Source organism: Mucilaginibacter sediminis (assembly GCF_051903035.1).
In the GTDB taxonomy this organism is placed as follows: domain Bacteria; phylum Bacteroidota; class Bacteroidia; order Sphingobacteriales; family Sphingobacteriaceae; genus Mucilaginibacter.
Map to the genome: position 1 here is coordinate 7,089,003 of NZ_CP170602.1, position 115,343 is coordinate 7,204,345.

Genomic DNA, 115,343 nt, shown 5'->3' on the forward strand with positions numbered 1-115,343 from the left:
CGCCATAGCTTTGTGCGCAGTATTGGTGTGGATGTAGGTTAACCCCGCCTCGCTGCTTAATTACTAAACCTGTTATATTGCCCCCGCTCCATCCTGATGTCCAGGCGCTGCAGCATGGCTGTTAAATTGAACCCTTGTTGCTGATATTCGGCCAGTACCAGTTCCTTCGCGTTCTTTAGCGCTTCTTCACTGGCCCATACGGCTATGGTTATGCAAATTAAGTTGCCATCATCGTCGGTGCGTTCATAAGCCTCATCGCCAATGAAACCGGGAAGTTTTTTAATAAATTCACGATTGATCTGCATGCGTTCGGTAAATTCCGCCTTTGCGTTTTGGGGCATGATAAAGCGGTCGATAAAAATTTGTTCCATGTGGTTTGTATTGTTAATTATGTTAAAAGGGTGCAGGCATAACCCTGCCTGTTCATGATATGGATAACCTGTGGCAGGTTAATTGCCTGCTGCGCCGATTCAATACGTAGTATCCGGTCGCAATCTTCCAGGTCGAAATTGATGCGGCAGTGCGGCAGATGTTGCAATAGCAGGCTAATCAGCGTAGCAGCCTCGCATTCCTGTACTACATCGGTTTTAAATATTTCAACCTGTGTGTTCATGCTCAGTAAGCAATTTCGACGGTCGACTTATAAGTTTCTTTATTAACAAGGTTGTTTACCATATAATGGCCTACATCCGCACGCGATATCTGGAGGCAGTTTTTTAAAAAACCGTTTACAGCTGTACGGTAATTAGCCGTTAATGGTTTGTCGGTTAACTGTGGCGGGCGAATAATTGTCCAGTCGGCGCTGCTGTCTTTTACGATAGATTCCATCCGTCGCAGGTCGGCATACATATGTTTAAGCAGCTTTTGAATTACATAACGGGCAACCAGGCGCACATACCAGGGAATCACGGGGCTTATTTCCACCGCCGAGGCCGAGATACAAATGATGCGCTTAACACCATGCCGCTCCATTGCTTTTAAAATATTAGCGTTGCCCTGTGAGTAAAGCGTGGTAGGCTTATCGCTAAACAGGCCACCGTTTACACCTAATGCCGATAACACAATTTGCTGACCTTCCATTTCATCCGCAAAACTTTCGGGTTGCATGATATCGCCCTTTACAATATTAAGATTGGGGTGCACAAGCAGCAATTTTGCCGGATTACGTACCAGCGCAGTAACCCGGTGCCCTGCCTGTAAAGCCTGCTCTACAGCCTGGCGGCCAATGCCGCCATTAGCGCCTGCAATAAATATGTTCATATCAGTTAAATTTAAAAACGCTTAAAAAAATTATGAGTAAAAACAGCATCAGCTGTAGCAGGTGAAAGGTTTTGATTTTGCTTTTGATGCGGGCAACTTCGGTAGTGAATACCAATCCTCCAGCTTCCAGCAACTTCCGAAGCTTTAAGCCTTGTCGCCGGCCTATAAGCAGGCTGTTCAGGATTACCAGTATCACCAACCCAAACTTAATCCGGAACCAGAGTTGCTCGCCAAAAACGCCGTGGGTTATAGCCATCATGCCTATACCGCTGGTAATAAGTACGGCGGCACCAATGCCGGCTACCCGTGGCAGCATGGCCATCATGTTCAATAAAGCTTCGGGACGGTTGCCCTGGCCGGCAAACTTCCAAAACGATGAGTAAGCCAGGTAATCAACCAATGTGGTACCGGCCATTAATACTAATGCTGTTAAATGCAGCACCAGAAAAGTGGGTAAGAGATAAGTGATTTGCATGCTTTAAACTTTTTGGTAGTAAATAATATACAATATTATACCATATGGTAGTATGTAGCAAATAACTTTTGTCATTTTTTTATAATTTTGCTTCCAAATGGTAGTAAATCAAACAGTAGAATTGGTGAAGCGCTGGGGCGCTTACGAAGCGCAGCATCCCGGCGCCAGTATTGAGGATTTTTGCCGGTACCAGCTGGCCCAAAATGTTAAGCCTGAAAGCTACGGCACGCCAAAAGGCGACCTGCGACCCGACCTGAACGGCCAGCTGGTGATCCTGTTGCGCCGGATTGGTAAATTCCATATCGCTTATTCAAACAAAGCGCTTGAGGGCACCGGGCTCGACCAGATGGAAGAATTTGGGATACTGGTAACTATTTATAACCAAAAGAACCCCATCAAATCAGAAGCCATATACAATAACATTATGGAATTATCCAGCGGCAGTAATATGCTGATCAGGCTAAAAAAACGGGGTTTGGTGAGCGAGTACGACGATGAGCAGGACAAACGGGTAAAACGCCTTAAACTAACCGCTAAAGGCGAGGCCACTTTATTAACTGCCAAAGAAGTTGTGCTGAAGGTGGCCCGAATGATGGTTAATGAATTGACCGACGAGCAAAAGCGGTTATGCATCCAACTGCTTAGCCCGATTGACCGCCGTTTTTCGGGGCTGTTTCAGAAACAACGCGCCAAGCCGTTTGATGAAATTTATCTGGAAAATATAGGGTAAGCCATATTTATTGAACAGACTTTTGAAAAGCCCCGCTTTTAAACAAGCTCTGCTTCCCGGACTTTCTTGCTATAATCTGCGTTTGTTTTTTCTGGGTCAGGTACGGCTGCTTTTTGGTATTGTGTGGTTATGAGGCTGCCTTTTGCCGCCGCGCCAATTACAATAGCTGCAGATACCAGCACAATGTTTTTAATAATGTATTGACCCAGCAAAGTAGGTATAAATACAGATGCGCCAAAGGTTTCATTAGGGAAGAAAAATAAAGGCAAAAATGTGCCTGCCATTTGAAAATACAGCAATAACAGCGTAAGGCGCAGCCATTTTTTAAACACCAGCCCAAAGCCAATAGTACACTCCCACATGGCAAGTAACGGTAACGAAACCTGGGGTTTAACCAGCCCAAATGTTAGCGTGTAAATGGTTTTACCGGCAAGGCCCTCGGCAGGGCTTACACCCGGAAAAAATTTAAGCAGGCCGAACCAGATAAATACCAGCCCTAAGGATATTCGTAATATATTTAGGCCATTTTGAGCTTTCCATACTGCTAATTTCTTCTCCTGCGATGCTATCAAACTAATTACCCGATTATTTCTCATTATTTTTTGAATCCATATTTACCCGAATGCGGTTGATAAAGATGCAAATAAACTAAAACAAAAAGCGGGCAGATTTTAAAAATTAAAAAGGAATTTTGCCTATCCTTTTTAAGTAAAGTTTTAAGAACGCAGCAGTCGTAACTGGTAAATAATGGGATATGTTGCTTAACTTAGCTTTATCGGCTTTTTTAACTACCAATTAGCTATAACACCTTATGGATTTCATAGCCTACCAGCAGCTTTTTCAGCATATTTTAACAGATATCAATCCCCGGTTCCCTTATGATGATCCGCATTATTTGAATTATACCCGGTTAAACTGGTCGCGACAGGAGCGTTGGCTAAAAGTGGGGGTGTTGAATGAAGAATTAATTGCATTGATAACGGGTATCAAAACCAAACAAAACTGGACTATTATCACCGAGCCCTGGTGCGGCGATGCATCCCATAGTTTGCCATTTATACACAGGTTATCGGAATTGAACCCACTGATTAAAGTTGATTATCAATTAAGGGATAGCGAGCCATTTTTAATAAACAGTTACCTCACCAGGGGCAGCAAATCAATACCCAAACTGATAATTGCCAATAGCTACCATCAAGACCTTGCCACCTGGGGCCCACGGCCGGCCGGTTGCCAGCTGTTATATGAGCAGCTTGTAAAAGACCACGTTGTTATGGAGCAGCAAAAGATAGCCTTGCAGCAATGGTATAATGCTGATAAAGGCGTGAGTTTACAGCAGGAATTGGTTGCTATTTTTAAAGCGATTGGGCAATGATTTATATCGCATGGCGGAGACGACTCACCCCGGCTACGCTATGCTGGCCGACCCTCTCTCCGGCTGAAACCGCATAGAGGGTGAAGCTCATTTTTTGTTTTCTTATCTTTTTCTTTTTTTTTGCCCCCTCTATGCGACGCAGTCGGAGAGAGGGGAAGACGGGCGTAGCCTCGTCGGGGTGAGTCGTAGCCGGCGTTCAAAGCCAATGTTTTTGTAAAATCAAATACATCCTGAACAAAAAATCAACTCAATAACCCACCTGTAAACGATACTTTAATTTTTGACTGAAAGTTTTCAATGATCTTAAAAATTTCTTTCAGCGTAACGCGTTCGATTTTTGAAAGTTGTGAGATATCGATATAGTTATCCGGTTCGGTATGGTCCTGGATGATTTGTTCGGTTTGTTTTTTTAGCCGCAGGTTCATCAGGAAGTAGTAGGATTGGATCAGTTCATGGTATTCTGATTCGGAGAAAATTCCTTTTGCCTTCAGAGCTTTCAGGCGCTCGCCGGTGTTTACTTCAAAAATGCGGTTCTTAAGGGCGTAAACTCGTACCAGGTCAACAATGGGGCTCATTGTTCTTTTGATATCAAATACCTCACGGCTATCTTTTTTAAACGTGCGGATGGTGTTAAAAAACGTTAATGGCGGCTCGTATTGCAAGGCATTTTTGGCCATATGGAAAAATAGCTTTTCTAAAGGCTGTTGCAGTCGCTCATCTAAAAACTGATGCAGTTCGTCCATAATGGCACTTTCGCCATAAATGGTGCGGCAATCAAAAAAGGTAGAAAAATTGATCACCGTTTCGGGGATAGATTCGTCCATCCAGTACTCGTAATTGCGTTTCCAGTGCGATAGGGAGTGCGTCCATTTAGGGTTTTGGGCCATAAAATCGCCCGTGCAGTATACAAAGCCAATGTTGTTTAAATCGTTGGATACCCGGGTTGCCAGGTCAAGGAAATAAGCCCGTACCTCTTCGCGGTGCTCATTGGCTTTATCTTCATAAATAATGGCGTTGTCCTGGTCGGTTTTAAAGGTTTGTTCTTTACGGCCCTCGCTGCCCAGCACCATAAAAACGAATTTGGCGGGAGGCGGCCCAATTTGGTCAATTACACTTTCAATTACTTTTTGCGCAATAGTATCGGCAACGGTAGTAATTATCTGGTTCACAATCTCGGCGTTTACACCACGGCCAAGTAGTTGGGTCACAAACTGCGGTACGCTTTGCCACTTGCGTTTCAGTTCATCTGTTGATAGCGCCAGCTTAACCGATTGTATAAACACCAGCGGCGATTGCGCCTGCTCGCTCAACAACTTATTGCGGCTGATAAAGCCCACATATCCCCCGGCCTTTTGGATCAGGATGTACCGGGTTTTGGTCTGGAACATCATCAGTAGCGCCTCGTAAACAAAGGCATCCGCACTGATGCTCACTATAGGCGTATCCATAACCAGGCTTACGGCACCAGCAGTGTCATATTGCCGGGCTATCACCTTATCGCGCAGCGTAATATCAGTTACGTAGCCAATAATCTTTTGCTCATCATCCAATATAAAAAGGCAGCTGGTTTTTTGGGCAGCCATAAGCTGTGCTGCTTTAAATATGGGCGTTTGTTCATGGCAGGCTACTACGGGCCGGTATTCTATACTTTCTACGCGGCGCGAGTATAATTGCTCAGATGCGATATAGCTTTCGGTAAAGGAGGCTGGTTGCTTAAAAAAATGCACAAACTCCTCGTTTTGCATCCGCTTGCCAAACTCGGCTGTAAAATGCAAAAAGAAATCTTCGTAAGTTTTGCACAACAGCCGAAAATCCCTGCGGTGCAAAAAATACACCAGCGTTCCCTTTTTGGCAACAACCGTACGTAACGACCGCCGCCTGTTAAGCAATACCGAAACGCCGCCGTAGCAAAAACCGGGCTCGTGGTTTTCTATCAAACGCTTATTGCCAGCGCTATCGTAAAAAAAAGATTCGTAGCTGCCCTTTACAATAATATCAACCCCCTTCATCATGGTTATATCCTGCTGGTAAATTACCGCGTCTTTTTGGTAGCTGATTTCCTGTAGCTGCTCGGCTACGCCTTGCAGCACGTTGGCGGGCAGGGCATTAAAAGGCGTAGTAGTTTTCAGAAATTCCAGTCGGTTGTTCATAAGCTGTAAATGATGATGGCTGCCAACAATATAAGCATTAACGCGGGCAATAAGCAGCCTTTTTGCTTTTGGGTTGGATCGCGCTGTAGTTCAAAATCCAGGTTTTGCTGCCTGATGCTTTTATCCGGGATTTCGCCACGGTTGCGTAATTCAAAAAAGCAAGCGGCGGTAGCCTGGGCATCATGCAGGGCGTTGTGCTGGTGCTGCAAGTTGGTGTTAAACAACATGTAGTACAGCTCTTCTAACCGTAAATGTCGCGTAAGCGAGCTGTGCACCAGGTGTGTGGTAGCTACCATGGTACAAAAAACAGGCAGTGTATTCAACGGGTTTTCCATGGCCGACCGGTAAAACGCCGCCCCCAGCAGGTAATAATCCAGGCGTATAAAATGGCCTGTTACCATAGGTTGGTATTGCTGCAAATCGGCAGTCAGCAATTGCAGTACTTCGGTTAGCGGTTTGCCGTTTATAGCCAAAAACTCCGGTGTAAGGCCGTGAATAACCAGGGCGGCAGGTGTAATATGGATGCCTTCGCTGCCTATGTAGTGGTTCTGTTGCTTAATCAGCGTGTGGTGCTTATCGTAAATAAGCCATGATACCTGCAGGGCATGGGGCCAATTTTCGTCGGCGCTGTAAGGTAGGTCCCATTTAAGCGGGAGGCCCGATGCTTCTGTATCGATAAATAAAAAGTAGTCGTTCAAGGTATTTGCCGATGCTGTTTGCGCGGGCATTCAAAAGTAATTAATTCTGCCAGAAGTTGATGGGGATTAAACGGGCGTAAGGAATTTTCTAACAGCGGTATGTGTTGATAAAATACTGCACTTTACATTGTTATTTCTCTTTTGGAAGAAAGTGCACAGAAATTAAACAAACTAATGCACTTAGCAGTAGCGTTGTTAAAATAAAAGTTATCAATGGTGTTAAGTGGTTGGTAGCTATAAAGTTATAAAAAACAGCTCCCGATTCAAAATATTTTTAAAAAAAAGTCGTTATAAAAGGTTTTCGTACGGCGTGTGCTTGTGGCTTTCAAGCTCAATAATCAGCGAGGGGACTTTTTTTACAGCTATGTAAATGCAATATAAACCCGGCAGTAATGGCAAAACCGGGAGCACTATCGATTCTGTATATATTGGGATTGATTTTTCTTTTTTTACTTTCGCCAAAAAATATTCGGAATGAAAGAGCAGCTACTTGAGTTAATAATGGCATCCCAAAAAGGATTGCTGGCATTTAATGAAGTTATAAAATTGATTGACATGCATTACAATCATCAGCCAACCGTTTTTAAAAATGGCAATTTGTATAATGAGGCAATGCAAAACCAGGGGAGCGCCAGGGTTTTTACCTGTGCTAAACTTAATAACTTAAGCGCAGCAGATACACTCTGGTTATTTGCCGAACATTATCAATCGGTATTAGCCAACCCGGATGCAGCAGACCATCAAAATATAAGGCAGTTTATGACTCATGGATGGGATGGGGTGGTTTTTGAGGGTGAGGCTTTGAGCGCGAAATAGAAGGGACCCGGTTTATCTTTAAAACCAATTAGTTGCGCGGTACGCTTGCGCCACCGGAAAAATTACGAGCACGCCGGCATGGCGGATACCCTATGTTGCAGCAACCGCAAAACAGGTATATTGCGATACACTTTCGTTTTCACAGATGAGCGACCAACAACACGAAGTCCGCCGAAACCGGGGGAAAGACCCGCACGACGACGCGCTTTTTTGCAAGCCGAAGGAGCGTGAAAAGCTGTTACAGGCTTTACAGGATATGCATTATTTGCTCAGTAAAGATTATCCGCCAAGGGCAACGCTGGCATTGGTTGGCAACAGGTACCGGTTAAGGCAACGGCAGATCCTGGCTCTGCAAGGCATGGCTTGTTCGGCAAAAGATATCCAAAATCGTAAGAATAAGGAAGTAGCAGCTGTAGGTGTTCGCGGTAAAACCATTTATGTAGATGGTTTCAATATTGTTATTATACTGGAATCCCTTTTATCGGGCGGATATGTTTTTAAAGGGTTAGACGGCTGTTACCGCGATATCTCGTCGGTACACGGATCTTATAAAAGGGTGAGGCAGACCGACAAAGTGCTCATCATGGTGGGCAAGGCGTTGCAGGAGCTTGGTGCCGGGCGTGTGAACTGGATATTTGACGCCCCGGTATCAAACAGCGGGCGGCTTAAAACACTTTGTTATGAAACAGCGACGCAACAGGGCTTTTCCTGGGATATTCATTTAGACAACGCCCCCGACAAATTTTTAATTGCCGAAAACCGGCTCATCGTAAGTTCAGATGCCTGGGTGCTTAACGGTTGCTACGAATGGTTTAGGCTTGCCTCCTACATTATTAAACACTTTATTGATAATATGACGGTGAATATTATTAATCAGGATGGAGAATGAGGCGAACAGTAGTCTGGAGACAATGAGTATAGTAGTTTGAAGTCCGAGACGTCGAATGGGGGTAATTTCTATCCTATTTGGTCTTTTACGTATTCAATACCCCGCGCCAATTTATATTTAAACCATTCTTCGCGCAAGCCGGGATGGTATTGCAACAGGTGATTGAAATTGCCAAACGGCTTTTTGCGCGATATAGCATCAATAAATTTGTTGTGTGTAGGTATATGGTTAATACCGGCAATAAAATCTTCCATAACTTTAAATGCCTCACGACTGCTCATTCCCTCAAACCGTTGATAATCGCCGTAGTTTTCGGCAATTTTATCAATAACCTCAGCCCAAGGTTCTTCGTCATAGCCGGGGTTCTTGAATTCATCCGGGTAATAATCCATCGTTCCTGTTGGTTTATGATAAAAACAAATCATACCCATATCCAACATCTCGGCAATATCTTTTATAATTTCGGGTGTTATTTCTTTTACTAAATGCATATTAATGTAGTTTAGTGTAGTTAATATGTTGTATAACCACGATAGGCAATGCAAAAATAAAAGTTTATTATAAATACCATCAGCCTGGATAAAGCCAAATTGGAATATGTTTACGTTGCAAATAAATCTGGAATCATTGGGGCTTGTTGAAACGCTGCCATCCAATGAGGAGGTAAAAGTTTTTAGTGAAACCAATGAAGTGAAATAACTGGCCGATGCCACCATCAGCGACACCCGCACCCTACACCTGCATTTAAAAGCCAGGCAATTGTTAAATGACGGGCGGGTAATGGATGCCTGGAAAGTGTTGTTGATGTAGTTTATTTATTGACCTTGTCATTGCTCTGTTGTTCGATTCTCCGACTTCGAGCCCTTGTGACCGTAGTTGGCGACTGTTAGGCCTGGCCTGCCCGGGCGTTTTTTTTGCTGATTTGCGACAACCAGATATCCCAGTCCTATATATACGATAACCACCACCCGCTATGTGTTTGCTTATATCGGCCATAGTGACGGCAGGGATAATACATCAGCGCAATAACGGTTATCCAGCACAGGTACACCCCCCAAAGCGGAATACCGAAACCCGGCGCGGCCCATACCGGTGTAGGCTTCTGAAAGTCAAACGGAATACCGGCGATTACAACGCCCGCTACATTGATTATGCGCAGCAACACCAAATGTGCGATAAAATAAAAGTAAGGCACATTGCCATATACAGTACAAAACCGGGTAACGCGGTTGCTTGTGCCCTCGGTAACCGACAACAATAGCAATACCGGCCCAAGCGTCATCAACATAAACAGGAGCGAGGGCGTTTGCTTTCTTACGTTCAGGAACGAAAGCAAGGTATGCGCCGTATTCCGCTGAACGGCCCAGGGTGCAGGGTCGCCGTAATGGTTGATGAGGCGCAGGGTAACAAACAGCACAATCAAGGCGCAGCCCGAAAGTTTTAATATTTTCTGCCGCTTTGCCGCGTTATAGCCCTTTTTGTACAGATGGCCAAAAACGTAGCCTAACAATAAAGCCCCCGTCCACGGAATGGCGGCATAAATAGCGAAAATAAACCGGTTGGCGCCAATAGGGATCAATGCCCCTACGCCATTCAATAATAGCGTAGCAAGGTTGCCAGGAATGCCGTTCTTAGGCAAATCAACGTTGTCGAGTAAATTATGGCCGGCAATAATCAGTATGGCAACCACGGCTATAATTTTTTTAGGGGCCCGAATCAGTAAGCCCAAAATAATCATGCCAAAGCCAATGGCCCACAAAACCTCCAGCACCGGGAAATGGTAATGCACATCAAAGCTAAAGATGAGGCTGATAATTACCAGGTCGGATAATATGAGCCAGGCACCTCGTTTTAGTAACAAAGTGGTCATTTGGCCGGTTGTTCGGCGTTGCGCGGCAAGGCATGCCGATACGCCGCTCAAAAAAACAAAGGTGGGTGCGCAAAAATGTGTTATCCAGCGCGTAAAAAACAGTATCACCGTGGTGCGCTGTACATCAAGCGGGGGCGGCCCGGCCAGGTGCAAAAAATCGCGGGTATGGTCAAGCGTCATGATAATCATGATTAATCCGCGCACGATGTCTACCGACTGTATACGTTCTTTCATCAAAATAAAGATAGTACAAAACCTTAGTTTTTCTCAATAAGGTATCTTCCTTATCCCGATTTTAAACAAGCATTGTACGACGGCTTTTTTGCTACTTGATTATGGTGGTGGGAATAGGCACCTTAGTGTGGAGGCTACGGGCATCGACCACAGGCTAAATTCGAAGCCAGAGAATCGAATTACGGGATTACCACCACCGTGCTATTGCGAGGAACGAAGCAATCTCTGGGCTGTGCATGGCGGTTATGCATGGCCTATACTTAGCACGCGGACCACAAAGGTGGACCTGCGGTAGCGAGGGGAACTCTATGAACAACAGGCTTATTTTATTTTGGGTGAAGCCAGAGCATACGGAATAATAGTAATATTTTTGATCTAAATTATACTAAATGACCACTTTAAAATTAGCCTTTTCAGTTCTTATTATATTTTTTTTTAACTGCAAAAAAAATCAGCAATTAACAAAAGAAACCACTCAAAAAGATAGCGTAATTGTTCCGGTTAAGCAATGGCTCAATTTGAATTATGCCGATGATGGCAAAGAGTATCATAACCTCGACATCCATTTGCCTAACGTAGCAAAACCCACGTATAAGGCAATTATTGTAATATACGGTAGCGCATGGTATGGCAATAATTTGAAACAAGCCGCGTTTGATGCCCTTGGAAAACCATTGCTCGACAGCGGTTTTGCGGTTATAGCCATTAACCACAGGTCAAGTGGCGATGCTCCTTACCCAGCCCAAATCAATGATGTGAAAGCTGCGGTACGATATATAAGGGCAAATGCTGGTAAATATCAAATTGATGCTTCATTTATTGGCATTACAGGCTATTCATCAGGTGGACATCTTGCCTCGCTCGCCGGAACATCAAATTCTGTTAAAGAATTTACAGTGGGGAAAGTGAAGGTTGACATAGAAGGAAACGTAGGAAATTATACCGCAGCCAGCAGTTCTGTGAATGCGGTAGTTGATTGGTTTGGCCCTATCGACATGGCTCTGATGGATGAGTGTAAGAAACCTAAAGGAGCTGACTCTCCCGAAGGTGCGCTTATTAGAGGCAATCCGGTCGATAATCTTGATATGATAGCCTTGCTCAACCCCATCACCTTTCTGGACAAAGCGGATCCTCATTTTATGGTAATTCATGGCGATGCTGATAATGTTGTACCCTATTGCCAAAGTGAGCTTTTTGCCAAAGCATTGAAAGAACAGGGAATATTAACTGAGTTTATTTCTGTTCCTAAAGGTCAGCACGGACCGATTACATTCAATGAAAATACTTTTAATAAAATGACAGATTTCTTTTTAAAAGAAGCCAAAAAAAAATAGCACAGCACTTTAATCGTCTCTTTGCCCTTAGTGGCCTCCCATACCAATTGAATAGCCCCGTTTGTTCCGTGGAGGCATAAAGCAGACCAGCAGAGTTGACGATAAGCGCGGCATTAGCTTATGGTCGGTGTTTTCACTGCAGCAGCCAATGCTCGTATTTTACATATGCTTTAGTTGCAAATCTATGCAACACCGGGTTCCGCCAGGCCAACTGGAAGTGGTGCGGTGATAATACCGACCACGGGCTAAATTGCAAAGTGTTAATTGCAAGATCCTTATCGTTGAATGGTTATTGGAAGTTCAGATCTTGTGCTAACATTGTTGTATTTTACCATTACAATAGCATTTATTTAAATTGCCGGATATTTCGATGATATAACTGCCTACCCGCAGTTGCTCTAGCTGTAAAGGATTCGTTAGCAATTAATTCTTTCATTATAGGCGTGGAATCCAATACATTTAATTTTGTAAGCACACCAGTAATTTCCATTTTTCCAGCTTTATATTGTGTTTTTTTATAACTCACTTTAAAACCGGCATTTAGGATAAAAGCAATCAAGTCACAACAAAGGCTACTAAAATCCTTTGGTGAAGAAAAAACCAAATCATCAATAAAACGGGAGTATGTTAGTCCATGTATTTTACAAAAGGCGATAACATGGTGATCATTCGGTAAAAAAATCAAATTTGCCAATGTGGAACTGGTTGGCGTTCCTTGCGGTAAAACATGCTTATAAGTTGTTAAGTGGGTTAAAATACTAGCCACTTTCGTACTGAAGCCGTTATCTAAGAACATCTGGAATACCCTTTCAAATGATACAGAAGGAAAATAGCTTTTCATATCTGTTTTGAATTTGTATTTTTTACCTAAATGAACAGCAGCGTTGGCAATATTGGAATATCCCTTAACACCACCCTTGATGTTAGTAGGTAACGGAATTGCAGTTAGTATACGGCTATTGATTATCTTTTGTATTTCTTTTAACCGGCCTTTGCTTGGATTTAATTCACGCATTACTGGTTTGCCTTGATCATCAAAGCGCAGTTTACGGTGCTCATCCAACTTTGGTTTATATGATACATAATAATACTTATGCTTATCAGAAATCAACTGCGCGATCTCTTCTTCCGTGCTTTTCAAAACCAGCATCAGTAATTTGACTTGTTTTATCGCTGCGGTTTTAAGTTCAGTCATTTTCAACAAGTTCAGAAATTAGCTGTTTAACCGTTGGGCCGATGATTTGGAATGCCTGTTTTTTGCTCTCGGGAATATCATCAGTATCTATTGCTAAAAAGAACAGCACCGGCAGTGCTACGTTTAACTTCTCAGTTATCAATTTTAGCGTAGAGATATTAGGCTCCTTTTGATTATTTTCTATTTGTGATAAATAAGTTTGTGATAAACCGCATAATTTAGCAAAGGCATATTGTTTAATAAGCTTGTGCTTTCTTAACGTTTTTATAGCGTTTCCTAAATTCATAATTAACATTTAAAGTAAATGTTGGGTGTCTAATCAAAATAATAAATCCTTCAATTTGTGAAAATCTTCGTTTAACAGTACCCTTAACAGGATCTCTATTACCCTTGCTATAATGATGTTATTCAGCGGATTTTTGGGATCTGCTGAATCTCTTACAGTTTCCAGGAAAACGATGCACTCCTTTAGAAGTTCAACATTCTGATCAGAAAACGAACTACGGTTCTCTGAGATGATAGATTGAATACCTGCGGTCAACCTATCGATTGTTTGTGGATTAAACATATTTTTAAAAGTTTTAGTTAGCCTAGCTACATGCTAAGCTTGCTTCATACTTTTCATACTAAAGACTAACTATTGCTTCTGACGGTAGTTCGCTATACACTCCAACATTATTCTTGCTTCAAAAAAAGCGGATCCGGGTTATACTGTTGATAATAAAATCTTTAACCGGAATGAGACCCATACGGGTGAGACATTAAATGCTCTGAATTGTGCTTGCAAATAGATAATCGTTTAATTCCACTATAACAAAGAACTAAACAAGGTTTGACCCTTGTCTTGTACAAATATATGAATAATTATTAAATTGCAGTTAATAAAAATTATTTTTGTCCTCTGCTGACGCGCACGTGTGGGGGCTGCCCTGCATGAAAATCACGATTTTGTTGTCAACCCGAACTCTTAAATTCCACATCCCCTGTTAGCGATTGAAACGGATACAGGTCTGCGCCTAATGCCTTGTGCGCGTATGTGTAAAGCGCGGGCCGCAGGCAACCGCATGGAAAAGAATCAAGATATTAGAATCAAGAATGATTTCCGTACCGACGGAGGCTCTCGGAGAGGACCCAGCGGTTGCACACGGGTCGTAATCCCGAAGCTGCGTTGATGCGAGGTGATCGGTTAAAGTGACAAACATTTAATAGCCGGGTACTGAAAATTTAGTACATTTACTTTACACTAAACAATATCCTATATTATGAAAAAGACAGCAAAAGTTATTCGGGAAGGTGACATAGACACCTACCAAACCGCGATTCAAGAAGCATTAGACCAAGGATTTGATGTAAAGTTTGCCAACGCTTATACGAATGATAAATCTAATAAGTATTTCGCTTTGCTGATTAAAGAGGAAGCTAAAGAAGGAAGTATGACTTTTTCCAAAAAATAATTTTTTCAACCGTTCTGCTTATTATAGTTAGTCAGATTTAACCTGATTATATAAGGGTAAGTTACCCCGCCAAAGGGACAAGAATTGATTACCAAATACAAATTGTTGAACGTCCGGTTGAGATTGGTTACAACTATGGTGCAAACCTCAACGTGAACGCTTGGTATGTCTTGAAAACTGATTGGCACCGGGTTATGAGAATATCTGATTAGCACACATGTAAGAGCCTCCTAAGATTCATATCTTGGGAGGCTTTTTTCTTTTAACAGTTTTGAAAATCGTTATCACAGTCAGCGTAATGCCTGTTAAATTCCCCAATAAATCTAATACCAACTTGAAGGTTTCCATAGCAAATAATTTAATCTGCTATCCTAATAACTACTTACGCCACCGAAATTTTCAGATTTTTAAATTTTGTTTATAACTAACTGACAATCAAATAGAAATAATTTAAAAAAATATCTATACAATTTCAAGGTCAGTGATATTTATATATATATGAAGGCAGAGATATTAAAGTTTTTCGGTTGCTACTTCATAGCCGACCGTGATGCAGATTACTACCTAATGGTAGATACCCACAACGATAAAAAAGTGAGGATAATTGATAGCGAATGCTATAATATTATTGAATTGCTGAATGATATTCAGGGAGAGGTGGAGAATTTATAATGAACGAATTTGATAAAAGTGAAAAAATCTGTGATATGAAAACCAAAGCGTTATTCCCACAGTACAATTCCTTCCCCGCGGGGTCTCTCGGAGAGGACCCCGCGGTTGCACACTGGTCGTAATCCCGAAAGCCGCGTTGATGCGAGATGATCGGTTACCTCAGGGTCCTCTGCCGAGAGACCCGGAGGGGACTGTGTGAGTGGATTTTCTATTCATAGCTGTTGCATGAGTGTGCCCCACATGCAAATCACTATTTTGTTTGTAAACCCCAACCCCCAATTCCTCGCATCCCCCCGTTAGCGATTGAAGCGGATACCGGCCTGCGCCTAATGCCTTGTGCGCGTATGAGTGTAAAGCGCGGGCCGCAGGCAACGGCAGGAAAAGAGTCAAGATGTAAGAATCAAGAATTAAGACGCATTCGATATTTTAAATGCTTCGCTCTCAGTATCAACGGAAGGAGTGGTGCTTTACCGGCTCTTAAACTTATAGAAAATGTATATTCAGTTTCGTAAGCGGCTGAATTCTTTTAAAATCCTTATAGTTACAGGTGTATAGGTCTGTGCAATGTTTTTCGGCTATGGCGGTGTGCAGGCAGTCATTAAAATCTTTAAAACCTATCGATGACGCCAACTCCATGGCCCTTTTAAATTCATCAAGGCCATATTGAACAGGGGACGATGAAATCAATTGGTTTAATTTTGTTGTAATAAATGAGGTTGGCTGATCAAGTTTAGCAAGTACAAATCCAAGTTCCTGAATGCTGAGCCAGGATATGAGCAGAGTTTGAGTTGTAACCATATCCTCTATCATATCATTTACCTTCAAATGTAAATTTGAATTTTGATTGACAAGTGAATGAGTCAATACATCTGTGTCGATATAATTCATCCTACTCGCCCCCAACCGGGTTGTGTGAATCATCAATTAATGCCCTGATATCCACATCTGGAGAAATTACGGGAGCAGCCTTACGGTTGTCTTTTATCATTTGCAGTAAATTGTTATTTACAGGGCTGTCCGATTTTTTTTGAGGATTGTCTACAGATTTTACAGTGATCTCGACTTCCTGCCCGGCAAACATTGTTTTCAGGGATTTCAGAAATGCCATGCTGATCTCTTGCGCCTTTAGTCTGTAAGTTGTTTGCATTGTTGCTGATATTACTGTCCAATCAAAAATACAGAATAATTGTGGAAATATAAACCCTGGTACCAGTCGCCCTATTACACCGAAGCAGGCGCATGGCAACTTCAGTTTACACAAACATTGGCCTTGAATGCTGGCTACGACTCACCCCGGCTACGCTGCGCTGGCCGACCCTCTCTCCGGCTGCGCCGCATAGAGGGTTAAGCTCAATTTTTTATATCTTTTGCCCCTCTATGCGACGCAGTCGGAGAGAGGGGCAGACGGGCGTAGCCTCGTCGGGGTGAGTCGAGTCGCCGATATGCGATGAAAGTTATTCTCTCTTCAGAATTTTCCGAAATTTACAGCTTAGCATGACATACCTAATTTTCCTGTCATCCTGAGGTACGATGGATCTATCAGCTGTGCATGACCGTTAGAAAAGTTCGCGAATAGATCCTTCACTCCGTTCAGGATGACAGTCGTTTATTTTTGAATGTTTTTCCCGTTCAGCGTTTCGCGAAATTTTACACTCCGCATGACAGGGTAGGGTCAAGGCCTTATTGCCCCGCCTTTTTCAAACTATCTGCCTTGGCCTTTTTGGCTTTGTCCTTAAAAAAACCTTTCAGGAAAAAGTTGTGTTGAGCGGCTTCCAGGTCGTCGTTTAGTTTGACGGAGCTTTGTTGCAGGTTGTCGAGGGTGGTTTGTACTTTAACGGCGGCTTTGGGGTCGTTTAGCAGTACGCCGAGGGCATTGTCGGTACGGTTGAGTTTGTCGCTGGCTTTGTTCAGGTTGTTGGTGAGGGTGCTGGCGTTGCTGGCGGCTTGTTGCAGCTGGTTTACGGCCATGCGGATGTGGTTAAAGGTGGCCGTATCGGTAAGCATTTTATCTGCTAAACCGCCTTTGGTGTTTAGCTTATTGCTAAACGCATTTAGCGAGGCCGCCATTACCGCGGCGTTTTGGGTGGCCGTTTGCAGGTTTTTCATGGCGGCGCGCAGTTGCAGGGCCATGGTATTATCGGCCATCAGCGCGCCAATGGTGCCTTTGCCTTGTAAAATCTGATGGCTTAGGGTTTTAAAGTCGCTGGTTATGGCCAGCAGGTTTTGGTTGTTATCCTGCAGGGTTTTCATGATATCATCTGTCGAGAGTAGTTTTTCGGCCTGTAGTACGTCGCCATCCTGTACTTCGGGAGCTTGCGGGCTGCCGCCGTCAATTACAATGATCTTGTTGCCTATCAATCCATCGCTGCTTATTTTGGCCTGGGCGTTGCGGTGGATGTATTGCTGAGTTGCCTGGTCCACACTCATGGATACCCGCACCTGCGATGGTCCTTCAAAGCGTACGGAGCTGATGGTGCCTACCTTTACGCCCGAAAACCAAACGTTGTTGCCTTTTTTAAGCCCGGCCACATCGCCGAAAACCGAACTGAGGTGAATATTTTTTACAAACGCTTTTTGCTGACCGCCAAGCGTAAAGATGCCAAGGATAAACAATATGAGGCCGAGGCCCAGGAACAGGCCTACGGTGATTGCTTTTTTATTTTCTGATGCGTCCATGATAATGGTATAATATCTTTTTTGTTATTGGATAAAGTTATAGTCGTAAAACGGTTTAACACGGCTGTCGTTGGTATCAAATACCTCATCGAAACTGCCGGTGCGCTGAAACCTGCCATCCAGTAGCATGGCAATGCGGTCGCCGGTTTGTTTGGCGCAGGTTAAATCATGTGTAATAATGATAGACGAGGTGTTGAAGCGTTGCTGTACCTCGTTAATCAGGTCGTTAATCTCGATGCAGGTAATAGGGTCGAGGCCGGCGGTTGGCTCATCGTACAGCATAATTTCGGGGTTCAGGATCAGCGTACGGGCAATGCCGATACGCTTGCGCTGCCCGCCCGAAAGCTCGGATGGCATCTGGTTAATAGTTTGCGACAGGCCAACGGCATCCAGCACAGTTTCAACCGCTGTGTTAATTTCATTACGGGTAATACCCCTACGGTTGCGCACCAGCGGAAATTCGAGGTTTTTGCGTACCGTCATGCTATCATACAAAGCACTGTTCTGAAACGAGAAGCCAATGCGGATGCGCAGCTCCTGCAGTTCCTTTTCGCTTATTTCGGCGTAGTTATGGCCTAATACATTAATCTCGCCTTTATCGGGCGTTAACAGGCCGGATATGATTTTTATTAATACAGATTTGCCGGTACCCGAGCGGCCCAATACCACCAGGTTTTCGCCCTGGTATAGGTCAAGGTCGATACCTCGGAGAACGTGATAGTCTTCAAAGGCTTTTTCAAGCCCCCGGATAGTGATAACCGGGTTGTTATGGTCGGCCTTTACAATTTTCTTTTCCATGCTAAATCGATTAACGGAACCAGCTGGTTATCTGTACAATAATTACTTCTTCAATAAACACCAAAAACATGGCGGTAACCACCGCGCCGTTGGCGGCTTTGCCCACGCCCTCGGTACCCTTGCTGCTGTTATAGCCCTGGTAGCAGCCCACAATGCCTATGGTAAACCCAAATACAATGGATTTGATAAGCGAGGCCACAAAATCGGTATACGTTAAGGGATCAAAAAACTCCTGTATAAAGGTTGTCCAGGTGGTGCCCTCGTTTTGGGCCACGTTTAAATAACCGCCAAACATGGCAATAAAGCCGGTGTAGGTAGATAGGATGGGGATGGTAAGCGTAGTAGCCAGTACCCGGGTACACACCAGGTATTTGAATGGCTTGGTTCCCGATACCTCCATGGCATCAATTTGTTCGGTTACCCGCATAGAGCCCAGCTCGGCCCCTATGCCCGAGCCTACCTTGCCCGATGCGATAAGCGCCGTAACCAATGGTGCCAGCGCCCGCATAATGGCTATAGATACCAGCGATGGCAACCATGATGTAGCCCCAAACTGCGAAAGCGACGGCCGCGATTGTTTGGTAAATATAAGGCCCACAATAAAGCCGGTAACGGTAATGAGGGTAAAGGAGCGCACACCAACTTCATAACACTGCCGCATAACCTCTTTAAACTCAAAAGGGGGCATAAATGCCTCCCTGAAGAAGCGCAGGATAAACTGGTTTATGCGGTACAGGCTTATCAGGAAGTCGGTAATGCTTTGCTTAAACTTGTTTACCCTTTTGCGTATGGTAGGTTTGGTGCTTTGTGCGGTATCCATTAATTATGTAATGTTTTGATCCATCTTTGTTTATACCGTGTTCTACAACAAATATCCGGTAATTGTTTTGATAGTTGTGCGTATTGAGTATTGAGTTCTGAGTCTTGGGTTTTAAGTCCGAAGTCTTGAGTCAAAAGTTCTAAGTTCTGAACAATTGTCAAAACACTGCAGGTTTCGGGCCCGAGATTTCGGCGTTAAGACCTTGGATTTAAAACTTCGGACTCAAGACTCAGAACTCAAGACTTAAAACTCAGTGCTAAACAAGCTGACCCAAAGGGTTAAAAGTTAAAAATCAATTTGGTTGCAAACCTAAAAGTTAAAATTTATATCAATGTAACAGGCAGTTAAAAAAAGCGTTATTTTTTTGTAATTTTTTGGATGTTTTTAGGTGTCAATGGGGAGGTTTTTGGTGCTTAGCCGGACTTTATTGACGCTATTTGACGGTGTTTGAGGGGTGTTTTGGGGTGGGGCGACGACTTAATTTAATGTTTTAGTGGGAGTGATATCCGTGCAGTTGGTATTGAAAACTTTATAAAAATGTAAAATATTTGATATGCTGATGTTAAATATGTATCATTGATCGCCTTTTTAAAATCTGTTCAGAATTATGATTACCAATAATGTAATGCGCGAGATTACGCCGCTAACCCCAAGCGACTGTTTTACCATTTTTTCGAGGGTTAAAAAGAAGTTTGATTTTCCGCTGCATTACCACGATGAGTATGAGTTAAACCTGATTATCAATGCCAAAGGCGCCAAGCGTGTTGTAGGCGGCCATATCGAGATGATTGACGAGCTGGAGCTGGCGCTCATCGGCCCCAACCTGTACCATGCCTGGTTTACCCACCAATGCCAAAGCGAAGAGATTACGGAGGTAACCATCCAGTTTCATAAGGATTTGTTTGATGAAAAACTACTGAAACGCAACCAGTTAAGTTTTGTAAAAAGCATGCTGGAGCGATCGCAGCGGGGCATCGTATTTTCGCCCGATACCATCATTGCTTTACGTGAGCGTATCCAGGGACTTGATAAAAAGAGTGGCTTTGATTCGGTGCTGGAGTTGATGTCGATACTGCATGATCTGTCTATCTCGCGCAATATGAAGATGTTGTCGGATCCCAGCTTTGCCAACGATAAATTTTATTACAACAGCCGCCGTATTGAAAAGGTGTTTGAGCACATGAACATAAACTACAACAAGCAGGTAACCCTTGCCGAGGTGGCCAAAATAGCCAATATGCCCGAGGCATCGTTCAGCAGGTTTATCAAAAAACGCACCGGTAAAACCTTCATTGACAGCCTAAACGAGATTCGCCTGGGCCACGCCTCCCGCATGTTGATAGACTCGACAGCCACCGTGGCCGAGATTGCTTACAAATGCGGTTTCAACAATATCTCCAACTTTAACCGCATTTTTAAACGCAAAAAGCTGTGCATCCCCAAGGAATTCAGGGAAACTTATACCGGGAACAGGGTGTTTATTTAATTTGAGAATTTGAAAATTTGAGAATGAGACATTTCCGGTGGACGGGGGGCATTATTAATGAACAATGTTCGATATAAAATTAAGCCGCTTTTGTTGTAGGTTATTACCGTTTTATCAAGGTACACAGTAACGCACCTGTCAACCGTTAAAGATACTCCCAAACACCTTGCCAAGCACCCGGAAGTTACCAAAACAACACCCCGCGCACGTCGAAAGTACCCCCGAAAACGTAGGGTTATTGTAGGTCAAAAAAAGCGATAGTTCTTGACCTTTGTTATATAGAATATCGATAAGTAAAAGAATAGGTTAAAAAAGTATTACAAAAATGACTTTTATAAACCCACTTTTGAGTGCACCAATTATGATCAGGATTTACAGAATTTGAGAATTAACAGAATTTGTCAAAAAATTACCGAACGCAAGGTATTCTGAAAATCCGTAAATTCTGAAAATTCTGATTCCGACAAAAAAATGAAGCTACACTTAGCCGATATTATTATCATCGTTCTGTACCTGCTGAGTACCATTTTTATTGGTTTGTGGTACCGTAAAAAAGCCCGCGAAAACAAGGAAAGCTACATGCTTGGCGGCAAATCGCTGCCCTGGTATAAGCTGGGTTTAAGCGATGCTTCGGATATGTTTGATATCAGCGGCACTATGTGGATGGTAAGCCTGTGCTTTGTGTACGGCATGAAAAGCATCTGGATTCCCTGGCTGTGGCCCGTATTTAACCAGGTGTTTTTGATGATGTACCTGTCGCGCTGGCTGCGCCGCTCCAACGCTGCAACCGGCGCCGAATGGCTGGCAACCCGTTTTGGTAAAACGGGTAACTGGGTTGGCGCTTCACACATGGTAGTTATTGCTTTTGCGTTGTTAAGCTGCTTCGGTTTCCTGGCTTACGGGTTCATCGGGCTGGGTAAATTCATCGAGATATTTATCCCCTGGGACCTGGTGAAAAGCTATGTGCCGTTTAACGTTGCCCCGCAATATGTACCGCATGTTTACGGTATTATATTCACGTTGTTCGCCATGTTTTATTCCATTTTAGGCGGAATGCACAGTATTGTCTTGGGCGACATGGTTAAGTACGGCGTGATGACGGTTGCCTGTATCTGGATAGGGTTCATCGCTGCCCATAAACTGGCCAATCATAGCCTTCATGTACCCGATGGTTGGTTTAGTCCGTTTTTTGGCACCCACTTGAACATGAACTGGTCGGGCATTATTACCGAGGTAAACAAAAAGATAAAAGACGACGGCTACTCGCTGTTCGGATTGTTTTTTATGATGATGACCTTCAAGGGCTTTTTTGCGGCCCTGGCCGGGCCTGCACCTAATTATGATATGCAGAAGATCCTGTCAACCCGCTCGCCCGAGGATGCCAGTAAAATGAGTGGCTTTGTTAATATTGTTTTGCTGCCCATCAGGTATTCGCTCATTGTAAGCCTAACCATTTTAGGTTTAATCTATTATCATCAAATGAACCTGAAGGATGCCACCGGCGATATCGATTTTGAACGGATATTACCGGCAGTCATCAATAATTTTTTACCCGTTGGCCTGGTAGGCCTGTTGCTGGCCGGTTTATTAGGTGCCTTTATGAGCACCTTTAGCGGCACCATGAACGCGGCCCAGGCTTACATTGTTAATGATATTTACCTCAAATACGTTAACCCGGTTGCCTCCAACAAAAATATCATCACCATGAATTACCTGGTGGGCATCATTGTGGTAGCTATAGGGGTGATCCTTGGCTTTTTTGCGCATAATGTTAATACCGTGCTGCAATGGATCGTTTCGGCATTATATGGCGGCTATGTGGCATCAAATGTGTTAAAGTGGCATTGGTGGCGCTTTAATGCCGGCGGGTTTTTCTGGGGGATGCTTTCAGGCATTTTGTCGGCAATGGCGTTCTCGTTGTATGTATCCAATAACGAATTGTTGTACTGGTTCCCGGTATTGTTCCTTATCTCGCTGGCTGGTTCAGTTATAGGATCGCTTGCAACCGAGCCTACCGATATAGCGGTACTGAAAGCCTTCTACAGCAACGTACGACCCTGGGGCTTTTGGGGGCCGGTAAAAAAGCTGGTAATGGCCGATGATGAAAGTTTTACGCCCAACAAAAACTTTAAGCTCAACATGTTCAACGTAGTTATAGGTACAATCACCCAGCTATGCCTCACCATATTGCCCATGTACCTCATTCTCAACCAAAAGTTGCCTTTGGCGGTTACCATAGGCTTACTGGCAATTACGATGCTGATCCTGAAAAAAACCTGGTGGAATAAACTAAAAGAATATTGATAATTGATTACCCTATGACCCCTGAATTTAAACAAAGGCTGGCCTTGCTACAACAGGAACAGCAACAACTCATAAACAAGCCAAACCAGGTAGCCGGTACCGGCAATGGTATTTTTAACCGCTATAAAAACCCGGTGCTTACCGCCGCGCATACCCCAATCAACTGGCGGTATGATTTGAATCCCGACACCAATCCGTACCTGATGGAACGCTTTGGTATTAACGCCGCTTTTAATGCCGGGGCTATTAAATTCAATAATAAATACCTGATGGTGGTTAGGGTAGAGGGGGCAGACCGTAAATCGTTTTTCGCCGTAGCCGAAAGTCCTGATGGCATCAGCAATTTTACTTTTTGGGATTACCCCATCAATCTGCCGCAAACCCGGGAGCCTGATACCAATGTGTATGATATGCGCCTTACCCTGCACCAGGATGGATACATATACGGCTTGTTTTGTACCGAAAGACGTGACCCTGCCGCCCCCGCTTACGATCAATCAATGGCCGTAGCGGCCTGTGGTATAGCCCGTACCAAGGATATGCTGAAATGGGAACGCCTGCCCGATTTGAAAACCAACTCGCCCCAGCAACGTAACGTGGTACTGCACCCCGAGTTCGTGGATGGCAAATATGCCCTGTATACCCGCCCGCAGGATGGTTTTATCAGCGCGGGTACCGGCGGAGGCATTGGCTTTGGCTTAGCCGAAACAATGGAAAATGCCGTGATAGACCAGGAAACCATCGTCGATAATAAAAACTACCATACCGTTTACGAAGCTAAAAACGGACAAGGCCCCACACCCATTAAGACCGATAAGGGCTGGCTGCACCTGGCACATGGCGTGCGCAACACGGCCGCCGGCTTGCGTTATGTACTGTACATGTTTATGACCGATTTGCATAACCTGACCAAAGTTTTGCACAAACCTGGAGGTTATTTTTTAGCCCCCGAGGGCGAGGAACGCATTGGCGATGTATCAAACGTGGTTTTTTGCAACGGTTGGATTGCCGATGAAGATGGGTCGGTGTATATTTACTATGCATCCTCAGATACCCGTATGCATGTGGCAACTACTACAGTTAATAAATTGATTGACTACGTGGTGAATACACCGACAGATGGCTTTAAGTCGTCAACTTCGGTAGATGCAATTTATAGGATTATTGATAGGAATAAGGAGCCTCACCCTGCCCTCTCCAAAGGAGAGGGTTCTTGATTAGGCTAAATAAAAAAGCGGGGGCAAGTGCGAATCCCCTCTTGAGAGGGGCGGAGGGGTGTGTTTATTCAGGATACATAGTAGATACCCCCCTCTAATAAGGCATTATCCGATTGTTCCCTTTCGGATGAAAATTAATTACTAAAAAGGCATGACGTATAACACACCCCTACAGCCGCACCATTCATCGCGCCCCCTCTCAAGAGGGGAACTTGAAAATATGCTTGGGACACTAAGTGTCGAGCTTGCCACCCAACTCCACAACATCATCGCCTACTGGCAAAATTATACACCCGACGAAACGCACGGCGGTTTTTTGGGCAAAATAGATAACGACAATAACGCTACGCCAGAAGCGCCCAAAGGTTCCGTATTAAACGCAAGGATATTGTGGAGCTTTTCGGCGGCTTATAACCTGCAGCCCGATGATGCGGCGTTGCAAATGGCGCACCGGGCTTATGAGTACATCTGCCGGTATTTTATCGATCCCGAATTTGGCGGGGTATATTGGTCGGTTGATTTTAAAGGCGAAAAATTAGATACCAAAAAACAGGTTTATGCCAGTGCCTTTACCATTTACGCGCTGAGTGAATACTATAGGGCTTCAGGCTTAAAAGAAGCCAGGGATCAAGCTATCAGCCTATATCAGTTACTGGTTAAAAAAAGCTATGATGTTGACAAAACGGGCTACATGGAGGCCTTTACCCACGACTGGCAGCCCATTGGCGACCTGCGACTGAGCGCTAAGGATGCCAACGAAAAAAAGACCATGAACACCCATTTGCATGTACTGGAAGCTTACACCAACCTATACCGCATCTGGCCTGATAAGAAGCTGAGGATTCAAATACAAACCTTAATAGGCAATTTTTTCGATCATTTTATCGACCCGGAAACCAATCACCTGGTGTTGTTTTTTGATGAAGACTGGAACTGTAAATCGGACACCATATCGTACGGGCATGATATTGAGGCTACCTGGCTTTTGCTGGAGGCTGCCGAGGTAATAAATGATACTGTATGGGAAGAGGATATTGAAGAAATGTGCATACAGGTAGCCGATGCTACTATAACCGGTTTAGATACAGACGGAGGCTTATGGTATGAATATGAACCAACCGAAGATCACCTGGTTAAAGAAAAACACTGGTGGGTGCAGGCCGAAGCGATGGTAGGTTTTTTTAATGCGTGGCAAATAAGCCGGGATCAAAAATATCTCGATATCGTTGTAAAAAGCTGGGCTTTTGTAAAGGATAAGATCCTTGATCATAAAAAAGGCGAGTGGTTTTGGGGGATAAAAGCCGATGGCAGTATAATGCCCGGCGAAGATAAAGTTGGCCTGTGGAAGTGCCCCTATCACAATAGCAGGGCTTGTATTGAAATTATCAGGAGAATAGGCATGCGGAGCACTTAAAATAAGGAGGCACCTACGGAGCCAAAGGCAGCTTGGTATGTTTTTGCTATAAACACGTTACTCCTCACGGAGTAATAAATTGTGGCCGAACACATGATATGCCCGGGTTGCTATAGTTGCCATAAACAAAATAGAGCCAAGGCTACAGCGTAGCCCCGTGTTTATAGCAAAAAAAAAATAAAGTGTATGGCTCCGTAGGTGCCTCCTGCAAAATATAAAAAACAACATCTTATTACAGTAAGAACTAATATTATGAAACTTAATCGGTATAAAAAACTATTCGTTACCGCGTCGATCATTGCATCCGCCTGCCCTAATTTATTAGCCCAAACTACAGACGCTACGGCACCTGTCGCCATTACAAAAGAAGCCTCACCAAACAAGGCTGGTAATTTGGCGCCAACGCCCCCCATGGGTTGGAATACCTGGAACACTTTCCAGACCAATATTGACGAGCCCTTGCTGAAAGGCATGGTTGATGCCTATGTATCAACGGGCATGCGCGACGCAGGCTATAAATATTTTGTACTGGATGATGGCTGGATGACCATGGAGCGCGACAAAAACGGCGACCTGGTGGCCGACCCTAAAAAGTTTCCGAACGGAATGAAGGCCTTTGCCGATTACGTACACTCCAAGGGGCTTAAGTTTGGTATTTACAACTGTGCAGGCAGCAAAACCTGCGCGGGCTACCCCGGCAGCCGCGGGCATGAATACCAGGATGCCCGGTTATATGCATCGTACGGCGTCGATTTTTTAAAGTACGATTGGTGTAATACCGATAGCCTGAATGCTCGCGAAGCTTATATCACCATGAGCCAGGCGCTAAAAGCATCGGGCCGGGAAATTACTTTTAGCCTTTGCGAATGGGGCAATCACCAGCCATGGCTTTGGGCAGGCGGCGTGGGCGAGCTTTATCGTACCACCGGCGATATTACCGCCAGTTTTGATAAAGACAAACACAATGGCACCTGGACAGCGCTTAGTGTTATGTCTATAGTTGATAAACAACCCGCCATTGCCAAATATAACGGCCCCAACCACTGGAATGATCCGGACATGCTGGAGGTAGGCAACGGTATGAGTTTTAACGAGGACAAAGCACATTTCTCGCTTTGGTGTATGCTGGCTGCCCCCTTAGCGGCAGGTAACGATCTGCGCAAAATGTCGCCCCAAACACAGTCAATACTGACTAATAAAGCAGCCATAGCTATTGACCAGGATGCATTGGGCATTGCCGCATCACGCATTTACCAGGCCGATAGTTTAGAGGTTTGGGCAAAGCCGCTGGCTAATAATGAGGTTGCCGTTTGCTTTTTAAACAGATCGACATCTGTAAAACAGGTAACCTACAACTGGAACGATCATCCTGTAAAGAACGAAGCCAACAATATCGATATAGATTTTGCAAAAGCATCATACAGGCTGCACGATATTTGGGTGAATAAGGATTTGGGAACTACCAAAAAAGAATTTAAACAAACATTGGTCGGACATAGTGTGATTGTGGTGAGGTTGACGAAGAATTAGATGTGCAGAATCAGATGTGCAGATTCCAGATTATTATGGGAACCAGGATTGCTATATTGTATAGCTATGATAGGTTACCAGTTGTCAGGTAGTGATGGTTTTTAGCCCGGCATTGGCTGATTTTGTTGTAACGGCGAATTAAGAAATTACAGGATTATATGCTGCTTACGCTTTAACCTTAAAAGGGTTATTTATAACAAAACAATGCTTTATATTTGGCTATGCATGATTATAAACCGCCTGTCGCCGGGAAATATATTGACCCATTAGTTGACTTTGCTTTTAAGAAGATATTTGGCAGTGAGCCCAATAAAGATTTGCTGATCGCTTTTTTAAATGAAGTGTTCAGGGGACGCAAACATATTGTCGACTTGGTTTATAACAAGAATGAGCATCCCGGAGATTTAAGGGATGAAGGTGCAGCTATATTCGATTTGCTGTGTACAGGAGATAAAGGCGAGCGTTTTATAATAGAAGTGCAACGGGGCAGGCAAGGCTACTTTAAGGAAAGGGCGTTGTTTTATACCAGTCGACTTATAAGCGACCTGGCACCCAAAGGAAAACGTAGTGAATGGGCTTATAACCTTACGGAGGTGTACCTGGTGGCCTTGCTGGAAGATTTTACGCTGGCGGCGAGCCCTGCACATGAATATCTGCACGATATTTGCCTGTGTAACAGGCATACTGGCGAAATATTTTACGATAAATTAGGCTACACTTATATTGAATTGATTAATTTTGTAAAGACGGAGGCCGAACTGGAAACCGACCTTGACAAATGGCTGTATGTTTTAAAGCATCTTAGCCAAATGAATAAGATACCGGCTTACCTGCGAAAACCCATATTTGAAAAATTATTCAGTATTGCAGAATATACAAGTCTGACAAAGGAGGAAAAAGAGATGTACGATAGTAGCTTAAAATACAAATGGGATAATAAGAATGTGTTGGATTATGCTGTGAAAGAAGGCATGGAAAAAGGCATAGCACAAGGTATAGCACAAGGTAAACTTGAAGAAGCTATAGCCATTGCACGTGAACTCAAAAAAGAAGGCTTAGCCATCGAATTTATTGCAAAAACCACTAAACTTTCTATCGAAGAAATAGAAAAGCTTTAATGAAGATGTACGATAGCAGCTTAAAATACAAGTGGGATAATAAGAATGTGTTGGATTATGCCGTGAAAGAAGGCATAGAAAAAGGTATAGCACAAGGCAGAGTTGAAAAAGCTATAGACATCGCCCGTGAATTAAAAAAAATGGGTATGTGTTTAGAAGGCATTGCCAAAGGCACTAAACTTTCTATCGAAGAAATAGAAAAACTTTAACGTGCTATCTAAATAGTTGCTTAAATACAAGTGAGGTATAAGGGAAATTAAGTGCCAATCTTGTAGAAACCTTAAATCGGGTTAAAATCTACGATCTCTTTAACACAACCACCCCCAAAACACCCGCTAATAACGAAGCTAATAAAATCCCATATTTAGCCTGGTCAACCATCTCAATATGGCTAAATGCCAGGCCTGATATAAAAAGCGACATGGTAAAACCAACGCCGGCCAGTAGGGCTACGCCGGTTATTTGTTTCCAGGTGGAGTTTGCAGGCAGTTGCGCGCCAAACTTTACCATGAGCCAGGTGGCCGATAGTACGCCTATGAATTTGCCTGCTACCAGGCCAATCATCACGCCCAGGCTTACCGGGTTTAGTAACGACGAAAAGAAATTCGACCCAATAATAATACCCGCGTTGGCCAGTGCAAACAGCGGCATCACCACAAAAGCCACCCAGGGATGCAGTCCATACTCTACTTTTTGCAGCGGGGTTTCAGCATCTGTGGTCATTTTCTTTATTTTTTCGATGGTCTGATGTTGCTCGGGCGTGGTAAGTGTGCTGTTATTAGGAATCTGCGCCTCAAAATCAAACAAAAGTTTGCGCAGGCTTTCGGCATAGTTTTTTTCGTTGATGCGCGTGCGTGCGGGAATGGTAAATGCAACCAGTACACCTGCAATAGTAGCATGCACACCCGAAAGCAAAAAGGCTACCCATACAGCAAAACCTATCACCAGGTAAAATATAATACTGCGAATGCCCAGTTTATTGCCAATAAGCAGTATGGTTAACAGGCATACACCAATGGTTAAGGGTGCAAAATCGATATGCGAGCTGTAAAAAATGGCTATCACCAGTACAGCGCCCAAATCGTCGGCCACTGCCAAAGCAGATAAAAACACTTTTACCGATGATGGGATATGCTTGCCTGCAATAGATAACAATGCCAGCGCGAACGCGATATCTGTAGCCATAGGGATGCCCCAGCCATGTTCGGATGCTGCTCCTTTGTTAATGAAAAAGTATATCAGGGCGGGCACTAACATTCCGCCCAAAGCGGCTACCATGGGCAGGGAAGCTTTTTTTATGGTTGATAGTTCGCCGGCCATAAATTCCCGCTTCAGCTCCAGGCCTATTACAAAGAAAAAGACGGCCATCAGGCCATCGTTTATCCATAAGTGCAGGGAATGATCAAGTACATGTGCGCCAAAGCCCAATGATACTTTAATATCCCAAAGTTGATGGTACGAATGAGCAAACGGCGAGTTTACCCATATTATAGCTGTCAAAACGCCTATAAAAAGCACAATACCGCTGGTATGCTCCTGGTGTATGAACTTACTTGCCGGCTCGGTGATTTTATCTATGGGGAGTTTTTTTCGCATCGTTTTTTTGTTAGAATCAGGAATTGAGAGTCAAGATAGCTGCACCTGTTGTTATCGATTTTTACGCTCGTCATTGCGAGGAACGAAGCAATCCCGGATTTGCAAATCAATTACTCAAAGTTCAACAATTGTCCTAAAGAGATTGCTTCGTACCTCGCAATGACGGTGGAGAAGCGCTGATTCTCGGTTTTTGTTCCCTTGCTCTCCAATTACGGTTTCCAGATATTATTGCTCTTATCCGAATCTACATCGTAAGTAGTACCTAATGTAATTTGCTTAATAGCGCCTTTGGCCGCAAAGTTAAGCGTTGTTGTTTTATTGCCCTTTGCCCAGGCTGCTATACTTGTTCCAACTGATTGTTTGCTGCCATCAGCATAAAAAATGGTAAGGTGCACGGGTACAGCTTTGTTACCAATGCTGGTAACGGTAACCGTATATTTTTTTGCCACATGCGCTACCTTGCTGATGGCCAGGTCGGGAATGCCGTTATCAAAGAACCAGTTTTTCCAAAACCAGTTCATGTTGATGCCTGCGCCGGTATTCATGCAATTAAAAAAATCATAGGGCATGGGGTGTTTACCGTGCCACAGGTTAATATAATTGTGCAGCGCTTTGGTGAAAAGTTTGTCGCCCAGCATTTCTTTTACGTACAGGTAACCAAAGCCGGGTTTAGGGTAATTATCGGTAAAGGCAGCAATGCCTGTAAGCGCCGGGGTAAGCGTCATGATAGGTACATCCTGTTCGCTGCCTGCCGAGTTTTCAACGGCAGAGATGCCATACAGGTCGGTTATTTTAGAATCAATATCGGGACTTATAAGCCATTCGCCAATGGTGGCCCAGCCTTCGTCCATAAAAGCATACTTGGTTTCGTTTATACCCATGTAAAACGGGAACATGGTATGGAAAATTTCATGGTCGGTCAATTCTATCGCATCTTCGCTTTGCTCTAATGGGTTGTCGTTCACCATCATGGGGTATTCCATTTGGGCAAGGCCATCAAAAACGGTTTCGTGCGGGTAGGGGTAAGGCCATTTAGGGAATTTATAGCTCATGCTTTCCACCGTTTTGCGGGCATAATCAACTACCGCGTAATAATCCTTATGTGTGGGGTTAAATACCGCATCAACGCGGGTACGCCTTTGGGTTTTAGGATCAACCACCAGGCTGCTGGCTTTCCAAATGTAATGGTTGCTGGTGGCAAAAGCCAGGTCGGTAACGCTGTCGGCTTCAAATTTCCAGGTGTTGGTAGCATTCTTTTTGGTGATATCGCCTGCGGCTACATCAGCTTCGGTAACAATATCTGTTATTTTATCGGCGCCGGTTGCGGAGGTAATCAGTTTTACATATTTGGGGTTGTAAACTTCATCTGCATTTTTTAGGTTGCCGGTTGCCCAAACCTGGTAATCGCCGGGAACGGTAATCTCGGCATTAAAATGGCAAAAATCGTTGTAAAACTCCTGCGAACCGGTGTACGGGAATTCGTTCCATCCGTCTATATCATCATAAACAGCCACCCGCGGAAAAAAGTAAGCGATAAAGAAAGCCCCCGGATCAACCTGCCCGCCGCGGATGTGCGAGGTTTTGTTGAGGATGAACGAATAAGCAATATCCAAATGCACCTTTTGTTTTGGGCTGATAGGTTTAACCCTTAACGACATATTGGTAGCATTAACGCGGCGTTTGGTACTATCAACAGGCTGATTATCCAAAGTGATCGATTTTATTTTAACGCCATCACTTACATCATTTGGCGAAATAGCTGCATCCCGAGGTGCTCCTTTTTGGTACACATTGGGATATAGCTTGAAACCAAGTTTTTTAAGTGTATCGGGACTGTTGTTTATATAATCGATACCAACAGTGCCGGTAATTTCGAGGGTCTTAGGATCAAAATTTGCTTTTATGGAATAGTCGGCAGTGTTTTGCCAGTAATTTTTACCCGGTGCGCCACCCCTGGTACGCGTGCCTTTGGTATATGTTTTTTGCAGGGTAGTATTTATGGGTAAAGTTATTTGTGCCGATGCCATTGTGCTGCCAAGGAGCAAAGCCGCCGGGAGTAATTTTTTAAGGTTGATCATGAAGGCAGTTTATATCTATATTTGACGTAAATATAATAAACAGGAATATACCCAGGTTGGCGTAGCAGCTTTAATGTATAAATATTACATAACTTAAAGCTATTTGTGCCCGTTTAAATAGTACCAATTATAACAACCATATGACCGCAGAAAAAATGATCATTATAACAGGTAAGCAATACCTGGAACTTAAGCAAAGTTTAGAGAGCGGCGAAGGCCTTACCTATAATATAGGCACTGATAAGCACCCCGAAATGGTGAAAATTACCAACATGTACATGGATACTGACCCTGATTTTACGCGCAACTCGGGCCAGTTTGCCAAAATGAGCGAAAGTTTGAACGTACAGGTAAAAATGGAGTATTTGGCAGAGTAAAACTTAAAAAAATTAGAATTTTTTATTTAGTGGCTTTTGCGAAAAATTAATGATAGCAGTGTCATTAAAATCAATCTCATTTTTTTGCACCCTGCTTTTAATATAAACAAACCGGTCGTTTTTAATCGAGTATAACGACCCTGCAGATCTCATATCATAATTTTCATTGTAAAGATATTTGTGCATAGTAAATATGTTATAGCCATTGACAACAAAAATTCCAAAACCGGATAGGTAATCTCTTTTAAATATTTCGTCCTTTACCAGGGTTTGGGTTTTATTATCTATCGCATATAATTCAGTATATCCGCGACCTGTACTCTGATCAATCGAAATTAAAGTAAAGTTGCCCAAATTCAACCAGGCGCTTCGTTCGATGATGCCATTTTTTACCTGGCAGATAAGCGGGAGAGTATTTGCTAAGTCAATTTTATATTTTTTTGATAGGCAAAGCGTTTTGTTATTTACAACAACACATGAACTATCTCCTTTGGCATATACATGGGCGGGCCGATCGACAGAACCCTGATCAAGTTTTTGTTTAGGCTTTATTGCTGGCGCGCCAGCCTTAGCTTGATTCCGAGCCGGTCTACCAGGGTTATAACACGATACCAAGCTTATGATTATGCATAAGCTAATGGCCAGGTTAGGTTTCATGGTATGTATTAAATGTTAAACTGTTTTTACCAGCCGCCTTTAAAGCCCTCTGTAAGCGCATGCCGGTAGCCTTCCAAATCAAACGAATATAAATAGGGCGCTTTATGGGCGCCTCCCTTACGGGGCTGTTCTGCACGGTTCAGGATGCCAAAGCCCAAAATTCGGCGCTGAAAGTTGCGGCGGTCCAGTTTTTTACCCAGTATGGTTTCATATAGTTTTTGCAACTCGGGCATGGTAAACTCTTTGGGCATCAGGTTATAGCCAATGGGCTGGTAATTTAGCTGAAGGCGTAACGTATCAAGGGCGGTTTTAAATATCAGTTGATGATCAAGCTCCAATGGGGGCATGTCGTCCAGGTCGCGCCAGGTACATAACTCCGAAAACTTGTCATGTTGCGGGTTAACCTCAAAAAAATCAACCAGCGCATAATATCCTATTGTTAAAAAACGGCCCGAAAACCAGTTCTTTTCAGGTGGCAGCATATTGCTATACATCTCGTTGTGAACTTTCGACCTGTCGGGATCGCCAAATACGTGAAATTGCTGCAAAAATATCTGGTCGAGGCCGGTACGCTCTTTTAAAATGCGGTTGGCAGCCATTTCAATAGGTTCGCGCTTAAGCACAAAGCCACCTGGCAGGTACCATTTTTCTTCTCCTATGTTTTTAAGCAGCAGTATTTTCATCTGGCCTTCGTGAAAGCCAAAAACAACACAATCAATAGAAATATGCTCGAGGTAGTTTTTACGGGCCTCGTCGCTGTACTCAATAAGTTCTTCTCTGGTCAACATTTTTGCTATTCTACAAAAATACTTTGATTATTTAATTATAATAATTACAATTGTGTACTTTATACACAATCATTTTGTTGTTGTGTTATAGCCAATTATAAGCGATGATTTTTAATTAAATGGTTATGTAAGGGCTTAATCGCGCTTTTACCTGTCCAAATTTGGTTAATCAATATCCCTACAACGTAAATTTAAAAAATGAACAAATATTTTTCAACTCAACTTATAGCCAGGGTTATTCCGCTTTGCGTAGCGTTATTGCCTTTTAACCGGGTGTTGGCTCAAAATAAAACCGAGGATGCCAAAATGGATGTTTTTGTGAGCGGTTTGATGAAAAAAATGACCCTCGACGAAAAAATCGGCCAGTTAAACCTGGTAACCATTGGTGCCCCAACCACAGGATCGGTAGTTAATAAAGGTGTAGAGGATAAAATAAAAAAGGGCGCTATTGGCGGTGTATTTGGTATTTGGGGCGTCGATCATACCAAAGAAGTACAGGAAGCGGCTGTTAAAAATTCCCGTTTACATATTCCGTTGATTTTTGGGTTGGATGTTATACATGGCCATCGCACTATTTTTCCAATTCCGTTGGGCATGTCGGCAACGTGGGACCTGGACCTGATCAAACAATCGGCACATATTGCAGCAAAAGAAGCAACCGCCGAGGGCTTAAGCTGGGTGTTTTCGCCCATGGTTGATATCGCCCGCGATGCACGCTGGGGCCGGATATCAGAAGGTGCTGGTGAAGACCCATGGTACGGCGGGCAGGTGGCAAAGGCTATGGTACAGGGTTACCAGGGTGCAAGCCTGAAAAATGCCGATGCGGTTATGGCCTGCGTAAAACACTTTGCTTTATATGGCGGCGCCGAAGCCGGCCGCGAATACAATACCGTTGATATGAGCCGTATTAAAATGTACCAGGATTACCTGCCGCCTTACAAAGCGGCCGTTGATGCGGGTGCAGGTAGCTTCATGAGCTCATTTAATACCGTTGACGGTGTACCCGCAACAGGTAACCAATGGCTGCTTACCGATTTGTTGCGCAAGCAATGGGGCTTTAAAGGTTTCGTGGTATCGGACTACACTGCAGTTAACGAAATGGAAGCCCACGGCCTTGGCAATTTGCAAACGGTATCGGCCCTGGCGTTAAAAGCCGGGCTGGATATGGATATGGTTGGCGAAGGCTTTTTAACCACGCTAAAAAAATCATTACAGGAAAAGAAGATAACCCAGTTTGAAATTGACCAGGCTTGCCGCCGGGTGTTGGAGGCCAAATATAAATTGGGTTTGTTTGATAACCCCTACAAATCAATGGATGCAACGCGCGAAAAAACGGATGTGATGTCTGAGGCGAATCTGTCTGCCGCCAGGGAAATTACCAAACGTTCGTTTGTATTGTTAAAAAACGATAGCCAAACGCTGCCGCTTAAAAAAACAGGTAGTATAGCGCTTGTTGGCCCGCTGGCCAATAACCAGCGCGATATGCTGGGCACCTGGATATTAGCCGGCGAATGGCAAAAGTCAATCAGTGTGATGCAGGGCATTAAAAATGTTGTTGGCGATGGGGTTACGATCAATTATGCCAAAGGATCAAACATTACCGAGGATACTGAATTTATAAAACGCCTCAATTTTGGCCCCGGAATGGTTACAATAGATCCTAAACCTGCTGATGAACTTTTGACGGAAGCTATTGATGCCGCCAATAAATCGGATGTGATTGTGGCGGTGGTAGGGGAGTCGCAAAGTATGTCGGGCGAATCATCAAGCCGGTCGGATATCGATATTCCGGAGCCGCAAAAAAATATGCTGAAGGCATTGTCTAAATTAGGTAAGCCAATGGTTATTGTGCTGTTTAACGGCCGCCCGCTTACTTTAACCTGGGAAAACGAGCACGCAAGCGCTATATTGGATGTTTGGGCGCCCGGCACCGAAGCAGGCAATGCTATTGCTGATGTTTTATTTGGCCAATACAACCCCGCCGGAAAACTCACAGCAACTTTTCCGCGCAGCGTAGGGCAGATACCTATATATTATAACCACAAAAACACGGGCCGTCCGTACACCAGCGGGCCAACTAAGTTTAAATCAAATTACCTGGATATTTCTAATGATCCGCTGTACCCTTTTGGATATGGGCTAAGCTATACAACTTTTGGATACAGCGACGTTAAATTGAGCAAAACCACCCTCAAGGGCAACGAAACGCTAACTGCAACAGCAACAGTTACCAATACCGGCAAATATGCGGGCGAAGAAGTTGTACAGCTATACATTAGCGACCCTGTTGCAAGTATAAGCCGCTCGGTTAAAGAGTTGAAAAATTTTAAGAAAATAAGCCTACAGCCAGGCGAGTCTAAAGAGGTAAGTTTTTCCATTACACCCGAGCAATTGAAGTTTTATAACAGCCAGCTGAAGTACGATTGGGAGCCAGGCAAATTTGTAATTGAGATAGGTACAAACTCAACCGATACCCATATAGCATCAGTTTGGTGGAACAAATAAAAGCCACACATTTCAGTATGGATTATATTTAAATAATATATAGCATATGGCCGATGTTCATTGGTTATATAACTAAGTCCATCATATAAAAAGCACCGCGCGTTTTAAAGTGCGGTGCTTTTTTGCTTATAAATAGGTTTTTTTTGACATTGTTTGCACGGGTTTATAAATTAAGAAATGTTGGCATAACACTTATTATTTTATTTATAAATGTTTGTATTACAGTTAAAAACCAATAGAATAATAAATGTTGTAATGACATTTTTGCTAAATCATGATGATATTTTAACACTAAGGTTCACCGGCTTTTGTAACATTATTATAGCATCAATACAGTAAAAAAAATGGAGGTTTAAAGGCAGCTGCATTAAAGATGAGCGATTAGAGCGTTCCTCAATTGCAAATTGTTTGTTGTGTGGTTATTTAACCTTTGCATAATTTTTAAATAATATGGGGTTTTATTAATGATTTATTAATAAAATATTCACAATTTGTAATTTTATTGTCTTTTAGGGTTTATAAATAATTAATTTGTAAATCTTCATTTTTCACTTGTGTAAACAATACACTCTCTTTACATTAGATGCATAGCCAATATAAATTTCTGGAATGCCAGGAACCATACAAATTCTGATAGTATTATAACATTGTTCACGTACACTTAAGTTTTAAGAGGCGTAAAACCAGGGTAACGGGGATAAGTTAAATTTGTTACAGGAAGTTCACATATGATAAGACTTTTACATTCCAACATTTTAAAATCTTCAAATTTCACCTGTCAGCATTATGCTGTCAAGCCTCATGATTTTTTTGTTCTCACCAAAAAAATCATGACGAGGCATGTCATAGTTCAACTGCAAACTTAAAAAACACCAAAATCGTCCAAGATCTTAAATCAAATATATTAATCAACTAAATCTCAATCTCATGTTTAAAAGTTTACTCCTAAAAGGAAGAATGCTTGGCGTGCTATTATGCTGCCTGGTTTCTTCATTGGTAGTTACAGCCCAAACAAAGTACAAAGGTAAAGTTATCGGCAGCGATGACAAATTACCGATCATTGGAGCGTCGGTACGCATCCAGGGATCTACTACAGGCGCAGTAACTGATGTTAACGGTGAATTCACCCTTACATTAAGCCCGGGCCAAACGCTCGTGGTATCGTACATTGGCTATCAAAGCCAGGAAGTTAAAATTGGTGCAAGTACCAACATCACTGTTACACTTGTTGCAGGCAGCAATGCACTGAATGAGGTGGTGGTAACAGGTTACGGTTCGCAACGTAAAAAAGACATCACCGGTTCGGTTGCTGTTGTTAACGTTGCCAACTTAAAAACGGTACCAGGCGGCCAGGCAGCAGCGTTATTGCAAGGTCAGGCGGCAGGTGTTACTGTTGTTAACAGCGGACAACCCGGTTCCGGTAGTGCTGTGCGTGTACGCGGTATTACATCAATTGGTAACACAAATCCACTTTACGTAATAGACGGTGTACAAGGAAACTTCAATGACGTTAATGCTAACGACATCGAATCAATTCAGGTATTAAAGGATGCCGGTTCAGCTGCTATATACGGTGTTCAAGGTTCAAATGGTGTAGTTGTAATCACCACCAAAAAAGGTAAAGCAGGTAAGGCAACCATTACCTATGATGCTTATTATGGTAGCCAAAAACCGTTAAAAGATGGTTTCAATTTAGCTGGTAGCCAGGAATATGCCGATGCGCTCCAAAGATCAGTAGGTAGCGTACAATATCCAGGTACCGGCGGTGCGATATTGAAAGATTATATTACCCCGACAGCAGCCAATGAAGGTGACCCAAATACTGCACCTTCAACTTATAACATTAATAGTAACCAAATCACTAAAACAAATAAAACAGGTACCGATTGGTTTCATGAAGTGTTTAAATCAGCCCCAAGAACTTTTCATAACATCACTGCAAGCGGTGGTAGCGAAAAATCAAGCTACTTAATGTCGGCAAATTATTTGAACGAGCAAGGTACATTGCTTAACACTTATTTAAAACGTTACGCATTGCGCGTAAACACTAATTTCGCCGTTGGCGATCATATTCGTGTGGGTGAAAATGCTTACATGTTTTATAAGAGCAACCCTACAGTAGGTAACCTAAACGAGGGTAACGCTATATCTTATACTTATCGCCAGCCACCCGTTATCCCGGTTTATGACATCATGGGCAATTTTGCAGGAACAAAATCAGCAGGTTTAAGTAACTCTTCAAACCCCGTTGCTATAAGGACACGTGCAAAATCCAATCTTGGTAATGATTGGCAAATGGCAGGCAACGTATTTGCAGAAGTTGATTTCCTGAAACATTTTACAGCTCGTACTAGCTTCGGTGGTACTTTTGATAATTATTACTACCATTTCTTTAATCCAACTTCTGTTGAAAATGCAGAAGGTAACACCAACCCCAACACCTATACGGAAGGTTCCGGTTATAACAGCCAATATCTTTGGACTAACACTATAACTTACAACCAAAGGTTTGGTAAGCATGATATCAAGTTATTAGGTGGTATCGAGGCAAACAAAATGAACAACCGCGGTTTGGAAGCAGGCAGGGCAAATTACACAGTTTCAACATCTCCGGATTACGTTGATTTGGATACAGGTGCGCCTAACACCCAGAGCAATAAAAATATCAATATTTACTATAGGTCGCTTTACTCGCAGTTTGGTAAATTAGATTATTCTTACAATGATCGCTACCTGTTAAGTGCTACAATCCGTCGGGATGGTGCATCAGTTTTTTCTGCCGCGCATCGTTTCGGCGTGTTCCCTTCTGTAACCGGTGGTTGGAGGATTTCGCAAGAGTCGTTCATGAAGGATATCAGTTGGTTAAATGATTTAAAAATTCGTGGCGGTTGGGGTAAGTTAGGTTCTATCAGTAATATTGGTATAACAAACGCTACCAACCTATTTGCAGCAGGTCCAACAAATTCATATTATGACATTAGCGGAACAGGCAGCAGTGCGCAATTAGGTATTTACCGTTCTCAAATTGGTAACACTTTGACTTCATGGGAACAAGATGTTGTTACTAACGTGGGTTTTGATGCAACCTTTTTGAACAATAAATTAGAAATAGGTTTTGAGTTGTACAAAAAAGATATAAAAGGACTACTTTTCAAACCTGATCTTTTAGATGCCCAAGGTGGTGCAAATCCTGCATTTGTTAACGGTGGTAACATTAGCAACAAAGGATTCGACTTTAATTTTACCTACCACGGTAATGTTGGTGCCGACTTTAAGTTTGATATAACAGGTAACATAACTTCATATAAAAATAAAGTTATCAGCCTGCCAAGTGGTAAAAAATATTATGACGAGCCAAGTGCCGGTTCAACCCGTATTGGTTCGTTCACCAGGCTACAGCCAGGTCAGGCCCAAGGTGCGTTCTTTGGATATGTGGTAACCGGCTTAATAAAAGACCAGGCCGAAGCAGATGCTTTAAAGGCAGCCGGACAGAGCGGTGCTGAACCTGGTTTTTTCCACTATAAGGACGTTAACGGCGATGGTAAGATCAGCGATGCAGATAGGACTTTCTTTGGCAACCCTAACCCAGATTTTACTTATGGCCTAACAGTTAACGCCAATTTCAAAAACTTTGATTTTAATGCGTTCTTTTATGGTTCAAAAGGTAATGATAACATTAACTATGTAAAATATTGGACAGATTTTCCACAAGTGTTTAAAGGTAACGTTTCAAAAGGAATCTTAGCCAACTCATGGACACCTTCTAACCTTGGTGCTTCCATACCTAAATTAAGTACTACGGCTAATTTTAGTAATACAGGTGTGTTTAACTCTTATTATATGGAAAGTGGTTCGTATCTTAGACTGAAAACCTTAACATTGGGTTACAGCATTCCAAATTCGCAGGTTAAACAATTAGGTATCTCAAGATTCCGTATCTATTTACAAGGTGGTAACTTATTCACTATAACAAAATACAAAGGTTTAGATCCTGAAATTCAGCCATCTGACTTGAATAATAACACCAACTTCGGAATTGATTTTGGTAACTATCCAGCCAATCAAAAAACTTATCTATTAGGTGTACAGGCTACGTTTTAACAATATTTTAATAGATTAAAATCATGAAAAAATTTCAATTAAAATTAATTATCCCATTGTGCTTACTGCTCATATGCTCAGTATATGCATGTAAGAAGAGCTTTTTGGACAAGCCGGCCCTGGGGCAGATAGACCCATTATTGTTATCTAACAAAGCAGGGGTTGAAAGTTTATTAATAGGCGCTTATTCGGAACTTGATGGCTACGGAGGTAAGGGATCGGGTCAATCTGCAGCTCCGTCAAACTGGATGTTCGGTAGTATTACCGGTGGAGATGCCTACAAAGGTTCAGATCCATCTGATGGTGCCAATGATCAAACTCCGGTTGCAACGTTTAGTTTAACTGCATCAAATCCTTTTATCGTGGGTAAATTTGCATCGTTGTATGACGGTGTTCAGCGTGCTAATGACGTTTTACGCGGCATCCCGAATGCCAAGGACCTTACTGCCGATGATATCAAGAGGATTTCGGCTGAGGCTAGATTTTTAAGAGGATATTTTTACTTCGAACTACGTCGTAACTTCTTCATGGTTCCATATGTGGATGAGACAGTGGAACTTGTTGACGTACCAAAGGTGAAGAATGATAAAGATATTTACCCGATGATCGAAGCAGATTTTAAATTTGCTGCGGAGAATCTTCCTGAAACCCAGCCGCAAAAAGCTCGTGCCAATAAATATGCTGCTATGGCTTATCAGGCAAAGGTATTTATGGCCGAATCTAAATATACCGAGGCGAAAGCGGTATTGTCTGTTTTGATGACTTCGGGTAAAACTGCCAGTGGCGCAACTTATGGTTTAAATGATAACTATCAATCAAACTTTACTCCAGAGGCTGGATTGAAAAACAGTAAGGAGTCTGTATTCGCTGTTCAAGCTTCAGTTAACGATGGTTCATTGGGTAACAATAGTAACCAGGGTGATAACCTTAACTTTCCATACAACGGTGGTCCAGGTGGTTGCTGCGGCTTTTTTAATCCATCACAATGGTTGGCAAACTCATATAAAACAGATGCAGTTACCGGATTGCCGTTGTTAGATAATTTTAATTCTGGCAGTCCTGTTACCGATGTTACATACACTGGTTCATTAGATCCCCGGATTGATGTGTCGATTGGCCGCAAAGGTATTCCTTACCTTGATTGGGGCCCGCACCCCGGTGATGCCTGGATTCGTAATCCAGGGTCTGATGGTCACTTCAGCCCGAAAAAGAACGTCTATTCAAAAAGCGAAGTGGGAACTAACACAAGTACTGAAAATACCTGGACTTCTGCCTTAAGTACATCCAACAACGTTAACCTTATACGCTACGCAGATGTTATTTTATGGGCTGCGGAATGTGAGGTTGAAGTTGGCTCATTATCAAAAGCCATGGAGTTAGTTAATATGGTGCGTAACCGTGCCGCTAATCCGATTGGTTTTGTTTATTTAAATTCACCATATAGTGCGGGAACCGCAACTTATACAGTGCAATCTGTTGCTACAAGGGCAGCAAACTATAATGTTAAGCCATATACGTCATTCCCAGATCAAGCTTATGCCCGCAAGGCAGTTCGTTTTGAGCGCAAGTTGGAACTGGCTATGGAAGGCCACCGCTTTTTTGACTTACAAAGGTGGGGCAGTGCTTATCAAACTGCCGAGATCAATGCATTTTTAACGAGTGATCAGGCAATTGACATTACCTTAAAAGGCGCGGTGTTTACTCCGAATAAAAATGAGTACCGCCCTATTCCTCAGGCACAAATTGATATTGCCAATTCAAGTGGCCCTATTATTTACAAACAAAACCCTGGTTATTAATTTTTGATAACCGGGTCAATTATTCTAATTTAGGTGGAGATAATTTTCTCCACCTTTTTTTATAGCCTACTGTTAAAAATTCATGAAGTATACCTACATATTTATCAGCCTGCTTGCGTTTTTATCAGCGTGTAAAAAGTCGGCGCTTTTTCAACAAATACCCTCGTCGGAATCGGGCATTACTTTTAGCAATACCATTGTTGAAGATGATAAAATAAATCCCCTTACCAAGCTCAATCTTTACAATGGCGGCGGGGTAGGTATCGGCGATTTTAACAACGACGGCTTGCAGGATATTTATTTTGTTGCCAATACGCTATCAAACAGGCTGTATCTTAACAAGGGCGACATGAAGTTTGAAGATGTAACTGCAAAAGCCGGGGTGGACGGCAAAGGCGGCTGGGGCAGGGGAGTAGCAGTTGTTGATATTAATAACGACGGCCTTGCCGATATATATGTTTGTAACACTTTGCTCGACGATTCTGTTAAGCGAACCAACTTGCTATATGTAAACCAGGGGGTTGGTAAGGATGGTGTACCTGTTTTTAAAGAAATGGGTAAAGAGTACGCCCTGGATATTAACGTGCACTCTACCATGGCCTCGTTTTTTGATTATGACAACGATGGCGACCTGGATATGTACGTTACTGTTAATGAAGCTTTAGCAAGCGATAACCAAAGTACCTTTAGGCCAACAGTAAAAGATGGGAGCCACAAGAGTACAGGCAGGCTTTATCGTAACGATTGGAATGCCGCGCTTAAACACCCTGTATTTACAAACGTATCAAAACAGGCGGGAATAACTATTGAAGGTTACGGGCATGCTACAACCATTGTTGATATCAACAAGGATGGCTGGAAGGACATATATGTAACCAATGATTTTTTACCTGATAATATACTGTACATCAACAATGGTGATGGTACTTTTACAGATAGATCAAAAGAATATTTTAAGCATACCTCGTTTAGTGCCATGGGGCAGGATTTTGAAGATGTTAACAACGATGGGCTGGTTGATGCATTTGAAGTTGATATGAACCCCGAGGATAACTATCGTAAAAAGATGTTTATGCCCGGTAACAATTACCAGGTATTTCAAAATTTCGACCGATATAACCAACAATACCAATATACACGCAATACCTTACAAATAAATAAAGGCCCGCGCCTGGGCCAAAATGATTCAATAGGCGCGCCAATTTTTAGTGAAGTTGCTTTTTTAAGCGGCGTGGGCCAAACAGACTGGAGCTGGGGCCCAATGCTTACTGATTTTGATAACGATGGGTTACGAGATCTGATAGTGACCAATGGCTATCCCCGCGATGTTACCGATCATGACTTTATTACCTTCAGGAACCGGGCTTTTGCAATCGCATCAAACAAACAGATCCTTGACCAGATTCCGATTGTAAAAATACCAAACTATGCATTTAAAAATACCGACGGGCTACAATTTACCGATGTAACTAAAGAATGGGGCCTTGGCACGCCATCGTTTTCAAACGGTGCGGCGTACGCCGATCTGGATAATGACGGCGCTATGGACATGATTATCAATAATATTGATGATGAAGCCTTTATTTACAGGAATACTGCCCGCGATAAAAATAAAACCAACAACAACTATTTACACATACAATTTAAAGGCGGCCCGCAAAACCTTGGCGGCATTGGGGCGTTTGCCAATATTTATTACAATCACGGCCAGCAGCAGGTGTATGAGAACACGCCATACCGTGGCTATTTGTCTACCATCCAAAACATAGCCCATTTTGGCCTTGGTAACGTATCCCAGGTAGACTCTGTTGTAATCAGTTGGGATAACGGAAAAAAACAGGTGCTGAAAAATGTAAAGGCCAACCAAACACTTAAAGTAAGCATGGCAGATGCCCGCGAGCCTTATTCGTTTAAACTCCCGGCCCAAAACACAGGCGCGCTTTTCCGCGAGATAACAAAATCGGCAGGCATTAGTTATAAGCACCAGGAAAAAGATTATATCGATTTTAACGTTCAAAAATTAATACCGCATAAATTATCGCAGTACACGCCGGCAGTAGCCGTTGGCGATGTGGATGGTAATGGTTTTGATGATATGGTAATTGGCGGTACAACTTTGTATCCGGCGCAATTATTATTGCAACAGGCCAGTGGCAAGTTTATTCAGCGCAATTTGCTGCCGCAATCAAAAACAAAGGTCCCAGCTTTAAACCCAATGGATATGGGGGCATATTTGTCGCAGGTTGCAGGTAATAAAGATGAAGGCGTACTATTGTTTGATGCCAATGGAGATGGCCATCCTGATTTATATATCGCCAGTGGCGGATTTGAAACCCAGCCAGGCTCCGTCAATTACCAGGATAGGTTTTACCTGAATGATGGCAAGGGCAATTTTATACTTCAGCCAGATGCTTTGCCCAAAAATCTCACCAGTAAATTGTGTGTAAAGTCTGTTGATTTTGACCATGATGGCAAGCTTGACCTCTTTGTATCGGGCCGGGTTGATCCATGGAATTATCCAAAACCGGTATCCAGCTTTATTTTGCGTAACGACAGTAAAAATGGTGTTATCAAATTTACCGATGTATCTGCTGCGGTGGCGCCCGCTTTAAAAAATATCGGCCTGGTATGTGATGCCACCTTTACCGATTTTAATAACGATGGCTGGCCCGATTTAATACTTACCGGCGAATGGATGCCTATCACCTTTTTGAAAAATGAAAAAGGGGTATTTAAAAACGTCACAAACAACACCGGGGTAGCCGATAAATTAGGCTGGTGGAATACCATTGCCGCAGGCGATTTTGACCATGATGGTGATATCGACTACATTGTAGGCAATACGGGCCTGAATACTTTTTACAAAGCATCAGACCAATATCCTATTTATATAACAGCTAAAGATTTTGATAATAATGACAGTTATGACGCCTTTCCATCGGTTTTTTTAAAAGATCAGGACGGAGTAAGGCAGGAGTTCCCGGCATTTGGGCGCGATGATATTGTAAAGCAAATGATTAGCATGCGTATCAAATTCCAAAACTACCGCTCTTTTGCTGTGGCCCCTATGGATTCGATAATCACCCCGAAAATGCGCGAAGGTGCTATCCGTCTGAAGGTAAACTACCTGCAGTCGTGCTATTTGCGCAACGATGGTGGCGGTAAATTTACAGTGACGCCGTTACCAATTGATGCCCAGCAGTCTGAACTTTGCGGTATTACCGTTGATGATTTTGATGGCGACGGCAACCTTGATGTAGCCCTGAGCGGCAATGATTACGGTACCGAGGTTGCAACAGGCCGCTACGATGCATTTAACGGACTGGTGCTAAAAGGTGATGGCAAAGGTGGTTTTAAACCCTTAAGTATTTTACAAAGCGGTTTATACATACCTGGCGATGGCAAAGGCCTTGTTAAATTAAGAAGCGCCAAGGGGAATTATATGCTTGCAGCAACCCAAAACCGGGATGCCCTGAAGTTATTTGAGCTAAACCGAAGCATTAAAACGGTTGCTTTACAGCCGTTGGATGCTTTTGCAACCATCAAATATAAAAATGGAAAAATGACCAGGCAAGAGTTTTATAATGGTAGTTCTTTCTTGTCGCAGTCAGGCAGATTCTTTAATATTGAAAGTAATATGGCATCAGTAACAATAACTGATAGCTATGGCCACCAACGAACCGTACAGCTTAACTAATTACTTGTTTATGAGATGTTTTAAAATACTTTTAGCCGTTGCATGCTTATTTTTGATTTATAGTTGCGGGCAGAAAAAAACAACACCCTTGTTAAAAGACGCGGACGTGTTACATAACAACGTTGATCAGTTAACGCAGGTTATCATTTATGATGTGTTTACACCGCCGGTTGCAAGCCGTATTTATGGCTATACCACGTTGGCGGCTTACGAGGCCGAGCGTTATTCTGATACCAGTTATAATTCTATAGCCGCGCAATTAAAGGGTTTTGGCAATCCGCCGAAGCCAAAAAAAGATTTAAAATATAATTTTACGCTGGCTGCAACCAAGGCTTTTTTTACAGTAGCCCACAAAATCACCTTCTCGGTAGATACGCTGCAGAAATATGAAGATAAGGTTTATGCCATGTACAAGGACAACCTTGATGATTCTACTTATGCCCGCTCAATAGCATTTGGCACGCAAATGGGTAAATTCATCCTGAAACGTTCGGCAGTTGATAATTATCCGCAAACCCGTGGCAAACCTCGTTTTTTGGGTAACGATGGCCCTGGTCAATGGCGCCCTACGGCCCCCGATTACCTTGATGGTGTTGAGTTTTGCTGGGGCACTATGCATACTTTTGCTGTTGATACTTCAACTCAATTTAAATTGCCGCCGCCGCCCGCCTTTAGCGACGACAAAAATAGCCCATATTTTAAGCAGGTTGTTGAAGTGTACGAATTAAGCAAACACATAACCCCAGAGCAAACTACCATTGCCCGCTTTTGGGACGATAATCCTTTTGTAATACAGCACAACGGGCACATGATGTTTGCCAACAAGAAGATAACGCCTGGCGGCCACTGGATTGGCATTGCAGCTATTGCCTGCAAACAAACCCACGCTGATGCTTTAAAAACGGCACAGACTTATGCGCTTACTTCCATAGCCTTGTTTGATGCTTTTATTTGCGGCTGGCAGGTTAAATATGAAACCAACTATATAAGGCCGGTTACGGTTATTAACGATAAAATTGACCATGACTGGCTGCCTATGCTGCAAACACCGCCATTCCCCGAATATCCAAGCGGACATAGCGATATCAGCGCTGCATCGGCAGTAATGCTTACCCACTTGTTTGGCGATAATTTTGCTTACCAGGATACCAGCGATTTAAAATATATAGGCATGCAGCGCCATTTCGATTCGTTTTTAAAAGCGTCCGACGAAACGTCAATAAGTCGTTTTTACGGCGGTATTCATTATCGTAATAGTGTTGACCAGGGAGCTGTACAAGGACGGCAAGTTGGCGAATACATCTGGAAGAAACTTAAACTTAAAAAATAACGGTACTTAACGCTTTATATGCACTTCAAAATAAAATACCTGGCTACTACTTACCTGCTTTTATTTACAGTTTTATTATCGTTTGCTACGTTGATTTATGGCTGCAAACCCAAAACAAATGAGCCCTATAAATTAACCGGTAATGTAAAGTTAGATGGCGAAAACCTGGTACGATTGAAATGTACAAGATGCCATGCATTAACACCGATAAATGCTTTGCCAAAAGATGTCTGGATAAATCACGTATTGGTGAGTATGGCGCCCATGCTCAAAATTTCTACCTACGGAGGGCAGTTTTTTAAACAGGATGCTAAAGATACAACCGGTGCGAGTATAGTGGAGTGGTTGGCTATTGTTAATTATTACAAAACGCTTGCGCCCGATACGCTGTTGCCCGGCAAAAAACCTACGCCGCTGGTTGAAGACTGGGCCGGGTTTACGTTAAAAAAGCCTTCGGCGTTTAGTTCAACCAGTTTTACTACCGCCATAAACTATAACCCGGCTACCAAAAAGCTGTATAGTGCCGATGCCGTTAACGAAAAATTATACAGCTGGGATAGTAATTTAAAAGCCGATTCGCTGGCATCGCTGCCATCAGCGGGCGTTGATATTAGCTTTGATAAAGAAGCTGGCAGTAACATTGGTTTTGTGTCGGCTATTGGCCGTATGGCACCTGTTGATTTCCCTAACGGCAAAATTGTTAAGCTTAATCTCGACTCTAAAGACGTTCACGCTTCTGAAATTTATATAGCATCAGATTTGCCCCGGCCGGTGCAAACCATTGTGGGCGATTTTAACAAAGATGGCCTGAACGACGTAGTAGTATGCGGGCAGGGCGATAAGAAGGGCGGTGTTTACCTGTTGGTTCAAAATAAGGACAAAATCTACACCCAGCAGGTTATTTTGAATAAAGCAGGATCGGTACAGGCTTTAAAAGGCGATTTTAATAAGGATGGCTGGCTCGACCTGATGGTGTTAACAGGAACAGGCGATGAAGGGTTATGGCTTTTAACAAACGATCAAAAAGGTAGCTTTACCACAAAAAAACTGCTTACTTTCCCGCCAACAAATAGTTCAACCAGTTTTCAGTTGGTTGATATGGATCACGATGGTAACCTTGACCTGGTTTATACCTGCGGATATAATTACCATGATTCGCGCATTTTAAAACCATACCACGGCCTTTATATTTTTACCAACGCGGGCAACTGGAACTTTAAGCAGAAATATTTTTACCCTATAAATGGCTGTACCAAGGCAATTGCTGCTGATTTTGATGCCGATGGTGATGTTGATATTGCCACAATAGCCTTTTTTGCCGATATGCAAAACACACCACAGGAGGAGTTTATTTACTTTGAGCAAAACAAGCCGTTTGATTTTAAACCGCACGCCGTGCCTGTAAGTAAATATGGCCGCTGGATGTGCATGGAAACTGCCGATTTAAATAACGACGGTAAGCTTGATATTATATTGGGTAATTATGCCGACGGGTTTAAATTTATCCATGGCCTGCAACCGCAATGGGACAGAAATTTACCACTGATTGTGCTTGAAAATCATACAAAAAAATAGGTTTTACTATAATAGAGTATATAAATAAGCGTCTATCTTCAAGCTTTGAAAACTGCGTCGGAAAACGGGATAAGTGTAAATGATTAATAAACAAAAGTTTTTTTTCTATTCATTAATCATTGCGCTATTTGCTTCGCTCGCACTGTGCGGCAGTTGCAATAGGGATAATGGGCAGGCAGACGATGAAAGGTATATTGAGGAGGGCAAGCAACTGGCTCAAAAGCGTTGTTCCACCTGTCACCAGGCGCCAGATGCATCTTTGCTTGATAAAGCAACATGGGATAAAGGTATTTTGCCTGCCATGGCGGCTAAGTTTGGGGTAAGGCCCTTTATGGGCGACTACCTGGTATACTCATCATCAGCCATATCAAACGCCGATTGGCATAAAATTGTCATGTATTACAAAAGTGCTGCGCCCGATAAATTGGTTATCCCTAAGCCCAATGCGGTGAAAGATTGGGCTATTTTTAGCCTAAAACGACCGGCAAAGACGGATACAGCTGATGGTATAGCCATGACAACCATGGTTGCGTTTAACCCTAATGATAAAAGTTTTTACACCGGGGGGGCGGGCGATAAGCTTTATAAATGGGATAGCGGCCTCAACGCCACAGTTGTCAAAAAATTCCAGTCGCCGGTGGTTGACGCTGAATTTTTTAAAACGGCTGTAAATCCTAATGGCGCGGTTATTACCTGTATCGGAGTATTACCCCCTAATGATCAGCTCAAAGGGAAACTGATCAGCATTAACCTTAATAGTAAATTAAAGGGTAAAGACTCGGTTTTAATTACCGATAGCTTGCCCAGGCCGGTAAAAAGCGCTTACGCCGATTTTAATAAAGACGGTTTAATGGATTATGTATCCTGCGGATTTGGCCACAATAAAGGTGGCCTATTCCTGGTGCAGCAACAACCGGCACATCAATTCACAAAAAAAATCATCAGGGCAATGCCGGGGCCAAGTCAGCTTTATATAGATGATTACAACAATGACGGCTGGCCCGATATTGTATGCCTGTTTGCCCAGGCTGATGAGGGGGTGTGGTTATTTCTGAATGACAAAAAAGGAGGGTTTACTACGCAAAACCTGGTGCGTTTTCCATCCGTGTATGGATCAAGCAGTTTCCAGTTCATTGATTTTAATAACGATGGCAAACCTGATATTTTGTATACCTGTGGCGATAATAATGATTACTCGCCTATATTTAAGCCCTACCACGGGGTATATATTTTTACCAACCAGGGCAACTGGAAGTTTAAACAAACTTATTTTTACCATATCAACGGTTGCTCAAAGGCTATGGCCGCAGATTTTGACCATGACGGCGATCTTGACCTGGCCGTTATCGCTTTCTTCCCCGATTTTAAATATCATCCTTCCGAAGGTTTTACTTACCATGAACAAACAAGCCCTGGCAAATTTAAAGTGCACGAAATCCCGGTTAACCCTTATGGGCGTTGGCTCGCCTTGGATGTGAATGATATTGATGGCGATGGCAACATGGATATAGTTTTGGGTAATTTTTCGGTAGGCGCAAAAGGACTTATCAACCAAAAAGATTACAATCCTAACTGGGACATGTATTCACCAATCACCGTATTGCACAATATTGCCAAAAAGAGCCACTGAAATTTGCATTTGTATCATTTGTATGATAAAATGATAAATAAGTACAATATCAACCTGCCGATTGTTAATTAGTTTTACCGTTGTTAATTATTGCCCAATGGGTGTTTCGATACCTATTCATTGATTGGCCGGCGGGCATCCCTGTTAAAAAATCATTATGATGAAAAAAACTATTAATGCGGTATTTGGTGTTGTTGCTGCCTGTGTTTTGCCCGCCTTTTTGTCGGCTCAAACGGCCCCTGTAAAGCAGGTTAAACTGGTTAACTTTGATTTGCAATCTTCAGCGTTGATTAACGCCAGCGGTGCCGAGTTATCAAGTATCCAATACCATTCGTCCATATACTGGTTTCCGGTTAGGGTACCTTCAACCGTGTTAACGGGGCTGGTGGCCAATAAAATTTATCCCGATCCATACCAGGGATTAAATAATATGCTGATCCCTGATGCATCAGATCAGTTTAATAAAGAATATAACCTGGAGCAATACAGCCATTTACCCAATGATCCTAATCCATGGAAAAAGCCTTACTGGTACCGTACCACATTTAAAGTTTCAGCGGCAGATAAAGGCAAACAATTTCAGCTGATATTTAAAGGCATCAACTACCGCGCAGCAGTGTATTTAAACGGCAAACAAATTGCCGATAGCACCCAAATGGCAGGCATGTTTGCCGAGCACAACCTGGATGTTAGTAAAGCTATCAATGCCGGTGGCGAAAACGCGCTTGCCGTAAAGATTTACCCGCTGGACTATGCAGGTTACCCCGCAAAAGAACAGTTGAAAGCCCTTGGCCCATTCTATGAAAATGGCGGCCCTACCGGCGATATTGGTAAAAACGTAACCATGCTGTGCTCCGCCGGCTGGGATTGGATCCCCCCGGTTCGGGATCGCAACATGGGTATCTGGCAGCCGGTTTTTTTACGCACTACGGGCGCGGTAACCATAGGCCGACCAAAATTGGTATCCAATTTGCCAAACCTGCCAGACACAGGTATTGCTAAACTATCTTTAAAACTTACTTTATCAAACAATACTTCGGTTGCCAATGCAGGTAAGCTAACCATCAGCATAAAGCCCGAAAACTTTGCAGGGGTGCCTATGCAGTTTACGCAAGCAGTTTCCGTTCCTGCAAACTCGGGTAAAGCGGTTGATTTAAACGCCGATAATATTAGTCAGCTGGTTGTTCATCAGCCTAAACTATGGTGGCCAAATGGCTACGGTAAGTCTAACTTATACCGTATCCGCCTGCAATATGCCGATGCTAAAGGTATAAGCGACGATACTACTTTTGTTTTTGGGGTGCGCACAGTATCATCAAAAGCCGAAAAAGTGAACGGCTTTGTACGCCGCCAGTTTTATGTAAATGGCAAGCTGGTTCATTTAGTAGGAGGCGCCTGGGTACCCGATATGATGGTAAACCGCGATTCGGCCAGGTATGATTATGAGATGCACCTATGCCGTAATGCCAACGTTAACCTGGTGCGTATTTGGGGTGGCGGGGTTACCGAACCTGATGCGTTTTGGAGTGCGGCCGACAAATATGGCCAGATGGTTTGGTCGGATTTTTGGATCACCGGCGATACGCAGGGCGAGTTTAAAGGCTCGCCTGATTGGCCTTTGGAAGGCAACGTATTTGTAAAAAACGTAGAGAGTACTATTTATCGTATCCGTAACCACCCAAGCCTGCTGGTTTGGACCGGGGGTAACGAAGGCCATGCCCGTAAAGAATTGTACGATAAAATGCGTAACGATATTATCGAGCTGGATGGCACCCGTCCGTTTATCCCAAGTTCATCGGGTTTTGCCAAACTGCCCGAAGGCTGGAAAGGCTCGTGGCCGGATGATATGCCATCAGGTGTATACAGCGGTGGCCCGTATGCCTGGAAAGATCCTAAAGATTATTACAAGCTGGCCAACCTGGCTCATGATTGGGTATTTAAGGATGAAACCGGTTTACCATCGCAGCCGCCTTATACCACGCTGCCAAAAATAATTCCCAACCTTACCTGGGATAAAACTTTGCCTTTCCCCTTAAATAATACCTGGGGATATCATGATGCTGCCACCGGCGCGGGTCAGTATGATAAGTACTACGACGAAATGGTAAAACGCTATGGCGCGCCCAGCAGCATCGTCAACTTTTCGGATAAGATGCAGTTCCTGAACTACATTGGCTACCAGGGAATTTTTGAGGCCGATGGCCATAAGTTGAACGAAACCGGTGGTGTTATGCTTTGGAAACTGAATGCCGCGCTCCCAAGCGTTATCTGGCAAATTTATGACTGGTACCTGGAGCCAAACGCGGGCTACTACAGCATGCAAAACGCCTGCGAGCCGGTGCATATCCAGTATAACTACGATAATTCGAGCGTGGCTATCATTAACCGCACGCACCATGCTACAGGTAGTTTAACCGCTACAGCCGATGTTTTTGACATCGATAGCAAACTCATTAAATCTATTAAGTTAGATCATGTTGGATTGGCTACAAACGGTGTGCAGGAAATCATTCAGCTTAAGGATGTTTTGGCAGGTACACAAGGTGTAAGCTTTGTGATACTTAATTTGAAAACATCGGCAGGCAAAGTGGTATCGCACAATGCTTACTGGCTATCTGCAACGGATGAATTCAAAACGCTTAACAACATGAAGCATGCCCAGGTAAGTGCTAAAATTGTTAAAACTGAAAAAGGTACTGTAGAAAGTAAGTGGACCGTTCAATTCACCAACACATCAAATAAACTGGCATTCTTTGTACGCCCGCAACTAATGAAAAACGGCGAAGAAATTATGCCAAGCTACTGGACAAGCAACTATTTTACCCTGGCCCCGCATGAAAGTACAACAGTATCGGTAACCGCCCCGGCTGCCAAATTAGGTGACGTAACCCCAACCATATTGCTAGAAGGCTGGAACCTGGATAAGCAAGTGATCAGGTTAGCTTCAAAGTAGTAAAGAAAGTTCCTATAATAGAAAAACCCTTAAAAAAGGGTTTTTCTATTACCAAAAGTTATAATTATTGCGGTTTTGTTGCGGTTTGTAAATTATGACAATTCGTAATGTGTTGATTAATAGCGATATGTGATTTTACAGTGTTTCACCTGTTTCGCAACACAACACTTTTTCATCTGCACATCTGTAATCTGCACACCTGCACATCAAACCGAAGGTTCCTGCTGGCTCAAACAGTGGAAGCTACCCAGTCCCCAGATAATGTCTGTCGAGTCTATCCCCACAACCTCGCGGTCGGGAAAACATTGCTGAATGATTTGCAGTGCTTTATCATCATTTGCCGAACGGTACGTAGGTACTACCACCGCCGAATTAGCGATATAGAAGTTAGCGTATGATGCCGGCAAACGGGTGTCTTCGTAAATTATTTCGTCGGGCATTGGCAACTCAACTACATTAAGTTGTTTACCGTTAAGCAAGCGCATGGTTTTAAGTGCTTCAAGGTTTTCTTGCAGCAGATAGTAGTTATCGTCGTTTTTATTTTCTTCAACAACGGTAACAACTGTATCTTCATTTACAAAACGGGTAATATCGTCGATATGGCCATCGGTATCATCGCCAACAATACCATCTCCCAACCATAAAATTTGTTCGGCACCGTAATAGTTACGCAGGTAGCCTTCAATTTGCTCCTGGTTAAGGTGTGGGTTGCGGTTTTTGTTGAGAAGGCAGGCAGTGGTTGTTAAAATAGTGCCTTTGCCATTAAAATCGACAGAGCCTCCTTCCATAACAATTCCCGGGTTAAATACAGGTAAACCAAAATGCCGGCCAATTTTAGTAGGGATCACATCATCCAAATCAAACGGCGGATATTTGCCGCCCCAGGCGTTATAGCCCCAGTCAACAATGGCTTTTTGTTTGGTATCCGGGTTTATCAAAAACGCCGGCCCGTGATCGCGACACCAGGCATCGTTGGTAGCAAATTCAAATAACTCAATTTTGCTCATATCCACCCCCGCATTTTGTAGCTGGAAGGCTACCGAGGCTTTCATGTTTTCATCAACCACGTTAATGCGTACTAATTCGCCTTTGGTTAGTACTTTAATGAATTCAATGTACGCTGGGTAAACTAAATCAATTTTACCAGGCCACGAGGCTTCCTTGTGCGGCCAGCTCAACCAGGTGGCAGTATGTAGTACCCATTCAGCTGGGAAATGAAAGCCCAGCGAAGCAGGAGTTTGTATAGTAGAAATTTTTTTATAGTCCATAGTCGATTGTCCATAGTCCATGGTAGGAATATGCTATAATGTTTTTCTTAACGACGTTATCATTTTACATAACGACTGATATTCGTTATATAATTTATCAAAGTCATCTTCCTTGATAATGTTTCTTCTTTTTGCGATAAATAAGCAAGCTACAACTTCTATTGCTGACCTTAACGAATAACCAAGGAAGGTGCTAAAAACAGCATTTGTTTGTCCCGTACATCCTTCCGCAATATTAAGTACAACAGAATCTGCCGCTCTCTTTATTTGAGAAGTTAATATAAATAATTCTTCTTTTGGAAAGTTGTTTTTGGTTAGCGTATTAATCTCATCAGTTAACTCTAATGCCTTTTGCCAAACCTGAAGATTTTCGAATTTAAATGCCATTGCTTTTGCTATGGTCCATTGTCCATGGACTATCGACCAATTAATCCTCGTCTAATAAACGTTTTGTTATCGGCTGGTAGCTGTCAATCCTTCTGTCGCGTAAAAAAGGCCAGTGACTGCGGTAGTAGTCAGATTTATCTAAATCGAACTCCTGCACAACAACTTCTTCCTGGTCATGTGATGTTTGATGGATAATAGCTCCAAACGGATTGGCAAAAAATGATCCGCCCCAGAATTTTACGCCGGCTTCTTCGCCTACGCGGTTGATGCTCACAACGTGTATGCCATTGGCAACAGCGTGCGAGCGCTGGATGGTTTGCCATGCGTTGTATTGTTCAATATTTGTAGCCTCGTCCTGGGTGGTAGCCCAGCCAATGGCTGTTGGATAAAACAGGATGTCGGCACCCATCAACGCAGTAATGCGTGCTGCTTCAGGGTACCACTGGTCCCAGCAGATCAATACACCTAAACGGCCGTATTTGGTATTGAAAACTTTATAGCCCAGGTCGCCGGGGGTAAAGTAAAATTTTTCGTAAAAACCCGGATCATCGGGAATATGCATTTTGCGGTATTTGCCAAGGTAGCCGCCGTCGGCATCCAATACAGCTGTTGTATTGTGATATACACCTTGTGCACGCTTCTCAAAAAGCGATGCAATGATTACTACGTTTAACTCAGCAGCAACTTTTGACAGTTCATCGGTTGATGGGCCGGGGATAGCTTCGGCCAGTTTAAAGTTGTCGTAATCTTCTACATCGCAAAAATAAAGCGAGGTAAATAGTTCCTGTAAGCAAACAATCTGCGCACCTTTGGCAGCTGCTTCCCTTACTTTAACAATAGCCTTTTGCAGGTTCTGCTGCTTATCTGCAGTACAGCTCATTTGCACAATGCCAACTTTTACTTTGTTCATACCTATAAAAATTTGCGCAAAAATAACAATTGAAATCAGGATTGCGCCGATTTATGTTATTGATTACACTTATTTGAAACTGTTATTACGCTGAGGTTATAATTGATTACAGTGCCTTAACAAGCTAATGCAGGTTAGTTAATATTGTTTTTTAATTTTGTAAAATATTAGTGGCAGCATTTGTTAAATCACAATTCAAATTTAGCTAAATTAAAAAATACACATAGCTTTGCGGCACATGGCAGTAAACGAACAAGAAATACCCGCCCCCAAAACCTTTAAGCAGCAGCTGTGGAACGCTGCCAAATTGGTGCTTAAAATTGCAGTTACATCGGGGTTACTTTACTGGGTTTTTACCAAGGTAGATTTTAGCAAGGTAAAAGACAGGCTGCTGCATGCCAATTATTGGTGGATGCTGGTTGCCGTTATTTGTTACTTCTGCTCTATGTTGGCTTCATCATGGCGTTTGCTTAGCTTTTTTAAATCGATAAAATTAAATTTAAATCCCTGGTATAATTTACGGTTATACTTCCTGGGCCTGTTTTATAACATGCTGTTACCCGGCGGTATCGGTGGCGATGGCTACAAAATATTTATATTAAATAAGGCTCACAAAGTTCCCGGAAAAAAGCTGTTTTGGGCCATAATGTTTGATAGGTTAAGCGGCCTTTGGGCAATAGGTTTAATAACTGTGGGGCTTATCTTTTTAATTCCGCAAATTGATATTCATATTGCCATCCCTGGTAGTATCTTCCTTGCTGCATCGGCTATTTATTATTTTGTAGCCTACAAGTTTTTTAGAGAATACACCACTTATTTTTTCCAGGCGCATTTAAAAGCGCTGATAGTACAGGGTATGCAGTTATTAGCCATTATTTGCGTAATGATTGGCCAGGACTTTACCGGCAAGTACTCGCCTTACCTGTTGTCGTTTTTGATATCGGCCCTGGCATCTATCCTGCCAATTACTGTTGGCGGCGCCGGTGCGCGTGAAGCCATATTTACCAAATTATCGGATATTTTCCCTATGGATAAAGGGCTTGCCGTATTTTTGCCATCCTCTTTTTACCTCATATCACTATTGGTAGCCTTGTTCGGGGTTTATTATGTGATCCGTCAGGCGCGTTTGGAAAAAGGGTTAGATAAATCAATTTTTGAGGGCGAGGCCGTTGATGAGAATAAATCCGCTGCCGAAAATTAAAGTTTGCGGGTAAACCTAATTAGCTAATTTTACGTTCTGTTTTAAACCAATTAAACGTAAATGAACTTTAATGATTTTAATAATCCGCAGGTTGCGGCATTGCCCGGTCATTTAAAACAATTTATAGTCGACCAACATTACGAGCATTACACGCCTATTGACCACGCGGTTTGGCGCTATGTAATGCGTCAAAATTATAGCTATCTTAAGGATGTAGCCTACTATCCTTACATACCCGGTTTAACCAAAGCCGGCCTTACCATCGAACGGATTCCTGATTTGGAGGAAATGAATGATGCCCTGGCTAAAATAGGCTGGGGAGCCGTTACCGTTGATGGTTTTATACCGCCTGCGGCCTTCATGGAATACCAGGCCTGCAGGGTGCTGGTTATTGCTGCCGATATCCGGCAATCGCGACATATTGAGTATACACCGGCACCCGATATTATACACGAATCGGCAGGGCATGCGCCAATTATTGCCGATAAGGATTACCACGAATATTTGAGCTATTTTGGGTCGATAGGGGCAAAGGCTATGTTTTCGGCACAGGATTTTGAACTTTATGAAGCCATAAGGGCTTTATCGATATTAAAAGAAATGCCGGATGCAGACCCCGAGCAGATCAAAAAGGCCGAAGAGTTATTGGCCTACAGGCAGGAAAACATGGGCGAACCATCAGAAATGGCGCTGCTAAGCCGCCTGCATTGGTGGACGGTAGAATATGGCCTGATTGGTACACTCGAAAACCCGAAAATATACGGGGCCGGCCTGCTATCGTCAATAGGCGAGAGTGCCAGCTGTATGACGGCCGGCGTTAAAAAGCTTTGGTATACCATAGATGCCGTAAACTATAGTTATGATATTACCAAAACACAGCCGCAGCTTTTTGTAACGCCAACTTTCCAAAACCTGATAGATGTATTGGAGCAGTTTGCCAATACCATGGCGTTCCGCCGGGGCGGTGCTTATGGTTTAGGCAAGGCTGTCGAAAGTAAAAATACCTGCACCGTAGTTTATAGCTCTGGCCTGCAGGTTTCCGGCACCGTTACAGAATTTAAGTTGGATAGAGACGGCCAGCCCTGTTTTATTAAAATCACCGGGCCTGCTGCTTTGGCAGTAAATAATAAACAGCTAAAGGGGCATGGCAAAACCTATCATCATAACGGCTTTAGCTCACCGGTTGGCAAGCTGAAAAACCTTGGCCCGATAGAAGATTTGAATGTAGCGCAATTGGAAAGTACCGGTATCAGCATAAACCAAAACGCGGTGCTGAATTTTGAAAGCGGTATTACTGTGAAAGGGAAAGTAAAAGGCATACTGGAAAATGAAGGCAAAAAGAGTCTCATTACTTTTGCAGACTGTACGGTAACCGACCACAACGATACAATACTGTTCGACCCATCATGGGGTGTTTATGATATGGCTGTTGGCCAACATGTAACCTCGGTGTTTTGCGGCGCTGCCGATAAAGAAGCTTTTGAGGAGGCTGTTTATAAATCAAAAACGGCAACCCATCATGTGGAATATGATTTTAAAAGTAAAGAACTTCATAAGCTTTACAAACAGGTTCGGGATTGCCGCCAAAAACAAGGCGATTATGGTTTTTTAGGTAATGTTTGGCTCAAACTGCAAAAAGACCATCAAGACGACTGGCTTTGTGCCCTGGAAATACTGGAACTTTTGGAGCATGAGGATATTGAGCCACTATTAGCATCCGACATCCGGAATTTTCTGCAACAAAAAGCAAAAGATCAGCCCGAGCTAAAAAAACTGATTGACGATGGTTTTTACCTGATAGCACATCCGGTTGAGCAAAAATTGGTATTTTAGGCCGGGTTTTATTGCTATCGGTGTTGATGCCGCAAAGTAATAAAGGATGGTTTGCGCCCGGTAATCAGTGCTGCAAATAACTCATTTTATATCAAACTATCGTTCCCCCTTCAGGGGGTTAGGGGGCTTAACTTATGAACATCATTATAACAGGCGCCAGCAGCGGCGTAGGATTTGAAGCTGTAATTGAATTGATACTATCCGGTAATCATAAAGTAATAGCCCTTGCGCGATCGCAGGATAAACTGGAGCGTTTGCTGGAAATAGCCAATGGCCTTAACCCCGATTGCCAGTTGTACGCGCTTACATTTGATATCGTACACGATGATTACGAAGGCCTGCTTCAGTTTATTAAAGCCAACTTTGATAACCGGGTTGATATTTTAATTAACAATGCCGGCGTACTCATCAATAAGCCGTTTATGGAATTGCAGGAAACTGATTTTGTAGAAATGCTGCAAAGTAACTTTATTGGGCATGTACGCATTATACAAGCTTTATTGCCCCTGGTACCAGGTGGCGGTCATATTGTAAATATTGGCAGCATGGGCGGTTACCAGGGCAGCGCTAAGTTTCCGGGCCTGGCGGCTTATTCGGCAAGCAAATCGGCATTACACACTTTAACCGAGTGCCTGGCCCAGGAACTGGCCGGCCGGGATATTAAAGTGAATTGCCTGGCATTAGGATCGGCACAAACCGAAATGTTGGAAAAGGCTTTTCCTGGTTATGAATCGCCTGTTTTGGCTTTTGAAATGGGGAAATATGTTGCCGATTTTGCGCTTACCGGCCATAGGTTTTTCAATGGTAAAGTTTTGCCCGTTGCGGTGAGTACGCCCTAAATTAATATTTGATTATTAGTACTGATGCGTTAAGTTTTTAATGTTAAAATAAGTCATATTGTTCTTTGACATTTTGAATGATTTGATCTTCTGTTAATAACTCTTTCAAAGGAGTTTTATCAAAAGCAGATATCCCCAGAACTTGCATGATCTCGTAAATAGAAAGGGTGCTTTTCAGAGTATGCTTCACACTGGCTACGATTAGGTAAGTACAAATAGCAACCCAAACGTGAATATTCACTGCGTTTTCTGATTGCCCCCACAGAGATTTAATGGTCAGGTTCTGTTTTATCCACTTGAAAAAAGTCTCTATTTGCCACCTGTTACGGTACAGCCTTGCAATTTCCAGGGCGGATACTTCGAAGTTGTTAGTTAGGAACACCAGTTCGGTATCTTTCTCACCATCGTAATATTCCACCAACCTTAGCTGTTCTGGATAAAGTTTTTTAGACTTTGGCCCGTTCAGCACGACAGTTTTGTCCCCTGTGAGCCCTGAGTTCGGATCAATGTTGAAATTTCGCTCAACAATCGCGCAATCCATGACGCTCTTTGCCCTTGTGATAAAGGATGCACCGCAGTTGTGGATATTGTACAAAGCCTTAAAGTCAACATACGCTTTGTCCATTATATATATTGCCCCTGGAACTGGAGTTATTGTATCAAGTGCGTTGCTGTCGTGGTATTTACCATCGGTGATCAGGATAAAAGCAGGTATGTTCCCTCTTAAGTCCAGTAGTGTATGTATCTTGATAGCGCCACGCGAGTACTTGCCAGGAGCCCAAACGAATAGCTTCAGACTCAAAGAAACCGTTGTGGAGTCAAGGGCAAACACTTCATTGCCAATATCCACATTGGCAATTGGTTCATTGGAATACATCGGCCTTACCTTTTCAATCAGGTATTTGCCGAAGTCTTCGAATATCCGGCAATCCCGGTTTTCGTTTGCGCGCGATAACGTGGATTGGTTCACATAATCCCTAATTCCGAGGTGGTACAGTTTGTTCTTGTGCGCTTTTAGGCAAACACAGATATCACGGAGCGAGTTTCGGGAGGTCAATTGACCGAAAAACAGTTGGATGAACTGGTTCCAACAATTGAAATTCCTTGTCCGGAAATCCCCATTATACTTAGAAACGCATTTCTCAAACTCATACCTATCAACCAAATGCAAAAGTTGAGCAAAAACATACTTCCCTGAATTCATAGCCTTTAAAAAAGGCCTAAACTAAAGGTCAAATCAAATCAAAAAATCAAATAACAACTATATTATATTTATATTCAGCTATTTACAACGGTTTATAAAAACTTAACGCATCACCAATATTTGATTATTATAAATATTTTATAACTTAGATATAGTAAAATATGCCATAATCATCTGCTATGGATACAAGATTCATATCCTTTTTTACGCATTCAAAAGATATATTTTTTGTAATGGATATGAGCGGTGTAATATTGCACACTAACCCGGCTTTCCAACATTTATTTAATTATACTGAAGCCGAACTGGCTGGAATAAATATTGCCGACATATGCCACCCGGCCGATAAGGAACGCAAAGAAGAATCAGTTGCCAGGTTGGTTGCGGATAAAAAACTAATAGGGTATCAAAGCCGTGTTAAAGCCAAGGACGGTTGTTATTACAACGTTACCTGGTCTATCCTGCTTAACGACGACAACCTTATTTATTCAACAGGGAGCCCTGTTATCGGCATTGTTGACGCTGTAAGCGATGATATAGTGCAACATACCATCCAAAGTCTTAACGAAGGTTTTATTGTACTTGATGCAGGGTGGAATGTTTTGGCTTTTAATCCGGCTTTCCTGGCAATGACCAATTTAGATGCAGGCCAGGTCTCCTTATCGAGGCTTACGGAGATTGAAAGCCTCGGTTTAACACCCAGGGTAACCGACGAATTTCAGCGGTCGCTGGCCAGGAAACAATCATTACAGGTACAGTATTTAAATTCATTTTCCAACTCGTGGTTGCGTATGAATGTATATCCATACGATAATAAGTTGGCCGTTTTTATCCGGGACATTACCGAAATTATGATCCAGCAATGGGTTTTAACACTGGAAAAGAAGGTGTTAGAATTAAATACTGCATCAAGATACACCCTTGCGCAAACAACCAACGAATTATTAATGGGAATTGAAGGTATTTTTCCGGAAATGATATGCTCGGTTTTGGAGGTTGATGATGCGCAGGAAAAATTACATAATCTTGCTGCCCCGCAGCTACCTAAAGCTTATTGTGATGCAATTGAAAATCTATCGGTAGGCCCACATGTTGGTTCATGTGGTACAGCGGTGTTTCATAGGAGGCAGGTTATAGTAACCGATATTGAAAATGATTTTCTTTGGGCCGATTATGCAGGCCTGGCTAAACAGTTTGGATTAAAAGCATGTTGGTCTACCCCGGTTATCAGTTCAAAAGGATCAAAAGTTTTGGCGGTGTTTGGTATTTATTATAACTGTGTACGTGAACCCAACGACAGCGAACTTCAATTGATTGGGCGCACCGTAAATATTTTGCGGGTTTTGATAGAAAGCAAAAGAAATGAGGAAAATATACTGGATCAAAACAACCGGCTACACTCGATAGCCAATATAAGCTCGCATGAACTCAGGCGACCGGTGGCTACCATCCTCGGTCTTGTCAATTTATTCGATAGGGATGATATGCTAAATCCGTTGAATAAAGAGATTATTGCCCACCTTGATACCTCCGCCCGCGAACTGGACGATGTGATTCATAGCATTGTAGAAAAAACCCTTTACATGCGGGTTAATGATACAGAGATATATGGCGAAGAGGTAAAAGGGGGAAGGTAAATTCGTTTGATAATTAAATCTCTATCGGAATAGTAAACCAAAAAGTACTTCCTTTCCCCGGTTCGCTTTCAACGCCTATCCGCCCTTCATGTTTTTTAATAATTTCGGCGCTGATATATAATCCTAAGCCTAATCCACCTGTTTGAAAGCCGGCTGTTTCAACCCGGTAATAGCGCTCAAAAATGCGTTTTACTTCGTCGGGGTGTATGCCGGGCCCTTTATCTGTTACGCTAACCCTGGCCATATCGTTTATTTTTTCAATCGATACAATAATATCTTTTGAGCGTGGGGCGTATTTTACCGCGTTGTTTATAAAGTTTACCAACACCTGGTCAATCTGGTGCTCGTCGGCAAATACCTCCAGTTCAAGATCACCTGTTACTATTATTTTATATTCTTCGGCCAGCCGTATTTCGCTGCTGCCGGCGCTTACTATTTTTGAAAGTACAAAGGCCGATTTGGTCAATTGCAGGCGGTCCTGGTTTATTCTGCTTAAGTTTAACAGATCTTCAACAAGGGCTGTTATTTTATGCATACTCCTGCTTGATTGGGCTATCAGCTTAGGCAGCATGGGCGAAGTAAGATTGTTAACCAACCGCTCCAATAATTGCAATGAACCTTTCAGGCTGGTCATAGGGGTTTTAAGCTCATGACTCGCAATGCTAATAAAGTCGTCTTTTTGCTGTTGCAGCTCCTTAAGCTGGTTTATTTCGGTTGCTGTGCCAATCCACATTTCTGTTTCGCCTTCTTCGTTTTTAACCGGTACCATCCTGGTTAAATGCCAGCGAAATTCCCCGTCGGTACCTTTAATCCTGTTTTCGAAACCGCCACCATCACTTAAGCCCAATTGCATATCCCTGAATTTGTTAAGGGCTGCTTCCACATCGTCAGGATGCATCGCTTCTTTCCAGCCATATCCTTTACTGGCTTCAAAATCGAGGCCGGTATAGTCGTACCATCTTTTGTTAAAAAAAGTTGCCTCCGCGTTATTATCAACGGTCCATGCCATTTGCGATATGGTTTCAAACATGGTCCTAAAGCGCGTTTCACTATCGGCCAAAGCCTTGGTACGCTTTAAAATACGGTCTTCCAATTCGGTATTAAGCAGCTGCAAGCTTTCGCGCGATTGTTCCAGCAGTTCATTTGATGTGTACAACTGTTCGTTTGTAACAGCAAGTTCTTCGTTGGTACAAGCCAATTCTTCATTTACAGCCCGTAGCTCTTCATTAAAGTTTTGCAATTCATTATTGGCGTTGGCAAGTTCTTCGGCCATCTCCAATTCTTTTTTCCTTGATGCTGCCAGGGCCAGTTTATTTAACTCCTGTTCCGTTACATTTTTGGCAATACTTAGCAGGTATGCTACCTTGCCTTCGCTATCAAAAATTGGCGTAAGTTCGGTTTGCGCCCAACCCTGAACGGTAGTACCCCCTGGAACAGGAATTTCGAAATAAAGCAATGGGAGCTTAACGTGTTTTTTTTGTTCTACGGCTTCAATGAGCCCATTTTTTAGCAGGCTTAATTGTTCTTCGCTGTTTTTGTCCCAGGGTTTAAAAACATCAAACGTATCCTTGCCAATCATTGCATCTGCGGGCATAGCGGTTGCATTTATCCGCGCCTCATTCATAGCTATTATTGTAAACCGCGGTATGTTGGGTTCAATAATAGTCATTGGGAAACCAATCTGATTAAATACAGTTTCAAACATGTGGGCTTGTCCGGCATCCATACGGGTAGATATAATTGGACTCAAATATACTATTCAAAACCCAAAGCCACTTATTAGCGTGGCCTATAATATAGGGAAATGTTATTTGAGATATTTAAAATACGAATAAGGCCATTTCTGTAAAAAGGTAACTTATTTTTGGCGCAAGACGTTAAGAAAACCAGCGCCTTTTCTTGAGCCTGTATGCGAAAGACATCAATAATACACACCTCTTACAATCGGCCGGAACGGGAAAAAACCATAAGTTTTTTCCCAATCCGGCGTCATGGGTAAATGGATGTAATTGACTACAAGCCCCTCATTTCTCATCGTCTTTATTTACCGGTGCAACAAACCACCTACCCGAAACCTTTTTTACTTCCCTGGCTTTCTCTTCATCAATACTTGCATCAGGCGCTTTGGGATCTTCGGCCGCCTGGGGTTGGTTTACGGTTTTTACTCTTCAGCCTTTCGCACCTACTTTTAAAAAGTCGTTTACCACAATTTCAGATACGTAGCGTTTAATGCCGTCTTTATCCACGTAATTGCGGTTAGCCAGTTTACCCTCAATAGCTACTTCATCGCCTTTTTTGAGTAAATCTTCGGCACGTTTGGCTGTGGCGTTCCAGAAGACCAGGTTGTGCCAGGTAGTATCGGTTATTTTTTCGCCTTTGTCATTTTTATAACTTTCGTTGGTGGCCAGGGATAACCGCACCATTTTTTTATCGCTGTCAAAAGTTTTTACTTCCGGGTCCATACCTAAGTTGCCTACAAGGCGTACACTGTTTCTTAATGTGTTCATCGTTTTATTTTTTAATGTTACTGTTTGTTTTGATAACGATACAAAGGTGCAGCTACCCCGAAAATTTAACCGGATAATAACCGTTTACAGTCGATAGTATCCATTTGTAAGCGTTTGCAAACGGATAAATAATTATCTAACTTTATCACATGAACCAGGAAAGAAACTGTTTGGATTGCGGCGAACCCCTGCACGGCCGGGCCGACAAAAAATTCTGTAACGACCTATGCCGCAACAATTATAATAACCAGCTTAACAGCAACAGCTATAACCTGGTGCGCAACATCAACAACATATTACGCCGCAACCGCCGTGTGCTGGAAGAGCTAAACCCAACCGGCAAAACAAAAACCACCCGCAAAAAAATGACGGCAAAAGGTTTCGATTTTGACCATATTACCAGCATCTATCAAACCAAAACCGGGTCGACTTATATGTTTTGCTATGAATATGGATATTTGTTATTGGATGGGGATGAGGTGTTGTTGGTGAAGAGGGAAGAGAGTTGATGTGCAGATATGCAGATTTCAGATGTGCAGATGATTTTGTCTGAACCGGGATTCGTCGGATTTATCAGATTTTTTTGGATTTTGATTGTGTGTATTTGAAAATCTGTGGAATTCAATAAATCTGCTTAATCCCGGTTCAGACAAAAATCATCAATTAAAAAAATCCGAAATCCAAATTCCGAAATTCCAAATCAAATCCTATCTTTGCCCATGCAAGAAAAAATCCTTATTCTTGACTTTGGCTCGCAATTCACCCAACTTATAGCGCGCCGTGTCAGGGAGCTCAATATTTACTGTGAGATCCACCCCTTTAATCATTATCCCGAAATTGACAGCAGCGTAAAAGGTATCATCCTTTCCGGCAGCCCGTATTCTGTACGGCAGGAAGATGCACCCCGTTTTGATTTTGATCAATTTCATAACACCCGCCCAATTTTAGGGGTTTGTTACGGGGCGCAGTACGTGGCGCATTTTCACGGTGGCGAGGTATTGGCATCGAGCACCCGCGAATACGGCCGTGCTAATTTAGATTACGTTAACCGCGAAAACCCGCTGTTTAAAAATATTCCCGAAAATTCGCAGGTGTGGATGTCGCATGCGGATACCATCGCACGCATTGCCGATAATTTTGAGGTTATTGCCAGTACCGATACCGTGAAGGTTGCGGCTTACCAGGTTACAGGCACCCAAACTTACGGCATCCAGTTTCACCCCGAGGTTACCCACAGTATTGATGGCAAGCAGTTGCTGCAAAACTTTTTGGTTGATATTTGCGGCTGCCACCAGGACTGGACACCCGATTCGTTCATTGAAACTACCATTGCCGCTTTAAAAGAAAAACTGGGCGATGATAAAGTAGTTTTAGGCTTATCGGGCGGCGTTGATTCATCGGTTGCGGCGGTATTGCTGCACCATGCTATTGGTGCAAACCTGCATTGTATTTTTGTTGATAACGGCCTGCTACGTAAAGGCGAGTATGAGCAGGTGCTCGATTCGTACAAACACATGGGCTTAAATATAAAAGGCATTGATGCCAAACAACGCTTTTACGATGCGCTGGCCGGCTTAAGCGACCCCGAAAAGAAACGTAAAGCCATTGGCCGTGTATTTATTGAAGTTTTTGATGATGCAGCGCACGAGGTGCAGGACGTAAAATGGCTTGGCCAGGGTACCATTTACCCGGATGTTATCGAATCGGTTTCTGTTAAAGGGCCATCGGCTACTATTAAATCGCACCATAACGTTGGCGGACTGCCCGATTTTATGAAGCTAAAAGTAGTTGAACCTTTAAACACCCTGTTTAAAGACGAAGTTAGGCGTGTTGGCAAGGCATTAGGTATCGATCCTAATATTTTAGGCAGGCACCCTTTTCCTGGTCCTGGCCTGGCTATCAGGATACTGGGCGATGTTACACCAGAAAAAGTTGCCATATTACAGGAGGCCGATGCGATTTATATCAACAATTTACGGTCATACGGTGTTTACGATAAGGTTTGGCAGGCAGGCGCTATATTTTTACCGGTACAATCGGTAGGGGTAATGGGCGATGAGCGTACTTACGAGAATGTAATTTGCCTGCGTGCTGTTGAATCGTTGGATGGAATGACCGCCGATTGGTGCCATTTACCGTACGATTTGCTGGCCAAGATCAGTAACGAGATCATTAACAACGTAAAAGGAATTAACCGGGTAGTATATGATATCAGTTCGAAACCACCTGCTACAATTGAGTGGGAATAAATGGTTACTGTTTTTTATAACGGCGCTGGTACTGGCTGCATGTTCGCCAAAAGTGCGGCAGGTAGCGCCTGTTAAAAAACCAACTGACACCGAAGCCGAGAAGCCAAAGATTGCTGAAAAGCCGCCCGTGAAACCGGCTGCTTCCAAACCTTTAACCATTGCTATGGTATTGCCGCTGGGTTTAGATCACCTGAAACCCGGCGCCAGGTATACTTCGCCCGGCTTAACCAAGGCCAATATGAGCGTGGAATATTACCAGGGCTTTAAACTTGCCCTGGATTCGCTAACAGCCGGCGGCGCCAATTTTAAACTCCGGCTGTACGATTCAAAGGACGAGGCCGCGCAGGCGCATAGCCTCGGCTTTAATCCCCTCATCAAAAACAGCGACCTGATTGTGGGCCCGGTTTTTCCTGATGGCATGAAAGTTTTTGCTGCAGTGCTTAATACAAAGTCGCCGGTTGTTTCACCGCTTTCGCCTGCATCTCCGGCCACCATCAACAGCGATAATTTAATTACGGTAATGCCCCCGCTGGAGTACCATGGCTGGGGTGCTGCTCAGTACATTAATGATAAGCTAAAACCCAAAAAAATATTTATCCTGCGCTCGGGCTTTAGCCAGGAGCAGGATTATGTACGGGGCTTTAAAAATGCTACGGATAGTTTGAGCAATAAGAAGGTTAAGGTAATTATAGTCACCATTTCAAAGGGCCAGTTAGGTGGATTAATCCCTCAGCTATCTAAAAAGGAACAAAATATATTTGTAGTAGCCGCCACCGACCAGGCTTTTTTAACAGTTACATTAAAATCGCTGGATACATTAAACAGGCATTATCCCGTAACCCTGTTTGGCCACCCCAGTTGGGAAAAGTTTAGTTTTTTGAAGATAGATATTTTGCAGCGGCTTAAAACCCATATTACATCCGGCGATCAGGTTGATTATAAATCGGATGCCAATATGGAATTTGTTAGGGTTTATCACCGCGCGTACCATGTGGAACCTACTGACTTTGCCATTAAGGGCTTTGACGAGGGGATGTACTTTGGCCGCCAATTGATTGATAATAACTTTGCAACATTGGATAAAACCGACTATGTAGGCCTGCACAACCGGTTTCATTTTATTAAGAAAAATGGACTGGGATGGGTAAATACGCATGTAAATGTGTTAATGTATGCTAACTTTGAGCTTAAACAGGTAGAATGAAGGCTATAAACCAGCTTAAAACGTTTCAGCGCATAATAGGGGAGTACCCGGTTGATACGCCCTTAAGTAAATTTTTACCCGGTTTTTACAGGCAAAACAAACAAATGGGCTCAACCGACAGGCGGGTAGCCAGCCGTTTGGTATATAATTACTTTCGCCTCGGGCAGGCCCTGCCCAACCTGGCAACTGACGAACGGCTGATAGTTGCCGAGTTTTTATGTAATACCCAAAGCAATTCGTTTTTACTGCATTTTAAGCCCGATTGGGCCGCTTGCATTAATTTTACCATTGATGATAAGCTTACGCTGATAAAGAGCGCCTACCCCGCGTTTAAGCTGGAAGATGTATTCCCCTGGACGTCGCAGATCTCGGTGGGAATTGATAAGGATGCATTCCTGAAATCATTTTTTTGCCAGCCCGATTTGTTTATCCGGGTACGCAATGGCTACGACCACCTGGTTAAAGCCGAACTGAATAAAGCCGGAGTTGTTTTTAAAGATGAAGGCAACGGCTGTTACGCTTTGCCTAACGGAACCAGGCTCGAAACCATCTTTGCAAAACAAAACTGGTTCGAGGTGCAGGATCTTTCCTCGCAGCAAACCGGCGATTTTTTTAGGCCGCAACGTTGGGACAACTGGTGGGATGCCTGCGCGGCATCGGGCGGTAAGTCGCTATTGTTGCACGAGGACGAACCCAATATAAAGCTGGTTGTATCCGATATCCGCGAATCGGTTTTGGCCAACCTGGATGAGCGCTTCCAGTTAGCCGGTCTAACCAAATACCAAAAAAAAGTACTCGACCTTACTACCAATATCGATCAAACCCTGCACGATTACGAGTTTGACGGGATCATCCTCGACGCCCCCTGCAGCGGCTCGGGTACCTGGGGCCGCACCCCCGAAATGATAGCCCAGTTTATGCCGGCCAAAATCGAATTCTTTCAGCGCCTGCAAAAAGGCATCGCCCAAAACGTGGTGAAATACCTTAAGCCCGGCAAGCCACTTATTTACATTACCTGCTCGGCCTTTAAAGGCGAGAATGAGGATGTGGTTGATTACCTGGTTGAAGAGTTGGGTTTGAAGCTGGAAGAAAGTAAGGTGTTAAAGGGGTATGAACATAAGGCGGATACGATGTTTGTGGCAAGATTGAGCCCCCTGGCCCCCTGAAGGGGGAGTGAAAGCCACGAGGTTTGATCTGCTTCAACTCAACCGTCGCGAGGTTTAAACTCGTGACAAAGGCGGGTTTCAGCTTTTAGCTGAACTGCGTAAGCTTACCCCGGTTTACCCACGAGTTACGCTTCGCTAACCTCGCGGGAGTTGAGCAATTTGACTATTTGGGTTTAAATAAAAACGCAGCTGCAATACCTGTACCTATTAATCCAATGGGTAAATAAACCTGTCCTGGTATCAAAATGGCAGATATAATAGCAAGCAAAATTCCAATTCCTATTTTTATTAGGGCGATGTTAAAGAAAGGCTTGTTCTCTTTAGTTACTTCGACTATTTGTTGAACTGTCAGATTTTTGATCACCTGTTTAATCATTTCCTCAGGTATGCCTTCTTTATCCATCCGCGCTCTGATTACTTCGTAATCATACCCTTGTTGCAGTAATCTTGATGCCAAAAGATAGGCCCTCTTTTTTAGTTCTTCGCTCATGATAAACTTTCAATGTGATTTTTGATGTGTTTTAGGGCTGTCGCTTTTCTCTTAACTTCTTCTTCAAAATCATCAACTATTTGAAAATCATTAATCAACCACATAAAATCCTCTTCGCCTAAGTAGCCGATTAAAGCAATGTTAATAGCTTCCTGTTGAATTTCCCTGTTGCCGTCAAGTTGGGTTATCTTAATATCGATAGCAAAGGTTCCATCATCAAACTGGTATAAAATATATTGCCATGCGCTGGTATCAACTGATATTTTAATACCTCGTTCGTTTTCCAATTGCACGATGCCTTTCCAATCTTTAACCGGTTTGGATGGCAAAAAATGCCAGCCTTTGCAATTTGGAGCTAAGGCAATCACTTGTTGGGTATATTCCAGCAGATCGATGTTTAGGTTGGGTGAAATAGCCAAAAACTGTAGTTCACCTGTACATGGGCCGATCTCCCAGCTAACAGCACCAAGACGGTTCACCCGATCATCCAACTGGTAAATAAGCGTTTGATTATTGTTGTGATCTAAAAGTGCATCGGATATGATTTTAAACCAATCCCAAAACTTGTTGATTTTGTTAGCGTCAAATGCCATTTATGAGTAAGATAAAGTTTAAGCTAATAGAAAAACTCCCCCTTCAGGGGGCTGGGGGGCTTCGCCTACAAATGCGTATTGGCCCTAAACAACTTTATCGCTATCGCCAGCAAAATTATCCCAAACGATTTACGCAATATACTCAGCCCAACCGGGCCTAAAAGCTTCTCTATCCATTTTACATTTTTAAGCACCAGGTAAACTACGATGGTGTTTAGCACAATGCCTACAATAATGTTTTGGGTTTGATATTGAGATTTTAAAGATAATAATGTAGTCATGGTTCCCGCACCCGCTATCAGCGGGAAAGCTATGGGCACTATCGATGCAGAAAGCGGTACCTCTTCCTTAAAAAAGTCGACACCCAATACCATTTCCATGGCGATGATAAAGATCACCAGCGAGCCGGCTATTGCGAAGGAAGAGATATCCAGGCCAATAATGGCCAGCAGTTCATCGCCCACAAATAAAAATACTACCATTAATATCAGTACCGCTATGCTTGCTTTTTCCGATTCGATGTGCCCTACACGCTGGCGTACCTGTATAATTACAGGTATGGCGCCAAGGATGTCAATAATGGCAAACAGGATCATCGTAACAGACAATATTTCCCTGAAAATTAATGGGTGCATGGCTTTAGGGTTTTGTGTTTTTTTAACTTTAACCGGAAACTGAGCAAAGTTGCAATTAAAGCTCCGGTATAAAAAGAACTTAACAAAAAAGGTCCTGAATTTTCAGAACCTTTTTTGTTTGTATTGATATTGTTATCAGTTACTCAATAAATTTAGGGTTGATAGGGTCAACTGCTCCTTCAACTTTTCCGTGTCGTACGTGCGAACGTTTAACACTGTAACCAAAGTAGATAACGAAGCCTATCAATAACCAGCCTATTAACCTTAACCAGTTTTCAAGGCCTTCACTTGCTATCATACAAAGGCAAATAATTGCCCCTAACGGACAAACAATCACATACCAAGGCGTTTTGAAAGGACGAACAAGATTAGGGTCAGTTCTGCGAAGAATAAAAATACCTAAACATACCAGTACGAATGCGAACAAAGTTCCGATACTTACCATTTCACCTACTATACTGTCGGGAATAAACCCTGCAAATAACGATACGAAACCAAAAAATAACCATTGTGATTTGTATGGGGTACGGTGTTTAGGATGCAGTTTTGAAAAAATAGGCGGGATTAAACCATCTATACTCATGGTATAGAATACGCGGGTTTGGCCCATAAGCATCACTAAAATAACCGAAGAAAACCCGGCAAGAATAGATACAGTTACCAATGATGACAACCAGGTATAACCTGGCATTGCCGTTTTAATGGCGTAGCTAACAGAAGCTTCTTTACCTTGTATCAGGAATTCTTTGTAAGAAACCAAACCGGTTAATACATGCGAGAACAGAATATAAAGCGCGGTACAAATTACCAGCGATATCAAAATACCCTTTGGCATATCTCGTTGAGGGTTTTTTGCCTCTTGTGCTGCTGTTGATACGGCATCAAAACCAATGAAGGCAAAAAATACCACACTGGCACCGCGTAATACACCCAGCCAGCCGTGGTTAAAAGTATCGGCATAGTTTACCGGGCCTGTATTTGTATTTACTACACCCGCATCAGCGGGAATCATATAAGGCACATGATAGGCGGGATTTATAAAATGCCAGCCTAAACCAATGATCATGAGAACAATAGCAACTTTTACAATTACAATAATATTATTCACAATTGCCGACTCCGCAGTACCACGGATCAATAACAAGGTAAGCATCAGCAAAATAAAAATGGCAGGTAAATTAATTATCCCATGAGTACCCAGTTCGGCAGCATACATGCCCGTAGTGGTTTTGGAAATCTCCCAGGGTGAGTGCGACCAGGCAAATGGGATATGCGTGTGAAAAAATGTTTCCAAAAACGCGTTAAAATACTGAGACCATCCTATAGATACGGTAGCGGCACCCAATGCATATTCGAGCACCAAATCCCAGCCAATGATCCAGGCGATGAACTCGCCCATGGTGGCGTAAGAGTAGGTGTAGGCTGATCCTGCGATGGGGATCATACTGGCAAATTCTGCATAACATAGACCGGCAAGTGCGCAACCTGCAGCCGCTATTAAAAAGGAAATGGTTACCGCCGGACCGGCATGCTGGCCTGCGGCAGCTGCCGTTCGTACAAAGATACCGGCACCGATGATTGCGCCAATACCCAGTGCTATAAGCGATCCAACGCCTAAAGTTCTTTTCAGCGTTTTCTCAGTTTCCTTTGATGCAGCCATTAACTGCGCAATAGGTTTTTTAATAAATAACTTCATGTTTAATTAGTAAGATCAGTCGTAAAAAAATTAAAAATTCACATTTCCCCAAACGTACTTAAATTTATTGAAAAGTTAAAGGGCAGAATGTAACAATGGGTGCGAATTAATATCCCAAATTATAGTTTGAAAATGAAGCGTTTACAGTTGGGTTCAAACCATGATTAATACGTTGTTGTTACAATATCGCCGGGTAACATGCGCCACATCAGGCCCTGGTATAGCGATTACTCAAAGTTATGCAGCTTTTTTAATGCTATTAAGCTGTAGGCCGTTGTACAGGTAACCTTCATCGTGTCTGCCTGTATCACATTATTATCAAAAATGTATTGTTTTTCTTCCGACAGCACCGTATCCCCTTTTACTTTACAATCAATATAACCCGTTTGGTCATCATAGGTGCCCAATTTAAGGCTGAAGTTTGCCGAATCGGTAAGGTAGGCGGTAGTGGATGTTTCAAACAAACCCGTGCGGTAAATCTGGATGTACAGGTTGCTGTCTTTAGCAATGGTGTATTTGAATCTGTTTGGGCTTTTGCTGTTTTTGCAGGAGGCGAGGGCAAGGGCCAGTGTAAAAGCTAAATACCGATGATTCATTGTTTGAACGCAAAATAATTTGGAGAGACATCGGTTAATAATTTGAACAAAATCAAAAAAGCGATAATGAACAGGACAGATTTCATGATGCCCAATTTAACTAAAATAGGTTAATAAGATAAAACGCAACTAAAGATTGACTTTCATTCTGTTCATTCTCAAATTCTGCCAATTCTGATTCAGATAAGTGTTAGGGATAGCAGCGGGTACCGGCCAGCGTGGTTAAGGCCTGTGCAGTATGAGCGGATAGCCCGGCCGCAGGCAACACCCAATTACGTATAAGTGGTGTTTACCCAAATTCAGGGGCCTTTTGAAAAGATACCCTGAGCGAAGATCATATGGATGGAAATACTTTTTCATTTAGAGGACGGTACAGAAACACCCTAACCTATCGTGAATGCTTATCTCGCGGTAAACTTACTAATGTCGGTAATTATCACTATAGCAAACCCTATCAGTATAACCAGAAAAAACAGGTGCCCTGCAAAATAATACATTCTAAACCTGTTAAAGGGTTCTTTATGTGTGTAACTTTTAATTATATAAAAAAGTCCCATTGGAACAAGTACATAAACTGCTAATACCGGGAGCAGAATGGCAAATGCGCCAATGATTGGATTGATGCCGTTAAATAAGGATGAATATAAAGCAATCCATACGCACGTATAAAATGCCAGCCTATAAAAAAGCCTGGATTTTTTATAGTATTTATAAGCACTGTTACCGGCTTCCATTTAGTTCAAAACTTTTGAATTTAATCTCTACTGACCAGCCTTTAAAGACAATAACGAGCTAAATATCCACCCGATGGTTTTAATGCTTCTTGATTTACCATCCACATTTTGTAACACTTCGGCCTGGCTGTTTACAAGGTATACCTTACTCCATTGTCCGTTTGTTTCTATCAAGCCCACCTCATAACCTTTTGTTAATTTTTTAAGGACAGGGGCATTGGTCGAGAATGAATTTCTAAAATTGGTGCCATCGGTATTTACCACATAAATTCTACCTGTGTTGTTTGAATGGCCGTACACATTTGTTTTAAATGTATCCCAGGGGAATGCCGGTCCGGGATCTGGTTTGCGCGCCGGGGAGATATCATCATGGCCAACGGCTGCAATCAAATGATAGGTATCAAACAATACTTTGCAAAGCTTGTAAAGGGCTTGTAACTGGGCATCCGGAAAAATGCGCCAGTAATGGTTGTTTTTGCCCGTCCAAAATTTATGCTTGTGATCAGTTTTCATAAACTTGTCGCCGTCGGTAGCCGGGTAAATTTTTACACCGTCGTCTGTAACGCGTTTAAAAGTATTATCTGCCAGCTTTTCTGCAAAGCCCGGGTTTACAATTTCGATGCCGATGGCATGATAGTTAAAACTATCTACCCCATCCCAGGTGCTGGTACCCGCATGATTTGCTCTGTGATTAAAAGGCACCAGTTGCGTAATGGTGCCATCGGTGTTTAAAACGATATGCGCGGCAATCCTGTCGGGGTTCGAGTGGGTATCCATAAACCAATTTATCGCCGACTGTGCGGTATCGGTGGCGGTATAATGAATTACCAGGTAATCGGGATCAATAGGGTCCCTGGCATTCCCGGATTTAGAAATTTTTATTTTTTCGTCATTTGAGTCGGCTTCTAACCAGTGATTTGTAATTTTCATATAGATGCAGGTAAGGTTTAACTAATTGATTGTGTTTGGGTTATTAAAGGTAGATAGAAATAATAAAATAAAACCACTTTTCAGATCTTTTTTATAATTGATGATGTTGAAGGGGATATAGGCGGGTATTCGCCATATTTATAAAATAATTTTGCCCCGCTTATTATTAAATAAACAGATACTATTATGGGTGTAAAATTTATGGAATCGCGGTATATGATTGCAACTGTAAGCAGTATTGCCGAGATTTATCCAAATAAAATTCAGTTGTTTTACAGCTAAACACAGCGATGCCCAACAAAGCGTTCAAAATTTATTATTTAAGCGAAACAGCGGTTACCGTTGAGTTTGGGCAGCAAATTGCCGAAGAATTGCTAAACGCAGTCAACAGCTTAAACCTGTTGCTTCACCAACAGCCATTTCCGGGTTTTAATACAACGGTGCCGGCCTATTCTACTTTAACTGTTTTTTATGATCCTGTTATAGTGATCAAATCTGATTTACCGGGCGCAGGCTGCTTTGCCAAGGTATCGGGCTACCTGGATGATTTAAAATTTCAAAAGAAAACGGCCAAGCCGGCCGGGGGGGATACTATTACGATCCCTGTATGCTATGGTGGCGGTTTTGGCCCTGATTTGGAAGAGGTTGCCGATTCACACCATATCGGCATAGCCGAGGTAATTAAATTGCACAGTGCGGCCACATATAAAGTTTACATGATAGGTTTTGTTCCCGGCTTTGCTTATTTAGGCGGTATGGATGAACGATTGGCAACGCCCCGTAAAGCAACGCCGCGGAAACTGGTACCGGCAGGGGCAGTGGGTATAGCCGGGCAGCAAACGGGAATATACCCATTGGATACACCGGGCGGCTGGCAAATCATTGGGCAAACACCCCTCAAAATGTTCGATCGTGATCGCGGGCAGCCATCGCTGCTAAAGGCTGGCGATATGGTTGTTTTTAAAGCTATTGATATACAAGAGTTTAATGAATTATTGGCCGGGTAATATGCAGATAAGAATATTAAAACCCGGTTTAATGACCACCATACAGGATTTGGGGCGCTACCAATATCTTTCGCAGGCGGTGCCGGTGTCGGGAGCTATGGATACGTTATCGGCCCGTATTGCAAACATGGTCGTTGGTAATGGCGACAACGCCGCCGTAATTGAATTTACCTATGCTGATGCGGAATTTATTGCCGAAACCGACCTGCTGATTGCTTATGCAGGTGAGGGCGCGGTATTTCAATCAGGTGAACAAGTATTGCCACCGGAGCGTCCTCTTTTTGTCCCATCGGGAGCCATCATAAAATTAATAAATAACCCATCGGGCAGCCGCACTTACCTGGCCATTGCCGGTGGCTGGGATGTGCCCGAAATTTTGGGAAGCAAAAGTACCTGCCTGGTCGCCGGGTTTGGCGGGTTTGAAGGCCGGGTGTTAAAACGCGGTGATGTGCTCATAAATGGGCAAAAATTAACAAGTATTGCACAAGTAATAGTAGAAAAATTCAGAGAAATAAAAAAAAGTGTAAAGAAAGATCAGGTTTTTTACCTTCCATGGAGCATTCCCCGGCGCGCGCATTTGCCGGCCGATGGTAAAACAATAAGGGTGGTGCCGGGTAACGAATTTGGCTGGTTTAATGGCCGCAGCATCGCCAATTTTTTGTCGGAACCATACATCATTGGCAGGCAAAGTAACCGCATGGGCTACCATTTGCAAGGCGCAGTGATGGAACGTTTAAAAAAGGATGAATTGTTAAGTACCGCCGTAACACCAGGCACCATACAGGTTACCGGCAACGGCAGCATGGTGCTTTTGATGGCCGATTGCCAAACTACCGGAGGGTATCCGCGAATAGCGCAGGTAGCCGCTGTAGATATGACTTTATGCGCCCAGCTTAAACCCGGCGACGCCATTTATTTTAAAGATATCACCCGGCGTGAAGCAGAAATGCTGTATATTGAACGTGAACAACAATTGCACCAGCTAACCATTGCTGTGCAAAACAAATTTTTATAAAATACCACCATGCAAAGCATAGACCTTAACTGTGATATGGGCGAGGCATTTGGCAACTACCCCATGCCCAATGACGAAATACTGATGGACTACATTACATCGGCCAACATAGCCTGCGGCTTTCACGCGGGCGACCCGGAGGTAATGCAGCATACCGTTGGCATGGCGGTAAAAAAAGGCGTGGCCATTGGCGCACACCCCGGCTTGCCCGATTTGCAGGGCTTTGGCAGGCGCGAAATGAAGATATCGGCAAATGAGGCCTACCAGATGACTTTGTACCAGATAGGTGCCTTATCTGGCTTTGTGAAAGCGGCCTACGGGAAACTTCACCATGTAAAGGCGCATGGGGCATTATACAATATGGCCGCAAAGGATGTTAGCCTGGCCAAAGCCATTGCCGAAGCCGTGCACGATTTTGATTCCTCACTGATATTATACGGCCTGGCCAATAGCGAAATGATTACCTGGGCAAAAAAACTGGGTTTGACAACCGCATCCGAAGTATTTGCCGACCGTACCTACCAGGACGATGGCTCGCTTACCCCGCGTACCCAAAGCAACGCGCTTATTACCGACGAACAGCAATCTATCAGCCAGGTGCTGATGATGGTAAAACAACAACAAGTGATTTCGGCCAATAATAAAACCATCAGCCTTAAAGCCGAAACGCTATGCCTGCACGGCGATGGCGCGCATGCTGTTGAATTTGCCAAAAAGATAAACGAGAAACTGAAAGCCGAAGGCATAAGCATTAAAGCACCTGCGCAATAAATGAAAAAACAGCGCAACTGGAGTGTTTTAATGGGTGCCGCCTTCCTGATGGCATCGTCAGCTATCGGGCCGGGATTTTTAACGCAAACGGCGGTATTTACCGCGCAGCTGGGTGCAAGTTTTGGTTTTGTGATACTGCTGTCGGTGGTGTTGGATGCTATTGCCCAGCTCAACATCTGGCGTATTATTACCGTGGCCGGTAAACCAGCGCAGGATATTGCCAACCAGCTTTTACCCGGCCTGGGGTATTTTATTTCGTTGCTGGTTTTTTTGGGTGGTATGGCATTCAATATAGGCAATATTGCGGGGGCCGGGTTGGGCCTCAATGTACTGTTTGGTGTGAGCGTAGGGCAGGGGGCTGTCATGAGCGCCATTATAGCTATCGGCATATTTATTTATAAAGAATCGGGTAAGGCGATGGATTTGTTTGCCAAATGCATGGGATGCCTCAAAATAGCGCTGGCCTTGTATGTTGCCTACATTAGTAACCCGCCACTGGCCGAAGCGGCCATCAGGGCGGTAAACCCCACGCAATTTAGCTTTACCGCGGTACTAACTATTGTAGGCGGCACTGTAGGCGGCTATATTACCTTTGCCGGGGCACACCGCTTGCTGGATGCAAAGATCACCGGGCAACAGAATTTGCCGGTGGTTAACCGGGGGGCTTTAAGTGCCATCGGGTTGGCATCGCTGATGCGGTTGTTGTTGTTTATAGCTGCTTTGGGAGTTATAACTGCGGGCGGCAAGCTCGATCCGGCCAATCCGGCGGCCTCTATATTTCAACTGGCTGCGGGGCAGGTTGGTTATAAGCTTTTCGGGGTTATTATCTGGGCGGCGGGGATCTCTTCGGTAGTGGGCTCGGCGTATACATCGGTTTCGTTTATCAGGAGTTTTAGTCCGCTGATATTGAAATGGAATCGTGAGATTATTATCAGTTTCATTGTGATATCCTGCTGTATATTTTTAGCTATAGGCAAACCGGTGAAAATACTATTGGTAGTGGGGGCCATCAACGGCTTTATATTGCCAGTTGCCCTGGGCGTAATGCTGGTTGCGGCTTACCGGTCAAAAATCATCGCAACATACAAACAGCCTTTATGGCTTACTATTTTAGGCGTGCTGGTAGTTGGCACCATGACCTGGATGAGCATCGGGGCGATAGGGCAGATGTTGGGGTGGTGAGTGGTGAGTGGTGAGTGGTGAGTGGTGAGTCAGTTCGCTGTCCGATTCTCTGGTTTCGAATGATCAGGGAAAACGCATTTTGTTGGGTTAACATAACTTAACACATTTCAGATAAAATATTTACAAGTACTTGCTAATCAATATTTTATATTTTATCATGGTTAACACTAAACTGATAGCGCAATTTGGGCGCATCCACATATTTGTGCCTGTTGCTGACCAATACAAGTCCCTTTGGTGCCCTGCTGCCCGATTCTCTGGATGATTATGCCGATAGTCTGTGACTATCGAATGATAAGGTGATGGATCGGCAATTGAAGCAACATGGATTGCCTATTTTAAAAATTGGTCAAAAAAACTTATTTTTGATCAATTGATCATTAATGAAAAACATCAAAGATGAACTACAAAATATCATTCTCGGAGATGAACCTGCTGGCGAGGCAAATAAACTCAAAAAAGCCCAATGTTTCCTTAGATCAGATGCGGCAGCAGGCTTCACAGCTAAAAAACAGCAGTACGTCAAAAGTAAAGAAACAGCAAAACTCTTAACTTTCGCCGAAAGGGAGAATCTTTTCTATACTCCGCTAATCCTGCAAAGTGATTTTATCAGCGAAGGCGCCGAACAAAAGTATACAGGCTTAATGGAACCCACGTTATTAAAACCAATGCAGGTATCTTTTATGAAAGCTGGCTTGATTATTTCAATAGTCTCATTATTCATAATTACTTTTTTCCGGCTACTGCATATACATTTTTGGGCTTCAAAATAATTAACGATGAACTTAATGCGGTAGTTGCGCAGGAATTTATAGTCGCTTCCGAGCCAACGGATCTTGCTGCCGTAAAAGACTTTTTAGAATTTAATCACTTTCGCAATAATCGCAATAACGATTATATCAACAATAAGCTGGGGTTGATTTTTGAAGATCTGCATGAATGAAAATGTGCTCTCTTTTAATGGCGTCCTTTTCTTTATTGACACTATTTTTTATTTGACACCAGATTTTTATACCTCGTGAGTTCTCAGCTGTTCCATTCTCCTCTTTCGGATGACTATGCAATGATAAAGGTATTGATCGGCAAATGATAAAAGAATAAAATAAACTATACAGACAAACACAATGATAATCCTGTAGTCGGAGACAATAGGAATAAAGGTTCAAAGACAAAGGCTTCGAATAGCAGGGGGATTTTATAAAATCTGCGGGGATAGCTGAAATTTTGTTAATTCCGGTTCAAACAATTATTCTGTTCATTCTTTAATTCTGAAAATCCTGATTCAGACAGCAAAAAAAGCCACCCTCAACAGGTGGCTTTTCCTAAATATCCTAAAAAGTAATTATCCTTTTTTGTCAACCTTAGTTACAGGTGATGTATAAGCCTGCACGATAACGTGTTTTTTAACCTCCTGTTTCATAGCTGTTGGCGCCACATGGTTTGCATTTAAATGCGGCGCTATTACCAACGAAACTATCGACATCAGTTTGATCAGGATGTTCATCGACGGGCCCGAAGTATCTTTAAACGGATCGCCTACAGTATCGCCGGTTACTGATGCTTTATGTGGTTCTGATTTTTTGTAGTACATCTCGCCGTTGATCAGGCAGCCTTTTTCGAACGATTTTTTGGCGTTATCCCATGCGCCACCGGCGTTGCTTTGGAAAATACCCATCAAAACACCCGATACGGTTACACCCGCTAATAAACCTCCCAATACTTCGGGGCCAAAAGCAAAGCCGATAATGATTGGGGTGATCAGCGCGATTAAACCAGGGGCAACCATTTCGCGGATGGATGCTTTGGTTGAGATAGCCACGCACTTTTCGTATTCGGGCTTGCCTTCATAGGTCATAATGCCCGGAATTTCGCGGAACTGGCGTCTAACCTCTTCAACCATGGCCATGGCCGCGCGGCCTACTGCCGAGATACACAATGCCGAGAAAATGAAAGGGATCATGCCACCCACAAACAGGCCGGCCAAAACATCGGCCTTGTAAATATCAATATGCTCGATACCCGCAACACCCACAAAGGCTGCAAATAAAGCCAGTGAGGTTAACGCGGCTGATGCAATAGCGAAACCTTTGCCTGTAGCAGCGGTAGTGTTACCTACGGCATCCAGATTGTCTGTACGGTGGCGTACTTCTTCTGGCAGGCGGCTCATTTCGGCAATACCACCGGCATTATCAGCAATTGGTCCAAAGGCGTCAATAGCTAATTGCATAGCTGTTGTTGCCATCATACCTGCGGCCGCTATCGCTACCCCATATAAACCCGCAAAATGGTACGAGCCATAAATACCCGATGCCAAAACCAGGATAGGCAATACTGTCGATTCCATACCTATAGATAAGCCACCGATAATGTTGGTAGCGTGGCCCGTGGATGACTGGCGGATAATGCTCAATACCGGGCGTTTGCCCATTGCGGTATAGTACTCGGTAATGATAGACATTAAAGTACCTACAACCAAACCTACCACTATCGACATAAACACGCCGTTTTTGGTAAACGGAATTATGCCCGCTTTAACTGCGCCATTAACTTCATCGCGTACCATGTGAAACTCGCCCTCGGGCAACATCCATTGTACTACAAAGTAAGTAGCAATAGCTGTTAATATGATTGAAGCCCAGTTGCCTATGTTCAGTGCTTTTTGCACACTGTCTGTTTCGCTTTTAATCCTCACCATGGCAGCGCCAACAATCGAGAATATCAAACCTAAACCGGCTATAACCATAGGCAACAGGATAGGGGCAATACCCCCAAAAGCATCATGAGACACAATTTCGCGGCCCAGCACCATGGTAGCCAGCATAGTTGCCACGTATGATCCGAATAAATCGGCGCCCATACCGGCAACGTCGCCTACGTTATCGCCTACGTTATCGGCAATGGTGGCAGGGTTACGCACATCGTCCTCGGGGATGCCGGCTTCAACTTTACCCACAAGGTCGGCGCCCACGTCGGCTGCTTTGGTATAAATACCGCCGCCTACACGGGCAAACAGCGCTATCGACTCGGCACCTAACGAAAAACCGGCCAATACATCAAGGGCTTTGGCCATTGCCTCGCCGTTTACGGTGCTGCCTGCAACATTAACTACATAAAACTGGTAAAATAATATGAACAGCGAACCCAAACCAATAATGGCTAACCCGGCAACGCCAAGGCCCATTACGGTACCGCCGGTAAATGATACTTTTAATGCCTGCGCCAAACTGGTACGGGCAGCCTGTGTAGTACGCACATTAGCTTTGGTTGCAATGCGCATGCCCAGGTAACCGGCAAATGCCGATAAAAACGCTCCGATGATGAATGAAACGGCAATAACCGGGCTGGATGTAGCCACGGTGGTACCGCTCCAGGCCAGCAATAGGGCAGCTACGGCAACAAAGCCACCAAGCACTTTCCACTCGGCACGTAAAAAGGCCATTGCGCCATCGGCAATGTAACCGGCCAGCGTAACCATGTCGCCATCGCCGGCATCTTGTTTGGTAACCCAGGCTGCTTTAACAGCCATAACGGCAATGCCGATGAGCCCAAACACCGGAATTAAGTAAATTAAGTAAGTGTTCAAAAAATCCATAGTAACAATTTTGGTTTTATTAAGTAAGTGTTGCTAAGTCTGAAGTCTAAAGTCGCAAGTCAAAAGCCTTTTTTTTCTTTTTTCTTTGATTCTTAAGACTACCGACTTAAGACTAACGACTTAATACCACACTGGCTATAGCAGGGTTTAATTGGTGCTTGCAAAATAGTAAATTTATTTTCTTTACAATAGCCTCTCAATATTAAAGTTTTTTGAATAGTTTAGGGCTTTAAACCCTTTTTTAATTTATGGCAAAAGATTCCGGACAACCAAAAATGAAACATGAACTTGGCCTGCTTGATGGCACCATGCTGGTAGCAGGCTCCATGATAGGCTCAGGTATATTTATAGTTGCTGCCGACATTGTACGCAATGTGGGCTCAGCAGGTTGGCTGATAGCAATTTGGCTCATCACCGGTTTTATGACATTGACAGCAGCATTAAGTTACGGCGAGCTGAGCGGCATGTACCCCAAAGCAGGCGGACAGTACGTTTACCTCAAGGAAGCCTACAATAAACTTATAGCGTTTTTGTACGGTTGGAGTTTTTTCGCGGTGATACAAACCGGCACTATAGCTGCAGTTGGGGTGGCTTTTTCAAAATTTACAGCATATTTGATCCCGGCGGTAAGTGAAGATAATATTCTTTTTCAGCAGGGCTTTATAAAAATCAGCGCGGCACAGCTTGTTTCTATCGGTGTTATTTTAATATTAACATTTATAAATACCCGCGGTGTTAAAAGCGGAAAACTGATACAAACTACTTTTACATTAACCAAGCTTGCAAGTTTATTCGGGCTGATCATTTTTGGTTTCGTAGCCCTGAAGCCGGATGTATGGCATGCCAACTGGAGTAATGCCTGGAATCTGCATAAATTGAATGCCGATGGTAGCTTTACAAGTGTAACCCTGGCGGCGGGGCTTGGTGCCATAGCCGCTTCTATGGTGGGTTCTATTTTTAGCAGTGACTCATGGAACAACGTTACTTTTATAGCAGGCGAAATGCGTAACCCTAAAAGGGATGTGGCGCTAAGCTTGTTTTTTGGTACCATGATAGTAACTATAATTTATGTGGCTGCCAATGTGGTTTACACCGGGGTTTTACCATTACATGAAATTGCTACGGCTCCAAAAGACCGGGTTGCAGTAGCTGCTTCACAGGTAATTTTTGGTCATACCGGAACGCTTATTATAGCTGTGATGATTATGATATCCACTTTTGGTTGTAATAACGGTTTAATTATGGCAGGTGCAAGGGTTTATTACACTATGGCTAAGGATGGTTTGTTTTTCAAAAAAACCGGAGAACTTAATAAAGCATCAGTACCGGAATTCGGCTTATGGATACAGGCACTGGTAGCATCAATACTTTGTTTAAGTGGAAAGTATGGCGATCTGTTGGATATGATATCTTTTGTTGTTGTAATATTTTACGTGCTTACTATAATTGGCATTTATATTTTGCGTTCCAAGTTGCCTAATGCAGATCGTCCTTACAAAGCTTTTGGTTACCCAGTGTTGCCGGCTATCTATATTGTAATGGGAATAGCCTTCTGTATATTGCTGATTATTTATAAGCCGCAATTCACGTGGCCCGGATTAATTATTGTCTTAATCGGTATTCCAATATATTACATATCGCAAAGGAACGTTAAAGAGCAGGATGAAGCGGCTATTGATAGTTAGTTTATTTTTAATTACCTGGCAGGCTTATGCCCAGGACCTTCAATCAAGATTATCGGCAGCGTTTGGCCGGTTACAGGCCGATAGCCAATGCCGGTATGCATCGCTTTCGCTAACTGTTTTGGATGCCAAAACCGGCGAACAGGTATTTGCCGCCAACCCCAATATGGGGCTGGCTACGGCATCAACCCTAAAAACTATTACCAGCATTACAGCCTTTAATGTTTTAGGGGCCGATTTCAGATACCAGACCCAATTGGGCTACAACGGCGAAATTGCCGCTGACGGTACGTTGAACGGCGATATCATCATCAAAGGCTCGGGCGACCCAACCCTGGGCAGCTGGCGGTACGAGCAAACCAAAGAAGCACATGTGCTGGCTTTAATGGCCGATGCACTTAAAACTGCAGGCATCAAAAAAATAAACGGGCGCATAATTGGCGATGACAGCATCTTCGGCACCCAATCTATCCCCGAGGGCTGGATATGGCAGGATATTGGCAACTACTATGGTGCCGGAACATCGGGCCTGTGCTGGCGCGAAAACCAGTTTGATATTAAGCTTCGTACCGGCGCTGTGGGCAATCCTATTGGCGTTTCGTACACCGTTCCCAATGTATCGTACCTTACTTTTAAAAGCGAATTGGTTAACGGCTCCGCGGGCAGCGGCGATAATGCTTACGCCTTTTTGCCCGTTGGCAGCAAAGTAATGTACCTGCGCGGCAGCTACGCTATCGATAAAGATAAAAAAAGCATCTCGGCAGCAACGCCGGATGCAGCTTACGATGCCGCATTGCGCTTGTCGGATACGCTGAAAAAATTAGGCATTGCTGTCGGGTTCGATCCCGAATCTGTTGCCACATTAACGGCAAAAGGATTGAAATTGCCTTTGATTACCAAAAATCTCACCGCTATTCCGTCGCCGCCGCTGAGCCGGATCATTTACTGGCTCAATCAAAAAAGTATTAACCTTTATGCCGAGCAACTGCTTAAAACCATCGCCTGGAAACAAGGCCGTAAACCCACCACAACAAACGGGGTAGAGGAGGTACAAAAATTCTGGCAGGCCCGGGGGATAGATGCCAGTAGCATGAACATCTACGATGGCAGCGGCCTGTCGCCCGGCGATAGGGTAAGCACCAATACCATGGCCCGCATCCTGCAATCGGCCAAAAAAGAAAGCTGGTTCCCTGATCTGTATGAAAGCCTGCCCGTATACAACGATATGAAAATGAAAAGCGGCAGTATCAACAGCGTACTTTGCTACGCCGGCTACCAAACCCACAACGGCCGCGAGCTTTGTTTTGCCATCATGGTAAATAACTTCAGTGGATCGAGTAAGGGAATAAAGGAGAGGATGTTCAGGGTATTGGATGTGTTGAAGTAGGAGACCCCTAACACTTCATGTTATTTAGTTAAGAAGTTAAGGCCGATTTAATATCGAACACCGAATATCCAATTTTGAATAATGAAGGAAAAACTTTGATGTTGGATATTCGAAATTCAGTGTTCGATATTATTTTCACTTCTGCTTATCTTAACTTAATAGCGTCGATAACCCCCTAAAGGGCGAACTTTTTGATTGACACATTCGTGTTGATGTGGTAGGAAAATTCGTCTAACTTATCTTGTTTGATTCTTGATTCTGTTGCTATCTTTGAACTAAACCAAATCACAATTTATTTCATGAGATTCCTTTTGACTCTTGCACTTGTATTTACGTATTTAACATCAATAGCGCAGAGTAAAAACCTGCTGTACGGCAATTGGATAAAAACCAGGTTAACATACCAAAGTGGAAAAGAGCCCACTGATGATGATACCAGGAAATTCGAATATCTAAAGTTCAGCTTTAGCCAGGACGGCAAATTTGCATTGGCATACAATTACGATTATAAGGGCGGTAGTTTTCGCTTTGTTTTAAACGGAGATACTTTACAATATGGGGCTAACCTTGTACATATAGATAAATTAACTAAAGATTCGCTGGTTTTTACGCAATGGATTAACGGCAAGTTTGACAATCCAAATTGTTTAAAATATTATTTTGTAGCAGAGCCGGCATACCAGAAAGCAATTCCGTTAACGGCCAATGATATAGTTTCGGTAAATCAAACAGACACACTTTATAGAGCGAGCGAAAAAATTTACGCTGGATTTAAAGAAGATGAGGGGTTTAGGCAATTAGTGTCGGATGCGGTTAAAGGATTACAGCAGCAAACGCCTATAAACGATCACTTTTTGGCAACTTTTACGATCAATAAAGCAGGCGAGGCATTAGGACTGCAAATTATAAACGGAATTAACCGCGAATTTGATAGGCAGTTTAACAAGGTATTTGAAAGAAATAAAAAGAAGTGGGTTCCGGCAACTTATAAAGGCAAGGCAGTTAACGTACAAATGAAAACGGAAATTCGTTTTACAAACTATTCAAAATACCCGGTTTATCAACGGTATACGCAATTAGGAACTGATGCAATGTATCAAGGCGATTTTAACCTTGCGTTGTTTAATTTTGATAAAGCGTTAAAGAACTATGCCGAAGGCGATATTTATTATAAGATGGCTTTATGCCAGATTATGCTCGGCAATATAGAAGAGGCCTGCAGCGATATGCTAAAATCTGAAGCGCTGGATTATACTGCAGCTACCGGATTGAAAAGAAAATATTGTCATTAAGATAGCTAAATCATGAAAATATTAACCTTAACCCCGCACAAACCCATTGTTTATTCACCCGGAATAATCAGCCTTGTATTGTTGCCATTATTTTGCCTGGTTTATTTAAAGCAGCACAAAGCATTTGTGCGTTACAGTGCCATGGATATAGCGGTATGGAGTCCTGAATGGAATAGCAGGTTACCAAAGCGGCTTCAACGGGATTTTCCACCGGTTAGAAACTATCTCAGAATAAATTTAGATGGCAACGAAATTGGCGATAAGGCCCGCCTCGATTTCGCCCGCCTTGAAATCAGAAAAATGCTGGCTTCGGGAGATACTGAAAGGGGTATAGATTTTCATTTCTGGAATACCGCGAAATACCAGGCATTTATTACCGCTATTGATATTTGCCAAATGGAGAATGCCGGCATTTGTATTTCTTATAAAGATGATATTTACGTAATAGTTCCAAAGCGATAGTTTTCAAAAAGCCGGATTATACCGGCCGTCCTAAGTAATTTACAAATCAATATATTATGAAAAAATTAAACACGGTGATAATCCTTTTTGTGTTTTTTGCCTTGTCGGCCTGCAAATCCAAACCCAACCCTGCCGACGCCGTTCAAAGCATCCGCTTTAAGTTTACCGAGCTGGGTCGCGAAACGCAGTTCAGGATCCCCTGTGATAAATTCAGCTATTATTTTCCGGCAAGCAGGATTAAGATTTTTACAAAACCCACAGCCATTGATAGTGTGATGCACTTGCTCGATGGCATGAAACCGGCCGGCGAAGGCGTCCAGCCCGATGTACGGGGGCAGATTCTCATTACCCATGTGGGCAATGCCATAGATACTGTATGTGTAGGGGTAAAGGCCCTTGAATATAAGGGTGCCACTTACGAAACGCCGCAGGAGTTATTGGTGTTGATACAGAAATAAAAACTCGGAAGAATGTGTCATCGCGAGCGTAGCACGGCGATCGCGGACATTGCAGGTCATTCACGCGTAACTAAGAGATCGCCACGTCGTTCCTCACTATAATGGCGTGTTTGTAAGTTTATTGATTACCAGTATAGAAAACCGTCATTGCGAGGTACGAAGCAATCCCAAAATATGTGGGACTTAGCATATCGGGGATTGCTTCGTACCTCGCAATGACGGCGTTTAGAACATCAATTTAATTATATTTTGTTGTGCGTCATAACGTTTTTTTTAATTTTTACCTGATCGGTACACGCAATGACATGATGAAATACGTACTTACGCGTAAGTAACATTCAAAGTAAATGGTACGCTCAGCGCTTTTGATATAATGCAATTTGCTTTTGCGTCTTCGGCAATGGCTTTAAATTTAGCTTCATCAACACCGTCAATAACCGATGCTTTCAGTTCTAAATGAATACCAGTGATGCTCAGGGCCTGCATATCCAGGTCAAGAATGGCATCGGTGGTCAGGTCGCCAGGGGTAAAGCCGGCTTGTGACAGGGCAGCGCCAACAGCCATAGTGAAGCAGCCTGCATGAGCGGCGGCAATCAGCTCTTCGGGGTTGGTGCCAATGCCATCGGCAAAGCGGGTTTTAAAAGAGTATTGGGTTTTGTTAAGCACGGTGCTTTGCGTAGTGATTTCTCCGCTGCCGGTTTGTAAAGTGCCATTCCAATGGGCGTTTGCTGTACGTTTCATAGTTTGTGGTTTTTGTTTGTCCATGGTCCATAGTCGATGGTCCATGGTATTGTTGTGATTAATTGATTCTAAATGCATGTCTATGGACTATCGACCATAGACTATCGGCTAATTCCATTTCGCCCGAACGTACTGCTCCGGCCATTCTACTTCGTGTCCCAGCTCATGGGCGGCGCGTAGTGCAAAATGCGGATCGCGCAGCATTTCGCGGGCTATAAATACAACATCGGCTTCGCCTTCCTGTATAATTTCATCAGCCTGGTGCGGTTTGGTTATTAAGCCTACTGCTCCGGTAAGTATACCGCTTTCTTTTTTAACTTTCTCCGCAAATTCAACCTGGTAACCTGGTTTTAACGCTATTTTAACACCAGCGATGTTGCCGCCTGTCGAGCAGTCAATAAGATCGACACCTTTATTTTTTAGTATTTTGGCAAGCGCTACCGAGTCATCAGCCGTCCAGGCGCCTTCCGTCCATTCGGTTGCCGATATACGCACAAACAACGGATTTTCTGCCGGCCAAACTTCCTGTACGCTTTCAATTACTTCCAGTAAAAAACGGATCCGGTTCTGGAACGAGCCTCCGTATTCATCCGTACGTTTATTACTTGCAGGCGATAAAAACTCGTGCAATAAATAACCGTGCGCGCCATGCAGTTCAATTACGTCAAAACCTGCGGCCAAAGCCCTGGCAGCGGCGGCTTTAAAATCAGCTTTAATTTTGTCGATGCCGGCTTTATCCAGTTCTAAAGGCGCCTCTTCACTGTCGATAAAAGCGATTGGGCTTGGCGCGTATGATTTCCACCCGTTAGGTTCATTGGATGGCACCTGTTTGCCGCCCAGCCACGGCTGCAGGTGGCTGGCCTTGCGGCCGGCATGTGCCAGCTGTGTGCCGGCATAAGCACCATGGGCGTGCAAAAAATCGGTGATTTGTTTTAATTTGGTAATATGTTCGTCCTTATAAAGGCCCAGGTCGGCAGATGAAATGCGGCCTTCGGGCGATACGGCGGTGGCTTCGGTGATAATTAAAGCAGCACCGCCAACGGCCATGCTGCCCAGGTGTACCAGGTGCCAGTCGTTAGCGAAACCGTCTTCGCTGGAATACTCACACATGGGCGATACCACGATGCGGTTTTTAAGTTCGATGTTCTTTATTTTAAGCGGTGAGAATAGATGCGGCATATGTTTTTGTTTGGTACAAATATGGTAAGTAACATTGATTGTAACCACACTGTTTTGTAAAATAGATATAAGCGTAAAGCCGAAGGCCTAAAGCAGAAAGCAAAACAGGCGTAACGGCTTTTACCAGTGGACCTTTGCTGTGCTTCACACTTTTTTGGTGAGGTTTTAAATTGCGACCTGTTCAGGATGCAGTTTCTTCTTCCTCCTCGTCCTCGTAGCTTTCATCTTCCAAATCCAGCCGGCAAATCCAAACCCCCAATAACAAAGGGAGTAAAAATGGCAGCAGCATGGCCGATAGTTCAAATGGCGAATAGGCGTTTTTAGACGCTGATGCACCAAGAAATACCAAAATAACAACAATACCTAAGGCGATCGACACCCGTTGTTTAACAGCAATTACGGTTGAATTCCTGGTCATTCGTGGGATAATAAAAGTAAGCAACGCGCCCAGCGGGCATGTAAATACCATTAACACGCCAACCGATAAGGGATATTCTTTAATAAAGGCGATGGATAGTATACTCCCGGTGTGAAAGAAAAACTGGCTTACAAGGATTTGTAGCACGGGTGCTATGATCACCATAGTTAACCACACCTTAAAACTGTAAAATTGCGCCGGATCCATAGGCTGTTATTGTTAAAAAAGTAAATATAAAAGATATCAGCTTTCAAACAAGGGATGCGCCGTACGCGGCAAAAAATAATGCGAAACAATGCTTAAGTTTGAAATGTTAAGGCTGATTTATGTACTCACACTGTTAAACAATTGGTAATTTGACTACATATACAACCCTGATTATTTTAAGCGGACTGGTCATTTTCTCGTACCTGTTCGATTTGATAGCCGGTAAAACCAAAATCCCTTCGGTTATTTTATTGCTGATGCTTGGCATCGCGATACATTTTACTGTTGATTATTTTGGGGTGAAAATGATCAATTTTAAGGTGATTCTGCCTACGCTTGGCACGTTGGGCCTTATCCTTATAGTATTTGAGGGAGCGCTGGAACTGCGGTACAATAGCGATAAAAATGCTATCATCAAAAAAGCGTTCTTTTCGGCATTTACCCTTTTATTGGTTAGCGCATTTGCCATTACATTTATCATCAGGTATTTAACAGGGCAAAGCTTTTACCTGTGCTTTGTAAATGCCATACCTTATTGCGTGGTCAGTTCGGCAGTGGCTATTCCATCGGCATCTAACCTTGGTAAAAACAAAAAGGAGTTTATTATTTACGAGTCTTCTTTTTCGGATATCCTTACCGTGGTGCTGTTCAACTTCATAGTACGTAACCAGCAAATTGATGTGGTATCGTTTATAAAACTTGGCGCCGAACTTACAGGCATTATTATAGCAGCCATCATATCCTGCCTGCTGTTGCTTTACCTTATTGGCCGGTTAACACATCACATCAAATCGTTCCTTATTATCGCGTTGCTCATATTGGTTTATTCGGTAGGGCAATCGTTCCATTTATCGGCATTGATAATTGTACTGGCACTGGGCCTGTTCCTGAATAATGCAAACCAAATCAGTTTTCCGTGGTTCAGGAAACTGTTTATCTATCCAACCTTTCAACACGATATCAAACAGCTTTTCCAGCTATCTGCCGAGAGCGCTTTTTTAATGCGCACGTTCTTTTTCATAGTATTTGGTTATACCATGGATATTTATGAATTGCAGGATATTACCTTGCTGGCAACCGGCGGTGCCATACTGGTATCCATTTACCTGGTCCGCTTTTTATACATCAAATTCGTATCCAAAACCGACCTGATGCCCGAGTTAGTAATAGTACCCCGGGGGCTAATCAGCGTACTGCTGTATTATAACCTGCCGGATAATTTGAAGATACCGCAGGTTGGTACGGGGCTGTTGTTTATTGTAGTATTGGGTACAAGTTTGATATTGAGTTTAGGGTTGTTTGCGACGAGGCGGAATCTGAATCAGAATTTACAGGATTAAAGAATTGACAGAATAAACTACGCATACATTCTATTCATTTAAAGATTCTGTAAATTCTGATTCAGACTTTAGCAAGTTCCGGGTTTCATCGCATCCGCTATCGGCCTACATTTGTTTATAAATAACAAATAATATGATGAACACACAGGAAAATATTAATTACGACCGTATTGCCGAGGCAATAAATTACATAAAACTCAACTTTAAAACCCAGCCAAATTTAGATGAAGTTGCCGAAAAGGTTAACCTCAGCCCCTTTCATTTTCAGCGTTTGTTTACAGATTGGGTAGGCATCAGCCCTAAAAAGTTTTTGCAATACTTAAGCCTGGAATATGCCAAAGGTATTTTAAAAGATAAGCAGGCAACCTTGTTTGATACCGCCTATGAAACGGGCCTGTCGGGTACCGGGCGTTTGCACGACCTGTTCATCAACATTGAAGGCATGACCCCTGCGGAGTACAAAAACGGCGGCAAAGAGTTGAGCATAAACTACAGCTTCGCCCAAAGCCCCTTTGGCAATATCATAGTGGCATCAACCCCCAAAGGTATTTGCTATATGGCCTTTGCCGACGACCATGCCGACGCTTTAGATCAACTTAAACAGCATTTCCCTAACGCGACCTATACCCAGGTAGTTGATATGGTGCAACAGGATGTTTTGCATATCTTTAAAAAAGACTGGTCGCAATTGCCGGCAATAAAATTGCATTTAAAGGGCAGTAGTTTTCAATTAAAGGTGTGGGATGCCTTGTTAAAAATACCTATGGGTGGCTTATGCAGCTATGGCGATGTTTCGCAAAAAATACAATTGTCAAATGCCAGCCGGGCAGTAGGCAGCGCCATAGGGGCCAATCCGGTAGCGTTTTTGATCCCTTGTCACCGGGTTATCCGGTCGACAGGCGAATCGGGGCAATACCATTGGGGGGCAACCCGTAAATCGGCAATTATAGGCTGGGAGGCAGCAATGGTTAATCAACCGGTATCAATATAAAAGATGATGGAAATTAAAGAGCGAATTGATAATTTAAATTGGGCTGATATTAAAGCCGGTATGGATGCCCGTGGATATGCCATTGTAAAAAACGTTTTAGCTGCGGATGAATGCGCCGCTCTGGCTAATCAATATATTGATGATGGGCTTTACCGCAAAACCGTTGTGATGGAACGCCACCATTACGGCCGGGGCGAGTATAAATATTTCAAATATCCATTGCCGGCAATCATTCAACAGTTACGGGAGCATGTTTATCTAAAGCTTGAACCTATCGCCAATAACTGGATGGAATTGCTAAATAAGCCCACGCGTTTTGCTGATACTTTAGATGAATTGCTGCAGTATTGCCATCAGCATGAACAATTGCGGCCAACTCCGTTGATACTGCAATACACCGAAGGCGGTTACAATGCCATGCACCAGGATTTGTATGGCGAGGTGTTTTTTCCCATTCAATCGGTTTTTATTTTGGATGAACCCGGCATAGATTACGAGGGAGGCGAATTCATTTTGCTGGAACAAAGACCGCGCGAACAATCAAGGGCGATGGTGTTAAAACCCGGCAAGGGTGATATGATATTATTTACCACCAGTTACCGGCCTGCAAAAGGCAGCAAAGGGTACCATCGGGTAAATATGAAACACGGCATAGCCGAGATTACCAATGGTCGGCGGCACAGTATGGGCATTATTTTTCATGATGCCAAATAACTGTTGCAACCCTGAATTTGATGTGAAACAAAGCTTTACAACTCCTGCGATTGCGATTGATTTATGCCATAAATTACATCAATAGTTAATTTTTGCTAAATTTATCGCAATTCTATGTTAACCCCCTTTCAGGATGGCAGAAAAGGTAGCTATAAGCGATGTGCAATTGATCGACCGGTTAAAATCGGGCGATGAAAGTGCGTTGACCGCTATCTACAAAAAATACTGGCAGCAATTGTTCCTGTCGGCCTACAATGTTTTAAAAGATAAGCAGGCCTGCGAAGATGTTATCCAGGAACTGTTCATCAAGCTTTGGAATAGCAGGGATAATATCCAAATAGCCGTATCGTTAAAAGCATACCTGTATGCATCCATCCGTTATGAAGTTTACAGGCAAATCCGTGCCGGGGTTGCAACAAGCGATGTGTTTGATGCCCTTGCCAACAGTTTGCAAAGCCCTGACACCCATGAAAATTTAGAATACAAAGAGCTGGTTTCACAGGTAAATTCGGTAGTTGAAACGCTACCCGAAAAATGCCGCGAAGTTTACAAGCTTAGCCGCGAAGAGTACCTAACCCATAAGCAAATTGCATCAAGGCTCAATATATCTACCAAAACAGTCGAAAATCATTTAACCAAAGCGCTTAAGCATTTGCGTACTTCGTTGGGGACTTTGTTTTTGTTGTAGATTGGGGTGTTTTCTGTTGTGGATGGGTGAAAAAGATGTGTTATTGCAGGAGTTCAAAAATGCCGACCGATGTTCAATTGATTAGTTATGGCATTTATCGTAACTTTATACTTAATTAAAAATATACGGAAGTGAAAATGAAGCCTAAAAACGATCAACAGGATAACCGCTTATTTGCCATGCAGCAGGTTATAAAAAAACTCAGGAATGATGATCTGAACCAGGGACATTGCTTTATGATTTTTGATGATGAATTGCCTGATGATGAAGCCTACTATGAATACCCAGATGGCCAGATAAAAGTAGAAAGATTGGATAAAAGTAATTTAGATGCCCCGCGCGAAGTGATCAAGGTACTCACAAAAAGTGAAATTGCTGCCGTAAAGGAAAAACATGAAGTTTTCCATTAAGCCTAAACTATTTATTATTACTGGGAGCAACGGTGCCGGCAAGTCTACCTACAAACAAACGTTGATCCCATCCGAATTTGCTGATCTCGATATATTTGATGGAGATGTTTTTTACACACAAAAAAGCATTGAGTTTTATAAAATAAATAAATCGTCAAAAGAGTCAAGAAAGCTTGCGGAAGAAGCACTTGAACAAGAATTTCTTCGTCTTGTTAACTTAAATATTGAGAACAAAGCTAACTTTGCCTATGAGGGGCACTTTACAGGCCCAGGTGCTTGGGCAATCCCAAAGAGATTTAAAGAAGCTGGTTTTGAAACCCATTTAATTTTCTGCGGGCTAAATACTTTAACAAGATCAATCCAAAGGGTAGAAATGCGTGTTAAAAAAGGAGGTTTCCATGTTCCCCCACTTGCAATCGAGAACAAGTATTGGGGAAATATGGAAATGCTCGATAAGAATTTCCCGATGTTTGATTCTGTTGAACTAATTGATACGTCACTAAAAATGATTTCTATTGCTAAACTTCTAAATGGAAACGTCGGAAGATCCATACCTCCAGATCAGGTACCAGAATGGTTAAAAAGCGGAATGCCAATTATGTTTGAACTAATCAAGAAGTTTTACAATGTTGCATGATTTCTGCCATCATTCATCGTGAGAAAGAAGTATATAGCATAACTGTATTTTCAGCTATGCTATATATGCTATATTGTATTGATGTTTGCTCTGAAAAAAAGCATCCAAAGCTTTCTTTTCATCAAAGTCAATTGGAAGTTTAACACAGCCTGCTATCCTTTTTAATTTTGGGGATAATTTCTTTATACTTGTTTCTTCCGCCACTAACTTCTGCCTCGTTTTCATAATATTTTGCCTGTAAAACAAATTCACTTATCCGGACAATCTTCCCAATTTTATTTTTTTTCTTCCCAGATAGGGGATACCCCTGTTTTTATACTCTTACTATAAAAACCAGGTTGTGCAAAAGCAGGAATTTCAACAATTGATTGATAAATACCTTAACGGGCAGGCTACTGCCGATGAGGTGCAGCTGTTAATGGAATTGTTTGACAACGCCCAAACCAATAATGATTGGGACGAGCAAACCCTGGGCGTGAAGCAAGACCTGGAAGATAAAATGCTGCAACGTTTGCAATCGGCAGTTCAGCAATCGTCAGCAAAGCATCAACCTAAAGTATTCAAAATCTTTGCTTCCAGGAATGTAGCTGCGGCGGTAATCGGCCTTATGATTATTAGCGCCGGTGTGTATTACGGTACGCGGCACACGGCAAAAGAGGTAGCCCTGGCAAAAAACAAAACGGTGGTTAAGCACGATGCCGACCCCGGTAAAAATGAAGCAGTCCTAACCTTAGATAACGGCGAAAAAGTGGTGCTCGATTCTGCAAGAATCGGCACCATTGCCCAAAAAGGAAACATCAGCATTAAAAAAACTACAGATGGGCAACTGATTTACCAGGTGGATGACAATAATGCTTCACCGGCAAATGGCCTTGTTGCTTATAATACCATCAGTACCCCCCGTGGCGGCCAATACCAGGTTATATTGCCCGATGGCAGCAAAGTTTGGCTTAACGCGGCATCATCGCTGAAATTCCCGACAACATTTGTCGGCAACCAGCGCAATGTTGAACTAACCGGCGAGGCCTATTTTGAAGTGGCTAAAAATCCGTCGAAACCATTCGCGGTAAATGTTGGTACGCTTAATGTAAAAGTACTGGGTACCCATTTTAACATTAATGCTTACGCTGACGAGGATAACATCAAAACAACTTTACTGGAGGGCGTGGTACAATTAACCAGCGGCAATAGTCATAATTTGCTAAAACCAGATGAGCAGGGCATTGTTAAAGGCGATAATATCCAGGTTGTTGAAGTAGATGCCGAAAGGGCCGTAGCCTGGAAAAACGGTTTTTTTGATTTTAACCGGGCCAGTATCAAGGATATCATGAAACAACTATCGCGATGGTATAACGTCGAGGTGGTTTACAACGGCAAAATATCCGACGATGAATTTATGGGCAGAATTGAACGAAATGTGAAGTTATCGCATGTACTGCACGTTCTGGAGCTTAGCCATGTCCATTTTAAAGTTGAAGACAAAAAGATAACAGTATCACCTTAACCATATCCGTTTTAACATTAACCTTAAAAAAACATCTACCTATGAGCAAAAACATACATCTCCATTAACACCCTACAACTACCTTACCCATGAAAAATGCCGGGAGTACTGCAATACTCCCGGCTAAAATGCATGGGCTAAGCTTTTACTGAGTTTCCTTAACAGACGCATTCACCCAAAACACGACGAAGTTATGCAATTAAACTTTAGGGGTAAAGTATTTTATGTACCCCCAACATCAACCTCCAAACTGTTTTTGACAATGAAGTTAACGGTTATCCTGATTATGATTGGCTGTTTACAGCTTAACGCCAAAAGCTACTCGCAAACTATAACGTTAAGCGCAAACAATACTGCTATTGATAAAGTATTTACCGCCATTGAAAAGCAAAGCGGTTTTTATTTTTTTTACAAATACAACGAAATTAAGCAGGCCAGACCCGTCACGCTTTCCTTAAAAAATGTCACGCTTGAACAAGCCTTACATGAGTGTTTTAAAGACGAACCTTTTACTTACACCATTGACAACAAAACCATTATTGTAAACAAAAAGGATGAGCAGGTGGTTACACCCGATAAAATAACGGTTACCGGGCAGGTGCTTGATAATACCAAACAGCCATTGCCCGGTGTAAGCATTACCATTAAAGGTTCAAATACTGGTGTAATAAGCGGGGCCGACGGTAAATACATCATCCAGGTTGATGATAACGCGGTGCTGGTTTTCAGGTTTGTGGGATTTAAAATCAAAGAAGAGCCTGTAAGCAAACGTGCGGTTATCAATGTATCCCTTGATGAAGATAACCAGCAAATGAGCGAGGTTGTAGTGGTGGGATACGGTAACCAGGAGCGTAAAAACGTTACCGGAGCCGTTGGAACCGTAAAAATGGCCAATATTAAAGAGATAAAAGCGGCCAGCCTTGATCTGAAACTTGCAGGACAACTGGCCGGTGTTACCGTTAACCAGGTTACAGGCACACCGGGTGGTGGTGTGGCGGTTAATATACGTGGAGCCGGTTCAGTAGGTGCCGGTGACAACCCATTATACGTGGTAGATGGTTTTCCGCTCTCGCCGGGTTTCGATCAATATTCGAATCCGCTAAGCACCATTAACCCCGATGATATTGAAAATATAAGCGTGCTTAAAGATGCCGCTTCAACCGCCATATATGGTTCGCGCGGTGCAAATGGGGTTATCCTGATAACCACTAAGCGTGCAAAAAAAGGAGAATCATCTGTTACGGTAAATACTTCAACCGGCCTGCAGTCGGTATTGCCCAAAAGCAAACTTAAAATGATGACTGCGGCCGAATTTGCACAATGGCGCACAGAAGCCATCCAGGATGCAAACGCGGTCAATGGTACCAATAATCCAATTCCCGATGCGTATAAAAACCCTCAGTCGCTTGGCAAAGGCACCGATTGGTTTGATGCTGTAACCCGTGTTGCGCCGATGCAAAATTACGATGTTACTATAGCTAACGGCACCGAAAAAGTACGGTCGTTGTTTTCATTGGGCTACTTTGATCAGCAGGGTACCGTGCTGAATACAGCTTTTAAACGCTACTCGTTAAAGGCTACAATTGATGCGGATATAGCTAAGGGTTTAACCGTAGGGTTAAATATAGCGCCCACTTACAGCTTCAGGAATTTGCAGGAAACAGATGGGCACTTTCTTTCGGCAGCCTTAAGCCAGGCCTACCTGGAAAGCCCGCTTGTGCCGGTGAAACAACCCGATGGATCGTATACCAATGTTATTGGTTCGCCGGGAACTTTTCAAAATAATAACCCAGTAAGTTCGCTTGTAAATACTACCAACAAGCGTAACGAATTCAGGGCGCTTGCCAACACTTATATTGATTATGAAGTTATTAAAGGACTAAACATAAAATCAACATTCGGTGTCGATTATCAAACCAAATCGCAGGATTATTACAGGCCATCATACCTGGGCGGGTTCAATGTTCCAAACCGCGATGGTAACCAGCAAAAAGCAGTGGCATCTTTCACTTCGCAAAATGTTTTTAACTGGCTTAACGAAAACAGCATTAACTACAAAAAAACCTGGGGCAGCCATACGTTAACCGTACTGGCCGATTACTCCATACAACAGGAAAACTCACATGATCGTTTTACTTTCGGCACAGGTTTTCCAGATGATGCCATACGGTCTGTGGCCAATGCAACTATCATTACTGCTGATGCAGGCGATGCCGAGTGGCGTTTACAATCGTTAATCGGGCGGGTAAATTATGCATACAAAGATAAGTACCTGTTAAGCGGGTCTATTCGCCGCGATGGTTCATCAAGGTTTGCGCCCGGGCATCGCTGGGGTACCTTCCCCTCGGTATCAGGCGGATGGCGCATTTCTGACGAGTCTTTTTTTCCTAAAATAGCCGCGGTTGAACAAGTTAAGTTTACCGCAAGCTATGGCCTTGCAGGTAATAACGACGTAGGTAATTATGATTATATCCCCGTTGTTGATGTGGCCAATTATACATTTGGTGGCGGCCTCGCACCAGGAGCCTCAATAACCGACCAGATTGGTAATACCGAACTTGGCTGGGAAACCACCAAACAGCTGGATATAGGCATGGACGTTTCGCTGCTAAAAGGCCGCGTTTATTTAATTGCCGAATATTACAACCGTTATACCCAGCGGATGCTACAGTATATCCCAATTCCTATCGTATCGGGCTATGGTTACGCTTTATCAAATGTGGGTAATGTACGTAACCGTGGATGGGAGTTTACGTTAACTACAAAAAACATAGTAGAACGTAACTTTAATTGGTCAACTGATTTCAACATATCATTTAACCGCAATAAGGTGCTTGATTTGGGACCCACACCATACATCTACGATGCGCCTAAAAACGACAACGCAACAAGTATTACCAAAGTGGGCTTGCCTTTAGGCCAGTTTTACGGTTATATTTTTGAAGGCATATTTCAAAACCAGGCCGAGCTTGACAAATACCCTCATTTTGACGGCGAACAGGTTGGCAACATCAGGTATAAAGATGTTAATAAGGATGGCGTAATTGATGGCAACGATCAAACCAATATAGGCAACCCCTGGCCCAAATTTACATTTGGTTTCAGCAATCATTTTTCTTACAAAAAGTTTGATCTTAATATCATTACAGCGGGTTCGGTTGGCGGGCATGTATTTGATATGTATAAGCAGTTCACAACCAATTTAGATGGGGTTTTTAATGTCGAGGAGTCGGTTATTCACCGCTGGCGCTCGGCAAGCAATCCCGGTGATGGCCTATTGCCAACCACCACATCTAATACCAATCTTGCCCGCGATTATTACCCATCTTACTGGGTCGAAAGTAACTCGTACCTGGCAGTTAAAAACATCGATTTTGGATACAACTTTAAAACAAAGTTCACTAAAAATTTCAGGGTCTATTTCAGTGCCCAAAACGCCATCTTCCTAACCGGTTATAAAGGCGGTAACCCCGAGGTAGGGATTGAAGGGCAGCAGGGCAACAGGTCGCTGTCGCCCAACGTAAATTTTACGGGCTACCCTGTTTCGGCAGTTTACACGTTGGGATGTAACGTGACATTTTAATTGAAAATGAGTATTCAAACTAACGATGGTGAAACCATAACAACAGAAATCATGAAAAAATACATATATGTTTTCCTGGTACTTATTGCATGTGGTACGTGGAGCTGTAAAAAGGATTATCTTAACCTTCAGCCTGCCGATACTCAAAATACAACCAATTTTTTCAAGACAAAGGCACAGTTTATACAGGCGGTTAACGGAGCTTATGCACCGTTACAAGGCCTGTATAACGGCAGTTTTTGGGCAATGGGCGAAATGCGGTCTGACAATACATCATATGAGTTTGATCCTTATGACCGCTCCGGTACCAACAAAGAGGAAATAGATGAGTTTAGGGAATTGAACAATAACGATATGGTAGGCGCTTTTTTTGAGGCCAGCTATACAGGCATTGGTCGTTGCAATGCTATTTTAGCACGTCTGCCCGCGGCCAAACTTGATGTGGCAGTTGCCGATACCATAGCCGGACAGGCCAGCTTTTTACGCGCATTCAACTATTTTAACCTGGTGCGTATGTTTGGCCGGGTGCCGCTGGTACTTAACGAGGTAGCATCGGTAAGCGAGGCTTACAAGGTAGCAACAAAGGCCGAGGTAGATGCTGTTTACGCGGCTATTATTGCCGATGCGCAGGTCGCAGTTGCCAAACTGCCGGTAACCTATGCCGGCGCCGCAAATAAAGGCCGGGTAACCAAGGGAACCGCCGAAACCATGCTTGCCGAGGTGTACATGACCCGGAAAAAATTTGACCTGGCCATTCCCTTGCTGCGGAATATTATTGCATCAAATGCTTATCATCTGAATACAGATTATGCCGATAACTTTGATAATAATAAAGAGAACGGCCCCGAGTCTATTTTCGAAATACAATACATTGAGGGTTCAAACGGACTGGGCAGCGATTTTGTAGATACTTTTATCCCCTGGGATTATTATGACTCGGATGTAACCGGTTTTGAGATAGCCAACGGCGCGCAAAATGGCTGGAATATTCCAACCCAGGACCTGGTTAACGCCTACGAGGACGGCGATAACCGTAAAGATGCCTCGTTAATTGAATTTACATCTGATGAGTACGGCGTGGATTTGCCCTTTATTAAAAAGTTTGCAACCACCAGCGCCGTGCAGGGTGTAACCGGCAAAAATTTCCCGGTGTACCGCTATGCCGATGTTTACCTGATGCTGGCCGAATGCCTTAACGAGCAGGGATTTGTGGGTGGCGGCGATGCTTTTAAATATTTAAACCTGGTACGCGAACGGGCCGGCCTGGCCGCTAAATCCGCCGGGAATGATGACCCTGCTTTAAATGTTTCGGGGCAGGATGCCTTTCGCGATGCCATTGCGCATGAAAGGCAGGTTGAATTGGCGTTTGAAAATCACCGCTGGTTTGATCTTTTACGTACCGGTAAGGCCGTTGCTGTAATGACAGCCCACGGCGCCCGCGAAAAAGCCTTTAAAAAACCTTACTGGAATGTTAACTCTGCTGCTTACGCTAATATCCGCCTGCTTTTCCAATATCCGCTAACAGAAGGAACACTGGAGCATTAATTATTACTTTTTTTGCCCCGCGAAACTTTTGCGGGGCTTTTTCCGTTTATTGACATAATAATGCTATTACCACATCATTTTTACTGTTTTATAGCTAAAATATGTGTGGTATTTAAAACAAAAAACGTTCTAAAGCTATATTTAGTGCATGAATTATACTCAACAAATAAGTGTGCTCAAAAAAGTATGCTTAAATATCGTTTTGTTAGTTTTGATTTCTTTCAGCAGTTTTTCCCAGGTTAAGCCGTTACCGCCGCCGCCGCTCACAGTTGATAACCTTATTTGCGAATACAAAACCAATCCCATATCGGTTGCTGTTGCCAATCCCCGTTTAAGTTGGAAACTGGTATGCCCGGAGCGCGACATTCAGCAAACATCCTATGAAATAAGAGTTGGCAGCAATGCCGTATCGTTAACAAAAGGCAAGGATATCATCTGGGGTACAGGCCGCATTTATTCCGCTCAGTCTATCCAGGTTTATTATGGCGGGCCTATGCTTGCTTCGCGCCAAAAAGTTTACTGGCAGGTTAGGGTATGGGATAACAAAAACCGGGTAAGCCCCTGGTGTATGGTCAACTTTTGGAAAATGGGTTTGCTAAACCCAACCGACTGGTCGGCCAAATGGATCCAGGATACTTACCCGTCTGACACCACCGGCGGCCCGGCGCCCATGTTCCGCAAAAGTTTTAAGTTAGATAAAAAAGTGCGTGCAGCACACTTATACATCACCGCGCACGGTGTTTTTGAAGCGCAAATAAATGGCAAACGTGTTGGTAATGATTATTTTGCCCCCGGCTGGACGAGCTATAACAAACGCCTGCAATATAATGTGTATGATGTTACCGCCAATATGCTAAAAGGCGCCAACGCCATTGGCGTAACCGTTGGCGATGGCTGGTACAGGGGCTATACTTATAACCGTAAAAAAAATATATATGGCAGCAAACTGGCCCTGCTTTGCCAGTTGGAATTAGTATATACTAATGGTAAACGGGAAATAATTAATTCAGATAAAAGCTGGAAGGTAACTTATGGCCCAATACGCTCGTCATCTTTTTTTGATGGCGAGGTTTATGACGCCCGCAAGGAAAAAAACGGCTGGACAAGTCCCCTTTATAAAGACATGGGCTGGGATACGGTTAAAATGGATACGACCATAAGGAATAACCTGATTGCCACCACCGGCCCGACTGTAAAAAAACACGAGAAGTTTTTGCCCTTAAAGGTATTTACCACACCGGCAGGCGAGCGGGTTGTCGATTTTGGCCAAAACCTGGTAGGCTGGGTGCAGTTTAAACTGAAAGCAAAGGCAGGCGATACCGTCAGGCTTTACCATGCCGAAGTGCTGGATCAAAAGGGAAATTTTTACACCAAAAACCTGCGTACCGCCAAACAGGAAATTACCTATGTTTTTAAAGATGACAGCCTTGCCACTTTCGAACCTCATTTTACCTTCCAGGGGTTCAGGTTTTTAAAGGTGGTGGGTTATACAGGCCCGCTGGATTCCACAAATTTAGCTGCTTATGCCGTTTATTCGGATATGGCGCAAACGGGCAAATTTTCCACTTCAAACCCATTAGTTAACCAGTTACAACATAATATTCAATGGGGGCAAAAAGGAAATTTTATTGATGTGCCTACCGATTGCCCACAGCGCGATGAACGCATGGGCTGGACGGGGGATGCACAGGCTTTTTGCCGTACCGCCACTTTTAATATGGATGTGGCAGGCTTTTATACCAAATGGCTGAAAGATTTAACAGCCGATCAGCATAAGGACGGCGCGGTACCTTACGTGATACCCAATATGCTGGATAGCGCATCGTCAGCCGCATCCGGCTGGAGCGACGTGGCCACCATAGCCCCCTGGAATATTTACCTGGCTTATAACGATAAACAGGTGTTGCAGCAGCAATACGAAAGTATGAAGGCATGGGTGGGCTACATTCAGCTGCATAGCCGCAATTACCTGTGGGATACAGGCAACCACTTTGGCGACTGGCTGTTTTACGCCGGTACCAATTACGAAGATGGTGCCGCACTAACCGACAAAAACCTGATAGCGCAGGCTTTTTATGCCCACTCAACGCAATTGCTCATCAATGCAGCCAAAATATTGGGTAAAAGCGATGATGTACAAAAATATTCGCAGCTGTTGTATAATATCAAAAAAGCTTTTAACAGCGAGTATGTAACACCCAACGGGCGCATGATATCGGGTACGCAAACATCCTACGTGCTGGCATTGAATTTTGATTTGCTGCCCGAGAACCTGAGGGTATCGGCAGCAAAAAGGCTGGTAAAAAATATTGATGATTACGACGAGCATATCACTACCGGCTTTTTAGGCACACCCTATATTTGCCATGTTTTGAGCCGCTTTGGCTTTACCGATATTGCTTACGACCTGCTGATGAAAGAATCGTACCCATCGTGGCTATACCCGGTTAAAAACGGCGCCACCACCATTTGGGAGCGCTGGGATGGCATTAAGCCGGATGGCACTTTTGAAGACCCTGAAATGAACTCCTTTAACCATTATGCCTATGGCGCCATAGGCGATTGGATGTACCGGGTAATTGCCGGCATTAATACTGACGAGGCTGATCCGGGTTTTCACAAAATTATTATTGCGCCAAAGCCGGGCGGTAAATTAACCAGCGCGCAGGCCGAACTGGAAACCCTGTACGGCAAAATAAAATCGGCATGGAGTATTGATAATGGCATATTTACCCTGGATATTGTAGTGCCGCCAAATACTACGGCGCATGTAGTTTTGCCATTGGTAACAGATCAGATCACCGAAAGTGGCCTGGATTTTAATACCGAAGAAGAGATTACCGAAATAAAAAAGGTTGGTAACGATGAACAGATGAACGTAGTATCGGGCACTTACCATTTTGTATATACGCTTAAGCTTCCGGGGAAAAAAAGCTGACAGTCGGATGGTTTATAGAATAATAAAACATGGCAAATACAATAGTTGGTGATAAAGTCACCAGTCCCAGCAGGCCACGATTACTTTCGCTTGATTTTTTTCGCGGCTTTACCGTTGCGGCTATGATCCTGGTAAATGATCCCGGCGATTGGGGGCATATTTACTGGCCGCTGGAACACTCTAAATGGAATGGCTGCACCCCAACCGACCTGGTGTTCCCTTTCTTCCTTTTTATGGTGGGGGTATCCATCGTTTATGCTATGCAGGGCAAAAAGTCAGATGAAGCAAATCATGGTAAAGCTATCCTTTCTATACTGCGACGCACATTAATCATCGTTGCATTAGGCGTTTGCCTGCCATTGATCAGCGATTTTCAGTTTGCTCACCTTCGTTTCCCAGGCGTTTTGCAGCGCATAGGCGTGGTATTTGGTATTACTGCCATTATTTATTTAAAAACGAATACCCGAACACAAATTATTATTGCAATAAGTTGTTTAATAGGTTATTATTTGATCATGACCTTTGTGCCGGTTCCCGGCGTAGCTGATCCCAACCTTGAAAAGGAAACTAATCTGGGCGCTTACATTGATAGGATGGTTTTTACCACCAATCACCTTTGGCAGGCCTCTAAAACATGGGACCCCGAAGGGTTGTTGGGTACCATACCCGCTATAGGTACCTGTTTGTTAGGCGTATTTACAGGCACCTGGCTTAAAAGCGACCGGCTTAAAAACGGCAACGAAATTTTTAAACTTACCGGTGCGGGAGTGCTGCTGGTGATACTTGGCTTAATATGGAACACATTTTTTCCCATCAATAAACAATTGTGGACAAGCTCATTTGTGCTGTTTACAGCCGGGCTGGCTATTATTATCCTGTCGTTATCGTACTGGCTTATCGATGTAAAAGGCTATAAGAAAATCCTGCCGCCATTCCTTGCCTTCGGCCGCAATGCCATAGCCGCCTATGTTTTAGCCGATGTAATCCCGGAAATACTATCCATTATTCAGGTTACGGACAACGGGCATAAAACAAATGTCTGGTCGTACATGTACTTTCACCTCCTTACGCCCAATTTTTCGCCAGAGAATGCGTCGCTGATATCGGCCATACTTACGGTTATCATTATATTTATTCCTGTTTGGATATTGTACGTCAAAAAAATCACCGTAAAAATTTAAGCCCCCCTTACATTACATGAACAACATCAGCATAAAGTATTTAGCCGCGGTTTTTATAGTTACTTGCATCAGTTTACAGGTAAGGGCGCAACTACACATTATACCCCAGCCTTTGCACTTAACCGAACAAAAAGGCAGCTTTGTTTTAAGCAGTAAAGCAGTTATCGGGGTTGATAAAGAAAGTGAGGCTGTAGGTAAATACCTGCAAACCTATCTCGCTACGTATTATAAGCTTAATTTAAAGCTGAAAGTTTACCCTAAAATTCCGGCTGCTGCGGCAATAAAATTGGTAACCGCGGTAACCAATAAAGAAGGTGCTTATAACCTGGATGTAACTCCCGGCACTGTAAAAATATCGGGTAATGGAGCCGGCGTGTTCTATGGGGTACAATCATTTATTCAATTATTACCTGGGCGGGCTATTGCTCCTTTAAAATTAGCGGCATGCCGTATTGCCGATGAGCCCCGCTTTCAGTGGCGTGGGTTAAGCCTGGATGTAAGTCGCCATTTTTTTACAGTTGATGAGGTTAAAAGGTATATTGATGTAATGGCCCATTACAAGCTGAATGTATTTCACTGGCATTTAACGGATGATGAAGGCTGGCGCATCCAGATTAATAAGTATCCAAAACTGACCGAAATAGGTGCTAAGATTACCTATTATGAAAAACAAGGGAAATTTCGCAAGCTGGATAATTTGATAGATGGTGGTGGCAAGGATGGGTTTTATACCCAGGCCGAGATTAAAGACGTGGTAAAATACGCGCAGGACAGGTTTGTAACCATCCTGCCCGAAATTGAGATGCCCGGCCACAGCGAGGCGGCCATATTTGCCTATCCCGAATTAGGCTGCCAGGATTCAACCGGCGCCAAACACCGTGTACGCATGCTGGATCCAAGCGAATATACTTTTACCTTTATGGAAAACGTGCTTACGGAAGTGATGGCATTGTTCCCTAACCAATACATTCACATTGGCGGCGATGAAGCCGAAATGGAGGCCTGGCTGAAAAGCCCGACAGCCGTTGCCCTAATGAAAAAAGAGGGCTTGAAAAGTGAAAAGGAAGTACAAAGCTATTTTATCAAACGCATAGAAAAATTCCTGCTCTCCAAAAATAAAAGATTGGTAGGGTGGGACGAGATATTGCAGGGTGGCCTGGCCGAATCGGCCACGGTAATGAGCTGGCAGGGCGAAGCGGGCGGCATAGCGGCGGCAAAAATGCACCACCATGTGGTGATGACACCATTGCCTTATATGTATTTTGATGCTCCGCAGGCCGCCGAGGATTTGGAACCGGTGGGATGGAACCCAACGGTAACCTGGCAAATGGTGTACAACTACGAACCCATGTCTAAAGAGCTTAACGCCGAAGAGGCAAAATACATTTTAGGTGCCCAGGGTAATATTTGGGCCGAGAAAGTGCCCACTGCCACACATCTGCAATACATGGTTTATCCGCGTGCTTTAGCTGTAGCCGAACTCACCTGGTCGGCAGCGGAAAATAAAGATATAGATAGATTTGCCTACAAAATGAAACAGCAATACGGCTACTTCAAACTCTGGAACTGGAATGCCCGCCTGCCCGATATTGTGGGTATGGACAATATTGTAACCAATAGCAACCAGTTTGGGCTGGTGCTTAAATACCCGCTGTTGGGCGCGCAGGTACGTTATTCGCTTAACGGCAAAATGCCCGATAGCACCGCTAAACCACAATCGTTCCCCGTAAAAATCAATACCATGCTCCAGGATACCTTCAGTATTAAAACTTATACCACCTGGACACTAAATAAGCAGCATATTTTGCAGGAGGCCATGATCAGGCATGTGGATATTAAGCCCGTTATTATCGACCAGGCGGCGTTTACCCCCGGCTTCAGCTACCGGCTGATTAAGAGCAAGGAATACAATATTGATAAAGTGGATACCACACAGGTGGTGACAACTGCTATCATTAATTCGGCTACGCCGATGGTGCTGCCGGTAACAGACGGAAACCTCACCTGGGTAAAAGTAAACGGCTTTATCCGGATTAATGCCGATGGTGATTACCAGGTTACTTCGGGCTTTTTAGTTAGTCCGGCGCTGTTTATCAATGGCGAGCAGATCATATACCGGGGTAAGGATAAGTACGCGCAGCCGCAAAAAGGGATGCTGCATCTAAAAAAAGGTGCTTACGCCCTTAGTGGTCATTATATTGCCGATAACACTAACCGTAACGAGGATTTGCTGATCATCAAAGCTGCCGATGGTAAGGTGATAGATCCTCAGGTTTATATGTTCCATCAATAAGCGTTTAATATGAGGTTATCCTGGTGGCCGAAAGTTGTTTTGTTGCTATTTTGCCTTGTTGCGGGTAGTACAGCCTATGCCCAAACATATGGTAAATATGTAAACCCTTTTATTGGCACATCGGCAACCGGTCATACATTTCCCGGCGCTACCGTTCCCTTCGGATTGGTGCAGCTAAGTCCCGAGACCGGCAACTTTGGCTGGAATTATTGCTCGGGCTATCGTTATGAAGATAGCGTGACTACCGGTTTTGCCCATACCCATTTAAGCGGCACCGGCGGTGTTGATTTGGGCGATGTATTATTCTTTCCATTCCAGGGGAATGACCCCCAAAAATTCACGAGCAAATTCTCGCACCAAACAGAAAAAGCGTCCCCGGGGTACTATGAGGTTGTTTTAAGCGATCACAACATCAAGGCACAGCTTACAGCCACAGCACATACCGGTTTGCATCGTTATACGTTTAGCAAACCCGGCAAGGCGCATTTGCTCATTGATATGCAAAGTGGCCTGGTTGAGGATGCAGAACAATTAAAAGAGCATGTATCTGAAGGTAGCATTACCGTCAACAGTAAAAACAATATCAGCGGGTATGCTTATACCAGTCAATGGGTTGAGAAGAAGGTATTTTTTACCGCTACGTTTGGTAAAGCCTTTACCGGCTATCATTTTATTGATGGCGACGCCCACCGCCGCCTGGTTGTTGATTTTGACACCCAGCCCGGTGAAACTATTGAAGCCAGGGTTGCCATATCCACGGTGAGTATAGATGGAGCCGGTAAAAATCTTGCTGCCGAAACAACCAACAAAACCTTTGTACAGGTTAAAGCCGGGGCAGCCAAAGTTTGGGAAAACTATTTTTCCCGGTTGAAGGCCGAGGGGGGAGAGGAGCAAAAAATAGCTTTTTATACCAGTATTTATCATGCGCTCATCCAACCCAATAATATTGCCGATGTAGATGGCAAGTATCGCGGAGCTGATGGCTTAGTGCATCAGTCTGCCGATAAGGTTTATTATTCTACGTTGTCGCTATGGGATACCTACCGGGCCGCTCATCCACTGTATACACTCATCTGTCCTGATAAAGACGGGCAGATGGTTGAGACGATGCTGCAACACTTCAACGTAGCCAAATTGTTGCCTGTATGGACATTGTTTGGCAAAGAAAGCTACGCTATGATAGGCAACCACGCCATCCCGGTTATTGTAGATGCCAGCCTGAAAGGCATTAAAGGGTTTGATAAAGAACAGGCATTTGCTGCTATAAAAACTACTCTCACTACTGACAAAAATCCCAAATACAATTGGGACTTGTACTTGAAGTATGGCTACCTGCCATCGGACTCGGTAAAGCGCGAGGCAGTATCTCGTACCTTAGAGGCGGCTTATGACGATTGGTGTGCAGCCCAATTAGCCAAATTGCTTAACAAAACGGCAGATTACAATTACTTCAGTAAACGGTCTTCCTTCTACAAAAACCTGTTCGATAAATCAACCAACCTGATGCGGGGCAAACTGGCCGATGGCAACTGGGTACAGCCCTTTGCCAAGCTGGACAGCGGGCAGCTGGCCATCGGTGGTGACTATACCGAAGGGAACGCCTGGCAATATACCTGGCAGGTACAGCAAGATATTCCGGGGTTAATCAACTTAATGGGAGGGAAAAAGGCTTTCTTAATCAAACTCGATTCCCTGTTCAGTATGGATTCCAAAGTTTTTGGTAAAGGCTCAACACTGGATGTTACTGGTTTGATAGGACAATACGCGCATGGTAATGAGCCTAACCATCATATTGCTTATTTATATACGCTTGCCGGCGACGCCGCTAAAACGCAACGGCTGGTAAGGCAAATTGCCGATCAGTTTTATCAGAACAAGCCCGACGGCTTATCTGGCAATGATGATTGTGGACAAATGTCGGCATGGTATATTTTTACCGCCATGGGCTTTTACCCGGTTAACCCGGCCGATGGCAAATATGTATTTGGTGCGCCGCAATTGAGTAAGGTTAGCCTGGCATTGCCGGGTAATAAAAGTTTTGTTATCGAAGCCCGAGGGCTGTCGGTGGCCAATAATTACGTGCGGCGTATCAGCCTGAATGGGAAGCCATATCTGAAGAACTACATCAGCCATAAAGATATTTTGAAAGGAGGGAAATTGATTTTTTTGATGGGGGAGAAGCCGAATGTCGGAAAATATAGCGAGGATTAAAGCCTCTTGTAGTATTTGAATTGACTGAAAAATTATGTTAGGTGATAAAATAATCTTAACTTTAATTTATGAAAACAACGTTAAAAAAGGGGTCCAGACATACCACAGAAGATGGATATGCCTATTTAACAAAGAGGACTTTGGTTGCTAAGGCGAAAAGTGCCGGCAGGTTAGCTGCAAAAAACGCTATGGAAATCATGGGCTATGTTGTTACAGTTAAAGATGGTTGGGTTGTTGAGCAGCATGAAGATGGACGTATTGTTAAGTTGTCTGAAATCTAATATGAACCTCAACACAGGCCAATGCAAAAAGATAATAACTCTGCCCAACTAAGGCTTAGAGTATTTGCAGGACCCAACGGGTCTGGAAAAAGCACCGTAGTTAGATCAATAAGAGAAGCGAAAGTAGATGGAAAGCAAATTGATTTTGGCATCTACATTAATGCAGATGATATTGCTTTAGCTTTAAAGAAAGATTCATTTAGTTTTAAAGCTTATGAAGTTGAAACAACTAAAGAGGCAATATTAACTTTTGCCCAACAGTCGGGGCTTTTAAACGATAAATTTACTGTCGGAAATCTTGAGTCTGGATTTGTCCTAAAGGGAGACCACCTTAAGATAGTTGTAAGCACAATTTTAGATCGGTTGGCTCAAATTATTGCACGTTATTTGAGGGAGGTCTTGCTATCCAAACGGGAAAGGTTTTCTTTTGAAACCGTGTTTTCGCATGATTCAAATCTTGATATCATGAAGCGGGCGAGTAAGGCCGGATATAAAGTTTATTTGTACTTTGTTTCGACAGAATCTCCAGAAATAAATATCTACCGTGTAAAACTGCGTGTAAAGCAAAATGGACACGATGTTCCTGAAGATCGAATAAGAGAAAGATATAAGAGGGCTTTGGGTTTGATGTATGAAGCTTCGCAAATAGCCTATCAAGCCTTCTTTTTTGATAACTCTAAAAATGATGAACCATTTACTTTGGCAGGTCATTTTAAAAAATCAGGTCAAAGAAAAATTTGGGATGATATTCCCTCCGCTCAGATACCCAAATGGTTCAAGACTTATTATAGGTCGAAGTGATTTATTTTAAGCTTTTTCTATTGTACCAAAGCGTACTTAAATTGATAATCCAATATAGTCGCCGCATTTACGCTCTTCACAATTTTCCATTCCTTTAGCTCGTCAATAAACTCCGGCTTTTCCAGCCCGGCGTCCGCGGCAGCCTGTGTATAAAATGCTGACTTTACAGGATGATCTGATGCACATCCGTTAAAAAGATATCCAAAGGCATGGTGGCCAATAATAGCTTTTGTTAGTCCTATGCAATCATCCAGGTGAATGAGGTTAACCGGAGCATTCCCATTTGGGATATTTTTTTTACCCGCAAAAAAACGTCCGGGATTTCGGCCGGGGCCAATTAATCCTCCGAAGCGGATAATGGTTGTTTTAAATGTTGCCCCTTGTCTGAAAAGGTTTTCGGCAGCAAACAGAACCCGGCCTGCTTCGGTGTTGGGTTGCGGGTCGGTATTTTCGTCAACCTCGTTATTTAAGTCGGCATAAACACCGGTGGAACTGATGAATATTACTTTTTTAACGTCATGGCGCTTTATCGCATTAATGATCTTCTCTATCTTATGAATAAAGTCCACACCCTCGCCAGAGTGTGTTTTAGGTGGGATAGCTATCAAAAGTATGTCGCAGTCAAAAAAGCGGGCATCGTAATTTTCGGTGGCGTCAGTAAAAATAACCAGGTATGGTTCAATGCCCTCATCGTCCATGGTTTCCATTTTGCCGGGCGATGTAGTTGATCCTTTTACCCGCATGCCATCGTTAATCAGCGCCTTTGCTAATGCCAGGCCATACCAGCCGCAGCCTAATATACTGATGGTGTTTTTGTGCTGAAATGCGGTTGTACTCTCCAAATTTAATACTTTGTGACAAAGGTAATTAAATATTTCAGGGCGTTTAATAACATAAATATCTGTACCGGGGTTAAACTTTTTGCCAGACCTAATCGTTATTGGAGTATGAAGAAAGAAATCTTGGCAACTTCTGTAGTATTGGGTTTGGCCGCTGCTGCTGCTTTGGCATTGCAACAGGCAAAAGAAAAACCTTTGGAAACCGTAAATTACGTCGACATAAAAAAATACCTGGGCACCTGGTTCGAGGTAGCCGCTTTTGAGCAGCCTTTTGAAAAAGGATGTTCCTGTACATCGGCAACCTATGGCCTAAATAAGGATGGCAGCATCATTGTTAAAAACAGGTGTATAAAAGGCAATAAACTTAAAGTAACCGAGGGGCGGGCTACCGTGACCGATAGAGGCGTTAACTCCAAACTTGATGTGCAGTTTTTTTGGCCTTTTAAAGGAAAGTACTGGATTATCGACCTCGCTAAAGATTACAGCTATGCTATGGTTGGACATCCTAATCGCAAATTTTTGTGGATTTTGAGTCGCAGGCCAACGCTGGATGACCAAACTTATAACCAACTAATGGTACGTGCTGCAAATAAAGGATTTGATATACGGCGGCTGGTAAAAACCGAGCAAATAGGCGATTTATCGGGAATATAATATGTGATTTTATAACTAACGGGAGGCTTTATCAGCAATGATAAGGCCTTTCCTGCTTTTAAGTTTATTGAAGTGTATAATGACACAGATTATTAGATGTTAAACGAAATAATTTAATCATAACCTTTTAGTAATCTGCCCCGAATGAATATACTGACTGTGAATATTTTAAATAAACATTTCATAACTATTTTGATATTTGCCGCAATTTTGATACTTTTCCATAAATTTTTTAACTCAAACTTGCCTTAAAGTTCCTAAACCGATAATATGAGGAAATTTTACCTTGTCATCACTTGCCTGATTTCATTTATTGCAAAAATTAGCTTTGCGCAGGCCCCGGCCATTAGCTACAGCGGCTCTTTTAAATTTACGGTGGGGGCAAAAGCAACCCTGGCTGCCCCCCAAAATACCGGTGGCGCTATACCCGCAGAAATTTACTCGAAAGTTGGTACACTGGCCGGTAGCGGGTATTATGGCTATAAAGATACCCTGGCCAAATATGCCCGTTTTGAAAACCCGGTTAGCGTTGCCTTTGATAGTAAAGGAAATATGTATGTTGCCGATGCCAACTTAAACATGATCAGGAAGATCTCTGCTAACGGTGTGGTAAGTACATTTGCGGGCAATCCAAAAAAAGGCGCGAAAAACGGGCAGGATACCGCGGCGAGATTTAATTACCCTACGGGCGTAACGGTAGATAAAAATGACAATGTGTACGTTGCTGATTTTAGTAATAACATGATCAGGAAGATAACGCCCACAGGTTTCGTAAGCACGTTTGCCGGCAGTGTAAATTACGGCAATAAGAATGGTAATGGGACAAATGCCAGCTTTACCCTTCCGTACAGTTTAGCGTATGATGCTACATCGGGCAATATAATTGTTGCAGATACCTATAATAACATGATAAGGTGGATAACGCCTTCGGGCGATGTTAGCACAATTGCGGGCACGGGCGCCCCCGGACGCAAGGATGGCCCTGGCGGGAAAGCGACTTTTAATGTCCCATATAGTGTTGCTGTAGATAAAAATGGATTTATTTACGTGGCCGATCAGGGAAATAATTGTATCAGGCAGGTATTAACGGCATCTAATGGCCCCGGCTATGTAAATACCTTTACCGATACCACCTATATATCGCCCAATGGCATCGCTGTTGATAATTTGAATCGGGTATACCTTTCAACCGTCGAGGCTTACAATATTATACAGTTTGATAAGGCCGGTAAACAAATTGGGCCTATTCCATTTTCGGGCGGGTCATACAGAACGTTTAATGATGCTACTGATACATTAAGCAGCTACAAGGGCAGCATGGGTTTAACTTTTGATGGTAAAAATAACCTCTTGATTGCCGATCCAGGTAATGACAGGATCAGAAAAGTAGCCGTTAACGGTTATACTGTCAGTCCGCGTTTGCCGGCGGGGCTTGGCATTGATAGCACGGGGGTAATTAGTGGGGTACCTTTATCTATATCGCCTGCAACAGATTATACCGTTACGGCCTATAATAGCTCGGGCTCGTCAAGTGCAAAAGTAAATATTACGGTCGGTATCGGCTCGCAAACTATTACATTTAATAAACTACAGGCTGTTACCTACGGTGCTGTTGATTATAGCCCCCTTGCCACAAGTACCGATACCGTGATCAAGATTC

At 43.3% G+C, this 115,343-nt stretch carries 99 protein-coding genes (2 of these 99 cut by a window edge); 60 read left to right on the top strand and 39 right to left on the bottom strand.

Annotated features, from left to right (window positions below; genetic code table 11):
• A protein-coding gene (locus ACFGVS_RS29640) for a DUF1304 domain-containing protein (protein WP_439696707.1) crosses the window boundary here: on the top strand, positions 1–37 show its 3' end. The gene continues 329 nt to the left of window position 1, outside the view; the window shows 37 of its 366 coding nt (coding positions 330–366); its start codon lies off the left edge, out of view; it ends in the stop codon at positions 35–37.
• Positions 38–56: 19 nt separating this feature from the next.
• On the opposite strand, the gene ACFGVS_RS29645 is transcribed toward ACFGVS_RS29640, so the two are convergent.
• The 4 genes from ACFGVS_RS29645 to ACFGVS_RS29660 are packed head-to-tail and all read right to left on the bottom strand — an operon-like array spanning position 57 to position 1,735.
• On the bottom strand, positions 57–371 hold the full coding sequence (locus ACFGVS_RS29645; RefSeq protein ID WP_439696708.1) for an antibiotic biosynthesis monooxygenase family protein: 315 nt from the start codon (positions 369–371) through the stop codon (positions 57–59).
• Between the two features lie 17 nt (positions 372–388).
• Positions 389–613 (bottom strand): hypothetical protein, encoded by a 225-nt coding sequence (locus ACFGVS_RS29650; protein ID WP_439696709.1) that lies wholly within the window; start codon positions 611–613, stop codon positions 389–391.
• Positions 614–615: 2 nt separating this feature from the next.
• Positions 616–1,260 (bottom strand): NAD(P)-dependent oxidoreductase, encoded by a 645-nt coding sequence (locus ACFGVS_RS29655; RefSeq protein ID WP_439696710.1) that lies wholly within the window; start codon positions 1,258–1,260, stop codon positions 616–618.
• A gap of 1 nt (position 1,261) precedes the next feature.
• Positions 1,262–1,735 (bottom strand): hypothetical protein, encoded by a 474-nt coding sequence (locus tag ACFGVS_RS29660; RefSeq protein ID WP_439696711.1) that lies wholly within the window; start codon positions 1,733–1,735, stop codon positions 1,262–1,264.
• A 97-nt stretch (positions 1,736–1,832) separates the two neighbouring features.
• Here ACFGVS_RS29660 and ACFGVS_RS29665 point away from each other — a divergent pair, with 97 nt between their 5' ends.
• A complete protein-coding gene (locus ACFGVS_RS29665) occupies positions 1,833–2,465 on the top strand; it encodes a MarR family winged helix-turn-helix transcriptional regulator (protein ID WP_439696712.1) in 633 nt (210 codons plus the stop codon).
• A gap of 38 nt (positions 2,466–2,503) precedes the next feature.
• Here ACFGVS_RS29665 and ACFGVS_RS29670 read toward each other — a convergent pair whose 3' ends face one another.
• Positions 2,504–3,061 (bottom strand): DoxX family membrane protein, encoded by a 558-nt coding sequence (locus ACFGVS_RS29670; protein WP_439696713.1) that lies wholly within the window; start codon positions 3,059–3,061, stop codon positions 2,504–2,506.
• Between the two features lie 215 nt (positions 3,062–3,276).
• Here ACFGVS_RS29670 and ACFGVS_RS29675 point away from each other — a divergent pair, with 215 nt between their 5' ends.
• Positions 3,277–3,840, top strand: a complete 564-nt coding sequence (locus tag ACFGVS_RS29675) for a thioredoxin family protein (RefSeq protein ID WP_439696714.1) — start codon at positions 3,277–3,279, stop codon at positions 3,838–3,840.
• A gap of 242 nt (positions 3,841–4,082) precedes the next feature.
• On the opposite strand, the gene ACFGVS_RS29680 is transcribed toward ACFGVS_RS29675, so the two are convergent.
• Together ACFGVS_RS29680 and ACFGVS_RS29685 are read right to left on the bottom strand one after the other, a co-directional pair.
• A complete protein-coding gene (locus tag ACFGVS_RS29680) occupies positions 4,083–5,990 on the bottom strand; it encodes a DUF294 nucleotidyltransferase-like domain-containing protein (RefSeq protein ID WP_439696715.1) in 1,908 nt (635 codons plus the stop codon).
• Complete coding sequence (locus ACFGVS_RS29685) at positions 5,987–6,718, bottom strand: 3'-5' exonuclease (RefSeq protein WP_439696716.1); 732 nt, start codon at positions 6,716–6,718, stop codon at positions 5,987–5,989. The genes ACFGVS_RS29680 and ACFGVS_RS29685 overlap by 4 nt, the downstream gene beginning before the upstream one ends.
• A gap of 444 nt (positions 6,719–7,162) precedes the next feature.
• On the opposite strand from ACFGVS_RS29685, the gene ACFGVS_RS29690 reads away from it, so the two are divergent.
• Entirely contained in the window at positions 7,163–7,504 is a 342-nt protein-coding gene (locus tag ACFGVS_RS29690) for a HopJ type III effector protein (RefSeq protein ID WP_439696717.1), read from the top strand.
• A 145-nt stretch (positions 7,505–7,649) separates the two neighbouring features.
• Positions 7,650–8,393, top strand: coding sequence for a DUF434 domain-containing protein (locus ACFGVS_RS29695; RefSeq protein ID WP_439696718.1), 744 nt, complete (start codon positions 7,650–7,652; stop codon positions 8,391–8,393).
• 68 nt (positions 8,394–8,461) lie between these two features.
• On the opposite strand, the gene ACFGVS_RS29700 is transcribed toward ACFGVS_RS29695, so the two are convergent.
• Entirely contained in the window at positions 8,462–8,884 is a 423-nt protein-coding gene (locus ACFGVS_RS29700) for a UPF0158 family protein (protein WP_439696719.1), read from the bottom strand.
• Positions 8,885–9,339: 455 nt separating this feature from the next.
• Complete coding sequence (locus ACFGVS_RS29705; RefSeq protein ID WP_439696720.1) at positions 9,340–10,497, bottom strand: DUF1624 domain-containing protein; 1,158 nt, start codon at positions 10,495–10,497, stop codon at positions 9,340–9,342.
• 389 nt (positions 10,498–10,886) lie between these two features.
• On the opposite strand from ACFGVS_RS29705, the gene ACFGVS_RS29710 reads away from it, so the two are divergent.
• Positions 10,887–11,831 (top strand): prolyl oligopeptidase family serine peptidase, encoded by a 945-nt coding sequence (locus ACFGVS_RS29710; protein ID WP_439696721.1) that lies wholly within the window; start codon positions 10,887–10,889, stop codon positions 11,829–11,831.
• A gap of 346 nt (positions 11,832–12,177) precedes the next feature.
• On the opposite strand, the gene ACFGVS_RS29715 is transcribed toward ACFGVS_RS29710, so the two are convergent.
• Genes ACFGVS_RS29715 through ACFGVS_RS29725 form a run of 3 tightly spaced genes read right to left on the bottom strand, consistent with a single transcriptional unit; the run spans position 12,178 to position 13,594 of the window.
• Positions 12,178–13,026, bottom strand: coding sequence for a reverse transcriptase family protein (locus ACFGVS_RS29715; RefSeq protein WP_439696722.1), 849 nt, complete (start codon positions 13,024–13,026; stop codon positions 12,178–12,180).
• Positions 13,019–13,312, bottom strand: a complete 294-nt coding sequence (locus ACFGVS_RS29720) for a helix-turn-helix domain-containing protein (RefSeq protein WP_439696723.1) — start codon at positions 13,310–13,312, stop codon at positions 13,019–13,021. Before ACFGVS_RS29720 ends, ACFGVS_RS29715 begins: the two co-directional genes overlap by 8 nt.
• Positions 13,313–13,345: 33 nt before the next feature.
• Positions 13,346–13,594, bottom strand: coding sequence for a hypothetical protein (locus ACFGVS_RS29725; protein WP_439696724.1), 249 nt, complete (start codon positions 13,592–13,594; stop codon positions 13,346–13,348).
• Positions 13,595–14,288: 694 nt separating this feature from the next.
• On the opposite strand from ACFGVS_RS29725, the gene ACFGVS_RS29730 reads away from it, so the two are divergent.
• Positions 14,289–14,480 carry a hypothetical protein gene (locus ACFGVS_RS29730; protein WP_439696725.1) on the top strand — a complete coding sequence of 64 codons (192 nt, stop codon included), beginning with the start codon at positions 14,289–14,291 and terminating at the stop codon, positions 14,478–14,480.
• A 498-nt stretch (positions 14,481–14,978) separates the two neighbouring features.
• Positions 14,979–15,152 (top strand): hypothetical protein, encoded by a 174-nt coding sequence (locus ACFGVS_RS29735; RefSeq protein ID WP_439696726.1) that lies wholly within the window; start codon positions 14,979–14,981, stop codon positions 15,150–15,152.
• A 483-nt stretch (positions 15,153–15,635) separates the two neighbouring features.
• Here ACFGVS_RS29735 and ACFGVS_RS29740 read toward each other — a convergent pair whose 3' ends face one another.
• The 5 genes from ACFGVS_RS29740 to ACFGVS_RS29760 form a co-directional block, all read right to left on the bottom strand.
• Positions 15,636–16,073, bottom strand: coding sequence for a type II toxin-antitoxin system VapC family toxin (locus ACFGVS_RS29740; protein ID WP_090645482.1), 438 nt, complete (start codon positions 16,071–16,073; stop codon positions 15,636–15,638).
• Positions 16,042–16,299 carry a hypothetical protein gene (locus ACFGVS_RS29745; RefSeq protein WP_439696727.1) on the bottom strand — a complete coding sequence of 86 codons (258 nt, stop codon included), beginning with the start codon at positions 16,297–16,299 and terminating at the stop codon, positions 16,042–16,044. Before ACFGVS_RS29745 ends, ACFGVS_RS29740 begins: the two co-directional genes overlap by 32 nt.
• Positions 16,300–16,832: 533 nt before the next feature.
• A complete protein-coding gene (locus ACFGVS_RS29750) occupies positions 16,833–17,828 on the bottom strand; it encodes an MlaD family protein (RefSeq protein ID WP_439696728.1) in 996 nt (331 codons plus the stop codon).
• A 24-nt stretch (positions 17,829–17,852) separates the two neighbouring features.
• A complete protein-coding gene (locus ACFGVS_RS29755; protein ID WP_439696729.1) occupies positions 17,853–18,626 on the bottom strand; it encodes an ABC transporter ATP-binding protein in 774 nt (257 codons plus the stop codon).
• A gap of 10 nt (positions 18,627–18,636) precedes the next feature.
• Positions 18,637–19,446: an MlaE family ABC transporter permease gene (locus tag ACFGVS_RS29760; protein WP_090645494.1), complete on the bottom strand. Its 810-nt coding sequence runs from the start codon at positions 19,444–19,446 to the stop codon at positions 18,637–18,639.
• Between the two features lie 607 nt (positions 19,447–20,053).
• Between ACFGVS_RS29760 and ACFGVS_RS29765 the strand changes: the two genes are divergently transcribed.
• The 7 genes from ACFGVS_RS29765 (at position 20,054) to ACFGVS_RS29795 (ending at position 28,724) form a co-directional block, all read left to right on the top strand.
• Complete coding sequence (locus tag ACFGVS_RS29765; protein ID WP_147057071.1) at positions 20,054–20,932, top strand: AraC family transcriptional regulator; 879 nt, start codon at positions 20,054–20,056, stop codon at positions 20,930–20,932.
• A gap of 471 nt (positions 20,933–21,403) precedes the next feature.
• The gene (locus tag ACFGVS_RS29770) at positions 21,404–23,236 is read left to right on the top strand and encodes a sodium:solute symporter family protein (protein WP_439696730.1); all 1,833 of its coding nucleotides are present in this window, start codon (positions 21,404–21,406) and stop codon (positions 23,234–23,236) included.
• A gap of 14 nt (positions 23,237–23,250) precedes the next feature.
• Entirely contained in the window at positions 23,251–24,453 is a 1,203-nt protein-coding gene (locus ACFGVS_RS29775) for a glycoside hydrolase family 130 protein (RefSeq protein ID WP_439696731.1), read from the top strand.
• 220 nt (positions 24,454–24,673) lie between these two features.
• Positions 24,674–25,867, top strand: coding sequence for an AGE family epimerase/isomerase (locus ACFGVS_RS29780; protein WP_439696732.1), 1,194 nt, complete (start codon positions 24,674–24,676; stop codon positions 25,865–25,867).
• A gap of 252 nt (positions 25,868–26,119) precedes the next feature.
• Positions 26,120–27,397 (top strand): glycoside hydrolase family 27 protein, encoded by a 1,278-nt coding sequence (locus tag ACFGVS_RS29785; protein WP_439696733.1) that lies wholly within the window; start codon positions 26,120–26,122, stop codon positions 27,395–27,397.
• 221 nt (positions 27,398–27,618) lie between these two features.
• A complete protein-coding gene (locus ACFGVS_RS29790) occupies positions 27,619–28,515 on the top strand; it encodes an Rpn family recombination-promoting nuclease/putative transposase (protein ID WP_439696734.1) in 897 nt (298 codons plus the stop codon).
• Positions 28,515–28,724, top strand: coding sequence for a hypothetical protein (locus ACFGVS_RS29795; RefSeq protein ID WP_439696735.1), 210 nt, complete (start codon positions 28,515–28,517; stop codon positions 28,722–28,724). Before ACFGVS_RS29790 ends, ACFGVS_RS29795 begins: the two co-directional genes overlap by 1 nt.
• 88 nt (positions 28,725–28,812) lie before the next feature.
• Here ACFGVS_RS29795 and nhaA read toward each other — a convergent pair whose 3' ends face one another.
• A complete protein-coding gene (gene nhaA / locus ACFGVS_RS29800; RefSeq protein ID WP_439696736.1) occupies positions 28,813–30,111 on the bottom strand; it encodes a Na+/H+ antiporter NhaA in 1,299 nt (432 codons plus the stop codon).
• A 209-nt stretch (positions 30,112–30,320) separates the two neighbouring features.
• The gene (locus tag ACFGVS_RS29805; RefSeq protein ID WP_439696737.1) at positions 30,321–32,189 is read right to left on the bottom strand and encodes a M1 family metallopeptidase; all 1,869 of its coding nucleotides are present in this window, start codon (positions 32,187–32,189) and stop codon (positions 30,321–30,323) included.
• A 140-nt stretch (positions 32,190–32,329) separates the two neighbouring features.
• Here ACFGVS_RS29805 and ACFGVS_RS29810 point away from each other — a divergent pair, with 140 nt between their 5' ends.
• A complete protein-coding gene (locus tag ACFGVS_RS29810; RefSeq protein ID WP_090645531.1) occupies positions 32,330–32,566 on the top strand; it encodes a hypothetical protein in 237 nt (78 codons plus the stop codon).
• A 12-nt stretch (positions 32,567–32,578) separates the two neighbouring features.
• Here the strand turns inward: ACFGVS_RS29810 and ACFGVS_RS29815 are convergent, their stop codons facing one another.
• Complete coding sequence (locus ACFGVS_RS29815) at positions 32,579–33,223, bottom strand: hypothetical protein (protein WP_439696738.1); 645 nt, start codon at positions 33,221–33,223, stop codon at positions 32,579–32,581.
• A gap of 26 nt (positions 33,224–33,249) precedes the next feature.
• On the bottom strand, positions 33,250–34,011 hold the full coding sequence (locus ACFGVS_RS29820) for an NUDIX hydrolase (RefSeq protein WP_439696739.1): 762 nt from the start codon (positions 34,009–34,011) through the stop codon (positions 33,250–33,252).
• Between the two features lie 198 nt (positions 34,012–34,209).
• On the opposite strand from ACFGVS_RS29820, the gene bglX reads away from it, so the two are divergent.
• From bglX to ACFGVS_RS29860, 8 genes are all read left to right on the top strand, one after another.
• Positions 34,210–36,516, top strand: a complete 2,307-nt coding sequence (gene bglX, locus ACFGVS_RS29825; RefSeq protein ID WP_439696740.1) for a beta-glucosidase BglX — start codon at positions 34,210–34,212, stop codon at positions 36,514–36,516.
• 927 nt (positions 36,517–37,443) lie between these two features.
• Positions 37,444–40,617 carry a SusC/RagA family TonB-linked outer membrane protein gene (locus ACFGVS_RS29830; protein WP_439696741.1) on the top strand — a complete coding sequence of 1,058 codons (3,174 nt, stop codon included), beginning with the start codon at positions 37,444–37,446 and terminating at the stop codon, positions 40,615–40,617.
• 23 nt (positions 40,618–40,640) lie between these two features.
• On the top strand, positions 40,641–42,416 hold the full coding sequence (locus tag ACFGVS_RS29835; RefSeq protein WP_439696742.1) for a RagB/SusD family nutrient uptake outer membrane protein: 1,776 nt from the start codon (positions 40,641–40,643) through the stop codon (positions 42,414–42,416).
• A gap of 82 nt (positions 42,417–42,498) precedes the next feature.
• On the top strand, positions 42,499–46,113 hold the full coding sequence (locus tag ACFGVS_RS29840; RefSeq protein WP_439696743.1) for a VCBS repeat-containing protein: 3,615 nt from the start codon (positions 42,499–42,501) through the stop codon (positions 46,111–46,113).
• Between the two features lie 88 nt (positions 46,114–46,201).
• Complete coding sequence (locus ACFGVS_RS29845) at positions 46,202–47,443, top strand: vanadium-dependent haloperoxidase (protein WP_274208955.1); 1,242 nt, start codon at positions 46,202–46,204, stop codon at positions 47,441–47,443.
• An 18-nt stretch (positions 47,444–47,461) separates the two neighbouring features.
• The gene (locus ACFGVS_RS29850) at positions 47,462–49,018 is read left to right on the top strand and encodes an FG-GAP repeat domain-containing protein (protein ID WP_439696744.1); all 1,557 of its coding nucleotides are present in this window, start codon (positions 47,462–47,464) and stop codon (positions 49,016–49,018) included.
• A 79-nt stretch (positions 49,019–49,097) separates the two neighbouring features.
• Complete coding sequence (locus tag ACFGVS_RS29855) at positions 49,098–50,648, top strand: FG-GAP-like repeat-containing protein (protein ID WP_439696745.1); 1,551 nt, start codon at positions 49,098–49,100, stop codon at positions 50,646–50,648.
• Positions 50,649–50,805: 157 nt separating this feature from the next.
• Positions 50,806–53,601 carry a glycoside hydrolase family 2 protein gene (locus tag ACFGVS_RS29860; protein WP_439696746.1) on the top strand — a complete coding sequence of 932 codons (2,796 nt, stop codon included), beginning with the start codon at positions 50,806–50,808 and terminating at the stop codon, positions 53,599–53,601.
• 206 nt (positions 53,602–53,807) lie between these two features.
• Here ACFGVS_RS29860 and ACFGVS_RS29865 read toward each other — a convergent pair whose 3' ends face one another.
• From ACFGVS_RS29865 to ACFGVS_RS29875, 3 genes are read right to left on the bottom strand one after another with little or no spacing between them, the layout of a single operon-like run.
• Positions 53,808–54,869, bottom strand: coding sequence for an agmatine deiminase family protein (locus ACFGVS_RS29865; RefSeq protein ID WP_439696747.1), 1,062 nt, complete (start codon positions 54,867–54,869; stop codon positions 53,808–53,810).
• Between the two features lie 33 nt (positions 54,870–54,902).
• The gene (locus ACFGVS_RS29870; protein ID WP_274208950.1) at positions 54,903–55,256 is read right to left on the bottom strand and encodes a four helix bundle protein; all 354 of its coding nucleotides are present in this window, start codon (positions 55,254–55,256) and stop codon (positions 54,903–54,905) included.
• Between the two features lie 40 nt (positions 55,257–55,296).
• Positions 55,297–56,166, bottom strand: a complete 870-nt coding sequence (locus ACFGVS_RS29875) for a carbon-nitrogen hydrolase (protein WP_439696748.1) — start codon at positions 56,164–56,166, stop codon at positions 55,297–55,299.
• A gap of 238 nt (positions 56,167–56,404) precedes the next feature.
• Here ACFGVS_RS29875 and ACFGVS_RS29880 point away from each other — a divergent pair, with 238 nt between their 5' ends.
• The 3 genes from ACFGVS_RS29880 to ACFGVS_RS29890 all read left to right on the top strand — a co-directional run bounded on the left by ACFGVS_RS29880 (position 56,405) and on the right by ACFGVS_RS29890 (position 60,039).
• The gene (locus ACFGVS_RS29880) at positions 56,405–57,367 is read left to right on the top strand and encodes a lysylphosphatidylglycerol synthase transmembrane domain-containing protein (protein WP_439696749.1); all 963 of its coding nucleotides are present in this window, start codon (positions 56,405–56,407) and stop codon (positions 57,365–57,367) included.
• 60 nt (positions 57,368–57,427) lie between these two features.
• The gene (locus tag ACFGVS_RS29885) at positions 57,428–59,200 is read left to right on the top strand and encodes an aromatic amino acid hydroxylase (protein WP_439696750.1); all 1,773 of its coding nucleotides are present in this window, start codon (positions 57,428–57,430) and stop codon (positions 59,198–59,200) included.
• A 134-nt stretch (positions 59,201–59,334) separates the two neighbouring features.
• Positions 59,335–60,039, top strand: coding sequence for an SDR family NAD(P)-dependent oxidoreductase (locus ACFGVS_RS29890; RefSeq protein WP_439696751.1), 705 nt, complete (start codon positions 59,335–59,337; stop codon positions 60,037–60,039).
• A gap of 43 nt (positions 60,040–60,082) precedes the next feature.
• On the opposite strand, the gene ACFGVS_RS29895 is transcribed toward ACFGVS_RS29890, so the two are convergent.
• Positions 60,083–61,243 carry an IS4 family transposase gene (locus tag ACFGVS_RS29895; RefSeq protein ID WP_439695308.1) on the bottom strand — a complete coding sequence of 387 codons (1,161 nt, stop codon included), beginning with the start codon at positions 61,241–61,243 and terminating at the stop codon, positions 60,083–60,085.
• Positions 61,244–61,422: 179 nt separating this feature from the next.
• Between ACFGVS_RS29895 and ACFGVS_RS29900 the strand changes: the two genes are divergently transcribed.
• Entirely contained in the window at positions 61,423–62,880 is a 1,458-nt protein-coding gene (locus tag ACFGVS_RS29900) for a PAS domain S-box protein (protein WP_439696752.1), read from the top strand.
• 13 nt (positions 62,881–62,893) lie between these two features.
• Here the strand turns inward: ACFGVS_RS29900 and ACFGVS_RS29905 are convergent, their stop codons facing one another.
• Together ACFGVS_RS29905 and ACFGVS_RS29910 are read right to left on the bottom strand one after the other, a co-directional pair.
• The gene (locus tag ACFGVS_RS29905) at positions 62,894–64,606 is read right to left on the bottom strand and encodes an ATP-binding protein (RefSeq protein WP_439696753.1); all 1,713 of its coding nucleotides are present in this window, start codon (positions 64,604–64,606) and stop codon (positions 62,894–62,896) included.
• Positions 64,607–65,048: 442 nt separating this feature from the next.
• Positions 65,049–65,387: a single-stranded DNA-binding protein gene (locus ACFGVS_RS29910; RefSeq protein WP_090645614.1), complete on the bottom strand. Its 339-nt coding sequence runs from the start codon at positions 65,385–65,387 to the stop codon at positions 65,049–65,051.
• Between the two features lie 149 nt (positions 65,388–65,536).
• Between ACFGVS_RS29910 and ACFGVS_RS29915 the strand changes: the two genes are divergently transcribed.
• From ACFGVS_RS29915 to ACFGVS_RS29930, 4 genes are all read left to right on the top strand, one after another.
• Positions 65,537–65,896, top strand: a complete 360-nt coding sequence (locus tag ACFGVS_RS29915) for a hypothetical protein (protein WP_439696754.1) — start codon at positions 65,537–65,539, stop codon at positions 65,894–65,896.
• Between the two features lie 210 nt (positions 65,897–66,106).
• Complete coding sequence (gene guaA / locus ACFGVS_RS29920) at positions 66,107–67,636, top strand: glutamine-hydrolyzing GMP synthase (RefSeq protein ID WP_274208939.1); 1,530 nt, start codon at positions 66,107–66,109, stop codon at positions 67,634–67,636.
• The gene (locus tag ACFGVS_RS29925; RefSeq protein ID WP_439696755.1) at positions 67,593–68,840 is read left to right on the top strand and encodes an ABC transporter substrate-binding protein; all 1,248 of its coding nucleotides are present in this window, start codon (positions 67,593–67,595) and stop codon (positions 68,838–68,840) included. Before guaA ends, ACFGVS_RS29925 begins: the two co-directional genes overlap by 44 nt.
• Entirely contained in the window at positions 68,837–70,006 is a 1,170-nt protein-coding gene (locus tag ACFGVS_RS29930; protein WP_439696756.1) for an RsmB/NOP family class I SAM-dependent RNA methyltransferase, read from the top strand. The genes ACFGVS_RS29925 and ACFGVS_RS29930 overlap by 4 nt, the downstream gene beginning before the upstream one ends.
• Positions 70,007–70,169: 163 nt before the next feature.
• Here ACFGVS_RS29930 and ACFGVS_RS29935 read toward each other — a convergent pair whose 3' ends face one another.
• The 6 genes from ACFGVS_RS29935 to ACFGVS_RS29960 form a co-directional block, all read right to left on the bottom strand.
• Positions 70,170–70,496 (bottom strand): hypothetical protein, encoded by a 327-nt coding sequence (locus tag ACFGVS_RS29935; RefSeq protein WP_439696757.1) that lies wholly within the window; start codon positions 70,494–70,496, stop codon positions 70,170–70,172.
• Positions 70,493–71,089 (bottom strand): hypothetical protein, encoded by a 597-nt coding sequence (locus ACFGVS_RS29940; RefSeq protein WP_439696758.1) that lies wholly within the window; start codon positions 71,087–71,089, stop codon positions 70,493–70,495. The genes ACFGVS_RS29935 and ACFGVS_RS29940 overlap by 4 nt, the downstream gene beginning before the upstream one ends.
• Positions 71,090–71,154: 65 nt before the next feature.
• Positions 71,155–71,724: a MarC family protein gene (locus tag ACFGVS_RS29945; protein ID WP_090645642.1), complete on the bottom strand. Its 570-nt coding sequence runs from the start codon at positions 71,722–71,724 to the stop codon at positions 71,155–71,157.
• Between the two features lie 139 nt (positions 71,725–71,863).
• Entirely contained in the window at positions 71,864–73,420 is a 1,557-nt protein-coding gene (locus ACFGVS_RS29950; RefSeq protein WP_439696759.1) for an amino acid permease, read from the bottom strand.
• Positions 73,421–73,647: 227 nt separating this feature from the next.
• On the bottom strand, positions 73,648–74,016 hold the full coding sequence (locus ACFGVS_RS29955; protein ID WP_439696760.1) for a hypothetical protein: 369 nt from the start codon (positions 74,014–74,016) through the stop codon (positions 73,648–73,650).
• Positions 74,017–74,777: 761 nt separating this feature from the next.
• Positions 74,778–75,680, bottom strand: a complete 903-nt coding sequence (locus ACFGVS_RS29960; protein WP_439696761.1) for an N-acetylmuramoyl-L-alanine amidase — start codon at positions 75,678–75,680, stop codon at positions 74,778–74,780.
• 290 nt (positions 75,681–75,970) lie between these two features.
• On the opposite strand from ACFGVS_RS29960, the gene pxpB reads away from it, so the two are divergent.
• The 6 genes from pxpB to ACFGVS_RS29990 all read left to right on the top strand — a co-directional run bounded on the left by pxpB (position 75,971) and on the right by ACFGVS_RS29990 (position 80,598).
• The gene (gene pxpB, locus ACFGVS_RS29965; protein WP_439696762.1) at positions 75,971–76,687 is read left to right on the top strand and encodes a 5-oxoprolinase subunit PxpB; all 717 of its coding nucleotides are present in this window, start codon (positions 75,971–75,973) and stop codon (positions 76,685–76,687) included.
• 1 nt (position 76,688) lies between these two features.
• Positions 76,689–77,702, top strand: a complete 1,014-nt coding sequence (locus tag ACFGVS_RS29970; protein ID WP_439696763.1) for a biotin-dependent carboxyltransferase family protein — start codon at positions 76,689–76,691, stop codon at positions 77,700–77,702.
• 9 nt (positions 77,703–77,711) lie between these two features.
• Positions 77,712–78,473, top strand: coding sequence for a LamB/YcsF family protein (locus tag ACFGVS_RS29975; protein WP_439696764.1), 762 nt, complete (start codon positions 77,712–77,714; stop codon positions 78,471–78,473).
• Positions 78,474–79,655: an NRAMP family divalent metal transporter gene (locus ACFGVS_RS29980; RefSeq protein WP_439696765.1), complete on the top strand. Its 1,182-nt coding sequence runs from the start codon at positions 78,474–78,476 to the stop codon at positions 79,653–79,655.
• A 383-nt stretch (positions 79,656–80,038) separates the two neighbouring features.
• Positions 80,039–80,428 carry a hypothetical protein gene (locus ACFGVS_RS29985; RefSeq protein ID WP_439696766.1) on the top strand — a complete coding sequence of 130 codons (390 nt, stop codon included), beginning with the start codon at positions 80,039–80,041 and terminating at the stop codon, positions 80,426–80,428.
• Positions 80,332–80,598, top strand: a complete 267-nt coding sequence (locus ACFGVS_RS29990; RefSeq protein WP_439699273.1) for a hypothetical protein — start codon at positions 80,332–80,334, stop codon at positions 80,596–80,598. Before ACFGVS_RS29985 ends, ACFGVS_RS29990 begins: the two co-directional genes overlap by 97 nt.
• Before the next feature lie 399 nt (positions 80,599–80,997).
• Here the strand turns inward: ACFGVS_RS29990 and ACFGVS_RS29995 are convergent, their stop codons facing one another.
• Positions 80,998–83,247, bottom strand: coding sequence for a sodium-translocating pyrophosphatase (locus ACFGVS_RS29995; protein ID WP_439696767.1), 2,250 nt, complete (start codon positions 83,245–83,247; stop codon positions 80,998–81,000).
• Between the two features lie 248 nt (positions 83,248–83,495).
• Here ACFGVS_RS29995 and ACFGVS_RS30000 point away from each other — a divergent pair, with 248 nt between their 5' ends.
• The 5 genes from ACFGVS_RS30000 to ACFGVS_RS30020 all read left to right on the top strand — a co-directional run bounded on the left by ACFGVS_RS30000 (position 83,496) and on the right by ACFGVS_RS30020 (position 88,528).
• Positions 83,496–84,932 carry an APC family permease gene (locus ACFGVS_RS30000; RefSeq protein ID WP_439696768.1) on the top strand — a complete coding sequence of 479 codons (1,437 nt, stop codon included), beginning with the start codon at positions 83,496–83,498 and terminating at the stop codon, positions 84,930–84,932.
• Positions 84,910–86,316, top strand: a complete 1,407-nt coding sequence (gene dacB / locus ACFGVS_RS30005; RefSeq protein ID WP_439696769.1) for a D-alanyl-D-alanine carboxypeptidase/D-alanyl-D-alanine endopeptidase — start codon at positions 84,910–84,912, stop codon at positions 86,314–86,316. The genes ACFGVS_RS30000 and dacB overlap by 23 nt, the downstream gene beginning before the upstream one ends.
• Positions 86,317–86,615: 299 nt before the next feature.
• Positions 86,616–87,608, top strand: coding sequence for a hypothetical protein (locus ACFGVS_RS30010; protein ID WP_439696770.1), 993 nt, complete (start codon positions 86,616–86,618; stop codon positions 87,606–87,608).
• A gap of 12 nt (positions 87,609–87,620) precedes the next feature.
• Positions 87,621–88,070 carry a hypothetical protein gene (locus ACFGVS_RS30015; protein WP_439696771.1) on the top strand — a complete coding sequence of 150 codons (450 nt, stop codon included), beginning with the start codon at positions 87,621–87,623 and terminating at the stop codon, positions 88,068–88,070.
• 56 nt (positions 88,071–88,126) lie between these two features.
• On the top strand, positions 88,127–88,528 hold the full coding sequence (locus ACFGVS_RS30020; protein WP_090645716.1) for a hypothetical protein: 402 nt from the start codon (positions 88,127–88,129) through the stop codon (positions 88,526–88,528).
• 321 nt (positions 88,529–88,849) lie between these two features.
• Here the strand turns inward: ACFGVS_RS30020 and ACFGVS_RS30025 are convergent, their stop codons facing one another.
• The 3 genes from ACFGVS_RS30025 to ACFGVS_RS30035 form a co-directional block, all read right to left on the bottom strand.
• A complete protein-coding gene (locus ACFGVS_RS30025) occupies positions 88,850–89,269 on the bottom strand; it encodes an OsmC family protein (protein WP_439696772.1) in 420 nt (139 codons plus the stop codon).
• Between the two features lie 108 nt (positions 89,270–89,377).
• Positions 89,378–90,448 (bottom strand): NADPH dehydrogenase NamA, encoded by a 1,071-nt coding sequence (gene namA, locus ACFGVS_RS30030; protein WP_439696773.1) that lies wholly within the window; start codon positions 90,446–90,448, stop codon positions 89,378–89,380.
• A 181-nt stretch (positions 90,449–90,629) separates the two neighbouring features.
• Entirely contained in the window at positions 90,630–91,073 is a 444-nt protein-coding gene (locus tag ACFGVS_RS30035) for a hypothetical protein (protein WP_439696774.1), read from the bottom strand.
• Between the two features lie 149 nt (positions 91,074–91,222).
• Here ACFGVS_RS30035 and ACFGVS_RS30040 point away from each other — a divergent pair, with 149 nt between their 5' ends.
• The 6 genes from ACFGVS_RS30040 (at position 91,223) to ACFGVS_RS30065 (ending at position 95,853) form a co-directional block, all read left to right on the top strand.
• On the top strand, positions 91,223–92,413 hold the full coding sequence (locus ACFGVS_RS30040; protein ID WP_439696775.1) for a cation:proton antiporter domain-containing protein: 1,191 nt from the start codon (positions 91,223–91,225) through the stop codon (positions 92,411–92,413).
• A 136-nt stretch (positions 92,414–92,549) separates the two neighbouring features.
• A complete protein-coding gene (locus ACFGVS_RS30045) occupies positions 92,550–93,404 on the top strand; it encodes a bifunctional helix-turn-helix domain-containing protein/methylated-DNA--[protein]-cysteine S-methyltransferase (protein ID WP_439699274.1) in 855 nt (284 codons plus the stop codon).
• 3 nt (positions 93,405–93,407) lie between these two features.
• Positions 93,408–94,118, top strand: a complete 711-nt coding sequence (locus ACFGVS_RS30050) for a 2OG-Fe(II) oxygenase (RefSeq protein ID WP_439696776.1) — start codon at positions 93,408–93,410, stop codon at positions 94,116–94,118.
• 133 nt (positions 94,119–94,251) lie between these two features.
• On the top strand, positions 94,252–94,806 hold the full coding sequence (locus ACFGVS_RS30055) for an RNA polymerase sigma-70 factor (RefSeq protein WP_090645749.1): 555 nt from the start codon (positions 94,252–94,254) through the stop codon (positions 94,804–94,806).
• A gap of 137 nt (positions 94,807–94,943) precedes the next feature.
• The gene (locus ACFGVS_RS30060) at positions 94,944–95,216 is read left to right on the top strand and encodes a hypothetical protein (RefSeq protein ID WP_090645752.1); all 273 of its coding nucleotides are present in this window, start codon (positions 94,944–94,946) and stop codon (positions 95,214–95,216) included.
• The gene (locus ACFGVS_RS30065; RefSeq protein ID WP_439696777.1) at positions 95,200–95,853 is read left to right on the top strand and encodes a zeta toxin family protein; all 654 of its coding nucleotides are present in this window, start codon (positions 95,200–95,202) and stop codon (positions 95,851–95,853) included. The genes ACFGVS_RS30060 and ACFGVS_RS30065 overlap by 17 nt, the downstream gene beginning before the upstream one ends.
• A 54-nt stretch (positions 95,854–95,907) precedes the next feature.
• Here the strand turns inward: ACFGVS_RS30065 and ACFGVS_RS30070 are convergent, their stop codons facing one another.
• Positions 95,908–96,078, bottom strand: coding sequence for a hypothetical protein (locus ACFGVS_RS30070; RefSeq protein WP_439696778.1), 171 nt, complete (start codon positions 96,076–96,078; stop codon positions 95,908–95,910).
• A 115-nt stretch (positions 96,079–96,193) separates the two neighbouring features.
• Here ACFGVS_RS30070 and ACFGVS_RS30075 point away from each other — a divergent pair, with 115 nt between their 5' ends.
• The 9 genes from ACFGVS_RS30075 to ACFGVS_RS30115 all read left to right on the top strand — a co-directional run bounded on the left by ACFGVS_RS30075 (position 96,194) and on the right by ACFGVS_RS30115 (position 112,190).
• Positions 96,194–97,357, top strand: coding sequence for a FecR family protein (locus ACFGVS_RS30075; RefSeq protein WP_439696779.1), 1,164 nt, complete (start codon positions 96,194–96,196; stop codon positions 97,355–97,357).
• 262 nt (positions 97,358–97,619) lie between these two features.
• Entirely contained in the window at positions 97,620–100,940 is a 3,321-nt protein-coding gene (locus ACFGVS_RS30080) for a TonB-dependent receptor (protein WP_439696780.1), read from the top strand.
• A 51-nt stretch (positions 100,941–100,991) separates the two neighbouring features.
• Complete coding sequence (locus ACFGVS_RS30085; RefSeq protein WP_439696781.1) at positions 100,992–102,485, top strand: RagB/SusD family nutrient uptake outer membrane protein; 1,494 nt, start codon at positions 100,992–100,994, stop codon at positions 102,483–102,485.
• A 148-nt stretch (positions 102,486–102,633) separates the two neighbouring features.
• Positions 102,634–105,423, top strand: coding sequence for a family 78 glycoside hydrolase catalytic domain (locus tag ACFGVS_RS30090; RefSeq protein ID WP_439696783.1), 2,790 nt, complete (start codon positions 102,634–102,636; stop codon positions 105,421–105,423).
• 29 nt (positions 105,424–105,452) lie between these two features.
• Positions 105,453–106,604, top strand: a complete 1,152-nt coding sequence (locus ACFGVS_RS30095; RefSeq protein ID WP_439696784.1) for an acyltransferase family protein — start codon at positions 105,453–105,455, stop codon at positions 106,602–106,604.
• 16 nt (positions 106,605–106,620) lie between these two features.
• Positions 106,621–108,897, top strand: coding sequence for a beta-N-acetylhexosaminidase (locus ACFGVS_RS30100; RefSeq protein ID WP_439696786.1), 2,277 nt, complete (start codon positions 106,621–106,623; stop codon positions 108,895–108,897).
• A 9-nt stretch (positions 108,898–108,906) separates the two neighbouring features.
• The gene (locus ACFGVS_RS30105; protein WP_439696788.1) at positions 108,907–111,108 is read left to right on the top strand and encodes a GH92 family glycosyl hydrolase; all 2,202 of its coding nucleotides are present in this window, start codon (positions 108,907–108,909) and stop codon (positions 111,106–111,108) included.
• A gap of 68 nt (positions 111,109–111,176) precedes the next feature.
• Positions 111,177–111,389: a hypothetical protein gene (locus ACFGVS_RS30110; protein WP_439696789.1), complete on the top strand. Its 213-nt coding sequence runs from the start codon at positions 111,177–111,179 to the stop codon at positions 111,387–111,389.
• A gap of 21 nt (positions 111,390–111,410) precedes the next feature.
• Positions 111,411–112,190, top strand: a complete 780-nt coding sequence (locus ACFGVS_RS30115; protein WP_439696791.1) for a hypothetical protein — start codon at positions 111,411–111,413, stop codon at positions 112,188–112,190.
• A gap of 17 nt (positions 112,191–112,207) precedes the next feature.
• Here ACFGVS_RS30115 and ACFGVS_RS30120 read toward each other — a convergent pair whose 3' ends face one another.
• Positions 112,208–113,032, bottom strand: a complete 825-nt coding sequence (locus tag ACFGVS_RS30120) for an SDR family oxidoreductase (protein ID WP_439696793.1) — start codon at positions 113,030–113,032, stop codon at positions 112,208–112,210.
• Positions 113,033–113,137: 105 nt separating this feature from the next.
• Here ACFGVS_RS30120 and ACFGVS_RS30125 point away from each other — a divergent pair, with 105 nt between their 5' ends.
• Positions 113,138–113,683 carry a lipocalin family protein gene (locus tag ACFGVS_RS30125; protein WP_090645796.1) on the top strand — a complete coding sequence of 182 codons (546 nt, stop codon included), beginning with the start codon at positions 113,138–113,140 and terminating at the stop codon, positions 113,681–113,683.
• A 270-nt stretch (positions 113,684–113,953) separates the two neighbouring features.
• Positions 113,954–115,343 carry the 5' portion of an MBG domain-containing protein gene (locus ACFGVS_RS30130; protein ID WP_439696794.1) on the top strand. 1,343 nt of this gene lie beyond the right edge of the window, so the window shows 1,390 of its 2,733 coding nt (coding positions 1–1,390); the start codon lies at positions 113,954–113,956; its stop codon lies beyond the right edge, outside the window.

Bases quoted from the DNA above. Each gene is read 5' to 3' on its own strand.
- guaA (WP_274208939.1), top strand. From the start codon at position 66,107: ATGCAAGAAAAAATCCTTATTCTTGACTTTGGCTCGCAATTCACCCAA.
- ACFGVS_RS29645 (WP_439696708.1), bottom strand. From the start codon at position 371: ATGGAACAAATTTTTATCGACCGCTTTATCATGCCCCAAAACGCAAAG.
- ACFGVS_RS29755 (WP_439696729.1), bottom strand. From the start codon at position 18,626: ATGGAAAAGAAAATTGTAAAGGCCGACCATAACAACCCGGTTATCACT.
- ACFGVS_RS29730 (WP_439696725.1), top strand. From the start codon at position 14,289: ATGAAAAAGACAGCAAAAGTTATTCGGGAAGGTGACATAGACACCTAC.
- ACFGVS_RS29950 (WP_439696759.1), bottom strand. From the start codon at position 73,420: ATGAAGTTATTTATTAAAAAACCTATTGCGCAGTTAATGGCTGCATCA.
- ACFGVS_RS29690 (WP_439696717.1), top strand. From the start codon at position 7,163: ATGAAAGAGCAGCTACTTGAGTTAATAATGGCATCCCAAAAAGGATTG.
- nhaA (WP_439696736.1), bottom strand. From the start codon at position 30,111: ATGCGAAAAAAACTCCCCATAGATAAAATCACCGAGCCGGCAAGTAAG.
- ACFGVS_RS30095 (WP_439696784.1), top strand. From the start codon at position 105,453: ATGGCAAATACAATAGTTGGTGATAAAGTCACCAGTCCCAGCAGGCCA.
- ACFGVS_RS29925 (WP_439696755.1), top strand. From the start codon at position 67,593: ATGATATCAGTTCGAAACCACCTGCTACAATTGAGTGGGAATAAATGG.
- ACFGVS_RS29930 (WP_439696756.1), top strand. From the start codon at position 68,837: ATGAAGGCTATAAACCAGCTTAAAACGTTTCAGCGCATAATAGGGGAG.
- ACFGVS_RS30085 (WP_439696781.1), top strand. From the start codon at position 100,992: ATGAAAAAATACATATATGTTTTCCTGGTACTTATTGCATGTGGTACG.
- ACFGVS_RS29815 (WP_439696738.1), bottom strand. From the start codon at position 33,223: ATGAAACCTAACCTGGCCATTAGCTTATGCATAATCATAAGCTTGGTA.
- ACFGVS_RS29830 (WP_439696741.1), top strand. From the start codon at position 37,444: ATGTTTAAAAGTTTACTCCTAAAAGGAAGAATGCTTGGCGTGCTATTA.
- ACFGVS_RS29785 (WP_439696733.1), top strand. From the start codon at position 26,120: ATGAAACTTAATCGGTATAAAAAACTATTCGTTACCGCGTCGATCATT.
- ACFGVS_RS30080 (WP_439696780.1), top strand. From the start codon at position 97,620: ATGAAGTTAACGGTTATCCTGATTATGATTGGCTGTTTACAGCTTAAC.
- ACFGVS_RS29670 (WP_439696713.1), bottom strand. From the start codon at position 3,061: ATGAGAAATAATCGGGTAATTAGTTTGATAGCATCGCAGGAGAAGAAA.
- ACFGVS_RS29695 (WP_439696718.1), top strand. From the start codon at position 7,650: ATGAGCGACCAACAACACGAAGTCCGCCGAAACCGGGGGAAAGACCCG.
- ACFGVS_RS29740 (WP_090645482.1), bottom strand. From the start codon at position 16,073: ATGATTCACACAACCCGGTTGGGGGCGAGTAGGATGAATTATATCGAC.
- bglX (WP_439696740.1), top strand. From the start codon at position 34,210: ATGAACAAATATTTTTCAACTCAACTTATAGCCAGGGTTATTCCGCTT.
- ACFGVS_RS29880 (WP_439696749.1), top strand. From the start codon at position 56,405: ATGGCAGTAAACGAACAAGAAATACCCGCCCCCAAAACCTTTAAGCAG.
- ACFGVS_RS30025 (WP_439696772.1), bottom strand. From the start codon at position 89,269: ATGAAACGTACAGCAAACGCCCATTGGAATGGCACTTTACAAACCGGC.
- ACFGVS_RS30115 (WP_439696791.1), top strand. From the start codon at position 111,411: ATGCAAAAAGATAATAACTCTGCCCAACTAAGGCTTAGAGTATTTGCA.
- ACFGVS_RS30110 (WP_439696789.1), top strand. From the start codon at position 111,177: ATGAAAACAACGTTAAAAAAGGGGTCCAGACATACCACAGAAGATGGA.
- ACFGVS_RS30000 (WP_439696768.1), top strand. From the start codon at position 83,496: ATGGCAAAAGATTCCGGACAACCAAAAATGAAACATGAACTTGGCCTG.
- ACFGVS_RS29885 (WP_439696750.1), top strand. From the start codon at position 57,428: ATGAACTTTAATGATTTTAATAATCCGCAGGTTGCGGCATTGCCCGGT.
- ACFGVS_RS29895 (WP_439695308.1), bottom strand. From the start codon at position 61,243: ATGAATTCAGGGAAGTATGTTTTTGCTCAACTTTTGCATTTGGTTGAT.
- ACFGVS_RS29665 (WP_439696712.1), top strand. From the start codon at position 1,833: ATGGTAGTAAATCAAACAGTAGAATTGGTGAAGCGCTGGGGCGCTTAC.
- ACFGVS_RS29655 (WP_439696710.1), bottom strand. From the start codon at position 1,260: ATGAACATATTTATTGCAGGCGCTAATGGCGGCATTGGCCGCCAGGCT.
- ACFGVS_RS29810 (WP_090645531.1), top strand. From the start codon at position 32,330: ATGACCGCAGAAAAAATGATCATTATAACAGGTAAGCAATACCTGGAA.
- ACFGVS_RS29710 (WP_439696721.1), top strand. From the start codon at position 10,887: ATGACCACTTTAAAATTAGCCTTTTCAGTTCTTATTATATTTTTTTTT.
- ACFGVS_RS29860 (WP_439696746.1), top strand. From the start codon at position 50,806: ATGATGAAAAAAACTATTAATGCGGTATTTGGTGTTGTTGCTGCCTGT.
- ACFGVS_RS29760 (WP_090645494.1), bottom strand. From the start codon at position 19,446: ATGGATACCGCACAAAGCACCAAACCTACCATACGCAAAAGGGTAAAC.
- ACFGVS_RS29780 (WP_439696732.1), top strand. From the start codon at position 24,674: ATGCTTGGGACACTAAGTGTCGAGCTTGCCACCCAACTCCACAACATC.
- ACFGVS_RS29765 (WP_147057071.1), top strand. From the start codon at position 20,054: ATGATTACCAATAATGTAATGCGCGAGATTACGCCGCTAACCCCAAGC.
- ACFGVS_RS29820 (WP_439696739.1), bottom strand. From the start codon at position 34,011: ATGTTGACCAGAGAAGAACTTATTGAGTACAGCGACGAGGCCCGTAAA.
- ACFGVS_RS29720 (WP_439696723.1), bottom strand. From the start codon at position 13,312: ATGAATTTAGGAAACGCTATAAAAACGTTAAGAAAGCACAAGCTTATT.
- ACFGVS_RS30125 (WP_090645796.1), top strand. From the start codon at position 113,138: ATGAAGAAAGAAATCTTGGCAACTTCTGTAGTATTGGGTTTGGCCGCT.
- ACFGVS_RS29890 (WP_439696751.1), top strand. From the start codon at position 59,335: ATGAACATCATTATAACAGGCGCCAGCAGCGGCGTAGGATTTGAAGCT.
- ACFGVS_RS29805 (WP_439696737.1), bottom strand. From the start codon at position 32,189: ATGATCAACCTTAAAAAATTACTCCCGGCGGCTTTGCTCCTTGGCAGC.
- ACFGVS_RS30070 (WP_439696778.1), bottom strand. From the start codon at position 96,078: ATGAAAACGAGGCAGAAGTTAGTGGCGGAAGAAACAAGTATAAAGAAA.
- ACFGVS_RS29905 (WP_439696753.1), bottom strand. From the start codon at position 64,606: ATGGATGCCGGACAAGCCCACATGTTTGAAACTGTATTTAATCAGATT.
- ACFGVS_RS30035 (WP_439696774.1), bottom strand. From the start codon at position 91,073: ATGGATCCGGCGCAATTTTACAGTTTTAAGGTGTGGTTAACTATGGTG.
- ACFGVS_RS29985 (WP_439696766.1), top strand. From the start codon at position 80,039: ATGAAAAACATCAAAGATGAACTACAAAATATCATTCTCGGAGATGAA.
- ACFGVS_RS30065 (WP_439696777.1), top strand. From the start codon at position 95,200: ATGAAGTTTTCCATTAAGCCTAAACTATTTATTATTACTGGGAGCAAC.
- namA (WP_439696773.1), bottom strand. From the start codon at position 90,448: ATGCCGCATCTATTCTCACCGCTTAAAATAAAGAACATCGAACTTAAA.
- ACFGVS_RS30010 (WP_439696770.1), top strand. From the start codon at position 86,616: ATGAGATTCCTTTTGACTCTTGCACTTGTATTTACGTATTTAACATCA.
- ACFGVS_RS30050 (WP_439696776.1), top strand. From the start codon at position 93,408: ATGATGGAAATTAAAGAGCGAATTGATAATTTAAATTGGGCTGATATT.
- ACFGVS_RS30100 (WP_439696786.1), top strand. From the start codon at position 106,621: ATGAACAACATCAGCATAAAGTATTTAGCCGCGGTTTTTATAGTTACT.
- ACFGVS_RS29865 (WP_439696747.1), bottom strand. From the start codon at position 54,869: ATGGACTATAAAAAAATTTCTACTATACAAACTCCTGCTTCGCTGGGC.
- ACFGVS_RS29840 (WP_439696743.1), top strand. From the start codon at position 42,499: ATGAAGTATACCTACATATTTATCAGCCTGCTTGCGTTTTTATCAGCG.
- ACFGVS_RS29980 (WP_439696765.1), top strand. From the start codon at position 78,474: ATGAAAAAACAGCGCAACTGGAGTGTTTTAATGGGTGCCGCCTTCCTG.
- ACFGVS_RS29970 (WP_439696763.1), top strand. From the start codon at position 76,689: ATGCAGATAAGAATATTAAAACCCGGTTTAATGACCACCATACAGGAT.
- ACFGVS_RS29960 (WP_439696761.1), bottom strand. From the start codon at position 75,680: ATGAAAATTACAAATCACTGGTTAGAAGCCGACTCAAATGACGAAAAA.
- ACFGVS_RS30090 (WP_439696783.1), top strand. From the start codon at position 102,634: ATGAATTATACTCAACAAATAAGTGTGCTCAAAAAAGTATGCTTAAAT.
- ACFGVS_RS29975 (WP_439696764.1), top strand. From the start codon at position 77,712: ATGCAAAGCATAGACCTTAACTGTGATATGGGCGAGGCATTTGGCAAC.
- ACFGVS_RS30055 (WP_090645749.1), top strand. From the start codon at position 94,252: ATGGCAGAAAAGGTAGCTATAAGCGATGTGCAATTGATCGACCGGTTA.
- ACFGVS_RS29705 (WP_439696720.1), bottom strand. From the start codon at position 10,497: ATGAAAGAACGTATACAGTCGGTAGACATCGTGCGCGGATTAATCATG.
- pxpB (WP_439696762.1), top strand. From the start codon at position 75,971: ATGCCCAACAAAGCGTTCAAAATTTATTATTTAAGCGAAACAGCGGTT.
- ACFGVS_RS29910 (WP_090645614.1), bottom strand. From the start codon at position 65,387: ATGAACACATTAAGAAACAGTGTACGCCTTGTAGGCAACTTAGGTATG.
- ACFGVS_RS29940 (WP_439696758.1), bottom strand. From the start codon at position 71,089: ATGGCATTTGACGCTAACAAAATCAACAAGTTTTGGGATTGGTTTAAA.
- ACFGVS_RS29700 (WP_439696719.1), bottom strand. From the start codon at position 8,884: ATGCATTTAGTAAAAGAAATAACACCCGAAATTATAAAAGATATTGCC.
- ACFGVS_RS30020 (WP_090645716.1), top strand. From the start codon at position 88,127: ATGAAAAAATTAAACACGGTGATAATCCTTTTTGTGTTTTTTGCCTTG.
- ACFGVS_RS29900 (WP_439696752.1), top strand. From the start codon at position 61,423: ATGGATACAAGATTCATATCCTTTTTTACGCATTCAAAAGATATATTT.
- ACFGVS_RS29650 (WP_439696709.1), bottom strand. From the start codon at position 613: ATGAACACACAGGTTGAAATATTTAAAACCGATGTAGTACAGGAATGC.
- ACFGVS_RS30105 (WP_439696788.1), top strand. From the start codon at position 108,907: ATGAGGTTATCCTGGTGGCCGAAAGTTGTTTTGTTGCTATTTTGCCTT.
- ACFGVS_RS29795 (WP_439696735.1), top strand. From the start codon at position 28,515: ATGAAGATGTACGATAGCAGCTTAAAATACAAGTGGGATAATAAGAAT.
- ACFGVS_RS29750 (WP_439696728.1), bottom strand. From the start codon at position 17,828: ATGGACGCATCAGAAAATAAAAAAGCAATCACCGTAGGCCTGTTCCTG.
- ACFGVS_RS29685 (WP_439696716.1), bottom strand. From the start codon at position 6,718: ATGCCCGCGCAAACAGCATCGGCAAATACCTTGAACGACTACTTTTTA.
- ACFGVS_RS29790 (WP_439696734.1), top strand. From the start codon at position 27,619: ATGCATGATTATAAACCGCCTGTCGCCGGGAAATATATTGACCCATTA.
- ACFGVS_RS29680 (WP_439696715.1), bottom strand. From the start codon at position 5,990: ATGAACAACCGACTGGAATTTCTGAAAACTACTACGCCTTTTAATGCC.
- ACFGVS_RS29915 (WP_439696754.1), top strand. From the start codon at position 65,537: ATGAACCAGGAAAGAAACTGTTTGGATTGCGGCGAACCCCTGCACGGC.
- dacB (WP_439696769.1), top strand. From the start codon at position 84,910: ATGAAGCGGCTATTGATAGTTAGTTTATTTTTAATTACCTGGCAGGCT.
- ACFGVS_RS29835 (WP_439696742.1), top strand. From the start codon at position 40,641: ATGAAAAAATTTCAATTAAAATTAATTATCCCATTGTGCTTACTGCTC.
- ACFGVS_RS29850 (WP_439696744.1), top strand. From the start codon at position 47,462: ATGCACTTCAAAATAAAATACCTGGCTACTACTTACCTGCTTTTATTT.
- ACFGVS_RS29995 (WP_439696767.1), bottom strand. From the start codon at position 83,247: ATGGATTTTTTGAACACTTACTTAATTTACTTAATTCCGGTGTTTGGG.
- ACFGVS_RS29715 (WP_439696722.1), bottom strand. From the start codon at position 13,026: ATGACTGAACTTAAAACCGCAGCGATAAAACAAGTCAAATTACTGATG.
- ACFGVS_RS30060 (WP_090645752.1), top strand. From the start codon at position 94,944: ATGAAGCCTAAAAACGATCAACAGGATAACCGCTTATTTGCCATGCAG.
- ACFGVS_RS29735 (WP_439696726.1), top strand. From the start codon at position 14,979: ATGAAGGCAGAGATATTAAAGTTTTTCGGTTGCTACTTCATAGCCGAC.
- ACFGVS_RS29745 (WP_439696727.1), bottom strand. From the start codon at position 16,299: ATGCAAACAACTTACAGACTAAAGGCGCAAGAGATCAGCATGGCATTT.
- ACFGVS_RS29775 (WP_439696731.1), top strand. From the start codon at position 23,251: ATGACCCCTGAATTTAAACAAAGGCTGGCCTTGCTACAACAGGAACAG.
- ACFGVS_RS29870 (WP_274208950.1), bottom strand. From the start codon at position 55,256: ATGGCATTTAAATTCGAAAATCTTCAGGTTTGGCAAAAGGCATTAGAG.
- ACFGVS_RS29875 (WP_439696748.1), bottom strand. From the start codon at position 56,166: ATGAACAAAGTAAAAGTTGGCATTGTGCAAATGAGCTGTACTGCAGAT.
- ACFGVS_RS29675 (WP_439696714.1), top strand. From the start codon at position 3,277: ATGGATTTCATAGCCTACCAGCAGCTTTTTCAGCATATTTTAACAGAT.
- ACFGVS_RS30045 (WP_439699274.1), top strand. From the start codon at position 92,550: ATGAACACACAGGAAAATATTAATTACGACCGTATTGCCGAGGCAATA.
- ACFGVS_RS29725 (WP_439696724.1), bottom strand. From the start codon at position 13,594: ATGTTTAATCCACAAACAATCGATAGGTTGACCGCAGGTATTCAATCT.
- ACFGVS_RS30015 (WP_439696771.1), top strand. From the start codon at position 87,621: ATGAAAATATTAACCTTAACCCCGCACAAACCCATTGTTTATTCACCC.
- ACFGVS_RS29855 (WP_439696745.1), top strand. From the start codon at position 49,098: ATGATTAATAAACAAAAGTTTTTTTTCTATTCATTAATCATTGCGCTA.
- ACFGVS_RS29660 (WP_439696711.1), bottom strand. From the start codon at position 1,735: ATGCAAATCACTTATCTCTTACCCACTTTTCTGGTGCTGCATTTAACA.
- ACFGVS_RS29770 (WP_439696730.1), top strand. From the start codon at position 21,404: ATGAAGCTACACTTAGCCGATATTATTATCATCGTTCTGTACCTGCTG.
- ACFGVS_RS29935 (WP_439696757.1), bottom strand. From the start codon at position 70,496: ATGAGCGAAGAACTAAAAAAGAGGGCCTATCTTTTGGCATCAAGATTA.
- ACFGVS_RS29945 (WP_090645642.1), bottom strand. From the start codon at position 71,724: ATGCACCCATTAATTTTCAGGGAAATATTGTCTGTTACGATGATCCTG.
- ACFGVS_RS29955 (WP_439696760.1), bottom strand. From the start codon at position 74,016: ATGAATCATCGGTATTTAGCTTTTACACTGGCCCTTGCCCTCGCCTCC.